Source organism: Rhizobium sp. LARHSG275, from assembly GCF_052871115.1.
Map to the genome: position 1 here is coordinate 1 of NZ_JBIXJN010000019.1, position 109992 is coordinate 109992.

Consider the following 109992-nt stretch of genomic DNA (forward strand, 5'->3'; position numbering starts at 1 on the left):
GCAAACCGTCTCGCGCAGCACAATGCGACGGAGCAGCACCGCCCCCCTTTATCGAGACGACGATCTCCAAACCGGCCCAACGAAAAATCATGCCCTACATCCATCGGCGACGCTCCCAAATCAAAACGTCGCCAAAACAATCATACAGCCAGCAGTAAAGGAATCCGACCCCCGCAAACCGAGTCAATCCGTCGCACCGACTTATGTATATGCCCTAGCGTTCTGACGGGGAGAGGCGACGTGCCATGCGAGAGCGAGGTGGGAACGGAGAGGGCGCGACAATGTCCCTTCGCCCCGTTTACGGGGAGAAGGTGCCGGCAGGCGGATGAGGGGCCGGTTTCGGCAATCTCCTGGGCCGAGTTGTGTCTCAAGCGCCGCGGAACACCTCCCGCCGCGTGACCGTATCGCTCGCAAGCGGCTTGCACTTCACGCCAGCTGCCGCGCCTGCCGGCGGCTGCTTTCGAGATAGAGCAGCACTCCAATCGATGCGAGACCCGCGGCCGCGCCGACGAAGGCGGTGCCGGAATAATCGGTGATTGCCGTGCCGAAGGCGAAGAGGCCGGCGCTGATGCCAACCCCAATGAACGTGTTCAGCGAGATCAGCGAGGTTCCAAGCCCCGGCCGGTCCGCGATCAGGTCCTGCAGATAGGTGATCGGCACGCTGAGGATCGCTGCCGCCCCGCAGGCATTGAAGAGGAGGAGTGCATAGATGTGCCAGGGCGCGGAAGCAAAACCGAGCAGCAGCAGATAGACGCAATAGATCAACGCGCCGAAGGCGAGCACATGCACCGTTCGGAAGCGGCGCTGCGCAAAGCCCCACGCCATCATGAACGGCATTTCGAGCAAGGCGGTCAAGCCGGCCATGAAGCCGACATCGACCACGGTGCCGCCGGCCGCATGGGTGATGATCAGCGGCAGGAGCATGCTGTTCAGCCGCTGCAGCCCGAACAGCATCGCCATGACGATGACGCGCGATAGCACATGCGGCACGAAAATCCGCTTTAGCGAAGCAAAGAAGCCGGCTGGATCGGGGGCAGGGCCGCCTGAGCCATTTCCGGGTGCGAAGAAAAAATACAGGCAGAAGCAGGTGCAGCTTGCCAATGCCGCTATTCCATAGGCCGGCGTCATCGACGGCGAACTGACGAGATAGAAGCCGATCAACCCCGGCGCCAGCGCCCATGAGCCGGAAAAGAGTGCCCGCACCGTTGCGGTGATCGCCGCCCCCTGACCGCGGTCCATCTGGTTGGTCCTGGCGCGCAGGCTGGCGAACAGCAGCGAATAGGTAGAATTGCTCATCGGCACCAGCAACAGCGTCGAGAAGATGAAGATCACGGGGCTATGAAAGATCGCGATCGACCCGAAGCCGAGCATGCCCGCGACGGAAAGCCCGAGCACCAGCGGCCGGCGCTCTTTCAGCCTGTCCGACCAGATGCCGAGCGTCAGGCTCGTCGTAACGTTGACGATTGCCGAGAAGAACACCAGCGCCGAATAGGCGCCATTGCTCAAGCCGAGTTCATTGATCCCGATGATCGACTGGTAGGGCGCAGTCGACGCATAGGTGAAGGCGAGCGCGACGAGTGTCACGGTCGGAATACGGATCCTGTTATCGCGAAGGATCAAGGAAAAGGTGGATGACATGGGGATGATTCCTGATGCACCACTCTTAGCTGCATCTGACCTATCAGAGAAACGATAGTTTCCGATCGCTTCGGTCAATTTATGTGATGAATATTTGGACGATGTGATTGCCGAACGAGCTCGCAGCGAGGCTCACCCCACCCTCCGTCATCCTCGGGCTTGACCCGAGGATCTACGCTGGCATCCATCAGCACCGGGCATGGATCCTCGGCACAAGGCCGAGGATGACGGAGAGTGGGGTGACGTCCAGCCACATATCGACCCGGTGCTCCATCTGGCGGGCACTCGCGCATGCGCCTAAGCCTTGCAAAACGTCAACCCCGTTGGCTTTCCCCGCGTGACGCGTTATGGCTGCCTCTTCCCGCCAGCATCCGGATAAAAGCTCATGACCAATCCCGTCACCGTCGAAGTCACCCGCGGCCTGCTCGTCGAAAGTCGTCATCGCGGCGCGGTGGCTGTGGTCGATGGCGACGGCAAGCTCGTCTTCTCGCTGGGTGACATCGAGGCCGCCATTTTCCCGCGTTCGTCCTGCAAGGCGATGCAGGCGCTGTCGCTGGTCGAGAGTGGTGCGGCCGATGCCTATGGCTTCGGTGACAAGGAATTGGCGCTGGCCTGCGCCTCGCATAATGGCGAGGACGAGCATGTGGCGCTGGCCCACTCCATGCTGACGCGCGCGGGTCGCGATGCCCAAGCGCTGGAATGCGGCGCCCACTGGTCGATGAGCCAGAAGATCCTGATCCAGCAGGCCCGGACGCTCGAGGCGCCGACCGCGCTGCACAACAATTGCTCGGGAAAACATGCCGGTTTCATCTGCGCCTGCTGCCATCAGGACCTCGATCCGAAGGGTTACGTTGGCTATCAGCACCCGCTGCAGGTCGAGATCCGCGCGGCGATGGAAAGCCTGACAGGCGCCGCGCTTGGCGCCGATAGCTGCGGCACCGACGGCTGTTCTATCCCGACCTATGCCGTGCCGCTGCGCAGCCTTGCCCACGGTTTTGCCAAAATGATGACTGGCATTGGTCTGGAACCCTTGCGCGCCAAGGCATCCCGCCGGCTGATCGAGGCCTGTATGGCCGAGCCCTTCTATGTCGCGGGGTCCGGCCGCGCCTGCACGGCGCTGATGCAGATCGCCCCCGGCCGTATCTTCTGCAAGACAGGTGCCGAAGGCGTCTTCTGCGCCGCGATCCCGGAAAAGGGCATTGCCATTGCGCTCAAATGCGAGGATGGCATGACCCGCGCCGCCGAAGCCATGGTGGCGGCGACACTCGCCCGTTTCTTCGAGACGGACGATGAGGTGCATGCGGGCCTGATGGCCTATGCCGCGACGCCGATGCGCAATTGGAACGGCATCCATGTCGGCGATGTCAGGGTCACCTCCGCCTTGGTCGGGTGAGTGCGAGCTGGAATATATAAGTTATTAGAAAAATAAGAATTACCTAATATAAAAGGGTACGTCCTGCGATCGCGGATGCACCCTTTCGCGGCGACGTGAGCACAGTCCTGGAAGCCATGGGGGCAGGGCATGTTTGCAGGCCGCTATCTCTGGTGGATGCTGATAGGCATCGGCATCTTCATGTTCGCCACGTTGAGCCTCGATTATATCACCTGGCTCACGATCCAACTGTCCGGCTGCGGCGATATGGCCGGCACCTGCGAGCCGGTTCTCCGGCTGATATCGGGCGTGCTCAAACCCGCCTGCATCTGGGCTGCGATCGGCATACTCTTCATGGCGACGCTGCTCCGTCTTCACACGCTCTCGCTCATCTGGTTCTGGGGGCCGATCGTCGCCGTGTGGTTCGTCGCCTCCACGCCGATCCTGCTCTTCGTTGCAGCGGATGCGGCGGCCCTGACGCAACCCGCCACGCTGGCGGCGCTGCCGGTCGCCTTTCTGTTTCTGGCGGCTTTCGCAGCCTATCTCCTCTTTGCCTTGGAGGATGGTGACATACTGTCGCTTGCCGCCTCGGTGCCGTTGCGCCTCACACTCCGCCTGACGGCGGTCTACGGCGCGCTTGCCGGCGCGGCCTTCATGCCGGAACTGTCGCGGATCGCCGGGACGCTGCTCGACTTGCCGGCACTTTCCGTCGTCATCGCGCTGCCGCAGCCATATCTTCAGACGGTGCTGACCTTTGGAACCGGCAGCATGGCGCCGGCCTATGCCGTATTGGCAACCTTCATCGCGGCCCTTGCCGCAAGCCTCCTGCCGCATGCTGCGGGACCGCAGCCCTCCCGCAGCACCATCATGCTGCGGCGATTGCGCCGTTGAGATCGCGATAGGGTTTCAGCTGTTCGGCCGTCATCTCCGCCGGCACGATCAGCCCCGCCACCTCGGAAATGCCAAGCACCGGGCAGGGCGAGACGAGGTCGAACTTCTCCTCGGTCAGCAGCACATGCGTTTCGGCCGCGCAGCGGGCGATGTGCCGCTTGATCGCCGCTTCCTCGAAATCGCCGGTGGAAAGCCCGTGCACCGGATGGGCGGCCGTCACCCCGAGGAAGAAGAGGTCGGGGCGCAGCTGCGAGATCGCCGCCATAGCCGCTGCCCCCGTTGCCACCATCGAATGTTTGTAAAGCCGTCCGCCGGTGAGGATCACCTCGGCCGTCGGGTGGTGTTCGAGCTCGGCGGCGATCGTCGGGCTGTGGGTCGCAACCGTCAGCGGCATGTCGCGCGGCAAGTGTCTGGCGATCTCCGCCGTCGTCGTGCCGCCATCGAGGAAGATCATCTGGCCCGGCTTGACCATCGCCGCCGCCGCTGCCCCGAGCCGCGCCTTGATCTCAGACGAGACGCTGCGCCGTGCGGTAAAGTCAGGCAAATCAGGCGCCAGCGGCATCGCCCCGCCATGCACCCGTTTCAACAGCCCCTCCGCCGCCATTTCCCTGAGGTCCCGCCGGATCGTGTCCTCCGAAAGGGCGAAATCCTCGGCCACGCGCTTGGCGATCACCTGGCCGTCACGGCGCAGGATGTCGAGGATGAGGGTCTTGCGTTGGGTTGTCAGCATGGTTCCCTGCACGAAATTAGACATAATAGCCCGATATTGCACGACGCGACTCGACATTCAAGAAATATCGTGCATTTTCACGAAATCCCGTGCATGAGACCGGGAGTGCTCACGCAGAAGCGGAGCGAAGGAGTGGATCATGTTGATTTTGATTGCCGGGCCCTATCGGTCCGGAACGGGCGACGACCCGGAAAAGATGGCCGCCAACCTGAAGCGGCTGGAAGCGCCTTCGCACGCGCTATTTGAGGCCGGCCATGTGCCGATGATCGGCGAATGGGTGGCCCTGCCGATCTGGCGCGCCGCCGGCGGCCGGTCGGTCGGCGACGCGCTCTACGAAGAGATCTTCCACCCGGTCGCCGGCCGGCTGCTGCAGCTCTGCGAGGGTGTGCTGCGCTTACCCGGCGATTCCAAGGGAGCGGACAACGACGTCCGCATCGCCAGGGAACGCGGTATCCCGGTCTGGCACCGGCTGGAAGACGTTCCGGGCTGCGGTTGAGCGGATTGCTGCGCCCGCGCTTTGCCCTTCGCTTACGCTCAGCGCATTCGCGGCTTTGCCGCTCACCCCCTCAACCGACCCTTCGGGCCACCTTCTCCCCGCTGGGGAGAAGAGGGAGCAAGCCGATCGCCCTCGTTTCCGCAACAGACGCTTTCAGAGGAAGTGAGGTGCTGCCACGAATCTCTTCTCCCCAGCGGGGAGAAGGTGCCGGCAGGCGGATGAGGGGGCCACACGGCACACCATTCATTGCCCTTCGCTCGCGACCAACGCACCCCATTTGTCCTGGTGTGCCAAGGACGATCAAAACCCAATCTCCCCAGTTCCAGCCCGCCCACCCCTACGCTATAACCCTTGCCGAAAGGGAGTCGAGAACCATGCTGACATTGTACTACGCGCCGGGAACCTGCGCGCTCGCAAGCCTTATTGCCCTGGAAGAATCCGGCCTGGCCTTCGAAGTCAAGAAGATCAGCCTCCGCGATGGCGAACAGCGTTCGCCGGACTATTTGAAGATCAACCCGAAGGGCCGGGTGCCGGCACTGGTCACCGATTATGGCGTGCTGACGGAAACGCCGGCGATCTTGGCCTATATTGCCCAGAGCGCGCCGGCCGCCAGGCTGGCGCCGTTTGACGATGCCTTCGAATTTGCGAGACTTCAGTCCTTCAACAGCTATATCTGCTCGACCGTGCATGTGAACCATGCCCATCGTCCGCGCGGCTCGCGCTGGGCCGATGAGCCGGCGGCAATCGAGGCGATGAAGGCCAAGGTGCCTGGGAATATGGCCGATTGTTTCACGCTGATCGAGCAGACCATGTTTGAAGGCCCGTGGGTGATGGGCGAAGCCTATTCGCTCGCCGATCCCTATCTCTTCGTGATGACCGACTGGCTGCCGTCGGATGGCGTCGATCCCGCCCGGTTCGAAAAGGCGAGCGACCATCACGCCCGCATGCTGCAGCGTCCCGCCGTGCAGCGGGCGCTGGCCTACGATCGGGCCTGATCCTTAAATCCGGCGGCAAGCTTCTTCGGCGCCCGGAACAGCCAGGCGCCGACCAGCCGCAGCCGCAATTCCTCGTCGCCGATCACGGCGGCGCGTACCGGCAGATGCGGCCAGCCGACATAATGATCGGTTTGAAAATAGACGTCGGGTGCCATCTCCAAGAGGTGATCCTTGTCGTCGAGCGAAATCGAGATCACGATCGTCTCGGTATTCTTCACCGCGACAAAGCTCTTGCCGCCGACTTTCAGTGCCGGATTGCCATAGGAGGTGCTCTCCTCGACATCGGGCAACCCGGCTTCCGCCGCCAGCCGCTTCAGACGTTCGAAAACCGCATCGACATCGCCGGCCATGGTTCCGCCCTTTCTGCCAGGGCGAACCTACCATATCTTCAGGCGCATTTCGCCAGCGGCGGCTTGGCCTCTTTGGGAAAGCCGGCTGGCATCCCGAGCGGCAGATCGGCGATTTCGCGCAGCGACATGCGTTCGACCTCGGGATGCCGGAGCGGATCATCCTTCCAGGTCGGGGCAATTTCTGAGCTATCCACAGGAAGAACTGGTCTCAAGAAAAACTTCAGCAACGACATGGTATGCCTCGCTTTCTCAGTGGTGCGGAATAGATATGCAGTGGCTAACGCCCTCTGAACCATCGCATCTCTCGCAGACTGCATGTTCGAATGGACTGCCTATGCTTGCAATGTCGGCCTCAACAGGCAGATTTTCAATTGAGATTAATGCGGCGGCGCTATAGAAAAACTATATGAAGAACCTGAATATAGTCCATCTCAACGGCCTGCGCGCGCTGGAAGCGGTCGGCCGTCTCGGCTCGCTCCAGGCCGCCGCCGACGAACTCGGTGTCTCGGTCGGCGCCGTCAGTCAGCAGGTTATCAAGGCCGAAGCCCAGCTCGGCCAGGTGATTTTCGAGCGCACCGCCAGGGGCATGATCGCCACCGAAGCCGGCCGACCGGTGCTGCTCGCGCTCGACGAGGGGTTCGCCCGTCTTTCGGCGGCGGTGTCGATCGCGAGCCGCAAGGACGATACCATCCTGACGATCTCGGTGGCCCCGGTTTTCGCCGCCCGCTGGCTCGTCTACCGGCTCGATCGCTTCGCCGAGCGCCATCCCGACATTAAGCTGCGGCTGGATGCAACCACCAATCTCGTCAATCCGGCGCTTTGCGACGTCGATATCGGGATCCGCGTCGGCAGCGGCAAATGGCCGGATGTGAAGGCCGAACTGCTGCTGGCACAGGAGGTCTTTCCCGTCTGTTCCCCGGAGATGGCGGCGACATTGAAAGAGCCCGCCGATATCCTCCAACTGCCTGCCATCATCGACGGCCATGCCATGTTCACCTGGGAGGTCTGGATGCGTGAGGTCGGACTATCAGGTGCTACGCTTTCGACCCGTCACGTCTTCAACGACGCCTCGCTCTGCCTCGATGCGGCGCTTGCAGGCCAGGGCGTCATGCTTGCCTGGCAGACCCTTGCCGCCTTTGCGCTTGCTGAAGGCAGGCTCGCCGCCCCTTTCGGCATTCGCGCGCCGACCGGCTTCGGTCACTATTTCGTCACTGCTGAAGGCACGCGCGAGCCGAAAAAGGTGAAGGATTTCAAGGCCTGGATCCGCGAGGAAATGGCCGGCACGCTCACGCTCTTCCAGTAGCCCTCAAACCTCGATCGGCTCCTTGCCGCGGGTCGCCTGCATGGCCTTGTAAGCCGGGCGGGACTGGCAGCGCCCGATCCAGGCTTTGATATTCGGATGCGCATCGAACAGCGCCTCTGCGGTCTGAGCGTAGCGCAGCACCTCGGCGAGGTTGAGATCGGCGACGGTGAAGCGGTCGCCGACGATCCATGGCCGGCCGACAAGGTGATTTTCGAGAACTGCCAGCGGCCTGCGCAGCGAGCGGCAGGCAACCGCGATCGTCTGCTTGCCCTCTTCGCTGTTTTCGAGCCCGTTATCATAGGTCAGCACGATCTTCACCGTATGCGGCTCGACCTGCGAAGCCGCCCAGACCGTCCACATCGTCAGCAATCCGTCTTCCTCGACGGTTTGGCCGGAAAGCGGTCCGCCATATCGACGCGCGAGATAAAGATTGATCGCCAGCGACTCGTGCATGACGAGATCGCCATCCCGAATGCTGGGGATCTGCGCCATCGGGTTGACGGCAATGAATTCCGACGACTGCGTGTTGAGCGGCGCCTCGGGCGCTAGCGGATCTGCCAGCCGCCTTGCCTGCAGCACCGGCACCGAGCGGAATTCGACCCCAAGCTCCTCCGCCATCCAATAGACGCGGGAGGCGCGCGAGCGATAAACTCCGTAGATTGTCAGCATGCCCATATCCCCCCGATGTTGTCCGCAAGATCGTAAATGCCGGATCAGCGTGGGAAAAGTCCTGGTGGCTGATGGGATGATGAAAGCTTTTGATGGCTTCAGGAAATGCGATTCCGCTCGACGGTCAGCTGCGCATAAGGCGAGCCGCCGCCCGCCATCTCGCCGGAGACCTTCTTCTCCCACTGAAAGCCCAAAACCGCGCCTTCGGCGGTCTCCTGGAAAACATTATCGGTGATGACGGCGGTCCCGGCGCCATCGGCGACCGAGACGGCGCATCCCACAGGCGCCTTGCGCACCACGTTGCCCGTCACAACGACGTTGCGCAGATACGGACCCCAGCCGATCTGCAGGCCCCAGCGCGGCGCGCCTTCGATCACATTTCCCGAAATCAGCGTATCGGCCTCCGCCGCAATGCCGATGCCGAAACCGACTTCGTGCTTGTAAGGTCCCTTCAGCGTCAGGTTGCGCACGACATTGCCGGTGACGCTCGCCAGCCGGCCACCCTCGTCGAAATTGGCGATCGAAATGCCGTTTGCCGCCCCGTCGATCATGTTGGCGGAAACGACGGCGCCTTCGAAGGCGAATTCGACATAGATCGCCGTCTCGCCGGAACGCCGGCACTGGTTGCTGCTGATCTGAATGTCCGAGGCCGAATTGGCGCGGATCGCCGTGAAGGCGCAGTCGGAGATGTGGTTGTTCGCCACCATCACCCCGTCGGCGCGGAAGATGTTGATGCCGTTACCGTTTTGCCCGGTGCCGCCATCATTGGCGCGGATGTTGGTTATGCGGTTGCCGGAGACAACGGTGCCGTCCTCCGCCTTCTTCCAGCGATGCACGAGGATGCCGCCATTGCCGCAATCCGAGACCGTATTGCCGGTGACCGAGAGGGTGGTGGAGTCCACCGCGTAAAGCCCGGATTGGCCAGCCCCCGAAATGCGGCTGCGCTCGATCCGCCCGCCGCAGCGCTCCAGTTGCAGGCCGTGCTTGCGGCTGCCGCCGATCTCGCAATTGTCGATCAGCACCTCGTCGACGCCGGTAAATTGCAACAGCCCGCCGGCATAGTCGCCAAGCCAGCGGTTGCCGCCGTCGATGACGAGATTGGAAAGCTCGATCCGCCGCACGTTCTCGGCCGCAAACAGATGGCCTTCGCCGGTATAGACGATCCGGGAGGCGCCGGGCACGCCAGTGATACGCGTATTATCCGGCAAAGTGAGATTGGAGACCCGGTAGGTACCGGGCGGCAGGAAGACCGGTACGTTCTCGCGCGCCGCCTGCTCGATCATCTGCTGCAGGTTGCGGGTCTTGCGGTCGCCGCTTTCGGGAATGGCGCGATATTCCACCCCGTCGATTGCCCCGCGCAGATCGGGCTGAGCGGTCGCCGTCAGCGGCGAGGCAAGCGCGCGCGATGCCGCTCCCGCAACGGCCGAGGCGGCAAGAAAGAGAAGCATGTCGCGGCGTGAGGGCATCCCGGGATCTCTTGTTACAACGCGTCCGTAGCAGGAAACGTGCCAGGCGGGCATGTGTTTTTTCGGCGCAAGCTGGGCAAAGGCCGATAAAATTGCCGTTTATGACCGAGGCTGACAGCAGGATCTCGCCGCTTTTATTGTCCTCTTGTTCACTCTTTCATTTAAGCAAGCCGAAGGAAATGAGGACTACTTTTAAGGGAAATTCTATGGCGAGTGCGGGAAACGGCCTTCGGCCGCAGGGGGAATGGCATCATGCACGAATTGGCTGCCAGGCGATGGGAATCAACCGATGCCCTGACGGCCGAAACGCGACGTATCATCGCCGCGACCGAGGCAATGATGGCATCGACCGCCCACCAGCTTTCCGAGGGCATCGAGAACCTGCGCCTCAAGGCGATTCTCCACGAACTTCCGGATTTCCTCTACGTCAAGGATCGTGACAGCCGCTTCGTCTTCGCCAACGCCGTCACCGCCAGCAGCCTTGGCTTGGAGAGCGCTGCACTGATCACCGGCAAGCGCGATTTCGACCTGTTCGATTTCGAGACGGCGTGCCGCCATTTCGACATCGAGCAGCAGATCATGGCGACGGGCCAAGCTCGCATCGACATGGAGGAATCCTACGTCCTTCCCGGCAGCAGAAGGCCGATATGCCGACTGACCTCGAAGATACCGCTGCGCAACGATCGCGGCGAGATCCTTGGCCTGATCGGTGTTTCCCGTGATATCACCGAACGCAAGCGCCAGGAGGATCTGCATCGCGGCCAGGCGAGCCTACTCGAAATGATCGCCCGCAACGAGCCGTTGCCGATGATCCTCGAGGCGCTCGTACTGATGATCGAGGCGCAACTGGATGGGATTGACGGATCGGTGCTGCTGCTCGACGGCGAGGGCACGAGGCTCTATCACGGCGCCTCTCCCAATCTGCCCGGCGGCTACAGCCGCCTCATCGATGGTGTCACGATCGGGCCCAAGGTCGGCTCCTGCGGCACCGCCGCGTGGCGCGGTCAGACCGTGATCGTCGACGACGTGATGAGCGATCCGCTCTGGGAGGATTTTCGCGCGTTGATCGCGCCGTTCGGCTTCCGCTCCTGCTGGTCGACGCCGATCGCCACATCTGAGAATAATGTGCTCGGCACGTTTGCGCTCTATTCCAGGGAAGTCCGCCGTCCCACCGAGCAAGAAATGACGCTGGTGGCGCTCGCCACCCATATCGCCGGCATCGCCATCGAACGCAAGCGTGTCGATGACCGCATTCATTTCATGGCCCATCATGACGATCTGACGGGCCTGCCGAACCGCGCTTTCCTGAAGGAACGGCTGGCGAGCATTCTCGACCAGGCCCGGCGCAACAACCGCAAGGTGACCGTCGCCTATATCGATCTCGACAATTTCAAGGATATCAACGACGGCCGCGGCCACGCCGCCGGCGACGAGGTTCTGAAAGAGATCGCCGCCCGCATGGCCAACAGCGTCAGGGCGTCCGATATGGTGGTGCGTCTCGGCGGCGACGAATTCCTCGTCGTGCTGGTCCACCAGTCGAGCCACGATGCCGGCATCACGCGCCGCCTTCGCGATCTGCAAAAGGCGATCAACCGGCCGATCCGCGGCGCGGACGGCGAGATCACCGTCACCTCCAGCATCGGCGTTGCCGCCTTCCCCTTCGATGGAGCGACCTCGGAAGAGCTTCTCGCCAATGCCGACCGCGCCATGTACCGCGCCAAGGAACTCGGTCGCAATACTTTGCAACATCACGATGGCGGCGGCACGCCTGTGGGAATGCCGCTCGGCGAGCAGGAGGAACTGCACCAGGCGATCACTGGCCAGCAGTTGTTCCTGCAATACCAGCCGCAGGTCGATGTCGCCACCGGGCGCATCACCGGGCTGGAGGCGCTGGTGCGCTGGAACCATCCGGCAAAGGGCAGGGTGCCGCCGGTTAATTTCATACCGCTTGCCGAAGAGACCGGCCTTATCGTTTCCCTCGGTCTCTGGGTGCTGAACGAGGCCTGCCGCCAGGCACGCCTCTGGCAGGACATGGGCCTGACGCCGCTGACGATCGCCGTCAACGTCTCTGCCAAGCAGTTCGCCGATCCGGATTTCGCAACCCATGTCACTGAAGCGCTGGAGCGCCACCGCCTGCAGTCCCGCTGGCTGGAGCTTGAAGTCACCGAAAGCGTGGTGATGCAGGATGCCGAACGCGCGCTCGCCATGATGGAAACGCTGCGGGGGCTTGGTGTGCGCCTGTCGATCGACGATTTCGGCTCCGGCTATTCCAGCCTGGCGGCGCTGAAGACCTTCCCCTTCGACCGCCTGAAGATGGACCGTTCGCTGGTCGAGGCCCTGCCGGGCGACAAGACCTCCGTCGCCATCGCCTCGGCCGTCATCTCGCTGGCGCAGACGCTGAGGCTCTCGGTTCTCGCTGAAGGCGTCGAAACCGACGCCCAGATGGATTTCCTGCGCCAGGTGCACTGTGAGGAGGCGCAAGGCTACCGCTTCTCGAAACCGGTCTCTCCGGAGGAGATCCCGGCATTGCTGCGGGCGCGGAGCCTCTGAGCCTTATTTTACAAGCCTGCCGATCGCTCCGATCTCGTTCGTCCATATGCCCGCCGCATAGTTCGGCGGCAGCCGCGCCAGTTGCGAGGGGTCGTCGATGCCGGTGGAAAGATCGCCGCCCCGATAGGGACCGAGCACGAAGACCTCGGTCCCGGCATCCTGCATCCGGTTGAGAAAACGATCCGGCCAGCCCCAGAGCCACGGCGCGATATTGATCGGCACCAGCATCATCGCGTGTTTGCATTCGTCCGGCAGCAGGCCGGTCCAACCATAGCCGATATAGCCCGCGAGGCAGCCCTTCAGGCTCTTGCGCGAGGCGGTCTTGATATCGGGTGCCATCAGGCGGAGCACGTCGATCGGCTCGTCACCGCCATAGACGATGATCTCGGCTCGTCTTTCCCGGGAAAGTCCGTTGAGCACGGTGGCGAGCTTTTCGCCCTCGGAGGGATCGCGGCTCTTGACGTTGATGAGGAAGCGCCGATCCGGAAAGGTCGAGAGTACCTCGGCAAGGGTTGGCATCATGCCGACACCCCGGCCGCGAAAGGGAAAAGTCTTGCCGTCATCGGCGGTATAGCCATAGCCGATGTCGAGCCTCTTCATGTCAGCCATCGAATGCTCGCGGGTGACGCCATGGCCGTCGGTGCGGCAATCGAGCGTCCAGTCGTGAAAAACTGCGAACTGCCCGTCCGTCGTCGGATGCACGTCGATCTCGATGATATCGGCGCCGGCCGCAAAGCCTGCCTGCATCGACGGAAGCGTGTTTTCGAGATAGCCGTGTTTCGGCGCCAGCATGCGGCTCGTGGTTTTCCCGGCCGATGTTGCGCCAGCAGGCTGGTATTGTTGAGGTAGATGCCCGCCGCGGCGACGGCGATTGCCGCCGCACAATAGAAAAACTTCCTGCCCAAAGTTGATCCCCCTCTGGTTGTATCGACGGGCAAGTGCTAGAAAGCGATTCCGGTTGTTCTTGGGCTGTATTCCGGTTTTTCTATGCTGCGACGCCAATGAGACTGATCGCTATGGAATTTGACGACGACGAGCTCATCCATTTCGAGGCGCACGGCGCGGCCCCATTGCCGCCGGCAGCAGTCGACGGTCATGTCGCGCATGACGGCGCCCGCATCTGGTATGCGAGTTACGGCGCCGGCCCTCCCGTCATTCTGCTGCATGGTGGCCTCGGCAACAGCGGCAACTGGGGCTATCAGATCCCGGCTCTCTTGCGCAGCGGCCGCCGTGTCGTCCTGATCGACAGCCGTGGCCATGGAAGAAGCACCCGCGATGACCGTCCCTATACTTATGAGCTGATGGCTTCAGATGTGCTCGCCGTCAGGGATGAGCTGCATCTCGACAAGGCGGCGATCGTCGGCTGGAGCGACGGCGCCTGCATCGCCCTGATTCTCGCCATGACGGCGTCGTCCCGTGTCGAGGGCGTCTTCTTCTTCGCCTGCAACATGGATCCGAGCGGCACGCGGGAATTCGTGCCCACCCCGGTCATCGACCGTTGCTTCAGCCGTCATGCCAGGGATTATGCCGCATTGTCCGCCACTCCGGACGATTTCAATCCTTTCGTCGAGGCGGTCAGCCTGATGATGCGGACGGAGCCGAACTATAAGGCGGCCGACTTGGGCCTGATCCGCGTGCCGGTCGCGATCGTGCTTGGCGAGCACGACGAATTCATCAAGCCCGACCATGCCGAATATCTTGCCCGCAGCATTCCGAACGCCGAGATGATCTATCTCAAAGGCGTCGGCCATTTCGCGCCGCTGCAGCGGCCGGCTGATTTCAACGCCGCGGTGGTCGCCTTCCTGGATGACATCGGCACACGAAAAAATGAAGACTTGCGGCGTTGAGCCGCGGCAGCGCAATTTCATAAGAATTCAGTAACTTTTTCGGAACGGCAAACGTAGGGTCCTGTGGGAAGGATTCGTTTTATCGTTCGCTCACGAAGACCTTCGAGCCGCCGCCCGCTCATGTGATTTCCTATGCATGGGCAGGTTGCGCGGCCCGATGGCGTGTGCTCGATCCGCGGCTCCTCCACTTGTCTTGAGAAGGCCACGGAGCAGGAATGATCAGTATCGATATTGACGAGCGAGTTTCGATCGCGCGAAAATCGCTGAGCGACGCTATGAGTTTTCAGGCCTCGGGCGATCTCGAAAGCGCCGAGAAAGCCTATGTCCGCGTCCTCCACAAGGACTATCGCACGATAGACATCCTACCGCTGCTGGCGAATGTCGTCGCAAAGAGAGGTGATGCAGAAACCGCTCTTTACTACTGGAACAAGCTGCTCGGCCTCAATCCCGGCCATCTCGTCGCCCTGATGGAAAAAGGTGCGCTGCTGCGTCAGCTCGGCCGGTCGGCGGAAGCGGTCGGCTGCTATGAGATGGCACGTGGCCTGTCACCGGAAAATCCTCTCGTGCGTAACAACCTCGCCGTCGCACTGGCCGATTCCGGCCGCCAGCCGGAGGCGCTGGCCGAATTCCGTCATGTTCTGCGGTTGCAGCCGGACAATATCAATGCCCGGCATCAGATAAGACGGATCTCCTCGTTGATCGTGCCCTTCTGGCACATCGCCATGATGAACGACAATCGACGCAACGATGCCTTTGAAGCGGCAATCCGCCTTGCCATAGAGCTGCGCGGAGCCGATGCGCAGATCCTCGATATCGGCGCGGGGAGCGGCCTGTTGTCGATGATGGCGGCGCGCGCCGGCGCCACCAATATCGCGACCTGTGAGAGTGTGCCGGCCATAGCGCAGACGGCGGAGAGGATCATTGCCGCCAATGGTTATCGCGAACAGATCGACATCTTCGAAAAGCCCTCGACCGAACTTTCCGTCGGCAGAGAGATGAAAGCCCGCGCCGACATCCTGATTTCCGAGATTCTTTCGAGCGATCTCCTTGCCGAAGGCGTGCTGAAAACCTTCGAGGACGCCCACGCCCGGCTGGTCCGCGAGGACGCGATCGTCATTCCACGCGCCGCCTCCGCCATCGGCTGCCTGGTTGCCAGCGAAACGCTCTCCAACTATGCCCATGTCGGCGACGTCTCCGGCTTCGACATGTCGCAGTTCAATGCGCTTGCCCCTTTGCGCCTGCCCGTTCACGGCACGATGACCGAGTGGACCAGGCTTTCGGACGATTTCGAGATCGCTGCAGTGGATCTCACCGCCCGCAAACATTCTGCAGCGCTGCGTAAGATAACGGTGCCTGTGCAGGCAAACGGCGCCGCCGTCGGGGTCGTCCAGTGGATGAAGGTCGATCTGATCGAGGGTGTGGTTTTCGATAACCACCCCGACGGCTATCATGATGGAGGATGGCTCCAGGTTCTTCACACTTTCCCGCAGCCGGTCGACGTCCATGCAGGTAGCTCGGTGGACATGCTGGTTGGCCACGACGGAACGAGCCTGCTGATGACGCCGATCGCCTGAGCAACGGCCTTCTGTCGCAGCCACGGAGGGTCAGCATGGCCGTCTTCAGGAAAGGCGGCCATGCTCGGTACTGTCCGAGTGTTTTCGACCAACGTCACGACGGAGACGAGCTTGCGCAGTGATCGCTTCCGGTGCATTCGCCAGTCCCTTCTTCCCGCCCTCTGGCCTCGCGCCCATTTCCCGCTATCTCTCCTTCCATGAGACCTGATGCGCTGCTCTATCCCGCCCCGGAGGGGCTCTATTGCCCGGAAGGCGGCTTTTATGTCGATCCGGTGCGGCCAGTCGAGCAGGCGCTCGTCACCCATGGCCATTCGGACCATGCCCGCCCGGGCCATGTGAACGTGCTTGCCACCCGCCAGACGCTCGACATCATGCGCCTGCGTTACGGCGATGGTTTCTGCGCCAGCGAGCAAGCCGCCGCCTTCGGCGAGGAACTGCTGGTCAACGGCGTCAAGGTGAGCTTTCATCCGGCCGGCCATGTGCTCGGCTCCGCCCAGATCGCCATCGAGAAGAACGGCACCCGCATCGTCGTCTCCGGCGACTACAAACGCCGCCCCGACCCGACCTGCGCGGCCTATGTGCCGGTTGCCTGCGATGTCTTCATCACCGAGGCGACCTTCGGCCTGCCGGTCTTCCATCATCCCGATCCGATGGAGGAGACGGCCAAGCTGCTGGCATCGCTCAGGCAATTTCCCGAGCGCACCCATCTCGTCGGCGCCTATGCGCTCGGCAAGGCCCAGCGCGTCATCCGGCTGCTGCGCGATGCCGGTTATGCCGAACCGATCTATATCCACGGCGCCATGGAAAAACTCTGCGACTATTACATCGAGCAGGGCATCGATCTCGGCGAACTGCTGCCGGCGACGATCGAAAGCCGCGACAAATCCGCCTTCAAGGGGGCGGTCGTCATCGGCCCGTCATCGGCCTTCGCCGATCGCTGGGCCCGGCGCTTCAACGAGCCGCTGCCGGCCTTCGCCTCCGGCTGGATGATGGTGCGCCAGCGCGCCAAACAACTCGGCGTCGAACTGCCGCTCGTCATATCCGATCATTGCGACTGGCCGGAGCTGACGGAAACCATCCGGGAATTGCACCCGGCCGAGGTCTGGGTGACGCATGGCCGCGAGGAAGCCCTGGTGCGCTGGTGCCAATTGCAGGGCATCAGGGCGAAACCGCTGCATCTGGTGGGTTATGAGGACGAGGGCGATTGAGGATGGAGTTTCTTGCTGAAAACCCCTCCCCAACCCCTCCCCACAAGGGGGAGGGGCTTAACGCGGGGCCCTCGCTGCATTCATCTTCCAGCGCCGAGCATGCGGTCGGCTTGTTGGTTTGCGAGGCGGTGCCACAGCTTAGTCCCTCCGCTTTGTGGGGAGGGGTTGGGGAGGGGCCTTTTCCATACGCCATTGGGGAGGGGGCTTCCTCAAGAGTCGGGAGGCACCCATGAAAGCCTTTGCCGATCTCCTCGACCGCCTGGTGCTCACCCCTAGCCGCAACGGCAAGCTGAAGCTTCTGACCGACTATTTCCGCGACACGCCGGATCCCGACCGCGGCTATGGCCTTGCCGCCATCGCCGGCACGCTGGAGGTGCGCAACGTCAAGCCCGCCATGCTGCGCGAGCTGGTACTCGAGCGCATGGACGAGGTGCTGTTCCGCTATTCCTATGATTATGTCGGTGATCTCGCCGAAACCATCTCGCTTGTCTGGGACAATGAAAGGGATATCGACCGTTCGGCGTTCGCCCAGCCGCGTCTCGGCGAGGTCGTTACCGGCATGAATGCGCTCGGCCGCACAGAAGTGCGCAGCTTCGTTCGCGACCTGCTCGACCGGCTGGATCCGTCCGGTCGTTTCGCCTTCATCAAGCTGGCGACCGGCGCCATGCGCATCGGCGTTTCCGCCCGCCTCGCCAAGCAGGCGCTGGCCGATCTCGGCGATAAGGACGTCACCGAGATCGAAACCCTCTGGCACGGCCTGCAGCCGCCTTATCAGACATTGTTCGAATGGCTGGCAGGTGGCGGCGAAAAACCGGTGCTTGCCACACCGGCGATCTTCCATTCCGTCATGCTCGCCAATGCAGTGGAGGAGGGCGACCTTACCGGCCTTGATCCGGCCGACTACGCCGCTGAATGGAAATGGGACGGCATCCGTGTCCAGCTCTCCCGCTCCGGCGACAGGCGCAAGATCTATTCCCGCTCGGGCGACGACATTTCAGGCGCCTTTCCCGATGTTCTCGACGCGATCAATTTTTCCGGTGTCGTCGACGGCGAATTGCTGGTCGGCGGCACTGCCCGCTCCAACAGCCCGACCCGAACCTTCTCCGACCTGCAACAGCGCCTGAACCGCAAGACGGTGACGTCGAAGATGCTTGGCGATTACCCCGCCTTCATCCGCGCCTATGACCTGCTCTTCGACGATGAGGAAGATATTCGCGGTCTTACCTATGTCGATCGCCGCGATCGGCTGACCGAGATCATCGATCGCGCCCCCCACGACCGTTTCGATCTCTCGCCGCTCGTGCCGTTCTCGTCGTGGGAAGAACTCGACGCTCTGCGTGCCGCGCCGCCTGATCCGGTCATCGAAGGGGTGATGATCAAACGCCGCGACAGCGTCTATCAGGCGGGCCGCATGAAGGGTCCCTGGTTCAAGTGGAAGCGTAACCCCTATAATGTCGATGCGGTGCTGATGTATGCCCAGCGCGGCCACGGCAAGCGCTCGAGTTACTATTCCGATTTCACCTTCGGCGTCTGGGCCGATGACCAGGACGGCGAACAGCTGGTGCCGGTGGGAAAGGCCTATTTCGGCTTCACCGATGCCGAACTCGAGGTGCTCGACAAGTTCGTGCGTGACAATACCACCGAGCGCTTCGGCCCGGTGCGGGCCGTGCGCGCCGACAAGGATTTCGGCTTCGTCGTCGAAGTGGCCTTCGAGGGCATCAACCGCTCGACCCGGCACAAGTCGGGGGTCGCCATGCGCTTCCCCCGTATCGCCCGCCTTCGCCCCGACAAACCCTCCTACGAGGCAGACCGGCTGCGCACGCTGATCGCCATGATCGAGGCCAAGCCGGCATGATGCTGCGCAAAATGACGCAGGGCAATATTTTCAACACGATGTGTATTGGCGGCAGCGATCTTCCGGTGCAGATTTTCCAGAGCATGATGGCGAAAAGTGTAAGCGGTTTTCGGACGGCATCATGCTCATTTAGAATGGCCGGGGAAATGATGGATGCTGCGTTATGAGCTCGCGTGAACAAAATTCCTTTTTCCATCAACGCCGTGCCGTTCTGGCGGGTCTTGCCGGTGCACTTGTCCTGCCGCGTATGGCGGCAGCTTTCGATGTCCCGGATGAGCCGCGCCTTGCCAAGCACGACTACGCCAAGGTCCGCCACCATTTCCGCACCAAGCTGTTGCAGAAGGGCCCGGCGCCCGACAAATACGAATCGCTGAATGCGCCTGCCGACGCCGACAAGATCTTCTACCGTTCCGGTTACGGCGAGCTGGAACTGGCGGCCTGGGTCTCGAAATACAAGCGCGAGCGCGCCGCCAAGCCTGCCGTGCTCTTCCTGCATGGCGGCAATGCCATGGGCATCGGCCACTGGCAGCTGATGAAACCCTATATGGATGCCGGTTATGTCGTGATGATGCCGTCGCTGCGCGGCGAAAACGGCCAGATGGGCAATTTCTCCGGATTTTACGACGAGGTCGACGACGTGCTCGCTGCCACCGAGCGCCTGGCGCATCTGCCGGGTGTCGATCCCGAACGCCTGTTCATCGCCGGCCACAGCATCGGCGGCACGCTGACCATGCTGACGGCGATGACTACCCATAAATTCCGCGCCGCCGCGCCGATTTCGGGCAACCCCGACGCCTTCCGCTTCTTCAACCGCTATCCGCAGGATATCCGCTTCGACGACAGCAATACGCATGAATTCGAGGTGCGTTCGGCGCTGTGCTACGCCCACAGCTTCAAATGTCCGGTCCGCGTCGTCCACGGTACGGACGAGCCGCATTTCAACGATCGCGCCGATCTGCTTGCCCGCCGCGCCCGCGGCGCCGGCGTTCAGATCGAGACTGAAACCGTCGCCGGCAACCACACCTCGGCGCTGCCGACCGAGATCGATCAGAGCATCCGCTTTTTCCATGGGGTGGCGGCCTGAATTTCCAGCCGCTTCAAATAGAGGGCCATTGGCCCTATATTGCTGTAATGACGACGAACGCTAAGAGCATGCCAGAGAGCATGATTGTGCCGAACGACTTCCCCGAGCTGAAATCGCTCGCCTGGAATCGTGATCCTGCGCGCGCCATGCCTGCCCACGAGGCCTTCGCGCTTTATGAACGCAACTGGCGTTTCGTCGATACCGGCAGGCTGACCGAGCGGGAGGTGCAACTGATCCGCGATCTGGCCGCCACCTATGGTAACGGCGTCCTGCTCGTTTCCTGATTTTCCGTTTCTTTATCCTTCGCGTTTAGGCTTGGGCGGAAATCGGGTGGCCACCATGGAATTCAGACGTCCGGAACATCGCATCATCGCCGCGGCCCTTCGGCTGATGGCGACTGATTTTCTTCTGGCCAACAAGTGTTGGTTTGCCGGCGGAACCGCCATTGTCATGCATCTCGACGAATACCGACTGTCGCTCGACGTCGATTTTCTCTGTGCGGATGGCGAGGGATATCGCGCCTTGCGTATGGCGGCGGTCGAAAGCGGAGTAGGAGCCTTTTTCGGAAGGCCGGTTGCCGCACTCCGAGACTTCAGGACAGATCAATACGGCATCCGCACGGTCCTTACCCTCGACGGGCAGCCGATTCGCTTCGAAATCGTGCGCGAGGCGCGGATTGCTCTTGAAGGTACTGTCGATCCTCGGCTGAGTGTTCCCATGCTGTCGCTGCCTGATATGTTCGCCGAAAAACTGCTCGCCAATGCCGACCGCTGCCAGGACAGGGCCGTCGCCTATCGTGATGCTATCGATCTCGGCATGCTTCTCACCCGCTACGTGGAAGTTCCCGCTGTCGCCGTTCTCAAGGCGACGGAAGCTTATGGGCAAGACATTGAGCGCAAGATCGGTTGGGTCCTCGCCAGACTTGAGGACGAGACCGAGTTGAGACATGCCGCAAGCGTTCTGCAGATGGACGGCGACCTTGCCGTGCGGGCGATCGCTGCGCTTCGCGGCGAAGCCCGACGGCTCTGGTCGTCTTAGCCCGGCTTTCCTACCTCAACACCAGCCTCGCGCCAGCCGCAGATGCCATCATTCCGGCAGATATCGCTGTCTCGCCGATCGTTGATAAGGGTGGTTCCATGAATTTTCTGCGCCGGGTCTTCCCGATTGCCGGGCTCGTGATTGCAGTTGCGTCGCTGAGCGGCTGCAACATCCTCATTCCCGATGTCGCCGCCGATTCGCCCGCCCGCTTCGTCCAGGAAACCTCGCCGGTCTTCTATCAGCCGCCCGGCGTCGATCCGCGCCGGGTGCGGCCGATCCCCGATCAGCCGGTGCCGCAGACGCGCGAACTCTACCAGACCCAGTTCAACCAGACCTACGGCCTGCCGGTTACCAATCCCGTGCATATGGCGATGTACGGTGAGCTTCGTGACGAGGATTTCACCCTGCCGGCAATCCCGGTCAGCCGCGTGCAGCCGCAGTTCCTGCGCCAGGAGGTCGATTATCAGACGGCCGAGCGTCCCGGCACCGTGGTCGTCGATACCAAGGCGCATTTCCTCTATTTCGTCGAGGGCAACGGCAAGGCGATGCGCTACGGCGTCGGCCTCGGCCGCGACGGTTACGCCTGGTCCGGCCGTGGTGTCATCCAGTGGAAGCAGAAATGGCCGCGCTGGACGCCGTCGGTCGAAATGGTTTCGCGCCAGCCTGAGGTTCGTCCCTTCGGGGCGGAAAATGGCGGCATGAATCCAGGGCTGATGAACCCGCTCGGCGCGCGCGCCATGTATATCTTCAAGGACGGGCAGGATACGCTCTACCGCGTCCATGGCACCCCCGACTGGCAGTCGATCGGCAAGGCCACCTCGTCGGGCTGCGTGCGCATGCTGAACCAGGATGTCATCGATCTTTATAACCGCATTCCAGCCAGGGCCGAGATCGTTGTGATGTAGCGCTGCAACAGCGCAGCCCATATCGTCCGCTGCGGGTCGGACACGTCTGCGTGAAGCTATGGTTTATTTAGCGCAAGCCGATAGATTTCCTATTGTCGTTACCGGCATTGGACGAATCATCGGTTTAGCCGATGTCTCGTCCGGCTTCCCGTATCAAAGGAAATCAGTCCCGCGTCATGAGCTTCGATAGACATCTTTCCCGCCGTAGCTTTCTTTCCTTTTCGGCGTTGACCGCAGCCTCCGCGCTCACCGGCTGCGCCTCCTCGGCCAACACCGTGACATCAGGCGATCAAACGATCATTTACCGTTCGCCCATGCGCCTGTTCCAGTCGCCGGAAACGTCGAGCGTACCGAGCGGGGCCGAGCTTGCCGTCATGTATGGCCCCGTCGAGGACGGCGGGTTTCTCATTCCCGCTGTTCCCTACGAACAGATCGATCCGCGCTATTATCGCCAGCGCGTCGTCGATCCTACCGGCCAGGCCCCCGGCACCATCGTCGTCGATACGCCGTCACGCTTCCTCTATCTCGTCCAGGGCGACGGCATGGCAATGCGTTACGGCGTCGGCATCGGCCGCGAGGGTTTCGCCTGGCAGGGGTCGGGCGTCATCCAGTGGCGTCAGAGATGGCCGCGCTGGAAGCCGCCGAACGAGATGGTCGCTCGCCAGCCGGAACTCGTCAAATATTCGATCGACAACGGCGGCATGGAGCCGGGTCTGAAGAACCCTCTCGGCGCCCGCGCCCTCTATATCTTCTCGAATGGAGAGGACACGCTCTACCGCCTGCACGGCAATCCGGACTGGCGCTCGATCGGCAAGGCCGTCTCGTCGGGCTGCGTGCGGCTGCTCAACCAGGATATCATCGATCTCTACGACCGCGTTCCGACAAAGGCGCCGATCGTCGTCTGGCAGTAATATTCACCGAGGCGGTCGCGATCCGGCCGCCTCGGACCAATCCCTTTGCCCCGGCAAGCAGGTGCTTTGCCCCAGGCAAGCGGCTGCTTTGCCCCAGGCAAGCAGTGCTTTGCCTCCCGGGCAAGAGCTTCATTTTGCGCCCGCAAGAGAATTATTTTCCGAAATACCATTGCTTAATTCGGTAAATATCCTACATGGTGCGTATCGAATTGCTTGCGACCTTTGTCCACGCGCTTGAGCGCTCCGTCAGATATCCTCTCAACATCGATACGGCTTGTCGGGGATTGTTCCGCAGGCGAACACAAACGGTTGAAAAGGAGATCGTTATGAATTCAGGCGTCGTCAAGTGGTTCAATGGCACCAAGGGTTTTGGCTTCATTCAGCCCGATGATGGTTCTACGGACGTTTTTGTCCATATCTCAGCGGTTGAACGCGCCGGAATGCGCGAACTCGTTGAAGGTCAGAAGATCCGCTACGATCTCGTCCGCGACAAGAAGTCCGGCAAGAATTCGGCTGACAATCTTCAGGCCGCATAATTTGTCATTCGCCTACGCTGACCACGGATGTACTGGCAGCGGGCTGACCAAACTGGCAGCGGGCTGAGTGACTGGAAGAGGTCGGGTTCGAGCCCGGCCTTTTTGCTTTGCGCAGGCCTTGTGAGCGACAGATTGAGCAGCCGAAGAGTCGAAGGAGCGCTGAAATGGGCAGACAAAACTATAAAGTCGGCGACATGATCGTGCTGAAATCCGGCCTCACCCGCACGGCGAAAGCCGATAAGCGGTGCCGGATCTCCAGCATCCTGCCCAACGACCATGGGCATGTGCAATATCGCGTCCAGTTCGACGCAGAGAATTTCGAGCGCCGCATCACTGAGGCCGACATCGATACCGGTGAAACTCCGTCGAGGGCTTCTCCCGAGGCGGCGGCCAAGTCCGACGGCGCCGAGCCCTGGCTGAAGTTTTCGAGCATCAAAATCGGGAAGTAGTCCCGGGTTTTTATTTTGGCCCGGGTTTTTAATTTGGACAGTGCGGCGGCCGCCGCGACAGGAAGGATATCGTTTTGCAGGTACTCGTCAGAGATAACAATGTCGATCAGGCGCTCCGCGTGCTCAAGAAGAAGATGCAGCGGGAAGGCCTGTTCCGGGAAATGAAGGCGCGCAGCGCCTTTGAGAAGCCGTCCGAGAAGCGCGCCCGCGAAAAGGCCGAGGCCATTCGCCGCCAGCGCAAGCTCGCCCGCAAGAAGCTGCAGCGCGAAGGTCTGCTGCCGGCACCGAAGAAGGTTCTCCGCCCGACCCGCTAATCCCGGCCGTGGCATCACGGCCCCCACCGTGCAATCATGGTTCAGCCGTGAATCATGGGATCTGCCGTCGAGCCATGGCTTACAGCGCCCCGCGTCTTTTCAGGCGCGCAAAGGGCGGTGTAACAGTTTGAATTTTTGCATAATTCCTTGAACCGATTCCGATTTAAGGAATTATGCGACAGCGCCGCCATCACCTGGGAAAGGGGCACATGACCGCCACCAAGGGAGAATTCTTCAATCCTGCCAAGCTGTCGTCTCGCGACAAGGCGGAAGCGACCGATCACACGGCGCGCGCCATCATCGCCGCCGAGGCATCGGCCCGTGACAAGAAGACGGAGAAGCTGAAGGCGCTGCGTTTGCAGCAGGAAGCCGAGGCCGAACCTAAGGTGGCGCCTGCAAAGAAGCGCCGGTCACCGGCTAAGCCGCAGCCCTGATTCTCGGCGCGCACGCCGGCTCTACCGGGTGATGCGTTCAGCCGTCGCCCGTGCCGGTCCGCCCGAGATTGCCCCGCAGCCGATGCAGCATGTCGCGCATCTCGGCCATTTCCTTAAGCGTGCAGCCTGCGGCTTGCCCGATCGCCGTCATGATCGTATCGATCTCTCCCTTCATCGCCTGGCCTTTTGGGGTCAGCGACACGATCACCTGCCGTTCGTCGCGCAGGTCGCGGATGCGCTTGATCAGCCCGCCCTGTTCCAGCCGTTTCAGCAGCGGCGACAACGTGCCGGAATCGAGGTCGAGTTGCTCGCCGATCATCTTCACCGGCAGCTCGCCGCGTTCCCACAGCACCAGCATCACCAGATATTGAGGATAGGTCAGGCCGACCCTGTCGAGGATCGGCTTGTAGGCGCGGGTGAAGGCATGCGCCGTCGCGTAGACCGCGAAGCACAACTGCTTTTCCAGCCGCTTCTCCTCTTCCGGTATCTCCATCGTCTTCGTCGTTTGCGCTCTCATATCCATCATCCCTAGAGCGCCGTGCGTCCTTTTGGACGCACAAAGGACGCTCTAACTCTTTGAATCTACGCATCGTTCTTTCCGAAAATCGATTCCGATTTTGGGCCGATGCGCTAGAGCATTTCCGTTATTCTTCGAATCACGGAAAAATGCTCTATCCCTTTGTTTTCACGCAATTCCGGGCGCCAACCGCTGCGCAGTTTTGCTGGAATTGCTCTAGAGCATGATGCCGAAAAGTGTGCGCTGTTTCGGGCGGCATCATGCTCTAACACTTTAATTTAGAACAGGATTCAGATTTTAGGCCGATGCAGCTTAAGATCATCCTGTTCCAAGGCCGGATTGTCCTCCTTTCGAATTCGAAATGCAATTTGCAAAATTCACTTGCGTACAATTTAATTGCGCGATATTAAAAATCCAACCCGATCGAAGGGCCAACCAAAGGAGATCGTCATGCCTATTCTCTATACGACCAAAGCCTCTGCCACTGGCGGCCGCGCAGGCCGCGCTGTTTCCGAAAACGGCGTTCTGGACGTGACCCTGACCGTTCCCAAGGAACTCGGCGGCGACGGTGCGACCGGCACCAATCCCGAACAGCTCTTCGCTGCCGGATATTCTGCCTGCTTCCTCGGTGCATTGAAATTTGTCGCGGGTCAGCAGAAGGTCAAGATTCCGGAAGATACGACGGTTTCCGCCAAAGTCGGCATCGGCCCGCGTGAAGATGGCGGCGGCTTCGGTATCGAAGTGGCGCTGACGGTCAATATCCCCGGCCTCGACCGCGAAACCGCTGAAAAGCTCGCAGCCGCAGCCCACATCGTCTGCCCCTACAGCCACGCCATGCGGACCTCGACCGAGGTCCCGGTCACCGTAGCCTGATCAGGGCAATCCCCAGCAAAGTGCTGGAGCGGCTTCCGTCTTCAGCCGGAGACCGTCGCGCTTCTGCTCCTGCGACGAACGCAGTACAGCCCGGCCCAGGAGATCGGTGAGGCCGGCCCCTCATCCGGCTGCCGCCACCTTCTCCCCGTAAACGGGACGAAGGGGATATGCCGCGACCTCTCCGTTCCTCGCTAACCTCTCGCGGGGCACGTCCCCTCTCCCCGTCTTTACGGGGAGAGGGCTAGGGTGAGGGGCAGCCATCGGCTTGCTCTATTCGGCCGTTACCCGTCCGCTGTGACGAGGTCGGCGTTCAGCCTGGCCGGCTTCGGCGTTACTGCCGCCATTCATGACAGTGCCTGCAGATCCTGCCGCAGTCGGGCGGCGCCGCCTTCCGGCAGCTTCGCGTCGATCATCGCATGCGTGCTTTGCCAGATCGGTAGCGCCATTGCCAGCACCGCCTTGCCGTCAGTGGTGAGGCTCAGCAGCCGGCCGCGCCTGTCCCTCGGGTTCTCCATCACCTTCACCCAACCCTTGCGCTGTAACGGCTTCAGCGCCGCCGTCAGCGTCGTCTGGTCCATGGCGAGCAGGGCGGCGACCGGCCCCATCGGCGGCGGCTCCGGCCGGTTCAGCGACATCATCAGCGAAAACTGGCCGTTGGTCAGGCCGGCCGGCCTCAGCGCGTCGTCGAACAGCCGAGCAAGCGCGCGCGCCGCCCGCTGCACATGCAGGCAGAGGCAGGTGTCGCGCACCATCAGCGTCGTGGAAAAGGGAATCTCGATCGAATTTGACATGCTCCATTTCTATTGATATCAATGTATTTAGTCAAGGAGAAGGAGATGGGCCGGCTTCACCGGCAAGCGCCGGAGGAGGGCGCATTTCATGCAGAATGAGGTTGTTTCCCGCGAAGAATGGCTCGAAGCCCGGCGTGCCCTGCTGGCAAAGGAGAAGGAGGCGACACGGCTGCGCGACAGCGTCAACGCTGCCCGTCTGGCGCTGCCCTGGGTGAAGGTCGACAAGGACTATGTCTTCGAAACGCCGGAGGGCAGGAAGTCTCTCGCCGATCTCTTCGACGGCCGCAGCCAGCTGTTGATCTACCATTTCATGCTCGGCCCGGATTGGGATGCCGGCTGCACCGGCTGCTCCTTCCTGTCGGATCATGTCGATGGCGCCCTGCCGCATCTGAACCATCACGACGTCACCTGGGTCGCCGTTTCGCGCGCGCCGCTCGATAAGATCGTCGTCTATAAGCAGCGCATGGGCTGGAAATTTCCCTGGGTCTCCTCCTTCGGCAGCGATTTTAATTTCGATTATCACGTTTCTTTCAGCCCGGAGGACCTTGCCAAAGACAAGGTCTTCTACAATTTCACCCCCATGCAGCCGGCTGATGCCAATGACGAACTGCCCGGCCTCAGCGCTTTCTACCGCAACGACAAGGGCGAGGTCTTCCACACCTATTCGAGTTATGCCCGCGGCCCGGAAGAACTGATCGGCACCCTGATGATCCTCGACCGCGCGCCGAAGGGCCGCAACGAGGACAGCACGATGAATTTCGTGCGCCGCCACGACGAATATGAGGAGGCCCCGAAGGCGCCATCCTGCTGTCACTGACATAGGCCACCATCACTCAAGGGAGAAGAGATGATGAAGACCGCTGAAGTGCTGAAGGAACATTCCTTCCTGGAGAGACTGCTTGGCGACTGGACCGTCACCGCACCCGACATGACGGGCGGCGAACCCTGGGCCGAGACCGTCCGCTCGCTGCACGGCATCTGGTTCGTCGCCGAAGGAACCGGCCGCATGCCGGACGGTAGGGAGGCCACCAGCATCCTGACGCTTGGCTATAACGCCGCAAAAGGCAAGTACATCGGCAGCTGGATCGGCAGCATGATGGATTATATGTGGGTCTATGAGGGCGAGGTCGACGCGTCGGGCAACGTGCTGGACCTCTATACGAGAGGTCCCGACTTCACTGGCGAGGGCCTTGCCGATTACCGCGAGCAGATCATCTTCGTCGATGCCGATCACCGCAGCTTTATCTCCAGCACCAGGCAGCCGGATGGCTCCTGGAAGCAGTTCATGGAAGCGCAATACGCCCGCAGGTTCTGACAATCACGGCGCCCAGCCTCGAAAAGGGGCCTCATAGGAGGCCTCGGAAGAGGGGCGTCGAAATAGGGAGAGTATGATGTCTGAGACGCATGGAAAGTTCATCTGGTGTGAGTTGATGACCCCCGACACATCAGCTGCCGCGAAATTCTACAGCTCGGTCGTCGGCTGGACCACCTCCGAGATGAAAATGGAGGGCATGCCCACCTACACGATCTTCGAGGCGAACGGCATCGGCGTCGCCGGCCTGATGGAATTTCCGGCCGAACTCGAAGGCAAGGGCATTCCGCCGAACTGGACGGGTTATGTCGATGTCGACGACGTCGACCAGACGGCCAAGGATTTCGCCGCCAATGGCGGTTCGGTCCGCCGTCCGCCGGAAGAGATCCCGACCATCGGCCGCTTCGCCGTCGTCGCCGATCCGCATGGCGCGGTGCTCTGCATCATGACGCCGGCGCCGATGGAGAAGCCCATGCCGGAACTGGCCGTCGACGCTCCCGGCAATATCGGCTGGCGCGAACTCTATGCCGGCAATGGCAAAGAGGCGCTGGCCTTCTATTCCAAGCTGTTCGGCTGGACGAAGGACAGCGAGATGGATATGGGACCGATGGGCGTCTATTATCTCTTCGCCCATAACGGCAAGCAGATCGGCGGCATGATGACCAAGCCGGAAAACATCCAGATGCCGTTCTGGTGTTATTATTTCATCGTGCCGACCCTCGACGCCGCAACCGAACGCCTCACATCAGGCGGCGGCAAGGTCGTCCACGGCCCGATGGAAGTCCCCGGCGGCAGCTGGATCATCCAGGCCACCGACCCCCAAGGCGCCTTCTTCTGCCTAGTGGCACCGAAGCGGTAGGGTTAGCGCATCGTTGGCGGCGTGCCGTGCGGCCCCCTTCCGGCTGCCGCCACCTTCTCCCTGAGGGGAGAAGAGACTCGTGGCGACGTCTCGATTCCCTCTTCTCCCCAGCGGGGAGAAGGTGCCCGTAGGGCGGATGAGGGGGCTGCACGGTACACCGTCAACAACAACTACGCTCCGGATCCCACCATCCGTTCACCCCGCAACCGAAGCAAAAAACCCTTCCGGGCTCTCTACTTCCACCAGCCGCTTCCTCTCGATCAGCCAGAACCGGTTTCCCACCGCCCGCACGAAACTGCGGTCGTGGGAGACCAGCAGGCAGCTCGCTTCATGCGCCATCAACTCACTCTCCAGCGCCTCCTGTCCCTCGATGTCGAGATGGTTGGTCGGCTCGTCGAGCAGGGTGAAGTTCGGTTCCGTCAGCCGCAGCACCAGCATGCCGAGCCGCGCTTTCTGGCCGCCGGAGAGTTGGCCGATCGGTTTTGCTTGCATGTCGATCGTCATGCCGGCGCCGGCCAGCAAGGCGCGGGCCCGCTGGTCGCCGACATCGAAGCGGCGGATGATCGTGCCGATCGGCGTATCGGTGTCAGTGAGATCGGCAAGCGCCTGGTCGCCATAGCCGAGCACCAGCGAAGGCGTCGCCTTGATGCTGTCGCGCGCCGTCTCCGGTCTTTCGATCGCCTGTTTCAGCATCGACACCAGCCGTGACTTGCCGGCGCCGTTGAGGCCGAGCAGCACGATGCGGTCGCCCTGGCAGATGAATTGCCGGCCGGTTTTGAACAGCAGCGTTCCATCGAGCGTCGTCACTGCTGCGTCCTCCAGCGTCACCAGCACCTTGGCATGCGTGCCGCGATTGGCAAGTCGGATGGCGCCGGCCGAGCGCTCCAGATGCGCCGGTTTTGCCGCGTCCTCCAGCTTCTCCGCCCGCTGCTTGAGCTGCTTCGTCTTGACGACGAGCAGATCGCTGCCGGAATTGATGCCGATATTGTTGAGTTTGGCCGCCTGCTTCCGCAACTGCTCCGCCACCTTCATGTCGCGCTCGTAGCGCCGGGCCTCGGAAGCGTCGGCCTCGTCGAGGGCGGCGCGCGCCCGGGTATAGGGCAGGGCGAAGACCGGCGATTGCTCCGGCCGCAGGAACAGCGTCCGGTTGGTCGTCGCATCGAGGAAGGCGCGGTCGTGGCTCGACAGGATGACCGGCACGTCGCGCGGCAGCGCATTCAGCCAGCCCTCCAGCTGCGCGATCTTTTCGAGGTCGAGATGATTGGTCGGCTCGTCGAGCAGAAGCACGTCGGGTTCGCTCACCCAGGTTCGGGCAAGCATGGCAAGCCGCTGCCATCCGCCGCTCAACTGTTTCAGCGGCCGGCCGCGCATGGCCTCCGGCACATCGAGCGAGTCCAGCACCACGTCGACCCGCCAGCTCTCGCTTTCGGCCTGATCGGCCGGCAGCGCCTGCAGCACCGCATCGTAGAACGGCGTGTCGAAAAGGGCAGGCGGCACATTCTGCGCGACATGGCCGATGGTCAGCCCGCGCGCCTTGGTGATCTCGCCCTCGCTCGGCTCCAGCGCGCCGGTGATGCAGGCAAGCAGCGTTGATTTCCCCCGCCCGTTGGCGGCGACGAGGCCGATGCGGTCGCCGGCATTGACGACGAGATTGAGCTTGGAAAACAAGGGATTGCCCAGCGTCACGCCGAGATTGCGGATATTGATGAGTGTCATGATCGTTCTCTGGTCTTGACCGGGTATCAAGCGCGGTCCGGGGCGTTCAGCCATCACGGGATTGCGCGGTTCGAGCCGGAAAATGAGAGGAATGCGCGCTGTCAGCTACGGCGTCGCATTGGCCACGAAGGGCAGACCAGGAAGAGATGTCGAGAAACGGTCTCTGGTCAGCCCTGCAAACGCATTTGCAGGGCGTCGACGGGACCACGCTGGCGATTAAACCGAAAATAATATTGCATTGCGTGATCCTCCTTTCTCGAAGGGTTGCGAGATTCCAATAACATTGCCCGCAAAAAGAGGCAAGGGAGCTCGGAGTCTCCCATATTCACGGCGCCGGACCGGTGCCGATAGTTCTGAGGACGAGCCAGATGATTGCCCCTAGTCTTATAATGGTTTAATATCGGATCAAGCAATCTGATATTAAATGATTTGATCGGATATCGGATCAACCGATTTGATATCCGTCTGGAGAAAGATGTGGCACGATCAGAACCACAGAGTGCAATGCGGGCGCCGCTCGACACCGTGTTCGGGGTCGATTCCAACGTTCGCGTTCTGCGTGTCCTCGCTGCCCACGGCGGACCGCTCTCCAGTTCGGACATCACACGGCGAGCGAAGCTCTCGAAGACCGGCACGCGACAGGGTCTGATCTCCCTGGAAGAATGTGGTGCGATCGTCACCGAAGGTTCGGGGCACAGTCGCCTGCACCGGTTCAATCACGATTATTATCTGGCGCCGCAGATCAAGGCGCTGTTCGGCGCCGAATCCGTGAGGTTCGAGAAGATGCTCGATGCCGTACGTCTCAGCGCGGGAGAACAGACGCCGGATCTTTCGAGTCTCTTTGTCTACGGTAGTGTGGCAAGGGGTGAGGATCACCTCGGCAGCGATCTGGATATCGGCCTTGTCGCCCGCCGGGAAGTCCTTGCGGGAATTGTCGAAAAGGTGAGAGAGAATCTGCGGCAGTCGTCAAGGTCGCTAGGATTCACTCCTTCGGTCGTTGGCTTGGACCTCGATGACGTTAGTCGCCTCGACCGCGATAGGGATCCTTGGTGGAACTCGATGCTCGAAGACGCCATCGTCCTGCAGGGAGCACGCCCAGAGGATCTTGCGGCACGGGTCAGGGAGCGCGCGGATGGTTAGAACCGGGTCCACGAAGAAAAAGGACGGCACCTATGTTGCTGGAAGGCTCGCCGTCGCTCGTGGCTATCTCAAGGATGCTCGCAACAGCAATGCGGTCGCCGATCCCGGCGACATTGGAAACCCCTCGATCTCCACCGTGATCAACTGTGTGATCGCCTATGCAGACGCGGTCACCGCTAAGTTTAAGGGCGAGATCAACCAAGGAGATCATCAGGCGGTCGTCAAACTCCTTCGTGGCGCACTGGGCAACGAACTGCCCAACAGACAGGAAGCGAATCTCAAGACACTTCTCGAACAGAAGGACGAAGTGCAGTACGGTTCGAGGGCGAAGACGCGCGACGACGCGTTACGCGCCCTCGATCGCCTCGAAGAGTTCGCAGCCTGGGCCGAAGTCGTTCTTTCGAAATAACCGCGGCGGTGCCGGCATCGGCGATGCCAGTGGCCGCACATGGCTGGCCGACAATTGGCATGCGTCCGCCTGTCCTTGGCGCAGTTGCGACCCAATTTCTGATTTATCCGACCGGCTCGCCGCCAAGCAGCTCCAGCCGCCGCGTTATCCCGATACTCCTGAGGAATGTCTCGTCGTGGCTGACCACCAGCAGCGCGCCGTCATAGGCGCGCAGTCCTGCCTCGACCGCTGATATCGATTCGATGTCGAGATGGTTGGTCGGCTCGTCGAGGATCAACAGCGGCGGCGGTGCCGAACCCAAAACGCAGGCAAGGCCCGCCCGCAGCAATTGCCCGCCGCTCAACGTCGATACGGCCTGCAGCGCCGCATCGGCCCTGAACATGAAGCGGGCAAGCGCCGCCCGGCAGGTATTTTCATCGGCCAGCGGATTGATCCGGCGAAAATTGTCGCGGATCGAGGCCGACGGATCGAGAAGGCTCACTTTCTGATCAAGCATCGAGAGGTCGGTCATGACGCTGACCGTGCCGGCCCAGGGTTTCAGCGCGCCGGTGACGAGCGCCAGCAAGGTCGTCTTGCCCGAGCCGTTGCGGCCGGTGACGGCAATCCGTTCCGGTCCCGTCACATCGAAGGAGAGATCGCGGATGACGGGATCGCCCGGCTGATAACCCGATGTCACGCCATCCATCTTCAGCACGATCTTGCCGGCCGGCAGCCCGGTCGGCGGCAGGGTGACCGTCAAGGGCTGGAGGATCTCGATCTTCTCGCGCGCCGCCTTTGCCTCGTCCAGTGCCTGGGCGCGCCGGCGTTCGGCGAGGCGGGCATTGTCGCCGCCGGTCGCTTCGCTCCGCTCCTTCATGCCGCCGAGCATGATGCGCGGTATGCCGCCCTTGGCGGCCATCTTCCGTCCCGTGCTGTCCCGATGCGCCTGGCGCTCCACCGTCGCCTGCGCCTTCCTTGCCACCTCGGCCATGCGCTTGTCAGCTTCAGTGAGATCATGCTGTGCCGCTGCGAGCTCAAGCGCCTTGCGCTCGCGATAGTAGCTCCAGTTGCCGCCGTAGCGCGCGGCACCGAGCGACGTCAGTTCGACAATCGTATCGACACTTTCGAGCAGTTCCCGATCATGGCTGACGATGATGGCGCCGGCCCGCCAGCCTGCCATCAGCGCGATCACCGCGTCGCGGCCCTCGCGGTCGAGATTGTTTGTGGGTTCGTCGAGCAGCAGAAAGTCCGGCTCGGCGAAAACAAGCGCCGCAAGCCCGGCAAGGGTGCGCTGCCCGCCGGAGAGCACGGCAAGCGGCGTCTCCGGCAGCGCGTCGAGCCCTGTCCGATTGAGCGCTGCGGCTATGCGCGCCTCCAGCACCCAGTCCGCGGATGCCACCTCGTCGGCCGTTGCCTCGCCGGCTTCGGCACGGCGAAGAATAGCGAGCGCGTCGGTCACGCCGAAGAGATCGGCAACCGTTTCATCAGGCGTCACCTGAACGCTCTGCCGCAGCACGCCGAGACTGCCGCTGACGGATACCGTCCCCGAATGCGGCTGGAGTTCCCCGGAGACGAGCTTGAGCAGCGTCGTCTTGCCGACGCCGTTGCGCCCGACGAGACCGGTACGCTCCGCCCCGAAACTCAGGTCAAGATTGGAAAAAAGCGGCCGCCCGTCAGGCGCGGACCATGAAATTTGAGAAAGAATGATGGATGCAGGCATGGATATGGATGTCCCCGTTGGCAAGGCGAACTGGCGTTGCGATCGGGTTGAAATCCATTGCGGCACACATCCTGTTGAAATGGTCGATGGCAGGTAATTTAGGGAATGAAGGCTGAAGGTTCAAGGCAAAGGGCCAATCTAGCGGCAGGCAGCGATCTTGCTCCTCTTCTCCCCAGCGGGGAGAAGGTGGCCCGAAGGGTCGGATGAGGGGGCCACACGGCACTCCGCAACGGCCTTTCGCTGGCCGCTCAAGGCACCCCCCTCATCTGCCTGCCGGCATCTTCTCCCCGAGGGGAGAAGAGACCCAGCTTACCGCTTCAAGCTCCCCAAGATCCCGCGCACCAGCGCCCGGCCGACTTGCGTCGCAACTGTGCGCGCCACGCTCTTCATTGCCGCTTCCACCACCGTTTCGCGCTGATAGCCGGACGCCCGGCCGCGCGATTGGCCGCGGCCCTGGTTGTCATCGTCATTGCCGCCGCCGAAGCCCGGCAGGTTCCAGCCGGAGGTCGAGTTGCCCTGCTGTGGAGGCGCTTCTTCCTGGGCTCGCTTGGCGGCCTCGGCATCGGCCGCCTTCTTCGCTCGTGCGGCCAGCAGTTCGAAGGCGGATTCGCGGTCGACATCCTCGTCGTAGACGCCGAGAACCGGGCTCTTGTCCATGATCTGCCGGCGCTCGTCATCGGTCACCGGGCCGACGCGGCCGGAGGGTGGGCGGATCAGCGTGCGCTCGACGATCGAAGGCGCGCCCTTGGCCTCCAGCGTCGAGACCAGCGCCTCGCCGGTGCCGAGATTGGTGATGACGGTGGCGCAATCGAAGGCCGGATTCGCACGGAACGTATCGGCCGCCGTCCTCACCGCCTTCTGCTCGCGCGGCGAATAGGCGCGTAGTGCATGCTGCGCCCGGTTGCCGAGCTGGGCGAGGACCGTTTCCGGCACGTCGAGCGGATTCTGTGTCACGAAATAGACGCCGACGCCCTTGGAACGAATCAGTCGTACAACCTGCTCGACACGTTCGGTCAGCACCTTCGGCGCGTCGTTGAAGAGCAGGTGCGCCTCGTCGAAGAAGAAGACGAGCTTCGGCTTGTCGGGGTCGCCCACCTCGGGCAATTCCTCGAAAAGCTCGGAGAGCAGCCAGAGCAGGAAAGTGGCGTAAAGCCGCGGGTTCATCATCAGCTTGTCGGCAGCCAGCACCGAGATCTGGCCGTAGCCGTTGTTGCTGGTGCGCATGATGTCGGAAATCTTCAGCGCCGGTTCACCGAAGAAATGCTCGGCGCCCTGCTGTTCGAGTACGAGCAGCGCCCGCTGGATCGAGCCGACCGAGGCCTTGGAGATCAGCCCGTACTGGCTGGAAAGTTGGCTGGCGTTCTCGCCCATATAGTTGAGCAGCGAGCTGAAATCCTTGAGATCGAGCAGCGGCAGCCCGCCCTGGTCGGCGATCTTGAAGGCGATGTTGATGACGCCTTCCTGCGGTTCGGAGGCATCCATCAGCCGGGCGAGCAGCAGCGGTCCCATCTCGGCGATGGTGGTGCGCACCCGGTGGCCCTTCTCGCCGAACAGATCCCAGAAAATCACCGGAAACTGGTCGAATTCATAGTCGGTGAAGCCGATCTGCTCGGCACGCTTCGTCAGGAAATCCTTGGGCTCGCCCTTGGCGGCGATGCCGGAAAGGTCGCCCTTGATATCGGCCGCAAAGACCGGAACACCGGCGCGGGAGAAGCCTTCGGCCAGCACCTGCAGCGTCACAGTCTTGCCAGTGCCGGTAGCGCCGGTGACGAGGCCGTGGCGGTTGCCGAATTTCAGGTCGAGATATTCCGGCTTGTTGATGCTGTCATCGGGATTGCGGCTCGCGCCGATGAAAATCTTGCCTTCCTCGATCATCCGGAATGCTCCCTTGGGGCTCTGCCGCCATTTGTATGAGAAGGCTTGCTTCTGCTGCCTTCATCGAACCATCGTTTCCCTGTTATAAGCAGGCATGCGCATGCGGACAACTGTTTGCATTGAAAGCAAAACCGGACAAAGTGGCGCCCGGCGAGGGGCTGGCTTGAGTTGCTGTCAAATCTCGATTAACGCTGACGTTAACGTCAAAAAAACAGGAGGCTGACGATGAATGAAATTGTGACCCAGATCGCCGATCGCGTAGGTATTGCGCCTGATTTGGCCGAAAAGGCGCTCGGCATGATGCTCGGCTTCCTGCAGCGCGAGGCCGCCGATGGCCCGGTTGCCAAGATGATCGAAGCGATCCCCGGCGGCGCCGATCTCGTCGCCCAGTTCAACGGCGCAGGTGCCGGCGGCGGCGGTCTGCTCGGCGGGCTGATGAGCTCGCTCGGCGGCGGCGGCATCATGGGGCTCGGCCAGCAGCTGATGGGCGAAGGCCTCGGCATGGGCGAGATCACCTCGCTTGCCAAGGAAACCATCGCGATTGCCAAACAATATGCCGGCGAAGAGGTCGTCGACGAGGTCGTCGCTTCCGTTCCGGGCCTCAGCCAATTCGTCTGAGACGAGAGATCTGCAGCAGCCTCGCTTTGTGCGGGGCTCACTGTTCTCGCCACACCGGGGTGAAAAGCAAGCACTGTCCCTATGGAAGGAGAGCAGATGGCCATCTGGCGCCCATCGCAGCAGATCAGGGTGAAGGTGATCGGCCTCGCCTGGCGGAAAGATCAGCTCCTTGCGGCTGAAGTGGAGGATGACAGCGGCCGCATCAAGGGCGTTCGCCCGCTCGGAGGCGCGATCGAATTCGGCGAGAGCCGCGAAGAGGCCCTGCACCGCGAGTTTGGCGAGGAACTCGAGACCGATATCCGGATCGTCGGCCCCTGGCATCTGCTTGAAAACATCTATGAGCATCATGGCGCGACCGGTCACGAATTCATCTTCGCCGCCGACATCGAATTGGCCAATGCATCGCTCTATGAGCGCGATGAAATCCGCTACTGCGAACTCGACGAGACGGCGGCGACAGCGCGCCGGTTCGGCCGCGAAAGGCTGCGTAACGCCGGCATCGATCTCTATCCGACAGGCCTCGACAAACTGCTGCCGCGCTGGCGCGATTGAGCCGAGATGACACCATTTCGACGCCGTGTAGTCCGATCGCCAAACTTTGATCGTCTGCGTTCGCTCCTTGGGAACAATGGCGTCATAATGCTGTTTCTGCCGCATCGCTGAAACCATAGGGAATAGCATCATGCGTATGTTTCTCGCAGCAGCCTCGATCATTCTCCTCGGCTTCGCCGCGCCGGCCTTTTCCCAGGCGCTTGCTGATATGGACTATAGCGGCCGCTTCGGCGGTATGCCGCCCGGCACGGTGCCGGGAGCGGAATCCAACGGCGGACTCACCATTCCGCTCGATTCAGTCGAAACCGGTGATATCAACGTCGTCATTCCGCCGGATCGGCCCAAGTGTCCACGGCCCGGGACGCGTCAGTACCGCGCGGCCGAGCGCAACGGTACGCTAAGCGAAGCCTGCCGCTGACGGGATAGTCCCGGATTTGAAAGCCGAACCGTCTATTTGCCGTTTTTGTGCAACACAACGCCGAGTTCATGCCACTCTCGCCTGTCGCGCTGGATCAGTTCGTCGGCGCAGGCCGGTCCCATGCTGCCCGGCGCGTAAGTGTCGGGCACGCTCTGATCCCCAGCCCAGATGTCGAGGAAGGGCTGCACCGCCGCCCATCCGGCCTCGATGCCGTCGGCGCGCTGGAACAGCGTCTGGTCGCCGATGAAGAGATCGTAGAGCAGTGATTCATAGCCGGTCGTTTTGGCGATATCGAATTTGTCGGCATAGCGGAAATCGAGAGAGACCGGCACGGTATCGACGGAAAGCCCCGGCGACTTGATCGAGATTTCCATGCTCATGCCTTCGTCGGGCTGCACCTGGATCACCAGCCGGTTTGGCGGCAGGCGACTATTGACCTCGGTCTCGCGAAACTGCGCAAACGGCACCGGCTGGAAGGTGATGACGATCTCGGTGTCGCGCGCCGTCAGTGCTTTGCCAGTCCTGAGATAAAAGGGCACGCCGGCCCAGCGCCAGGTATCGGCGTAGAGCTTCAGCGCCACATAGGTTTCGGTGCGGCTGTCGGGCGACACATCCTTGGTGTCGCGATAGGCCGGAAGCGCAGCACCATTAAGCGGGCCTGCGCCATAGGCGCCGCGCACGCCATGCGTCTTGGCCTCCTCAGGCGTATAGATGCGCAGAGCCTTCAGCACCTTGCTTTTCTCGTTGCGGATCGCTTCGGCATCGAAGCTGTTCGGCGGCTCCATGGCGATCATCGCCAGCAGCTGGAAGAGATGGTTCGGCACCATGTCGCGCAGCGCGCCGGTTGCATCGTAGAATTTGCCGCGGCTGCCGACATCGACGATCTCGGCGGCGGTGATCTGCACATGGTCGATATAGCGGCTGTTCCACAAGGACTCGATCATCATGTTGGCGAAACGCGCCGTCATCAGGTTCTGCACCGTCTCCTTGCCGAGGAAATGGTCGAGCCGGTAGACTTGGCTTTCTTCGACCTGGGCGAGAATCTGCGCATTGAGCGCCTGCGCCGAGGCGAGATCGGTGCCGAACGGCTTCTCGATGGCGACGCGGCGGAAGACGCGGTCACTTTCATCAGTCAACCCGTGGCCGGCGAGCTTCTCGACGATCGTGCCGAAAAAGGATGGCGGGACGGCGAGATAAAAGGCGGCATTGGCGTTCGGCCCCAACCGCTTGCCGATCTCGACGAAAATATCGTCCTTGGTGAAATCCCCGGACGTATAGGAAATGCGCCGGCGCAGGCTTTCCCAGGCCTCGTCCTTCACCGTCGGCTCTTCGCCGCTCAGATGGCTGAGGAATTGGTCGAGCCGCCCGCGCAGGAACTCGTCGTCGCCCGGCTCGATGCCGATGCCGAGAATGTGAAGGTCCTCGCCGACGAGGCGGCTGCGCGTCAGGTTGATGATCGCCGGCACCAGCAGCCGGCGCGTTAGGTCTCCCGTGGCGCCGAAGATGACGAGGGTGACCGGCGGGGTAGGGGCAGCGTCCATGCGTCATCTCCTTGGATTTTCCGGCCGACTATACTGCGCGCCGGTCTCGCCGCAACATAGGCGGTGAGGGATAACAGGCATTTGACATCCTCTGGCGCTCGCGGCCGCCCCTCATCCGCCTGCCGGCACCTTCTCCCCGCAGGCGGGGCGAAGGGGATATGCCGCGACCTCTCCGTTCCCCGCCAGCCTCTCGCGGGCCACGTCCCCTCGCCCCGTTTTTACGGGGAGAGGGTTAGGGTGAGGGGCAAGCCACACGGTAGGTTTAGGTGAGGGCTACCATCGGCGCGAACCGGACATGCCGGCAGCGGCCGGCTTTACCCCTTCACCGCCACCATGAAAATCCTCGGAAACCGCAGCAGCACCCGCCCGTCCGACATCTTTGGATAGGCCTTTTCCAACCGCTCGAGATAATCCGCCAGGAAGGTCTCGCGATGCTCTTCGCCGGCTTGGGCGAGATAGGGCATCAGCCCGGTCCCCTTGACCCATTCGACGATCGCCGCCGCATCCGCCATCGGGTGATTGTAGATGGTGTGCCAGATATCGACGCGTGAAGCTTTGGCGATCATCCTGGAGTAATAGGTGGACGGCGGCGGCAGCGCCTTGCGGCGCAAGCTCTTTGCCTCGAAGGCAGTCTTCCACGGGCCGGCATGCGCCGTATCCTCCATCGCCAGATGCGAGGGTTCGCCGAGATTGTCGGGCATCTGCACGGCCAGCACGCCGCCTTCGGAAAGCCCGTCCATCAGCCGGTCGAAGATATCGAGATGATCGGGAAGCCATTGGAAGACGGCGTTGGCAAACAAAAGGTCGGCGGGTGCGGCCGGCTGCCAGCGGGTGAGATCGGCCTCGACGAAGACAGTACCTGGAAGTCGTTTGCGCGCTGCCTCCAGCATGTTCATGTCGCTGTCGACGCCGGAGACGCCCTCTGCCCCATAGCGCTCGATGATCAGCTCGGTCGAATTGCCCGGGCCGCAGCCGAGATCGATGGCATGACGAATGTTTTGCAGCGGCACCTGTGCCAACAGGTCACGCGCCGGTCGCGTGCGCTCGTTCTCGAATTTCACATACTGGTTGGCGGACCATGCCATGATGCTCGCTCCTGCTGTCAGGCCACATCTTCCATGTGGCGGATGCGGATCTTGTCGATGTTGCGGCCGTCGAGATTGATGGCCTCATCGGCAAAGTCGTTGGCGACGAAGCCTCACTCAGCCGACACAAGTATTTTGTCCACGCGCCTCCCGTCGAGATCGACGACTTCGAAGCGCCATCCATCTCTCGTGAAGCTCTCGCCCAATTCCGGCAGATGTTTCAACTCTTCCAGCACCAGGCCAGCGACAGTCTGATATTCCAGATCGCCATCGAGCCTGAGGTTTAGGAATTCAGCGAACTCGTCAATCGGCGTCCAGCCCGACACGAGGTAGGAGCCGTCGTCTCGACGAGCGATGGCCTGTTCATCGACAGGTCCCTCCTGGAGAGCCCCCATGATTGCTTCCAAAATGTCACCCGACGAAACAATCCCCTCGAAATGGCCGTACTCGTCGAAAACCAGCACCATGTGAACGGGCGATTTCCGGATGGATTCAATAACATTGATGGCAGTCGAAAGGTCCGAAACCACCGGGACCTCTTGCGTCAGAGCCTTGATGTCGGCACTGCCGTGTTCGGACATCGCGTCGTAGAAGTCCTTAACCGGAAGGATGCCGATCACCTCGTCCGAACTGCCTTTCCGAACGGGCAACCGCGACCGCTTCGTCCCGTGCAATTGGGTCCGAATGTCATCAAGGCTGTCGTCAATATCGATAATTTCGACGTCCCGCCGGGGCGTCATAAGCGCTCGCGCAGTGCGGTCCGCCAGCCGCATGACGCCTGATATCATCGCGGACTCTTCGCTTTCGATCACGCCGGCCGACTGCGCCTCGGCCAGAACGGTTTTGATCTCTGCGTCAGAGACATTGTCGCCACCCTTTCCTGTTTGGCCCAAGAGCTTAAGCACAAGATTTCCGGAGGCGTTGAGAAGCCACACGAGTGGCAGCGCGATTTTTGAAAGTACCGCCATAGCGGGTGCGACCTTGGCCGCAACCGCTTCGGGTTCCCGCAATGCAATCTGCTTGGGAACAAGTTCGCCGACGATCAATGAAAGATATGTGATTGCCACAACGACTGAACCGACGCCCATGGCATCAGCCGCCGTCGATGACATCCCCTGGGCCTCCAGCCAGCCGCTCAGGCGGCCGCCGAGCGTGGCCCCTGAGAAAGCCCCGGATAGAACGCCCACCAGCGTGATGCCGATCTGCACCGTAGAGAGAAAACGACCGGGATTTTCGGCAAGTTTGATCGCTTGAGCTGCACCCTTGCTTCCATTGTCGGAGAGAACTTTCAGGCGGGCCGTTCGAGAAGAGACAACAGCCAACTCCGACATGGCGAGCACACCGTTCAGGATGGTGAGAAACGCCACAATTCCAATTTCCAGAAACACAGGGACCCTATTCGTTGAGGTTGTAATGCCGCATTTATCAGGCGAAGCGGCGAGGCATTCGAAGGGACGCTATATAGACGCATATACGCATCGCCTATCGGCTTTCCATCATTGTGTTGACACCAATGCAGGTTCCATCAGGCCGCTCCTTTGAAGTGAAAGTCATGGGCCATCGGTCTGGGAAGCGGCTCTCTGCGGGAGCGTTGATATGCTTGAGGCGAGGCGGCGTCATCGCACGTTCTACAGTGGTCGCCTGCTTCCTCGGTCGGGAGATCCCGGTTGGGAGGGGCGGAGCTTGTACTGGATGGGTCACTGTCAGGCATGGCACAATTTTGACGGTGAAACAGTGCCGACGCAAGAGGTGCCCGGCGAAAATCCTTGTAGCGTCTTGATGTGACAGTTTCGACAACGGCAGCATCACCGCGTTTGCGCGTCTTAAAAGAGGCGCAGCAGGCTGCCCGGTCATAAGTAAAGCGGAGCAATACACCGTAAATTAACAGCCTTTTCGTATTTTCCTTAAATTGCGAACGATTTCCGCGACGTGCAGGCACGTCTCGAAATCAGTTCTCGGTCAGGGGAAGCCGGGACGGAATAGATCGGTGCGCGATCGATGACCTGCCCGCTCGAGGAGGTTAAGCGCATGCAGTTCAAATCGGCGACCGGACGCAACATTTTTTCCGTGGCGGCCTGCGGTGTCATTGCCACGATCGCGGCATCGGGCGTTCTTTTTTACATCGCCTACAACGACATGCGCAAATCGAGCCTCGACGAGATGCTCCAGATCGCTGCTGCCAATGCGCTCAACGTCGAGAAATCGATGAGCGTGGCGCTCGGCATCGTCAATGCGTTGGAAACGTCGCTATCGACGATGAAGGACGGCGGAAACGCCAGTCGTGCGGCCGCCGACGACCTGCTGAAAAACATGCTGCAGGATAATCCGATGGCGCTTGGTGTTTGGACCGGTTGGGAACCGAATGCTTTCGACGGCAAGGACAAGGATTTCGTCGGCAAGGAAGGCCACGACACGACCGGCCGCTACCTGCCCTACTGGGTCCGCAGTGGCGACAAGATCCAGCACACGCCGCTGGTCGATTATGGCGTGTCGGGCGCCGGCGATTACTATCAGCTTCCCTTTACCCAGAAAAAGACCGTCGTCATCGAACCCTATGTCTACGCGGTCGACGGCAAGGACGTGCTGATGACTTCGGTCGCCAAGCCGATCATGGTCGATGGCAAGGCGCTTGGCGTCGCCGGCATGGACATTTCGCTCGACGACGCCAACAAGGCGATCTCCGCAGTCCACCCGATGGAGACCGGCTATCTCAGCTTGGTGACGGGCGCTGGCGGCATCATCAGCCATCCCTCCGCCGAACTCGCAGGCAAGAATATCAAGGACGGCGGCGATCTCACGGCTGGCTGGGATCAGTTGATCGCCAAGCCCGGAATAGAGCAGGAGATCGCAGGCCCGGACGGCCAGAGCTATTTCTCGGTCGCCTATCCGGTAAAGCTCACGAATGATCTCAACTGGTACGCCATCGTCTCGGTGCCGAAATCCACTGTCTTTGCCCAACTCAACAACATGGCCTGGAGCGCCGTTGCGTTCACCGCCATCGCTGCACTCCTGCTCGGTCTCGCAGGCTGGCTCATTGCCCGCAAATTCATCCGCCGCATTGAGAGCGTGATTGCCGAGACTGATCGCATCGCCCATGGCCAACTCGACGTGCAATTGAGCGACAAGAATGCAAAGGACGAAATCGGCGACCTCTCACGCTCCCTCGCCATCCTGCTGGAAAACAATCGCCAGAAGATCAAGCTCGAAGCCGATGCGGAAACCTCCCGGTCCCGCGAAGAGATCGAACGACAGCAACGTTCCGTCCTCCACGCCGCCCGCGAGGATTCGATCAAGTTCGCGGTGAGCGAACTCGGCAACGGACTGGCCAGCCTATCCAATGGAGACATGACCATCCGGCTGGAAAAGCCATTCGCCGACTCCCTTGACGAAATCCGCGTCGATTTCAATGCGTCTGTCGAAAAGCTCCAGGCGGCGCTGATTTCCTTCTCCGAAAACGCTGCCGTCATTCAGGCCGGTTCGGAAGAAATCCGCTCGGGCGCCGACGATCTCGCCCGCCGCACCGAACAGCAGGCCGCTTCCGTCGAGGAGACCGCCGCCGCGCTCGAGCAGATCACCACCTCGGTCAAGGACTCCACCCTTCGGGCCGAGGAGGCGGGAACGCTCGTCAGCCGCACCAAGGATGGTGCGGAAAAGTCCGGAGAGATCGTGCGCAATGCCGTCGACGCCATGACCGGCATCGAGCAATCCTCGCAGTCGATCTCCAACATCATCGGCGTGATCGACGATATTGCCTTCCAGACCAACCTGCTGGCCCTCAATGCAGGCGTCGAGGCAGCACGCGCGGGGGAGGCCGGCAAGGGCTTTGCCGTCGTCGCACAGGAAGTGCGCGAACTGGCGCAGCGCTCGGCGACCGCCGCCAAGGAGATCAAGGCGCTGATCACCTCGTCCGGCGCCCAGGTCAAGCGTGGCGTCGATCTCGTCGGCCAGACCGGCAAGGCGCTGCAGGCGATCGTTGCCGAAGTCCAGCAGATCAACAGCAATGTCCAGGCGGTCGTCCAGGCCGCCCGTGAACAGTCGACGGGTCTTCTGGAGATCAACACGGCGGTCAACCAGATGGACCAGTCGACCCAGAAGAATGCCGCAATGGTCGAGGAATCGAATGCCGCCTCGCACACGCTGGTGACGGAGGTGTCTGCCCTTTCGGAGCGTCTGGCACAGTTCAATCTCGGCCAGGCGGCCAACGCGGCTCCTGCCGCGCGGACGACTGCCAGGCCGTTGGCGCGCCCGGTCGCGGCGACGCTTGCGGCGCGCAGATCGGTTCCCGCCTCGGCCACCGACCACGCCAGGCCCGCTCCGTCACCAGCCCGCGCACTCGGCGGCAAGCTCGCAGCCGCCTTCGGCACGGCGGCCGCACCAGCTTCGACCGAGGGCAACTGGGAAGAGTTTTAGTCTTGAGGCTGGTGGTGAAAACCAAATGCTGACGAAGGAATTGCGAACCGGGGCTTAATGGTGAAGTATTGCACGACCGTGAGCTGCTTTGACGTTCTCGGGAAGCTTCTCCAATCAACGCCGAGGTCACGATGCTCATTATCTTTGGCGGTCTGCCTGGCAGTGGAAAGACGACGATTGCCCGCGCTTTGGCCGAGCGGTTGAATGCGGTCCATGTGCGCGTCGATACGATCGAGCAGGCAATCCGCGCCTCCGGAATTGCCGACGATGCCGGGCCTGCAGGCTATATCGCGGCTTATGGTATTGCCGGAGACAATCTGACCCTCGGCAGGACCGTTATCGCCGACTCCGTCAATCCGCTCCGGATAACCAGGTCAGCATGGCGTTCGGTCGCGCAGGCTGCCGGGGTGACAGTGGCGGAGGTCGAGATCGTTTGCTCGGACAAAGCCGAGCACCGCAAGCGTGCTGAAACGCGCCTCACCGACGTCGAAGGTCTGGTGAAGCCGACATGGCAGGAGATTTCCGAAAGAGCCTATGACGAATGGCACGATGCAATCGTCATCGATACAGCTTCGAAAACGGTCGACGCCGTTTTGGACGAACTGGCGAGCCGATTGAAATCGGCTCCTGCCAAAAGCCTGGCATAACCGACGAAGGAACGCATGATGCCGTCCGAAAAACGGCATCATGCGCTCACGCCGTCACGCCGCGAGAATAGTAATCCCGTAGGCATTGGCCGCCGCCGTCATGCGGGCGATGGTTTCCGCCGAAGGGCTGGCCTTCGGCGGCTCGGTCGCGCCTTCCGCTTCGATGAACTCGGCCATATCTCGATCGACGACCGCGGAAAAGACCACGGGTACGGTTCCGCGGTTGGAATAGCCGTGCACCATGAAGGGCGGGATGGTGACGATGTCGCCGGCGGTGGCCTCGATCTCTTCGGGGCCGCTGTCGCTCAGGCGCCAGATCGTTAGGTTTCCCTCGATGATGCGGAACACTTCCGGGCTCGCATGCGCATGTTTCGGCGTTCGGCTGCCTGATGGCACGGTGACATCGAATATATTGAGCCAGGTTCCGCTGATCCTAAGCCGCCGCTCGACCCGGTCGCCGAGGACGAAAAACCGCTTGGCCTCGTCGCTTGCAGGCATTTTCACAAATGAGTTGGACATCATGTCTCTTTCTTTTTCTTACGGGCTTATTCTTGCGGGCGCAGCCGTTAGACCTTTGCAACGCCTTTGACAACCCGCCTGTCGTTGGGGGTAACATCGCCGAGCGCTTTCATAGAAGCGCGCTATATCAGCCGAAGCGCTGAACAAACGGCTCCATTGCCAGGGGTTCAACGCCGCTCGCGCGCCACTGCGTCACGAGACTGTCGGGGCCGATATCGGTACTTCGGGGCGTTTCCGCAAGGTCCGCCAATGCCGCATCAGCTATGCGGAAATGACTGAGGCCGCAGCGGTTCGAAAGGTTCTGCGCCTGTAATACCGCCGACACAGAAGGGGTGCATAGAACGCGGCGGCTGTTCTTGGCCTTCCCTGGGGCCGTTCTTCCACGCCGTCCCGGCATTTACATTGATCATTCACATTGATGGAGCGCATCCATGTCCTCTCTTCCCGTCGTCGGCGCCGCCATGACGCTCGACGAAGTCGAACTGCACCGTGACTGGCTGTTCGAAAAGTCCCGCGATCTCGAATTGCAGAGCTTCATCGATGCCGAGGTTCTGAACGGCGACTGGGCGCCGCTTGCCGCCCGCGCCAGGCGGCTTCTCGACGGTCATGGCGGCCGCCTCGGCATTCACGGCCCCTTCTGGGGCTTCACCATCGCCTCGGAAGATCCCGATATCCGCGCCATCGTCACAAAGCGCCTGCTGCAGGGCCTCGATGTCTGCGCCGCCATCGGCGCGACCCATATGGTCAGCCACAGCCCTTATACGTCTTGGTCCTACAACAATCTCGACGACAATGCCGGAGCCCGCGAAGCTCTGGTCGAGCGCACGCACATGACCCTGCGAGACGCCGTCAGGCGCGCCGAGGATATCGGCTGCACCATGGTCATCGAGAACATCGAGGACAAGGATCCGCATAGTCGCGTGGCGCTTGCCGAAAGCTTCAAATCGCCTGCCGTCGCCGTCTCGATCGATACCGGCCACGCCCATTATGCCCACGGCTATACCGGTGCGCCGCCGGTCGATTATTACGTCAAGGCGGCCGGCAATCGCCTCCAGCATGTCCACCTGCAGGATGCCGACGGCTATGCCGATCGCCACTGGAGCCTCGGCGAAGGCACGATCCGCTGGCATGCCGTCTTTAGGGCCCTTGCCAAGCTCGAAAGCAACCCGCGCCTCATCATCGAGATCAAGGACAAGTCGAAGATCCCGGCCTCTGCTGCCTATCTCGCCTCGATCGGTCTGGCTGAATAAGGGTCGTTGCAAAGCGGCCTGGCTCCCTCTTCTCCCCTCGGGGAGAAGGTGCCCGTAGGGCGGATGAGGGGGCCGCACGGCAGAACATTTACTATTGCCCTTCGCTTGCGCTCAGCGCATTCGCGGCTTTGCCGCTCACCCCCTCATCGCCTCGCTATCGCTCCGGCACTTCTCCCCGCTGGGGAGAAGAGGACAGTGGCGGCGCTTTGCTCCTCCCCTACTCGCCACGAGCGGGCAGGGCGGAACTCGCTCATGAAAACCGGGTGATCACGCTGATCCCCGTGGCCTCAGCCGTGTCGAGCGCCATCAGCGCAGGCACGGCCTCCTCGAGGCTGACGCGGCGTCCGATCAGCTTCTGCGGCGCGATCTTGCCGGCCGAAAGCATCGACAGCATGGCGTCGTAACGCCAGGCCTGCATGCCGTGGCTGCCGTAGATTTCCAGTTCGTGGCCGATCACCTGCGCCATTGGAATCTGCGGCGTAGCGTGCTCGCCGAGCATCAGCCCCACCTGCACATGCCGCCCGCGCCGGCGCAGGTTCTTGATCGAGTTGAAGCAGGTGACGGGATGGCCGAGCGCGTCGATCGAGACATGCGCGCCGCCCTTGGTGATCTCGCGGACTGCCTCCGCCACGTCGGCGACGCCTGACGCATTGACCGTCGCCACCGCCCCGCACTCCCGCGCAAAGGCGAGCTTCTCCTCGGATATATCGATGCCGATCGCATTCGCCCCGAGCGCGGTGGCGATCATGATTGCCGACAGGCCGACACCGCCGCAGCCATGCACGGCGATCCATTCGCCAGGCTCGGTGCGCGCCTGGTCGGCGACGGCGCGAAACGAGGTGGCGAAGCGGCAGCCGAGGCTTGCCGCCGTCGCATCCTCGATCGTGTCGGGCAGGTGCACCAGATTGGTGTCGGCGTAATCAATCGCCACATATTCGGCAAACGACCCCCAATGGGTGAAGCCCGGCTGGAACTGGTTCGGGCAGACCTGGTGGTTGCCGGAATGGCATTCGCTGCAATGGCCGCAGCCGGAAACGAAGGGCACAGTCACCCGGTCGCCCACCTTGAAGCGCATCACGCCGCGGCCGGTGGCGACGATCCGCCCGGCAAGCTCGTGTCCCGGCACATGCGGCAGGCGGATATCGGGGTCGTGCCCCATCCAGCCGTGCCAGTCGCTGCGGCAGAGCCCGCTGGCGCCGACCGCTATGACCACACCGTCCTCGGCCGGCGTCGGATCGGCAACGGTACGGATCTCCGGCGCCTGTCCGAAGGCTTCGTAAAACATGGCTTTCATCGGCGTCTTTCCTTGCTGCTTTCCGAGATTGCACCCATCATCGCATGCGGCAAGCAGGCATTCCAACCTTCCATTCCATCATTTTTGCTGATGCACCCATCGATGAAGCTGCCATCGCTGCGCACGAATATTGCGGCCTGGCGCCATTCCCCGGCATTTTCTTGCTTCCGTGTTTCCGCTCGGGATTTGTCCTTGACCCGGCTTGCCGCGGCGGTTTTTCCTTCTCCGGCTTCAGGAGGAGACCATCATGGCCGTCGATACATCACCCCGTTCAACCACTTGGACTCATGTCGACGGGGAGTGGCTGCCCGGCAATCCGCCGCTGATCGGGCCGACCTCGCATGCCATGTGGCTCGGCTCCACGGTCTTCGACGGCGCCCGCTGGTTCGACGGCATCGCGCCGGATCTCGACCTGCACTGCCAGCGCATCAACCGCTCGGCGCTCGCCATGGGCCTGAAGCCGGTGAAATCAGCCGAGGAGATCGTGGCACTTGCCTGGGAAGGTGTTGCGAAATTCGATGGCGACACGCCGATCTACATCAAGCCGATGTATTGGGGCGAACACGGTTCTCCGGGCAGCGTCGTCTCGGTCGATGGGGAATCGACCCGCTTCGCGCTCTGCCTGTTCGAGGCGCCGATGGGCGGCCATGGCGGCACCAGCCTCACCGTCTCGCCCTATCGCCGCCCGTCGCCGGAAACGGCGATGACCGAGGCGAAGACCGGCTCGCTCTATCCGAACAGCGGCCGCATGATCGCCGAGGCGCGCAGCCGCGGTTTCGACAACGCGCTGGTGCGCGACCTCAACGGCAACGTCGTCGAGACCGCCTCTTCGAACGTCTTCATGGTCAAGGACGGCGTGGTGATGACACCCGCCGCCAACCGCACTTTCCTCGCCGGCATTACGCGTTCGCGCGTCATCGGCCTGCTGCGCAAGGCCGGTTTCGACGTGCATGAAGCAACGCTCTCCGTCGAGGATTTCATGCAGGCCGACGAGATCTTCACCACCGGCAACTACTCCAAAGTCGTCGGCGTCATCCGCCTCGACGACCGCGACCTCCAGGAAGGCCCGGTCACCCGCAAGGCGCTGGAACTCTACATGGACTGGGCCTTCGGCAGAAGCGAGAGTGAAGAGTGAGGAGAGGTCCCGCAAAGCGGGAGCAATCGATCCAGTGAATCGATTGCAACGACGAACGCCCGGAGCGCAAGCGCAGGGCAGGGGCGGTTCGGCGAAGCCGAAGCAATCGATCCAGTGAATCGATTGCAGCGACGAACGCCCGAAGCGCAAGCGCAGGGCCGGGGCGGCCGCCTGTCGCAGAACTGAGATCCGCATCCACCCCCCTCTGCCCGGCAGGGCAGAGGGGGTGCCACCTTACCCCGAGCCCGACGCCAAGAGCAGGCCTACCCACCCTTCACGTCATCCACTTCCGATGCTCCGCAAATCTCTCCGCCAAGAGGTCGATGAACAGCCGCACCTTCGTCGGCAGATGGCTGCGGTTGGGATAGACCGCGTTGATATTGAATTCGACCGGCCGGTAGTCCGGCATGATCTTCACCAGCCGCCCTTCGGCGATGTCGTCGAACACCACGAAACTCGGCGCCAGGAAAATGCCGCGCCCGGTCAGCGTCAGGAAGCGCAGCATCTCGGCACTGTTGGAAACGACGTTGCCGCTGATCTTGACGCTCTCCTTGTTGCCTTCGCCATCCTCGAAGCGCCATTCGTCGCCGTAGGGGTAATAGGCATATTGCAGGCAATTGTGATCGGCGACCTCGGCCGGCGCCTTCGGCATCGGATGGGTCTCGAAATAGGCCGGCGAGCAGACGAGCATATGGCGCCACGGCGTCAGCTTGCGGGCGACGAGCGATGAATCCGGCGGCGGTACGGTGCGCATCACCAGGTCGTATCCATCCTCGATCATGTCGACCATCCGCTCGCCGACGCTGAAATCGAGTGCGATCGACGGATAGAGCTCCATAAATTCGCTGACGACAGGCAGCAGGAAACGCACGATGGCGCTGCTGGTATAGACCTTCAGCGTGCCGCGCGGCCTCGTGCTCAGCGCGCCCGCCGTCCGGTCCGCCTCATCGAGTTCGGCCAAAATCTGCGACGAACGCTCATAATAATATTTGCCGGTTTCCGTCAGGCTGACCTTGCGCGTCGTGCGGTTAAGCAGCCGCACACCCAGCCGGTCCTCCAGCGATTGCACGTGGTTGCCGACCATAGTGACGGACATGTTGAGCCGGCGCGCGGCGGCGGAAAAACCGCCGCATTCGACCACGCGGCCAAAGACTGTGAGACTTGTCAGTCGATCCATATTGCCCTCGGATTATCCGCTGAGAGTTGATGATCCTTCCCGATTTAAGCAGATTATCAAAATGAATGTCAGGGTGCATTTTCCTTCGCATCGAACATGGCCTCTCACAGAGGCGGACAACGGTGAAGGAGAATTGCGATGGTAGAGTTACCCCACAGGCAAGTTTTCGAAAGTGCCAGGCAGGCCGAGCAGATCCTGGCCGAGGAAACCGCCAGGGCGCCTTCCGCCGACGCGCGTACTGTGCCGGCTGCCGAACCACCGGCCACCGAAGCACCGGTTGCAGAAACTCCCAAACAGACCGGCCGCCGCATCGTCAAGCGCGCCGTCCTTGCCGCCGCCCTGCTTGCCGGCATCGCTTTCGCTGGCGATTTCGGCTACCGCTACTGGACGGTCGGCCGCTTCATCGAATCCACCGACGATGCCTATGTGAAGGCCGATTACACCGCCGTCGCCCCGAAGATCGCCGGCTATATCAGCCAAGTGCTGGTCAACGACAATGACGCTGTCAAGGCCGGCCAGGTTCTCGCTCGCATCGATGATCGCGACTTCCAGGCAGCGCTTTCGCAGGCGAAGGCCGATGTGAAGGCAGCCGAAGCCGCCATCACCAATATCGACGCCCAGATCGCCCTGCAGCAGTCGGTGATCGAGCAGGCCAAGGCGACGATCGATGCCTCGCAGGCCTCGCTGGATTTTGCCGTGTCCGATGCCGCCCGCTCGGCCCGCCTGATCACCAACGGCGCCGGCACCCAGTCTCGCGCCGAGCAGACCCAGTCAGCCCGCGACCAGGCCGCTGCCGCCCTCGAGCGCGACCGGGCGGCCCTCGTCACGGCTCAGAATAGGGTGCCGGTGCTTCAGACTGAGCGCGAACAGACGGTTGCCCAGCGTGACCGTGCGGTGGCGGCCGCCCATCAGGCAGAACTCAACCTCTCCTATACCGACATCGTCGCCGCCGTCGACGGCACGGTCGGCGCCCGGTCTATCCGGGTCGGCCAATATGTCACCTCGGGCACGCAGCTGATGGCGGTGGTTCCGCTGCACGCGGTCTACGTCGTCGCCGATTTCAAGGAGACGCAGCTGACCTATATCAGCCCCGGCCAATCGGTCGAGATCAAGGTCGACAGCTTTCCCGATATCTCGGTCAGGGGTCATGTCGACAGCATTTCGCCGGCAAGCGGGCTGGAATTCTCGCTGTTGCCGCCGGACAATGCCACCGGCAACTTCACCAAGATCGTCCAACGCATCCCGGTCAAGATCGTCATTGATGATGAGGCTCTGAGCGGCCTGTTGCGCTCGGGCATGTCGGTCGAGCCTGAAATCGATACCAAGGCTGCCCAGACCGAAGCTGCCGAGACCAAGCCTGCCCAAGCCCCTGGAACAGCCGGGGAGGGATTATCCAGCCACGCTGGATGATCCTACCCTTCTTCGCCCAATTATCCCGATCATTCCCGAATGATCCGATCATTCCTGAATGATCACCCGAACCCCGTCATGAGAAAGTTTTCCGCAAGAGCCGGAAGGAGATAGGTCATGGCCACTCTTCAGATCGCCGCAAACGGCAATGCGCTTTCGCGATCCGCCGCCGCAGCGCCCGCGACACCTGCCGCGCTGAGCCCGCTGCGCATGTGGGCAGCCGTTGTCGGCTCGACGCTCGGCGCCTTCATGGCGGTCCTCAACATTCAGATCGTCAATGCTTCGCTGGCCGATATCCAGGGCGCGATCGGCGCCGGCACGGATGACGGCGGTTGGATTTCCACCTCCTATCTGATCGCCGAAATCGTCGTCATTCCCTTGAGCGCTTGGCTGGCGCGCGTCTTCTCGGTCCGCAATTATCTGCTTGCTAACGCCATCCTCTTCCTCGTCTTCTCGGTTGCCTGCGCCTTCGCGGCCAACCTGCAGCAGATGATCATCCTGCGCGCCATTCAGGGCTTTTCCGGCGGCGTGCTGATCCCGATGGCCTTCACCATCATCATCACGCTGCTGCCCAAGGCCAAGCAGCCGATCGGCCTTGCCCTCTTTGCCCTGTCCGCCACCTTCGCACCGGCCATCGGCCCGACGATCGGCGGTTACCTCACCGAGAATTGGGGCTGGGAATATATCTTCTATGTCAACTTGGTGCCCGGCGCGCTGATGGTCGGCATGCTCTGGGCTTCGCTCGATCGCGGACCGATGAACCTGAAGCTGCTCGCCAAGGGCGACTGGCCGGGCATCGTCACCATGGCGATCGGCCTGGCGGCCCTGCAGACGGTGTTGGAAGAAGGCAACAAGGAAGACTGGTTCGGCTCCGATTTCATCGTCCGCCTTTCGGTCATTGCTGCCGTCTCGCTGACGCTGTTCCTGATCATCGAACTGAAGACCGCCCATCCGCTCTTGAACCTTCGCCTGCTGGTGCGCCGCAATTTCGGCTTCGGCATCGTCGCCAATTTCCTGCTCGGCATTGCGCTTTACGGCTCGGTTTTCGTGCTGCCGATCTATCTCACCCGCATCCAGGGCTATAATTCCGAGCAGATCGGCATGGTTCTTGCCTGGACCGGTATTCCGCAGCTGCTGCTGATTCCGCTGGTGCCACGGCTGATGAAGCGTTTCGATGTGCGCCTGCTGATCATCATCGGCTTTGCACTTTTCGCCGCCTCGAACTTCATGAACGTGCACATGACCGGCGATTACGCGAGCGATCAGCTATTCTGGCCGAACATCGTCCGAGCTATCGGCCAGGCGCTCGTCTTCACGCCCCTCTCGGCGATCGCCACCGCAGGCATCGAACAGGAGAATGCCGGTTCGGCTTCGGCACTCTTCAACATGATGCGCAATCTCGGCGGCGCCGTTGGCATTGCCTCGCTGCAGACCTTCCTGTCGAAACGCGAGCAGTTCCACTCGAATATCCTGACCAATTCGGTCTCGGTCTTCGAGGAAGCCACCCGCGATCGCATTGCCAGGCTCACCGGCTACTTCACGAGCCACGGTGCCAGCGATCAGGCGCTTGCCAGCCACAAGGCCGTCGTCGCCATCGCACTCAAAATACGCAAGCAGGCCAATATCATGGCCTTCAGCGACACCTTCTTCCTGCTCGGCGTGGCCCTGGTCGTCGCCCTGCTTGCAAGCCTGCTTCTGAGGAAACCCGGTCAACTCTCCGGCGGCGGCGCTCACTAGCGCCTTGCGACCCTCAAGGAGGAGAAAGCCATGACGCCAGCGATCCATGCCCCCGATATCGACAGGCTCCAGCCCAAGGCCGCCGGCCATGCCGTCAGTGTCGGCGCACTGCTCTCCATCATCGAATGGCTCTCGGGCGACGAATGCCACGCGCTCGACGAAGCCGGCCTCGTCTCCGGGCTTGGCCGCCGGCTTCAGGCGCTCGGCCTGCCGATCGACCGGTTGACGCTGCATCTGATGACCCTGCATCCCGAGTTCATCGGCCGCACCATCGCCTGGGCGCCGGGTGAACCGGTCGAGATCCATGATCGGGAACACGGCGCGCGCGTCGCCATATCAAATACGCCGCTGCGCAAGGTCATGGAAACCCGCGAGCCGCTGGTCGTCGATAACGGCGAAAGCGTGCATGGCCGCTGGCAGCATATCGATGTCTTCGCCGATCGCGGCCTGATGCAGCTCGTCATCGCGCCGCTCTGCAATGTCGACGGCCCGGTCAGCGCCGCCGTCTTCGGCACGCGGCGGCCGGGCGGCTTCACCGCCACCGAGCGTCAGGTGATCGAGCGAATCTTGCCGGCGCTGCGCAACACCAGCGAACTGCGCATCCTTCGCCAGGTCGAGCTCAGCCTGCTCGATACCTATATCGGCCCGCTGACGGCAAGCCGCATCCTGGCCGGCCGCATCCGCCGCGACGAGATCGAATCGATGGAGGCAGCGCTGCTGCTCTGCGATCTGCGCGGCTTCACCGAGCTGTCGAACCGGCTGCCCGGCAGCACCGTGCTCGGGCTGCTGAACGCCTATTTCGACAGGATCGTACCGGCCATCACCCGCGAGGGCGGGGAAGTGCTGAAATTCATGGGCGACGCCGTGCTTGCCTTCTTCCCGGGCTATGATGCCGCCCATTCCTGCGGCGCGGCCCTGGCATCGGCCCGCGCCATCCTCGATGAGATCGACAATTTCGAGTATGAGGGCATCGGCGTCAAAGCCGGCATTGCCCTGCATTACGGCGAGGTCAGCTACGGCAACGTCGGCTCCGGCCGCCGCCTCGATTTCACCCTGATCGGCGGCGACGTCAACCTGGTCAGCCGCATCCAGACCGCCTGCAGCGAACTCGGAGAAGCCTTGCTGATGTCGGCGCCGTTCCGTGAGGAAGCGCGGGCAGGGGATGTGGTGTCGGTCGGGTCGCACAGGCTGAAGGGTTTTGCCGATCCGGTCGAGCTGTTCACGATTGTGCGATAGGTGAGCCCACCCAGCTGGCAGAATCCAGATTTCTGGTCCGCCCCTCATCCGCCTGCCGGGACCTTCTCCCCGCTCGCGGGGAGAAGGGATATGCCGCGACGTCTCTACTGCCTTCCACCGTTGCTTGAGGCACGTCCCCTCTCCCCCGTCAGAACGGGGAGAGGGTTAGGGTGAGGGGCAGCTTTATTGCTGTGAGGTCAGGCAGTTCATTCCCAAAACCCCAACGCCCACTTGCATAAAATGCATGGCAGGTTTGCCCAAAACGGCTTCGTCCTCCCCCATCTTTTCGCCATAGTGACACCGAAATTTCGTATGCGGGGAGGAAGAGGCTTATGACTGTGCTGTTCGACGAACAAGGCGAGATCATCCGCGAACTGGGTGTCGCCGCCGATATCGACCCTGAGCGGGAGATCGAACGGCGAACCGCTTTCCTCAAGGATTATCTCGTCGCCTCCGGCATGCGCGGCTACGTCCTCGGCATCAGCGGCGGCGTCGATTCGCTGACGGCGGCGCTGCTGGCTCAGAAGGCGGTGCGCGAGCTGCGGGAAAGCGGCCATGCGGCCGAATTCATCGCCGTGCGCCTTCCCTACGGGGTCCAGGCGGATGAAGCCGATGCGGTGAGGGCGCTGGAAACGATCGGGGCCGACCGCTCGATGGTGGTCAACGTCAAGGCGCCGGCGGATGCGATACTTGCCGCTGCGCTAAACGGCGGCCTCGCCTTTGCCGATGCCGGCCGCCAGGATTTCATCCTCGGCAATATCAAGGCGCGCCAGCGGATGATTGCCCAGTTCGCCCTTGCCGGGGCGCTTGGCAGCCTCGTCATCGGCACCGATCATGCGGCCGAGGCGGTCATGGGTTTCTTCACCAAGTTCGGCGACGGCGCCGCCGATATCCTGCCGCTCGCCGGCCTCAACAAGCGCCGCGTCCGCCTGCTGGCAAAACGGCTCGGCGCCCCGGACGAACTGGTGTTCAAGGTGCCCACAGCCGATCTCGAGGACCAGCGGCCGCTACGCCCCGACGAGGAGGCCTATGGCGTCAGCTATGACGAGATCGACGATTTCCTCGAAGGCAAGCCGGTCGGCGAGATCGCCCGCCGCCGCATCCTCGCCGCCTATCGGGCGACAGCCCACAAGCGCGCTTTGCCGGTGGCTGTGAGCGCCCTCTGACGGTCGCCCAAGCAGGATGCGTGCGGACGCGACCTGGATTTACGGCCTGACCGGCTCGCCCGTCCGTCCTGACGAGGCGAGATAGGCATGCGGCGCGAAATAGACGCCGTCGGCATCGAAGGCCTTGAGGTCTTCGGCCTGCAGCGCCTCGCGCACCTTCGGCCGTGCCGCAACACGGGCCATGAAGCCGTGCAGCGCCGGCCATTGCTTGAGATCGATATCGGTCCAGGGCGACCAGTTCAGGCAGACGAAGAGATAGGCATCCGCCACCGTGAACGCATCGCCGGTGAGATAGGGTCCGGCAAGACGACCGTTCAGCCATGTCAGCCGCTTCGATATCAGCGCGCGGACCTCCCCATGAACGCTGGAATAAATCGGATTGAAGAGCAGCACCATCGGCTTGTGCAGCTCGGCGGTGATGAAGTTGAGATAGGATTGCACCTCGTTGCGGCGGATATTACCGACCTCAGGCAAAAGGGCTGCCCCTTCGGGCACACTGTCGGCGAGGAACTGCACGATCGCCGGCCCCTCGGTCAGCACCTTGCCATCGTCGAGCATCAGCGCCGGCACATAGCCGTTGCCGTTGATCGCGAGATAATCCTCGCCGGTGCTCGTCCTGTGGGTCTGCCGGTCGACCTGGACGAGCTCGATATCGAGGCCCAGCTCCCGGCAGATGATGTGCGGCGAAAGCGAGCAGGCGGCTGCGTGCATATAAAGTTTCATTGCGGTTTCCTCTCCTTGGGGAGGCGGTCGATGCCGCCGGCCGACAGTGTTGAACATTTGTACTGTTTCGCATAAAATAACTCTCGTCAAGAATTTAATGCGAAACGGTACAAATATGAAAGACGAGAAGAAGCGCGGTCGCCCGAGGGCTTTCGACGCCCAGGCGGCGCTCGGCAAGGCGCGGGATGTCTTCTGGGACAGGGGGTTTACCGCCGCCTCGCTCGACAATCTGAGTGCGGCGACCAACCTCAACCGCCCGAGCCTTTACGGCGCCTTCGGCGACAAGGAGGATCTCTATCTCGATACGCTGGAGGGCTATCGGCAGGACGGCATGAATACGCTGGCCGAGGCGCTCGACCCGTCACTGCCGCTGCGCGACAATATCGCCCGCGTCTATGCGGGTGCGCTGGCGATCTATCTGCACGGTGAAACCGCCGCCCGCGGCTGTCTCCTGATCGGCACGGCATCGGCCGAGGCGGTCCAGCATGAGCGGGTCCGCGAGGTGCTCGGCCGCAGTCTCAACGATTTCGACGACGAGATTGAAAAGCGCATGCGCCTTGGCATGGAAAGAGGCGAGCTTCCCCAAAGCGCCGATCCGCAGATGCTTGCCAGGCTTGCCTCCGCCGTCATGCATTCGCTCGCCGTCCGCGCCCGTGCCGGCGACAGCCGCGAGACGCTGGAAGCGATTGCCCGCTCGGGCGTCGAGCTGATCTGTGGGAAAGCCCTTTAGCCGGATGTCTTAGGATCCCGCGGCCGTACCATCCAGGCATAGGCCGCGCCGGCGACAAGCAGCACGGAGGTGCCGAGGAAAACCGCCCGCATGCCGATATGGCCGCCGACAAAGCCGCCAAGGATGGGGCCGGCCACCTGGCCGACATACTGCGAGGAAATCGAAAGCCCGAGAATGCTGCCGGCCGCACTATCAGGCACGCTGTGGCGGATGACCGCGGCGATGCAGGGCAGCAGCCCGCCGAGTGCTGCGCCCATCAGGAAACGCAGGACGACCAGTTGCCAGGAACTGGTGACGAAGGCCTGCGGGATCAGCAGCAGCCCGGCGACGGCGAGCGCGCCTGCAATCACCGGCCAATGGCCGATCCTGTCGGCGAGCTTGCCGAGCCGTGAGGCCGAAAGAATACTGCCGAGGGCAGCCGCCGACATGACGATGCCCGATATCATCGTCACCTGCGATTCGACGGTCACGAGCTGGGCGACATAGACGGTGATGATCGGCTCGATCGACATATTGGCGAACATCAGCAGCATGCCCGTTGCCAGCATCGCGATGACAGGCCGCTTGTCGGCAATGGATTTCCAGCCGCCGCTGGCCTTGGCCGCCTGCTTGCGGGCCGGCGATTTCTCTTCCTTGATCAGGAAGGCTGTGGCGAGAAAGGCAAGGAAGATCATGCCGCCGGCGGCAAGAAACGTGCCGCGGATGCCGATGATCGGCGGCAGCGCCCCGCCGATCAGCGGCCCGACGAGATTGCCGGCCATGATGCCGGAGGAGAGCACGCCGAGCGCCCAGGCCGAACGATCCTTCGGCGTCTGCGTCGCCACCAGCACCATCGAGCCGGAGGCATAACCGCCGGCAAGCCCGACGAAGAGGCGCAGGGCCACCAGCTGCCAGACATTGCCGGCCATGCCCATCAGCGAGATCGCCAGCGTCATGCCGAGGCTGGCGCGCACCAGCATCAGCTTGCGGCCGTAAATATCGCCGAGCCGGCCCCAGAGCGGCGCGACCAGAGCCGCGGCGAAGAAGGTGGCGCCATAGGCGATGCCCGACCATTGCACGATGTCGGCATGGTCGCTGACGCCGAGTTCCTCGACATAAAGCGGCAGGAAAGGAAGCAGCAGCGTCATCGCCACGATCGTGGTGAAGGAGCCGATCAGCGAGATGGTAAGGTTGCGCTTCCAGAAGACCGAGCCCGGCCTGGCGCTGGCGGCGTCCAATTGCGTATCGGTCATTCTCTCGGCCTCGGCATTGATTCTACAGCGCCGCGCGTCTTTTAAGGCGCGCAAAGGACGCTGTAACACTTTGAAATCTGCATATTTCCTCAAATCGGTTCCGATTTGAGGAAATATGCGGCAAGCGAAGTTCCGCCGCGCCTAATGAAACGATGTGTCCTTTACCGCAGCGAGGAGATCGGCGCAGTGAATCTGTCCTGAGGTCGAGCTTTCGATGTCGAGCGCATGGGCCTTAGCGTCGCATGCGCCCGTCGTTCCAAGGCGGGTACGCGCTGATATAGCCGCTCTGTGGCCCGTCTTTCAAGACGGCGCTTCCGGGATCGGCGGCCTGTTTTTGGAAATTGCCGCTGCAATCTGGACCCTCTCAGGCAAAAGTGCTACAACAAGACCGATTGCATTACGCAATCGGTTAATTCGAGGACATTGCCATGAGCGATATGCGCACATCCCGAGAACAGACCGTCCGTCATCTCTACGCCGCCTATCTCGATGACCGCAAGGATATCGTCGGCGCCATGTTGACCGAGGATTTCACCTTCTCCAGTCCGCGTGACGACCACATCGACCGGGCGACTTATTTCGAGCGCTGCTGGCCGAAGGAGCCGGCCTTCCGCGGTTTTGACATCGAATTCCTGGCGATCGACGGCGACGAGGCGGTTGTCCGCTACTGCGCCGAAAAACGGGATGGCGGCAGCTTCCGCAACATCGAGAGCCTTCGCTTCCGCGGCGACAAGATCGCATCCGTGGATGTCTATTTCGGCCGGAATCTCTGATCCTAAAAGCGCAGCGATCTTCACAGGATCCGCATCGCCGAAGTGCCGATGATGATCATCGACACCGCCACCATCAGCGGCCGCACCGGCAGCCGCTTGACGAGGATCGCGCCGAAGGGGGCAGCGATGACGCCGCCGATGATCAGGCCGATCGCCGAATTGAGCTCCGACCAGCCAAGCGTCAGCAGGAAGGTCAGGGAAATCGTCAGTGTCACGGCGAATTCGGTGAAGTTGGTCGAGCCGATCACCCGCTTCAGGTCATGGCCGCGGCTGACGAGCGAACTAGTGACGATCGGCCCCCATCCGCCGCCGCCGATCGCATCGAGCACGCCGCCGCAGAACCCGACGGGCGGCACCATCCAGTCGCGAACATCCCGCTTCGGCGGCGGCCGAAAGGCCTTGTAGAGGATCACCAGTCCGATCGCGATCAGATAGGCCGACACGAAGGGCTCGATCACCTTGCCGTCGATATTGGCAAGCAGATAGGCGCCGATTGCGCCGCCGATCATGCCGGCCGGTGCAAGCCGCGCCACCAGGCGCCAGTCTACGTTGCGATGATAGGCATGCGACAGGCCCGAAGCGGCGGTCGTGAACATTTCCGCCACATGCGTCATGGCGCTGGCATTGGCGGCCGGCACCCCGAAGGCGAGAAGGCTCGTCGTCGACAGCACGCCGAAGGCCATGCCGAGTGCGCCGTCGACGATCTGCGCGCAGAAACCCACGACGATGAAGACGAAGAAATCCAATGTCATGCATTCCCCTCAGACAAACGGTAGCATTACAGCGCCGCGCGTCTTTAGACGCGCAAAGGACGTTGTAACACTTTGAATTGCCGCATAACTCCTTAAGTCGATTCCGGTTTAAGGAATTATGCGGCAGAACCCGCGACGCCGGGAAAAAGTTTCCGTTCTCAGGCGGCAATTCCGTGCTGCTTCAGCCGGATGATCTTGAAGAAGCCGTTCGGAAAGACCGGCAGAATACCGGCAGGAGCGAAATCACCGCGGCGCTCGGCCCAGGCGACGATGCGGTGAATACGGAAGGCGGAGGACCAGCCGATGTGACGCACCAGCGGCGCCACCGCCGTCTCGATCACGCCCTGCAGGCCGGCGCCGTCGCCAAGTTTGCTGGCAAGGATGATCTCGCCGCCCGGCCTGAGCACTCTCGCGCATTCGTCGAGCGCGCGTTCGGGCTCGGGGATCAGCGTGATGACGAAGGGCAGGCAGACCGCATCGAAAGACCGGTCGACAAAGGTGAGCGCATGCGCATCCATCACATCAAGCGCCTGCACATGCTGCAGCTTCTCGCGTCTCGCCTTTTCGCGCGCCCGCGCGATCATGTGTTCGGAAATGTCGATGCCGGTTACGCGGCAGTGGCGCGGATAGTGCCCGAGCGTCAGGCCGGTGCCGACGCCGATCTCCAGAATATCGGTGCCGGCCGCGGCGGCGAGGGCAGCAAGCTTGCGGTGGCCGTCGCGCAGGATGCCGCGATAGACCCGGTCATAGACCGGCGCCCAGCGCTGATAGATTTTCTGCTGATCTTCCGCCCTGCTGCGAAGCTCCGACATGCCTGCACCTCCCTAAAGCCCAGGCTGTCAACTCCTGAGCGTAGGCTTCGGTTCCCCAGAAATGTGACGCAGGCACAAACCAGCACGGTAAGTAACCTCATAGCGGCCTATTTCGCCGGCGTGAGCCCGAGCTTTGTGACATCCAGCTCGCTGCCGATCTCGACGGTTTTCTTTTGCTTGTCGTAGACGCAGATCTGGGCGATCAGCCCCTTGGCGCCCTTCGGCTTGCCTGTCACCAGGGCAAGCCCGTAATGCGAGCTGCCGAAGGGATCGACGGTGGCGCTGGGCTTTTCGATCGCGACCGCCGCCTTCTTGCATTTGGCCTCGACGTCGGCGGCGAGCTGCTTCCAGGCGTCATCGGAGGAGGCATGCGCCGCACCTGCCAGCGAAAGCAGGGCGGCCGCGGCGAGAGGCTGGATTATATTCCTGTTCATATCGGGGCTCCGTTGATCTCCATAACAGGCAAAGTGGTTTTCGGGGCGGGTATTCCCAATGATTTGCCCAGGCGATTTCTACGCACGACTCCAACCCGCAACTGAGGCAAATTTTCCTCCGGCCGGGTCGTTTTTTGATAATTCGCCGGTTGCCTCTCCCCCTTTCCCCTCCTATGTTCCGCCTCACCTGCCGAGACGCAATCTATTGCCAAGAGGAGATCTGACATGGCTTTCGAATTGCCTGAACTTCCCTATGATTACGAAGCGCTTGCTCCCTTCATGTCGAAGGAAACGCTGGAGTTCCACCACGACAAGCACCACAAGGCCTATGTCGACAACGGCAACAAGCTCGCCGCCGAAGCCGGTCTTTCGGACCTTTCGCTCGAAGACGTCGTCAAGAAGTCCTTCGGCACCAATGCCGGCCTCTTCAACAACGCCGCCCAGCATTACAACCACATCCATTTCTGGAAGTGGATGAAGAAGGGCGGCGGCGGCAACAAGCTGCCCGGCAAGCTCGAAGCGGCCTTTGCCTCCGATCTCGGCGGCTACGACAAGTTCAAGGCCGATTTCGCCAATGCCGGCGCCACCCAGTTTGGCTCCGGCTGGGCCTGGGTTTCCGTCAAGAACGGCAAGCTCGAAATCTCCAAGACCCCGAACGGCGAAAACCCGCTCGTTCACGGCGCCACCCCGATCCTCGGCGTCGACGTTTGGGAACACTCCTACTACATCGACTATCGCAACGCCCGCCCGAAATATCTCGAGGCCTTCGTCGATAGCCTGATCAACTGGGACTACGTCCTGGAACGCTACGAAGAAGCCACCAAGTAAGCGGGATCAGACTCGCCGCCATGGCGGCGATGTCGTCAGCCTGTTTGAATTTGACACCTGGCGCCCCAAAGCGCCGGGTGTTTTGTTTTCACGCGAAGCCGTCACATGCCTGTCATCGGCCGCTCCTAGAACAGGATGATTTTAGGCCGGGTCGGCCTAAAGTCTGAATCCTGTTCTAATTAAATGGTTAGAGCATGATGTCGTCCGAAAACCGCGCACACTTTTCGGCATCATGCTCTAGTCACGCCCCATGTCTTCTTCTGTTTCTCCCCTGTTCCGCTTCGGCATCATCGCCGACCCACAATATGCGGCCATCGCGCCGCACGTGGCGATGGACCGCTATTACGCCAACAGCCTCGCCAAGGTCGCCGCGGCGATCGGGGTCTTCAACGGCTGGGAATTGAGCTTCGTGATGACGCTCGGCGACGTCATCGACCGGAGCTTTTCAAGTTTCGACGATATCCTGCCGGTCTACGAGAAGCTCAGGCACGAGGCGCTCTTCCTGCTCGGCAACCACGATTTCTCGGTCTCTGCAGGACACTTGTCCGACGTCGCTGCGCGCCTCGGCATGCCGGCGCCCTATTACAGCTTCTCCCGCCATGGCTGGCGCTTTATCGTCCTTGACGGCAACGAGGTCAGCATCTTCGCGCCGCCCGAAGGCCATCCTCATCGTGCGCTTGCCGCTGAGATGCTGGCGGAGCTGCAGGCCAAGGGTGCCAGGAATGCCCATCGCTGGAATGCAGCGCTGAGCGACGAGCAGTTTGCCTGGCTTGGCGATGAAATCGCAAAAGCGGCCGAGGTCGGCGAGAGGGTGATCGTCATGAATCACTATCCGGTGCATCCGCCCAGTGAGCACGGCATGTGGGACAGCGAGCGCATCGTCGCGCTGCTCGCCTCTGAGCGCAATGTCGTCGCCTATCTCAACGGCCACGACCACGTCGGCAATTACGGCATCGCCGGCGCCTGCCACTTCGTCAATTTCAAGGGCGTGCTCGACACCGAGACGGAAAATGCCTTCGCGATCGTCGAGGTCCATGCCTCCAGCATCGAAATCCGCGGCTTCGGCCGCGAGGTGAGCCGCACGCTTTCCATTTAGCTGATTGCCGGCTCAGCCGGCATCGCCTTCATTTCACTGATGTCGCGCTTCGGTGGTGTCCCGAACATGCGGGCATATTCGCGGCTGAACTGGGAGGCGCTCTCGTAACCCACCTGATAGGCCGCGTTTGCGGCGTTGAACCCATCGGTCACCATCAGCCGCCGGGCCTCGAGTAGCCGCAACTGCTTCTGATACTGTAGCGGCGTCATCGTGGTCAGGATTTTGAAATGCTGGTGGAAGGACGAAGGGCTCATCCTAGCTGCCGCCGCAAGCTTTTCCACCCGGACGGCGTCCGCAAAATTACCGCGCAACAGGTAGATGGCCTCGGCCACGCGGCGCGTATGGCTGTCGGGCAATGCAAGCTTGCAGATCTCATCGCCATTTTTTCCGGAAAGCAACCAGAAACTGATCTCTCGCATGATTGCCGGATGAAGGATTGGGATCGCTTTGGGCACCGCGAGCGTCCGGATCAGTCTCAGTATGCAGTCCTGCAACTCGGGGCCGAATTCTTGTACGAAAACACCCGGGCCGCCGTCGCCTGCCGGCTTCGGCGGTGCATCCATCTCCTCCAGCACCTCGCGCAGGATAGTGACGTCGAGTTCCAGGTTGATGGCGATCATCGGCCGTTCGGCACTGGCTTTCGTCACCTGTCCGAAGGCCGGCATCTCGACGCTGATGATCAGCGCTTGCATCGCTTCGTAGTCGAAGAGGCGGTCTCCGAACATGAGTTGCTTGGCGCCATCGACGATGATGCAGAGCGCCGGTCGGTAGATCGCCGGTTTCGGCATGGAGAGAGTGCTGGAACGCATCAGGAAAAAACCGTCGATCGCGGTGGCAAAGAGCCCGTCACCTCCGCCATGTGCATCCATGTACCCATTGAGCTCCTGCTTCAGATCTGCGGACATCTTCGCCTCCAGTGAACGCGGATCTGTCTGCCGCGCCGGTGAGAATGATCTTAAGCCCTCAGCGCGGCTGGGCAAGGCGTTTGGAGGAATAGGCAAGAAATTGCCGGATTTCGGCATTCAGGATTCCAGGCTTGCAGTGCATAAAACCGGCCTGTCAAAACATCAGGAGTACCTGAAATGCCTAACCAGAATTCAACCTCGAAAGTCGCAATCGTTACCGGCGGAAGCCGCGGCCTGGGCCGCAATACGGTCGTCAATCTGGCAAGGAGCGGCGTCGATGTGATCTTGACCTACAACTCGAACCGCGACGAGGCGGAGAAGGTCGTCGCCGAGATCGAGGCGCTCGGCCGCAAGGCCGCCGCACTTCAACTCGATGCCGGCAACGTGGCGGCGTTCGATGCCTTTGTCGAAAGTGTACGCGTGGTCCTCAAGGGCTGGGGGCGTGAGCATTTCGACTTTCTCGTCAACAATGCCGGCACCAGCTACCACGCCCCGATTTTGGAGACGACCGAAGCGGAGATGGACAAGCTTTACAACCTGCATTTCAAGGGCGTCTTTTTCCTCACGCAGAAGCTCCTGCCGCTGATCGAGGACGGCGGCCGCATTGTCAACCTCTCCAGCGGTCTCGCCCGTATGGCCATGGTTGGCGCCTCGGCTTATGGCTCCATGAAGGGTGCAGTCGAGGTGCTGACGCGCTACATGGCCAAGGAGCTTGGCCCGCGCGGCATTGCCGTCAATACCGTTGCCCCGGGCGCCATCGAAACCGATTTCAGCGGCGGCATGGTGCGGGACAATCCGGAGATCAACCGTGCGGTCGCCTCTATGACCGCGCTCGGCCGCGCCGGTGTGGCCGACGATATCGGGCCGATGATCGCTTCCCTGTTGAGCGATGCCAATCGTTGGGTCAACGCCCAGCGCATCGAGGTTTCGGGCGGCATGTCGCTCTGAATAATCGCGATTGGGCGAATAGCTAGACGGCGATCGGTTTCTCCGTCCAACCGCTGGTCCAGAGTTCCCGCAACCGGTCGCCGTCGCCTTTGAAGAAATCTTCAGCCGTCGCGCAGTGCTCCACCCGGTCGCTGCGGAAATTGCGGATCGCCTGGCGCAACTCGCACCAGGCGACGATATTGGCGGTCTGCGAATAATAGATCAGCGCGATCGGTCGGATCGTCCGCTCGCTGGCGCGGCCGAGTTCGTCGCGGTAGCCGAGCATCAGCTTGCGTTCGTCGCGGATCGCGCGGCGCACGATAGCAAGGTCGAAGCCTGCCGGCTGCGCAATCGAGCCCCAGGCATAAAGCGCCTTGTTGTCCATCGCCTGGCGCAGCGGCGCCGGCACGGCGCCTGATATCTTCCGGTTGACCCGGCGCGCGGCCTGCTTCAGCTCCTCGTCCGCAGTGCGTTCGAGCAGCGCCAGCGACAGCACGATCGCCTCCATCTCCTCGATCGAGAACATCAGCGGCGGCAGGTCGAAGCCCGGCCGCATGATGTAGCCGATGCCGCGCTCGCCCTCGATCGGCACCCGCATCGCCTGAAGCGCGGCGATGTCGCGATAGATCGAGCGCACGGTCACTTCGAGCGTCTCGGCCATCGCCGCCGCCGTCATCGGCTTTCTTGCCAGCCTGAGGATCTGAATGATCTCGAAAAGCCTGGAGGCCTTGCGCATTTTACCTCTCCCATCCCAACGCTCCTGACAATACACTGTCAGTAGGGTTTGCGTATAGAGCCGCCTATCAGATTGAAATCAATCAGGGTCTTTTGAAAACGGCCTGCAGAACCGAAGGCGGTAACTGACATGAACTACCATGAAAACCTCTGGCTCTTCTTCACCCTTCTCTTCGGCATCATCATCGTGCCGGGTATGGACATGCTCTTCGTGCTCGCCAATTCGCTGACCGGCGGCGTCAAACGCGGGCTGGCGGCGACCGGCGGCATCATGGCCGGCGGCGCGGTGCATTCGGCCTATGGCGCGGCCGGCGTCGGCGTGCTCGTCACCATGCTGCCGCAGCTTTTCAACGTGCTGCTCTTTGCCGGCGTTGCCTACATGATCTGGATCGGCATCTCGCTGATCCGCAGTTCGATCACCGTCGAGGCGGTCGGGCCTGGAACGGCGCGCTCAGGCTGGCGCGCTTTTCGCCAGGGCGCTGTCACCTGTCTCGTCAATCCGAAGGCCTATATCTTCATGTTTGCCGTCTACCCGCAGTTCCTCAGGCCGGAATATGGCCCGATCTGGGCGCAGGGGCTGATCATGGGCGTCATGACTGTCGTCACCCAGTTCGCCATTTACGGCACGCTGGCGATGACGGCCGGCCGTAGCCGCGACCTGCTCGTCGCCAACCCTGACGTCACGGCCTTTGTCGGCCGCTTCGCCGGACTGCTGCTGGTTGCGGTCTCCGCCTTCAGCCTCTGGCAGGGGTGGAAAAGCGCTTGAGCGCCACTGCATGTCGCCCGGAAGTGTGCAGCGGTTCCGGGACAACGACATGCATAAAAGCAGAGAACGGCCTATCACATTGTTTTTATGATGATCCGGCAAAACGTGACTGCCCGGAGGCATGGATTTTGTCATGCTCCCGGTGCAGATTGGCCATCGGCCATCTTGGCCGAGGAAAAATGGAGAGGAATATGAATTGGAAAGCAATAGCTGCGGCTGTAGCGATGGCCGGCATGGCCTTCGGTTCGGTGACCGCCGCCGACGGCACCCATGATTCGCGCATTGCCTTAATGAAGCAGATCGGCGGTTCGGCTGGCGCGCTGGCGGACATCGCCAAGGGCACGAAGCCTTACGACGCCGAGGCGGTGAAGGCGGCGCTGACGAAGATTGCCGCAACGGCCAAGGTTTTTCCCGATCAGTTCAAGCCGGGCACGGAGACCGGCGACAAAGAGGCGAGCCCGAAGATCTGGGAAAACATGGATGACTTCAAGGCGCGCGCCGCCAAGCTCTCCACTGACGCCGAAACTGCGCTCGCCCAGCTTCCGGCCGATCCTGCCGCCGTCGGCGCCACGATAAACACGCTTGGCGCCAACTGCGCCGGCTGTCACAAGGCCTATCGTATCAAGGAGTGATAGGCCGACTGAGCAATTCCAGCAAAAGTGTGCAGCGGTTTTGCGCCCGGAATTGCTCAACAAACGACAGCAATTCCAGCAAAAGTGTGCAGCGGTTTTGCGCCCGGAATTGCTCAACAAACGACAGCAATTCCAGCAAAGGTGCGCGGCTTGCTTCCGCGTGACGCGGGGGAAATGGAACGCTCGGGATTCCGCGATCCGTGCCCGGCTTGCCGCCGGCGCGGATCGCTTTATGTGGGACCGACGGCGGCAACATTGGCAAAAAGGGAGGCGGCGCATGGTCCGCAGGTTCATCCGGTTACTGCTCTGTCTGATCGGCGTCGCTGTGCTCGGCGGCGGCACCTTCTATCTCGTCACCGCACCCGACCCGCTGCCGGCGAGCCATTGGGCGGGCCTCGGCGCGCCGGACCTGGCCAACGGCCAGTTGGTGTTCTGGGCAGGCGGCTGCGTCAGCTGTCATGCCGCACCCGGTTCCGAAGGCGATGCAAAGCTGACACTTGCAGGCGGCCTGGCGCTGAAGAGCCCCTTCGGGACCTTCCACGTGCCGAACATCTCACCCGATGAAAAGGCTGGTATCGGCGGCTGGACGCTTGCCGAGTTCGGCAACGCGATGAAACGCGGCGTCGGCCCGGGTGGTGAGCATCTCTACCCATCTTTTCCCTATGGCTCTTATTCCCGCCTAAGCGACAAGGACGTCAACGATCTCTTCGCCTTCCTGAAAACCCTGCCGAAAAGCACAGACGTCGCGCCACCGCATGAGCTGCCGTTCCCCTTCAACATCCGGCTGGCGCTCGGCGGCTGGAAATTCCTCTATCTCAACGATCAGCCGCGCGTGGCTCTCGCCAAGGGCGACGACAAGATCAAGCGCGGGCAATATCTCGTCGAAGGCCCCGGTCATTGCGGCGAATGCCATACGCTGCGTGATGCGCTCGGCGGCTTCAAGGCCGATATGTGGCTTGCCGGCGCGCCCAATCCGGAAGGCAAGGGCCGCATACCCGATATCACCCCGGCCTCCAAGAGTATCGGCTCCTGGAGCGAGGCCGATATCGCCAGCTACCTCGAAACCGGCTTCACCCCCGGTTTCGACAGCGTCGGCGGCTCGATGGTTGATGTGCAACGGAACATCGCCCGCCTGCCCGCCTCCGACCGCGAGGCGATCGCCGCCTATCTGAAGGCCGTGCCCAGTCGTTAGCGATGGAAGTAACGATGCCAGTCGCGCGAGGGTTGCTGCCACGGTCACTTGGTTGCTTGGCACCTTCGCAAGATCCCACGCCCTATCTACAGGGAGGTGGGACCTGGCATCAGGTCATACGGGTGGCGCCAGCCGGGCATGTTGCTGATACGATCTTTCCAGGCTGCGATTGCCGGAAAGGCGCTGTGATCGATCCCGGTTTCCTCCGGCATGAAGACGTAGCCCGCCAGAGAGAGGTCTGCGATCGTCACCCGGTCGCCAACCATGAAGGCCCGATCGGCGAGGTGTTCGTCAACAATGGCATAGGCAGCTTTGGCCCTCAGTCTTAAAAACTCGACGACTGGCGTCTCGCCGCTCTTCTGGAGGCCATAGATGAACCGCAGCGTCGCGTAATAGCTCGTGAACTTGTGATTGTCGAAAAGGATCCAGCGCATGACGTCGCGCCGTTCTTCGGCCGTCTGCGCCCCGAAATGGCCTGTCACCTCTGACAAGTAGTCCAGGATAATCCCCGATTGGCTGATCTTCATTTGCCCATGTTCAAGCACAGGCGCCTCGCCCTGTTCGTTGATGGTTTTTCGCCATTCTTCAGTACGCGTTTCGCCGCCCAGATAATCAACGAAAATGCTTTCCCACTTGATGCCGGAAAGCGCAAAGAAGAGTGCGACCTTGTAACAGTTCCCGGAGAGAGCGAAGCAATGAAGTTTGAAATCAGGCATGAAAGCTCCTAACAAAAATAAAGACTTAAAGCGCCGATCAAGCGAATCTGAAAGATCGCGGCGCGCTTTAGGCGATCGACTGCATGTAGCGCATGCCGGTCACCGGACGCGGGGTGAAATCCAGCTGTTCGTAGAAGCGGTGCGCCAGCACGTTTCCGGTCGCGGCGCTGACGGAGAGGTAGCCGCAGCCGGCATTGCGGGCGGTCTCGCGCGCCCGGTCGACGAGCAGCTGGCCGGTGCCGTGGCCGCGATGGCCGTCACGCACGAAGAGATGGTGCAGGTCCATGCCGCGCTTGCCTTCTTGCGCCCTGTAGAGCGGCACGAGAATGGCGTAGCCGATAAGCCCTTCGCTGGTTTCGGCGACGAGCGCATGGATCCACGGCAGCGGGCCGAACAGATCGCGCTCCAGCTGCTCTGCCGTTGTCGCAGCAGCATCGCCGTGGTGGGCGGCAAGCAGGACGATCATTTCGCCGAGTTCGGGTAGGTCGCGCGGCTTGGCTGCGCGGATGGTTACCACCGATGGGCGCATCAGTGAAATTTCGCTGTCTTCGATTTCGGTCATGGTCTTCGCGTCCTTTGATAGTCTGCCGTCAGGACGCTGCTGGTACAACAAAGCCGCCTGACGGCGGCTTGTTGACAATATGATCTTGTCCGGCCGCCCTTTACAGGTACAGCCAAAAATACGAGCGGCTCTGGTGCGCGTTCTTGATCATGGATCATAGATCGTCGGAAACGCGGGCTTTGTCAATGGCGGATTCAAGCCCATTACAGGCATTGAGCTCGGGCTTCACTCTTGATACTATACCCCCCTATACTATAAGCGGGTCCATCATGTCCCACACCACCCTGCAGAAAAAGAAGCTCGTCGCCCGTATCAGCCGCCTGAAGGGGCAGATGGAGGCGGTCGAGCGCGCGCTCGAGGCAGAGCGCCCCTGCGGCGAGATCCTGCAACTGCTCGCCTCCGTCCGCGGCGCGCTGACCGGGCTGACCGGCGAGGTTCTCGACGATCATCTGCGTGAGCATGTGCTGAATGCGGCCGACGATGCCGCAAGGGCGGAGGCGGTCGAGGAAATATCGGAAGTGTTGAGAACCTATATACGCTAGAGCAATTCCAGGAAAAGTGTGAAGCGATTTTGCCGAGAAACATAAGCTTAGCGGTGGCGAAGGAGCCTGCAATGAGTGCCGGAATCGAGAAGGCTGGAATTGATGCCCTGGAACATGATCATGTCTTCCTCGGCGCCGATCATAGGCGCAACGAGCGGCGCATCTGGCTGGTGATCGCGCTGACGGCAGTGATGATGGTGGCGGAAATCGCCGCCGGCACTGTCTATGGCTCCATGGCCCTGGTCGCCGATGGCTGGCACATGTCGACCCATGCCAGTGCTCTGCTGATTTCCGCACTCGCCTATCTCTTTGCCCGCCGGCAGGCGCGCAATCCGCGTTTCACCTTCGGTACAGGCAAGCTCGGCGATCTCGCCGGCTTCGCCAGCGCCATCATCCTTGCGCTGATCGCCCTGCTGATGGCCTGGGAAAGCCTGCTGCGCCTTTCCAATCCCGTGCCGATCGGTTTTGCCCAGGCGATCGCCGTCGCGGTCGTCGGCCTTGCCGTCAATCTGGTGAGCGCCTGGCTGCTGGCCGGTGAAGGACATGATCACGGACATGGCCACCATCATCACGGTCATGTGAATCACGGGCATGGCAATGATGCCCACGCCCATCACAGTCATATCAATCACGGCCACGGCGACCATGCCCACCACGCAAGAACCAGCGACAACAATATCCGCGCTGCTTATCTGCATGTCATCGCCGATGCCCTGACCTCGGTGCTCGCCATCGCGGCGCTGACGCTCGGCAGTCTTTACGGTTGGCTCTGGCTCGATCCCCTGATGGGCATCGTCGGCGGATTGGTGATCGCCAATTGGTCCTGGAGCTTGATGAAATCGTCGGGCGGCGTCCTGCTCGACGTCATTTCCGAAGGCGAGACGCTCCCGGCTGAAATCCGCGGCGCCATCGAAACGGAGGACGACCGGATCACCGATCTGCATGTCTGGCAGGTCGGCCCCGGCCATCATGCCGCAATCGTCGCCGTCCTAACCTCTCAGCCGCGCGACCCAGCTTTCTACAAGGACAGGCTCTCGGCGCTGGAAGAACTGTCGCATGTGACGGTCGAGGTCACCCGCGCCGCATGATCGGGGCGGGCGGACGACAAGTCGCCGCAATCGCTGCTTAGCTCTGTCCTCCTGATTCGCCGGAGGATTTCATGGATCTCAGTTTGACTCGCCGCATGCTGATGGGCTCGGCATTGCGTCTGGCTTCAATGGGCTTGGCCGCGCTGGCGCTTCCCGCCAATGCGGAGGAGGGGCCCAAGGAGAGTGCCAAAGAGAGTGCGGGCGAGGGCGAAGACAATATTGAACATCGCCTTGCCGCTTTGGAAAAACGCACCGGCGGTCGCCTCGGCGTCTCGGTACTCGACACCGAGACCAGCATCTCCTTCGGCTATCGCGGCAGCGAGGCTTTTCCGATGTGCAGCACTTTCAAGGCGCTGGCCGCCGCTTTCGTTTTGGCCCGGACCGACAAGGGCGAGGAGAACCTCGACCGGCGGGTGAGCTACGGCAAGGACAAGCTCGTCGACTATTCGCCGATCAGCGAAAAACATGCCGGAACCGATCGCATGACCCTTGCAGAACTGTGCGAGGCGGCGGTGACCGTCAGCGATAATACGGCCGGCAATCTGCTGCTCGAAAGTTTCGGCGGGCCGGCGGGGCTGACCGATTGGCTGCGCTCGATCGGCGACGGCACGACGCGTCTCGACCGCACCGAGCCGACGCTGAACGAGGGTCGGAAGGATGATCCGCGCGACACGACGACACCGGATGCGATGCTCGACACGCTCGGCAACCTGACGCTCGGCTCGGTCCTGACCGAGGCCTCCTCAGACAGGCTGATCGCTTGGCTGGTAGCGAGCACGACAGGCAAGGAGCGGCTCAGGGCCGGCCTGCCGGCGGATTGGAAGGTCGGCGACAAGACCGGCACCGGCCCGAATGGCTCACTCGGCGATATCGCGGTGATCTGGCCGCCGGATCGCGGCCCGATCGTCGCCGCCGTCTATATCAGCGAGACGACCGTGCCGGTGAAGGAGCTCAACCCAGTCTTTGCCGAGGTCGGCCGCATGATCGTCGAGATGGTGTGAACTGGAGACAGCTGAAGCGCGTTTCCGGCGAGTTGTATGAAATCGGCGAAACCAGCCCCTCATCCGCCTGCCGGCACCTTCTCCCCGTAAACGGGGCGAAGGGACCATACAGCGCCGCCTTCCTCTACCTCAACCTCGATGCCGCGTTTGGCACGTCCCCTCTCCCCGGGGAGAGGGCTAGGGTGAGGGGCTGCCATTGGCGCGAACCGAAGAGCCTTGAGTCATCAAGGCAACGTATAGGCGATCACATAATCGCCGGGTTTGGTGCCGACCGAGCCGTGGCCGCCGGCGACCATGACGACATATTGCTTGTTGTCATCAGTCGTATAGGTCATCGGTGTCGCCTGGCCGCCGGCGGGAAGCCGCGCCCGCCAGAGCTCTTGGCCATTCGTCACGTCATAGGCGCGCAGGTAGTTGTCGACTGCGGCCCCCAGGAAGGCAAGGCCGCCCTTGGTCAGCATCGGCCCGCCGATGCCGGGCACGCCCACCTTGAAGGGCAGGGGCAATGGCGTCATGTCGCGCACGGTGCCGTTCTTGTGCATATAGGCGATCTTGCCGGTGCGCAGGTCGACGCCCGCGACATAACCCCATGGCGGCGCCTGGCAGGGGATCTTGAGCAGTCCGAGGAAGGGACCCATGAAGACGCCGTAGGGCGCACCGTCATTGCGGTTCAGCCCCTGTTCGCTGCCCTTCTCGTCCTGGCCTCGCGGCGGAATATCGGCGGCCGGCACCAGCCGCGAGGTGAAGGCGAGATAGGTCGGCATGCCGAACATGATCTGCCGTTCCGGATCCACCGCCACCGAGCCCCAGTTGAAGGTGCCGAAATTGCCGGGATAGACGATCGTCCCTTTAAGCGAAGGCGGCGTGTAGCGGCCCTCATAGTGGTAACGGTGGAAGTCGATGCGGCAGGCCATCTGGTCGAACAGCGACACGCCCCACATGTCCTTTTCTTGGAGTGGTTCGGGCGAGAAGGTAAGGTCCGAGATCGGCTGCGTCGGCGAGGTATGATCGCCGGAGACCGCACCACCGGGTGCCGGGATTTCCTTGACCGGGATGATCGGCTCGCCGCTGCGCCGGTCAAGCACATAGATATCGCCCTGCTTCGTCGGGCCGACCAAGGCAGGAACCACGGTGCCGTCCTGCTTCGTCAGGTCGATCAGCGCCGGCTGCGCCGGCACGTCCATGTCCCAGAGATCGTGATGCACCGTCTGGCGCACCCAGCGCAGCTGGCCGGTGGCGATATCGAGCGCGACGATCGAGGAGGAGAATTTCTCCACATTCTCGCTGCGATTGATGCCGATCTGGTCAGGGACTTGGTTGCCGAGCGGGATGTAGACCATGCCGAGCCCCTCGTCGACGCTGAAGACCGACCAACTGTTCGGCGAGTTGGTCGTGTAGGTCTGATTCCCGGTGATCGGCGTCGTCACATCGGGATTGCCGGAATCCCAGTTCCAGACCAGCGCGCCGGTGTTGATGTCGAAGGCGCGGATGACGCCGGATTGCTCCTCGGTCGAATAATTGTCGTTCACCGCCCCGCCGACGATGATCTTGCCCGCCACCGCGACCGGCGGCGAGGTGGAATAATAATAGCCGGCCGGGTTGTAGCGCATGCCGGTTTCCAGATGCAGCACGCCCTGGTCGGCAAAGCTGGTGCAGACCTTCCCGTCCGCAGCATCGAGCGCGATCAGCCGGGCATCGGAGGTCGGCAGGTAGACGCGCTCGGCGCAGGGCTGGCCGGCGGCAACGGTTGGATCGGCATAATAGGTGACACCGCGGCAGGTCTGATGCTGCCGGTCGGGATTCATGCCGGAGTTGGCGTCGTATTTCCATTTCTCCTTGCCGGTCTTGGCGTCGAGCGCGATCGCCCAGTTATGCGGCGTGCAGAGGTAGAGCGTGTCATTCACCTTGAGCGGCGTCACCTGATAGGTCGTCTCGCCGACATCGTCCGGCCGCTTGACGTCGCCGGTCTGGTATCGCCACGCTTCCTTGAGGGTGGAGACGTTCTCGGCGGTGATCTGGTCGAGCGGCGAATAACGCTGGCCGAAGGGCGTGCGGCCATACTGATGCCATTCGCCATCCGGCACGCTGCCGCCGAAGGCGGGATTGGCGGCGACCGTATCCTTGGGCAGTTCGCCGGCGAGATCATGCGGATCTGATGTCATCGAATAAAGGGCGACGAGGATGGCGAGAATGACAGGCACGGCGAGCGGCCAGGGGTTTGCGGCATAGGTGATGCCCGTCGGGCTGCGCAGGCCGAGCGGCCGACGAATCCACGGCGTCAGCAGCCAGAGCCCGAGAAGGATGATCATGCCGCCGCGCGGGCCGAGTTGCCACCAGTCGAAACCGACCTCCCAAATCGCCCAGGCAAGTGCTGCGACGACGAGCACGGCATAGACCCAGAGCGCCACAGCCTTGCGCACCAACAGCAGCCCGGCGGTAATCAGGAACATCAGCCCGGCGAACAGATAGAAGACGCTGCCGCCGAGCGTGACGAGCCAGAGCCCGCCGCCGCCGAGAGTGAGCCCGATGATGATGAAAAAGATGGAGGTGATGACGATCGCCATAAGGCTGTCTCCCGCTGAGGGTTAGCCGGGGTGAAGGATCGGCGGAAAAGTCCCGCCGATCAGCCAGATAGTGCGAAGGAGATGCCTTTCAACGGCCACAATTGCCGCAGGGGGCCGATGCACCGAAGGGGCGTCGGGCCGGGATGGAAGCGGATCGCTATGGCATAACTGCTGCACTAAAACGGGCGAGAGCGCCCGTCACGTTCCACAGAAGGTCGCAAGCACCCGTTCGCTAGGCTTCGGCGGTTCCCTATAGGCGGCAAAGCCCGGCTGGTCGTCATAGGGTTTCGAAAGCACGCTCAGCAGCGTCTCGAACAGCGAGAAATCACCGTCCTCGACGGCAGCCTCGATCGCCTGTTCGACCCGGTGATTGCGCGGAATGAAGGCCGGATTGACGCTGCGCATGGCAATGGCGCGCTCAGTGGCCGTCTGCGGATCGCGTGACAGTCTCTCGCGCCACTGCGTGAGCCACGTGCCGCATGCCTCCGGCTCGCGGAAACTCGCCGCAAAGGCAGGCTCTGCGGCATCATCGCCAGCAAGATCGGACAGCCGCCGGAAGGTGAGGGTAAAATCGGCGTCCTGCACCTGCATCAGCGACAGCAGCGCCTGCACCAGGTCGAGGTCGCCGTCCTCTTCGCCGGAGAGCCCGATCTTTTGGCGCATGCCGGCCAGCCAATGCGCCTGGAACCGTTCGCCGTAACTCTTGATCACCACATTGGCCTTGTCGACCGCGCTGTCTGCGTCGGCGTCGATCAGTGGCAGCAGCGTCTCGCCGAGCCTTGCGAGGTTCCATTGGCCGATGGCGGGCTGGTTGGCATAGGCGTAACGGCCATGCTGGTCGATCGATGAGAAAACGGTCGCCGGATCGTAGGCATCCATGAAGGCGCAGGGGCCGAAATCGATTGTCTCGCCGGAGACGGTCATATTATCCGTATTCATCACCCCATGAATGAAGCCGACATGCAGCCAGCGGGCAATCAGCGCCGCTTGGCGCTCGCAGACCGCTTCGAACAACGCGAGATAGGGGTTCTCGGCCTCTTTCAGCGCGGGATAGTGCCGGTCGATCACATAATTGGCCAGAGCCCGCACGCCGTCGGCATCGCCCCGTGCCGCGAAGTACTGAAAGGTGCCGACGCGGATGTGACTTGCCGCGACTCGGGTGAAGACAGCGCCCGGCAGCACCTCTTCACGATAGACCGGCTCGCCTGTCGTCACCGCCGCCAGCGCCCTTGTGGCCGGAATGCCGAGCGCAAACATCGCCTCACTGATGATATATTCCCTGAGCACCGGACCGAGTGCCGCCCGCCCATCGCCGCGGCGCGAAAACGGTGTGGGGCCGGCGCCCTTCAGCTGGATATCGTAGCGCTTGCCGCTGCGGTCGACCACTTCGCCGAGCAGGATCGCCCGCCCGTCGCCGAGCTGCGGCGAGAAGCCGCCGAACTGATGCCCGGCATAGGCCATTGCCAGCGGTTCGGCCCCTTCGGGAACGAGGTTGCCGGAAAAGATCGCCGCGCCGTCGCGGCGCAGGGTCTCGACGTCGAGCCCGAGTTCGGCGGCGAGCGGCTCGTTGAGCTTGATCAGCCAGGGCTCCGCCACCGCGGTCGGCGCTTGCGCCGCAAAGAAGCGTGGGGGCAAGCCGACATAGCTGTTGTCGAACGGAAAGGCCGCGCCGGGCCGGTTTTTCTGCAGGGCGGAGGTCATGGCTCATAGGTAGGGCCGGGGTGCCCGCGGCGCAAGCCGGACCTTCACGAAGATCGAGCCGATGCAAGGAATCGTGACCTGCCTTTACCTCTCGTCAAAGCAGCTTTGCCATAAAGGACATAGCGCCGCCATGATCGCGGGGCGTATAGCAAATCGTCTCCCCTTGGCTTTGCGCCATGTCATCCCCCGCGGCCTTGCTGCCTTGTATGCTCCGCCGCGCCACCGCGAGTGATCCCGGACGATGTCGGATCAGATTTACCAGGCGCCGATGGTTCGGCGCGCCACGCCCAATTTCCGGGTGATTGCGATGATTGTCGCCAGTGCGATGCTGATGGAAAACATCGATGCGACCGTGCTCGCGACCGCGTTGCCCACCATGGCGCACGATTTCGGCGTCAGCGCCCCGGCGATGTCGATCGCCCTGACCTCCTATCTCTTGAGCCTTGCGATCTTCATTCCCGCAAGCGGCCGGATGGCCGACAGTTTCGGCTCCCGCACCGTTTTCCGCTCGGCCATCGCGGTCTTCGTCGTCGGCTCCATCCTCTGCGCGCTGGCGCCGACGCTATCCTTCCTGGTGCTGGCGCGGCTACTTCAGGGCATCGGCGGCGCGATGATGATGCCGGTCGGGCGCCTGGTGCTGATGCGCAGCGTCGACCGCAAGGATATGGTCAGCGCCATGTCCTGGCTGCTCGTGCCGGCGCTGATCGGCCCGATCGTCGGCCCGCCGCTCGGCGGCTTCATCGTCACCTATCTCGACTGGCGCTGGATCTTTTATATCAACGTGCCGATCGGCATCATCGGCATGATCTTCGTCTCGATCTACATCGACGAGGTCAAGGGCAAGGCGAACGGTCGCTTCGATACGATCGGCTTCATCCTCTCGGGCATCTCGCTCGGCTCGCTGCTCTTCGGCTTCGAAATGTCGAGCCACGAAGGCGAGGGCGCCTTCTCGATCTTCCTGATCGCCATCGGCCTGCTCTTCGGCATCGCGTATCTCAGACATGCCCGCAAGCACCCGTCGCCGATCATGGATTTTTGGCTGATGAAGGTACCGAGCTTCGGCACGTCTGTTATCGCCGGTTCGCTGACGCGCATCACGCAAGGGGCGCAGCCCTTCCTGCTGCCGCTGCTCTTTCAGATCGGCTTCGGCTTGTCCGCCGCTGCGGCCGGCCAGATCATCATCGCGACCGCGCTTGGCGCTCTCGCCATGAAGCCGATGGCGAAGTTTGTCTTCCGCCGGCTGGGCTTCCGCAGGAGCCTCGTCCTCAACGGCATCCTCGGGACGATCGGTTACGGCCTCTGTGCCGCCTTTCGGCCGGACTGGCCGATGCCGCTGGTCTTTATCGTCCTAGTGCTCAGTGCCTTCTTCCTGTCGTTCCAGTTCACGGCCTATAACACCATTGCCTATGACGAGATCAGCAGGGAGCGGATGAGCTCGGCCACCAGCTTCTACACCACCTTCCAGCAGCTCATGCTGTCACTCGGCATCTGCATCGGCGCCTTGGCGCTGCACGGCTCCATGGCCCTGTCAGGCACTGAGACGCCGGCCCTCGGCGATTTCTCGGCGGCCTTCGTCGTCGTCACGATCATCTCGATCACCGCCACCTTCTGGAACCTGCGCTTTTCGCCGACCGCAGGCGAGGAGATCACCGGCTACAAGGCCAAACAGACGAAAGGCGCCGTCGCCAAAGGCTGACGCCGCCTTTCCCGGCAGCCCGGAGAGATGCTGGCGACCTGATGAATACGACCACGGATGCGCAGCGGTCGTGCGGCGAGGATATGCATGAAAACAAGGAGATGAAGCACGTCGCTTGAATCAAATTCTATACGACGTCATGGTCCCACGACTTGCCCTCAGTCCCCGTCTTCCATCGCCGCCGCCATGTCCGCGAGCTTGCGCACGGTGTTGAGGTTGCGCGACGTTCCAGGCTTCAACGCCGACAGCTTCAGCTTCGAGCCGCCGGAACCATTGGGATAATGCACATAGATTTCGCGGCCGGCGAGCTTCGCCTCCTCGCCGCCGGGCGCCACCATCGTCTCCAGTGCATCGCCGGGCGCCTTTTCAGGCAGGAAATAGACGAGCAGGAAGTTCGGCTTAGCATCGGGAAAGGGTACGTCGGCAACGATCCCGTCGAGTTCTTTGCGGGTGCGCACCATCACGCCTGGCCGCTTGCCCATCGTCCTGCCGAGCGCCTCGTCGAGCCGCTCCTCCACGGTCTTTTCCGCTTCATCCGAACGGAAAAGCACGTTGCCGCTCTGGATGTAGGTCTTGACGTCGGAAAAGCCCAGGCCTTCGCAGATCGCCTTCAACTCTGCCATCGGCAAAGAGCCGGTGCCGCCGACGTTTACGGCGCGGAGGAGGGCAATATAGACGGGCATTTCGGTGTCTCCCTAGGCGTGTGTGCCGAGCCCGCCCCCCCTCTGCCCTGCCGGGCATCTCCCCCACAGGTGGGGAGATTGGCTGGGCGCATCGGCTTCCCCAAACAATCAGCATCCAGCACTGCGAAACAATAGATGGGCAGGAAGTTCAAGCCACTTGTGATCTCCCCACCTGTGGGGGAGATGCCCGGCAGGGCAGAGGGGGGTGCCCACGGCACGCCCCACGTCGTCTGAACCGTTACATCTTACCGGCAACCTTGATCGCAAACGCATATTCAAACGCGATCTCTTCCAACCGCTGGAAGCGGCCCGAGGCGCCGCCGTGGCCGGCATCCATATTGGTCTTGAGCAGGATCGGCGCGTCGCCCGTCGTCTTGTCGCGCAGCTTCGCCACCCATTTGGCCGGCTCCCAATAGGTGACGCGAGGGTCCGTCAGGCCGCCGAGCGCCAGGATCGGCGGATAGGCTTTTGCACCGACATTGTCATAGGGCGAGTAGGATGCGATCTGCTCGTATTCTTCCCTGCTGTCGATCGGGTTGCCCCATTCCGGCCATTCCGGCGGGGTGAGCGGCAAAGTGTCGTCGAGCATGGTGTTGAGCACGTCGACGAAAGGAACGGCGGCGATGAGACCGGCGAACTTCTCCGGCGCCATGTTGGCAACCGCACCCATCAGCATGCCGCCGGCCGATCCGCCCTCGGCGATGATCTTCGCGTAAGATGTGAACTTCTGTTGATTCAGATAATCGGCCGCGGCGACGAAGTCCTTGAAGGTATTCGTCTTCTTGTCCATCTTGCCGTCTTCGTACCAGGAAAATCCCTTGTCCTTGCCGCCACGGATATGGGCGATGGCATAGACGAAGCCCCGGTCGGCGAGCGACAGGCAGTTGGTGTTGAAGCCGGCCGGAATGGTGATGCCGTAGGCGCCGTAGCCATAGAGCAAGCAGGGGGCGCTGCCGTCGAGTGGGGTATCCCTGCGATAGAGCAGGGTGACCGGCACCTTCTCGCCATCCCATGCCGGGGCAAAGACGCGGCGGGTGACGTAGTCGTCGGGATTGTGGCCGGACGGCACCTCCTGCGTCTTCAGCAGCGTGCGCTCGCGCGTCACCATGTTGTAGTCGTAGAGCTGCGACGGCGTCGTCATCGACGAATAGGAGAAGCGGATGATATCCGTGTCGTATTCCGCCGCACCCTGCAGTCCCAGCGAATAGGCTTCCTCGGCAAAGGCGATCGCATGCTCCTCGCCGGTTGCCCGATCGCGGATCATGATCTGCGGCAGCCCGTCCTTGCGCTCCAGCCACAGAAGATGGCGGGCATAGGCCATGTGGCTGATAACAAGCGTGCCGGGCTTGTGGGCGACCACTTCGCGCCAGTTCTCCTTGACCGGATTGTCGACCGGCGCTTCCATGATCTTGAAATCCTTGGCACCGCCGTCATTGGTGAGGATGTAGAAGACATCGCCGCCCTCGGCCAGCGAATATTCGATGCCTTCCTCGCGTGCCGCCACCAGCTTCGGCTTGGCTGTCAGGTTCTTGGTCGACAGCAGCCGGTATTCGCTGGTCTCGTGGTCGTGAATGTCGATATAGATGAAATCGTCGAGCAGCGAGCCGCCGACGCCCATGAAGAAGCCGGCATCCGCTTCCTCATAGACCAGCCGGTCTTCCGACTGCGGCTGGCCGAGAATATGGTGGAACACCTTCGACGGCCGATGATTCTCGTCGAGCGCCGAATAGAAAAAGCTCTTGCCGTCGGGCGCCCAGACGCCGCCGCCGCCGGTATTCTCGATCCGGTCGGCGAGATCCTGCCCGGTCTGGAGGTCGCGCACCTGCAGCGTGAAGAACTCCGAGCCCTTGTCGTCGTAACCCCAGATGCCGCGGCTGTGGTCGCTGGTGTGATCGAGGCCGGCGAGGCGGAAATAGGCCTTGCCGGCAGCCTCCTTGTCGCCATCGAGCAGCACGGTGCGGATCGTTTCGTCGGCGACATTGCCGTCGCGTGGGATGCGGAAATAACGCGGCTGTTCGCCGCCGGTGACATAGAAGGTGCCGTAGGCATAGGCACCGTCCTTCATCGGCACCGAGCTGTCGTCTTCCTTGATGCGGCCGCGCATCTCGGCAAACAGCACCTTCTGCAGCGGCTTGGTGTCTTCCATCGCCGCGTTCATATAGGCGTTTTCGGCTTCGAGATGGCGGCGAATCTCAGGGTCGAGGATCGACGGATCCTTGAACATCGCCTGCCAGTTGTCGGCGCGCAGCCAGGCATAGTCGTCCGTGCGGGTGATGCCGTGGCGCGTATCGGAGACGGGCTTCTTCGGTGCGGCAGGCGGTGTCGGCAGGCTCTTGAAAACGGACAAGGAATGGCTCCGGTGGGAATGTCGGGTTGGCAAGAGATAGAGGCGCGCCGCCGCCGGATCAAGCGGCAAGGACACGGATGGCCTTCCACAGACAAGGAGGACGCCCAGCCCACCTTGCCTTGATGTCACCACAATATTTAACAAAGTCCGCTATCTCAGTGAATTTGCACGTGCCAAGCTCCCGGCAAGCTGTCGGCGGTAGGGTAGAAATTGCAGAACAGTAAGGGATTTTCTCCGCAATGCCGAAACGTCTGGTCCTGTTTCTATCCCTCGCAAGCCTTGCTGCCCCCGCCTTTGCCGTCGATCCCGCCATCAAGAAGCAGCTGGAAAAACTCGATCCCTCCACCCGGCTGGAACAGAGCTGCGACACCGAGGCGATGAGCCGCATCAACAAGGACAGCACCGGCTTCAAGCCCGACAAGGTGATTGCTTACACCTTCAAGGACCCGATCCCCGGCGACGATTCGCTGGATGCGCCGGGTGCGGTCTTCCGCAGCAAGGGCGACTGGTACCATCTCTCCTACAATTGCATCACCGGTCCGCAGCACATCAACGTGCGCGAGCTCGATTACGAGATCGGCGAGAAGGTACCGCGGGAGAAGTGGGACAAGTATTATCTCTATGACTGATACGACCCTGTCCGCCCAAGCGGCTGCGGTGACATCCGGCCGCATGGCGCCGGGAGAGAGCTACCGCTAATATCGGCAGTTCGAATCATAGAAACCCAGTATATGAACCGCATCCTGTTCGCGTCGGCTTTCCTTGTCGTCAGCATCTCCGCTGCATTCGCGGACGGAATTCCGTCAGCCGTGCCGACCGCAATTGGTCTGGTCCCGGCTGCGGTTAGTCCGGCCCCGAAGGCGTCGGCGCCAAAGCTCGTCGAGCCGCATCTGCACATCGCCCGCTCAAACCTTGTCGGCCACGCCCGCATTGCGCTGACCTTCGATGCCTGCATGGGGCAGGCGGACGAGCGCATCCTTTCGACGCTGGTGCGTGAACGCATCCCGGCAACGATCTTCGTCACTGCCCGCTGGCTGAAGCGCAATCCCGCAGCACTTGCCGTGTTCCTGCAAAATCCCGATCTCTTCGAACTCGAAAATCATGGCCAGAACCATGTTCCGGCCGTCGACACGCCGACGCTGGTCTATGGCATCGCCTCTGCCGGCTCGCCGCAGGCGGTGCGGCAGGAAGTCGAAGGCGGCGCTGCCGCCATGGTCGCGGCCGGCATTCCGGCGCCGCACTGGTTCCGCGGCTCGACCGCCAAATACGATCTTTCCGCCATCGGCGAGATCCGCGCCATGGGCTATCGCATCGCCGGTTATTCGGTGAACGGCGACGGCGGCTCGCTGCTCGGGGCTGTCATCACCGAAAAGCGCATCGCCTCGGCCAAGGACGGCGACGTCGTCATCTCCCACATCAACCAGCCGACCCATGCGGCCGGCGAGGGGGTGGCCAAGGCGCTGGTCGATCTCAAGGCCAAGGGCACGGAGTTCGTCCGCCTCGAGGATGTCGAGGATACCGGTGACGACAAGACGACCGAATAGAGCGTCCGAATCTCTTGCTTGTTTACCCCCGGAAAACGAATAATGCTGTTTTTGTTTGTTCGGTTGCGGGAACGTAGGGGAGCGCATGTCTCGTGCGATTTGGAATGTCGAAGGCGAAATTCAAAATGAGCTTCATCCCTCCGAAATTGTTGTCTGGACAGGGCAACCAGGTGCCTGGGGAACTTTCGTTTCCAAGTGTCCTGAATTAATTATCGGCCTCATTTGTGTGATCTCCGGGTGCGTTGGCTTTCTGCCGGCTGACAATGCGCTTGCCGTCGTCGAAAAGGCGGATGGAATAATGGGCATCATATTCCCCGGAGTCTTTTTACTGGCCGGTGTCGCGGCCATAGCGGGCGCGGTTTTCGATATGATCGCTACGGGCCGAACCGCTTACGCCGCCACCGATCGCAGGCTTCTCATCGTTCGAAATCTAATCAGACGACAAGCGATGACGATAGCACCAACGGCCATCAACGTCGTGGAGGTACGGGAAAAATGGGACCGCTCGGGAACCCTCACTTTCCGTCGGGAGGGAGAAGGGGATAGCGTCAAAAAATTCGCCTTTATCGGCATCTCAAACGTTCGCGAAGTGGCTAAACATGTTGAAGAATTGCGAATGAGTGCAAGAAAGCAAGCCAGCTAGACGACTGAAATTTTAGCGCCTTTGGCTTTCCGTCTCGTTTCTATACATTCCAGAATGAAAGCGTGCTAAACCCGGCCCATCCCTGTCGAGCGCGAAATCCTCGAACCAGTCGCGATGCATGCCGGCGAGCATGGCGCCGATCATCTGTGCGGCGAGGTAGGAAAAGGTGATGCCGTTGCCGCCGTAGCCATAGGCTGCGAACACATGCGGTATCTCCGGCACCGGGCCGATCAGCGGCAGGCCATCGGCCGTCTCGCCGAAGGTTCCGCACCAGGCATGAGCAACGCGCGTATCCGCCTTCGGCCACAGCCGCTTCATTTTCTCCTGGATTGCGATGATCTTGGCCGGCAGCTTGCGATCGCGCGCCGCCGCATCGCTCGTCTCGTCGTCCTCGCCGCCGGCGACGATGCGATTGTCCGCCGTCGTTCGCATGTAGAGATAGGGGTGGCTGTTCTCCCAGATCAGTGCCCTGTCGCGCCAGAAATTTGCCGGGTCCTGCGGCACTGTGGCGAGCGCCCAACTCGAACTGACGCGGTGCAGCTTCGGCATGTCGACACCCGGCAACGAATAGCCGGTCGCAAGCACGACATGACGCGCGTCGATGAGATGACCGCTGTCCGTCTCCGCCGTCACGCGATCGCCTTCGCTGTTGAGCGCGGTCACGGAGGCGCTCACCAGTCGCGCGCCGCGCCGCACCGCCATCTCGATCAAGGCCCATGTCAGAAGCAGCGGATCGGCCTCCGCCGAACCCGGCGAATAGATCGCGCCATCCCTGTCGAGTTCGAACTGCGTGAAGAGATCGGGATGTTCGAGATAGACGCCGGGCAGACCCGCCCGGCGACGGAGCTGGCGCTCCTCCAAGAGGTCCCGCGCGCCTTCGCGATTGGCGGCGAGATAGAGCGTGTTGCGCGGCCGGAAACCGCAGGCGATGCCGTTTGCGGCGATCAGCTTGGCAAGGCCGGCGACTGCTGCGCCGCTGCGGCGATAGATGCCGGCGGCGCGCTCGAAGCCATAATAATCCTCGAGTTCGGTGAGCGTGCTGTCGGTTTCCCATTGCAGCATCGCCGTGCTCGCCGCGGTGCTGCTGAAACCGGGCTCCTCCCGGTCGATGACAACAACGGAAAAACCGCGCGCCGTCAAATGTTCGGCAACCAATGCGCCGGTGATGCCGCCGCCAATGACGGCGATGTCGGTGGTAAAACTCTGACCGATCGGCCGCCATTGCGGCCCTATGCCGCTTTTGCCCCAGAGAGAGCGGCCACTCACCATCTGGTCGTGATCGGATTCGGCAAGATCGATATCAGATGCCACTGACGGCTCCACGGTTGATCATTTCGGTAACTGCGGCTGCGGCTTTTCCTCGATCAGCAATTCTTCGATAACAGTCATGACGATCAGCGAGAGCGGCAGCGCCAGCATGGCGCCGACGGCACCCCACATCCACGTCCAGAACAGGATGGCGAGGAAAACGACGAAGGGATTGATTTCCAGCCGCCGTCCCATCACCGCCGGGAAGATCAGGTTCTCCATGAGGAGATGGACGGTGAAGAAGGCCGCGGCCGGCATCAGGCCGATGATGAAGTCATCGTAGGTGATGATCCCGGCGACCGCGACGGCAAGTGTCATCAGCGTGATGCCAAGATAGGGGATGAAGCTCGACAGGAAGGCAAAGAAGCCCCAGAGCACCGGCGCCGATAGCCCGCCGGCATAGGCGATGACAGTCATGACCACGCCGAGCCCGACATAGATCAGCGAGGCCGTGGCGAAATAGAAGCCGAGCACCTGCTCGACGGCATTGATGACACGGATGGCCGCCAGGCGCTGCGTGCGGGTGCGGAAGGTCATGATGATCGTCTTGCGCAGGTTGACCCGACCAGCGAGGAAGAAAAGCAGCGCCGCAAAGAAGATCATCCCCTGCACCAGCGCCGGCGTCAGGCTGGTGGTCACCACGTGCAGCACGTTGCCGGTGTTCTCGAGCAGCGCACCGATCGACATCGACCCGCTTTCGAATGTCGCCGGCGTGATATGCAGCCATCTGATACGCTCCAGATAAGGCATGACGCGGTTGATGGTTCGCTCGGCAAAGGCCGGGCCCTCATTGGCAAGCGTCGTCAGTGGGTCGGCGAGCGAGTTGATCAGCAGGAAGATCACTAGCGCCACGCTGCTTGACAGGATGAAGGCATTGGCAAGCCGCGGAACCCCCATCCTGCTGAGCTTTTCTGCCGCCATGCCGAGGATCATGCCGACGACGACGGCAAGTGTGATCGGAATGAGGATCAGCGACATCAGATAGACGGCGGCAAGGAAGAGAATGCCGAAGATACCGATGATCGCCCAGGCCATGCTGACATCGAGCCCGTCCTTTTCCAGCCGGTGCAGCGGTGGCGGCGGCAGCTCCTCGGCCGCCTCCTTCAATGACTGTGCCCAGGCGCTGGTATGGCGCTCGCCGATGGCGATCTTCTTTGCGTGTTTGCGGATGCCATTGGCGATGCCCATGCGGTGAGGTCCCCGAAGCCCCATTGCTTCGTGACGGAAACGCGCCGGTGCGGTTCCGGTTCCGCCGTCAATCGAACCGCTGTGTCCGCTATCGCACAATTGTCGCACCCGGAGCCTGCGACCGCACGAGCGGTCATCATATGAATGTGAGGCTTTCGCGCCGGAACAAGTTTTCGGTCACGGGAGTTCGGGCTCGGAAGGAGTTACAGCCATGACTGCAGATCGAGATCAGATCAATGCCACCGAGACTTACCGCACCGAGCCGCCCTATGCGGACAAGGCGACGCTTGACGCCTCCGACCAGCGGCGATGGTGGGTCTGGGGGATCATCGCGGCCGGCTTGGCGGTCCTCATCATCGCCGGCGTCAGTGTCGCGATCTGGCCCAACCCCAGCAATAATGATCCAACGGCGACAGCCTCGACCAAGCCGGATCCGATCAATGCGCAACCATCGGGCGCTGGCACCTTCAACAACGATCCTGCCTCCGGCCCGGTAAGGCCTCCGGAAGCTGTGGACCGTTCACCATCGCCGAGTGGAAACGGGGGTGGACCGACGCAGGTGACGACACCATCCGGTGCCGAGAAGGTCCGATAGCCTCTTCGGATCAGGCCGACAGCGTTAGGCCGATGCCCCACGGATCTTTCAAGAAGACGCCGCCGTCGCGCTTCTCGCTGTTGATCTCCAGCGCGTCGAGCTTGGAGACCGCCGTATCCAGCGTCGCCTTGTCGTTGAAACGGATCTTATAGTCCGAAAGCCCGGTCATGTTGCCGGCGCGAGCCATGGCGCCGCGGCTGTTCCAGATATTGGCGCCGAGATGGTGGTGGTAACCGCCGCTCGCAAAGAAGCTCGCGCCGGGATAACGCGCCATCAGCTTGAGGCCGAGCACGTCGCGGTAAAAGGCGTCTGCCTGCGGGATGTCCCCGACCTGCAGATGCAAGTGGCCGATCGCCGTCCCCGCAGCCATGCCGTCCCAGCGCTCACCAGGCGCGCTGTTATAGAGCGCCTGCAGGTCGAGACGCAGGGTCGCCATCTCCATCATGCCGTCCTGATGAAATTTCCACTGTTCGTGCGGCCGGTCGGCATAGATCTCGATGCCGTTGCCTTCGGGATCGGACAGATAGATCGCCTCGCTGACGAGATGATCCGAAGCGCCGTCGAGGACGACATTGTTCTGCGCCGCATGGCGCAGCCAGTGGGCGAGCTCCGTCCGGTTCGGCATCAGGAAAGCGGTGTGGAAAAGGCCGGCGGCATTGCGCGGCGCGGTCATGGCATTCTTTGCAGTGGTCAGCGTCAGCAAAGGGAGATCGCCGACACCCAGCACTTCGCCGCTCGCCGTCTTCTCGATCACCTTCAGGCCGAGCATCGATTGATAGAAGCCGGAAACCAGACCGAGGTCGGTCACGACGAGATGCGACTGGTCGATATAAGCGGGCCGCGTCAGCGCATAGGAAGTTTCGGTCGTCATGGATTGTTCTCCTGCCTCTGAATTGGCCTGTAAGATAAAAGGCGCACCTCGGCCGCCGTACTTGATCCCTATATGGCGCATTCCGATTGTTCACAGTAGATCCGCTTTTGAGGATGAAGCGTTGAGCAGCTGTTGACGATGACTTGTGTCCACTTGATCGCGATCAATGCGCCCATATCTTCTTAAGAGGAAACTTATGCATCTCAGTCGTGGAGGGAAGCCATGTACCGGAAGATCATCGTAGCGATCGCGCTCGGCGGCATCGACAAGGGAGAAAAAATCCTTCGCAAGGCCGCGTCTTTGCTCGACGCAGGCGGCGAGATCATCGCACTCAACGTCGTCGAGGATGTGCCGAGTTATGTCGCGATCGAACTGCCGGCCAATATGGTCGAGGACGCCATGAAGGACAGCCGCGAGCAACTGGAAGCGCTGATCGCCGCAGCCGGTGTTGCGGCAACCGTCGAGATCCGCAACGGCCCGCCCGCCAAAGCCATCATCTCGGCGGCTGAAAGCCACGGCGCCGACCTGATTATCGTCGCCTCTCACGTTCCCGACTTTTCCAATTACTTCATCGGCGCCACCGCCGACCGGGTCGTGCGCCATGCCAAATGCTCGGTGCTGGTCGACCGGCAGAAGGTTTGATCTTGCGCAACTGCAGCCTGTCACGAAGATTTACCGCCCGTGCGCTTTGCCGCAGTTGCGCGCCTGCCGGTTCGATGCGACGATTGCAATCGGGGTATGAAACGGATTGGCGTGCATGGCCGAGTTCAACGGCATTCGCTGGGCTTATGACAGATACGAATTGATCGCCGACGGTATCGTCCATGGCGTCGGTCTCGTGCTGGCGTTGATCGGCGCCACTGTGCTGATCTTCTACGCCACGGTCTGGAGTTCCTACGGCGCGCTCGCCGCCGCCTGGATCTATGGCGTCGGGCTGGTGCTGACGCTTGCCATTTCCTTTTCCTACAATGCCTGGCCGGTCTCGCGCACCAAATGGTATCTGCGCCGCTTCGATCATTCGGCGATCTTCCTGCTGATCGCTGCCACCTACACGCCCTTCCTTGAACGCGGCGCCGACGATCCGCTGCTCTTGTTCATGCTGGTCGCGATCTGGCTGTTCGCCGCCATCGGCATTATCCTGAAATGCGTCTTTCCCGGGCGTTACGACCGCTTTGCCATCCTGCTTTATCTCGCTATGGGCTGGAGCGGCGTACTGGTGGCCGAGCCCGTCGCCTCGCGCATTCCCGCCGCCTCGATGCTGCTGATCGTCATCGGCGGCGTCATCTATTCGCTCGGCGTCATCTTCCATGTCTGGGAGAAGCTGCGGTTCCAGAACGCCATCTGGCACGGCTTCGTCGTCACCGCCGCGGCGGTGCATTATTCGGCCGTCTTCACCTGTTTCAGCCTGTCGCCACCAGGCCTCTGAACGACTGATGTGCCCGAAGTCGTTCCTGTTTCGCGTCCGTCGTTTACATCTCTCGAGGCGGGGCGTATGCCCGCCTTCGCACACAATATGAACCCGAGCATCATGACAGACGCTGTCTTCCTCCGCGACGCCACCGAAGCCGATCTTTCCGCCATTCGCGATATTTACAATCACGCCGTCGAGCACACGACGGCGATCTGGAACGACACGCTGGTCGATCTCGAAAATCGGTTGGAATGGTTCAGGGCGCGCAAGGCGCGCGGCTTTCCTGTCATTGTCGCCGAACTATCGGGCAAGGTCGCAGGTTACGCCTCCTATGGTGATTGGCGGGCCTTCGACGGCTACCGCCACACGGTCGAGCATTCCGTCTATGTCGACAAGGATTGCCGCGGTGCGGGCATCGGAGAGCGGTTGATGCGGGAACTGATCGCGCGTGCTGCAGCCGCGAACGTCCATGTGATGATCGCCGGCATCGAGGCTGAGAACACCGCCTCGATCAGGCTGCACGAAAAGCTCGGTTTCCGTATCGCCGGCAGATTTTCCGAGGTCGGCATCAAATTCGGCCGCTGGCTGGACCTCACCTGTATGGAACTTCGCCTGCCCGGCAAGGTGGATTGATCCACCTGCCTGGCAATCGTCCGGACTGATCAGCAAGCCATTGTGAACGGCGCGTGCCATCTTTTTATTGTAGTCTGAGCTGTGTAAGAAAGTGGACGGCCTGCTTCGCCGGAGGCGGCCTGAAAGCATCATGGGGGTGAACAGTTCATGGCAATGCAAAGATCGTCGTTCGGTCTCCTTGCCCTCGTCCTTCTAGCATTTCCGCCAGTTGCCGCACGGGCCGCCGATTGCAGCAGTCTGGCCGAGCCGAAGCTCGACTGGCAGGAATGCACCAAGAAAAACCTGATGCTGCAGGGCAGTGATCTCGAGGGCGCCAATCTCGTCGGCACCGATTTTTCGCTGACCGATCTCGCCGGCGCCAATGTCAAATCCGCCAATCTGGAGAAAGCGACGCTGGTGCGTGCCTCATTGGAGGGCGCACATGCTGAAGGCGCCAACTTCGCCAAGATCGAGGCCTATCGCTCCAGCTTCGCCAATATCGCCGCCGAGGGCGCGTCCTTTGCCGGCGCCGAGCTGCAGCGTGCCAATTTCGCCGGCGCCCAGCTCGCCGGCGCGAGCTTCGAAAAGGCCGAACTCGGCCGCGCCGATTTCGACAAGGCGGTGCTGACGGGGGTGAAATTCTCTTTCGCCAACCTCTCCCGCGCCGATCTCTCCAAGGCCACCTTCGAAGGCCCGGCGAACTTCGAGCGCGCCTTCATGTTCCTGACCCGCATCGAAGGCCTCGACCTCTCGGGCGCCGCCGGGCTCGAACAGACGCAGATCGACCTTGCCTGCGGCGATGCCTCGACTAAGCTGCCGGCCGGCCTTTCGGCACCCTCGACCTGGCCATGCCCTGCCGATCACGATTGATTGGGCTTCGCGCGATACCGGCTGGTAAGGCCCTAGGGGGCAACAATGGCTGGCGGGCACACAACCATCTGGCTGGGGACTGTCGGATTCGATTTAGTGCAATCGGAACTCGCCCGCGACGCGACGCCATTCGTTCGGTCCGATCAGCCGCTGGTGGCTATAGCGAACGGAATGCAGCGGCCCGTCAAGCTTGGACTGCCAGAAATCCAGGAATCTGTGCATTTCCGGAAAGTCCGGGGCGAGATCGTAATCCTGCCAGACATAGGTCTGCAGGACCGACTCGAAATCCGGCATGCGGTAGAGGATGTGCGCAGTGGTAAGACCGTAACCGTTGAGCTGGCGCTCTATGTCCGATGAAAATTCCATGCTTCATCTCCGTTTCACGACAACGAGAAGGTGGCGCAAATCTTTGCGTCCATCAACTGATTCTCAACGCAGGAACAGTGTTTGTTGTTCCTTCTCAGTGTGTTAGCAGCCATCCATTGCGAGTGCTATTTTTTTTCGCCAGCCCCTTGAAATGGAAAAACCGCAAAACCAGATCATTCCGCGCAAAACGCTCGACAGAGGTTTGCACCCGCCCGGACCGGTCATCCGGTCCGGCCAGGGGAACAACGTCATCATTGTTTGTCCATTGGAGGAAAACATGTCGTTCCGACCGCTTCATGATCGCATTCTTGTCCGCCGAGTCGATTCCGAGGAAAAGACCAAGGGCGGCATCATCATCCCTGATACCGCCAAGGAAAAGCCGCAGGAAGGCGAGGTTATCGCCGTCGGCCCCGGCGCGCGCAACGATGCAGGCCAGATCCAGGCGCTCGACGTCAAGGTCGGCGATCGCATCCTGTTCGGCAAGTGGTCCGGCACCGAGATCAAGATCAATGGCGAAGATCTGCTGATCATGAAGGAAAGCGATGTCATGGGCATTATCGTGGCCCAGGCCGCCGAAAAGATCGCCGCCTGAGGCGTTCTCAGCGCATTAGTCAAGAAAAGCTGCCTATCGAAGGAGTGAAAGAATGGCTGCGAAAGAAGTCAAATTCCATACCGATGCCCGTGAACGCATGTTGCGTGGCGTCGACATCCTGGCCAATGCCGTGAAGGTGACGCTCGGTCCGAAGGGCCGTAACGTCGTGATCGATAAGTCCTTCGGCGCTCCGCGCATTACCAAGGACGGCGTTTCGGTCGCCAAGGAAATCGAACTCGAAGACAAGTTCGAAAACATGGGCGCTCAGATGCTGCGTGAAGTTGCATCCAAGACGAACGATCTCGCCGGCGACGGCACGACGACTGCGACCGTGCTCGCCCAGGCGATCGTCAAGGAAGGCGCTAAAGCGGTCGCCTCGGGCATGAACCCGATGGACCTGAAGCGCGGCATCGATCTGGCCGTCGACGCTGTCGTCAAAGAACTGAAAACCAACGCCCGCAAGATCTCCAATAATTCCGAAATTGCCCAGGTCGGCACGATCTCCGCCAACGGTGATTCCGAGATCGGTCGTTACCTCGCCGAAGCGATGGAAAAGGTCGGCAATGAAGGTGTCATCACCGTCGAGGAAGCCAAGACCGCCGAAACCGAACTCGAAGTCGTTGAAGGCATGCAGTTCGACCGCGGCTATTTGAGCCCGTATTTTGTTACCAACCAGGACAAGATGCGGGTCGAACTCGAGGACCCCTACATTCTCATCCACGAGAAGAAGCTCTCCAACCTGCAGTCGATGCTGCCGGTTCTCGAAGCCGTCGTCCAATCCAGCAAGCCGCTCCTCATCATCGCTGAAGACGTCGAAGGCGAAGCGCTTGCTACCCTCGTCGTCAACAAGCTGCGCGGCGGCCTGAAGATTGCCGCCGTCAAGGCGCCTGGCTTCGGCGACCGCCGCAAGGCCATGCTCGAAGACATCGCCATCCTGACCGGCGGCACCGTCATCTCCGAAGACCTCGGCATCAAGCTCGAGAACGTGACGCTCAATATGCTCGGCCGTGCCAAGAAGGTGTCGATCGAGAAGGAAAACACCACAATCATCGACGGTGCTGGCTCGAAGACGGAGCTTGACGGTCGCACGGCTCAGATCCGCGCCCAGATCGAAGAAACCACCTCCGACTACGACCGCGAGAAGCTGCAAGAACGCCTTGCCAAGCTCGCCGGCGGCGTTGCCGTTATCCGCGTCGGCGGCTCGACCGAAGTCGAGGTGAAGGAGAAAAAGGATCGCGTCGACGACGCGCTTCATGCAACCCGTGCCGCCGTCGAAGAGGGCATCTTGCCCGGCGGTGGCGTTGCCCTTCTGCGCGCCGTCAAGGCGCTCGATAATCTCAGCGTGGCCAACCAGGACCAGCGCGTCGGCATCGAGATTGTGCGCCGCGCAATCGAAGCCCCGGTACGGCAGATCGCCGAAAACGCCGGTGCAGAAGGCTCGATCGTGGTCGGCAAGCTGCGGGAGAAAAGCGAGTTCTCCTATGGCTGGAACGCTCAGACCGGCGAATATGGCGACCTCTATGCGCAGGGCGTCATCGATCCGGCGAAAGTGGTGCGCACCGCGCTGCAGGACGCAGCCTCCGTTGCCGGTCTGCTGGTGACGACGGAAGCCATGATCGCCGAGAAACCCAAGAAGGAGGCCGCTCCGGCCATGCCCGCCGGCCCCGGCATGGACTTCTAAGCGATCGGCCCGCCCTGCTCTTAAGGGCGGGCCTCCCCACGCACTAGCGAATGAACCAAGTTCCATCGGTCAACATCAGTGGAGCCAAGCTATGAGAAAGGAAAGCATCAGCAATTCCATACAGCAGGAAGCCACGGCGGCTATCAGCGCGGCGCATCTGCTTTATCCGGCCAAACATTTCGGTCACCCGCGTGACGTGCTCACCGCCGCCGACATCGGCAATGACGAGAAGCGCGCCATTCTCGCGTCATGGGCATCGGATATTTTCGCGATCGATTCCGCACCGGCCCTTCGCCTTTATCCCGGTGCGGAAACAGCCGTCTCCTATGACGAGATTGTTGAAGCGCTGAAAACGTTGGACAAGGGCGACCAGCAATCTGGCAACCAAGATTCGCCCGCTTCCTCGCGTGCCCACAGGATCCGCCGTCGAAAGCTGCCGCCACGCCGGCTCCCCGGTCTTGGCTTGTGCAGCTACTGGAAAGGAGAACGCCGCCGACAGCTATTAGAAACCTGATCCTCTCTCTACCTGCCGCGTGCCTCTTGAGGACGCAGGCATGATTTTTGCCGACGACTCTTTGCTCAACAGAGGAGGTTTTGCCGATGAAGATCGCTCAGATTGCACCGCTCGCCGAAAGCGTTCCGCCGAAGCTCTACGGGGGAACCGAGCGGATCGTTTCCTATCTTACTGAAGAACTCGTCACACAGGGACATGACGTCACGCTCTTTGCCAGCGGCGATTCCGTCACCCAGGCGAAGCTGGTGGCGTGTGCGGACGTCGCCCTGCGGCTCAACCCGGCGGTCAAGGACCATCTGCCGCATCAGGTCGTGATGCTGGAGGAGATCCGTCGGCGGGCGGATGAGTTCGATGTGCTACATTTCCACATCGATCTTCTGCATTTTCCGCTGATCCGCGATTTCGCCGATCGCACGGTCACGACGCTGCACGGGCGGCTGGACCTGCCGGATCTCAAGCCATTCTACACGGCGTTCCCGGATATTCCGCTCGTGTCGATCTCCAACGACCAGCGGCGTCCGATGCCACCGGTCGATTGGCGCGGAACGGTCTATCACGGTTTGCCGGCCGATATTCTTCCCTTCACCGAGAACCCTAGGGGCAATTACCTCGCCTTCCTTGGGCGTATTTCCCCGGAAAAGCGCCCCGACCGCGCTATCCAAATCGCGGCAAAGGTCGGAATGCCGCTGAAGATCGCCGCCAAGATCGATAATGCCGACAAGGCCTATTGGGAAGCTGTTATAGAGCCCATGGTGAGGAGGCACCCGCAGGTTGAATTCATCGGTGAGATCAATGAACAACAGAAAGCTGACTTCCTCGGAAATGCGGGCGCTCTGCTGTTCCCGATCGACTGGCCGGAGCCCTTTGGGCTGGTGATGATCGAGGCGATGGCCTGCGGCACGCCGGTGATCGCTTTCGGCTGTGGCTCCGTCCCGGAGGTGATTGACAACGGCATCTCCGGCATCCTGGTCGACAGCGTCACCGAAGCGGCCGAGAACGTCGAATGGGCGCTCCGCCTCGATCGGCGCAGGGTGCGAGCCACATTCGAAAAGCGCTTCACCGCGCAACGGATGGCGCGCGGCTATCTCGACATCTATCGCAACTTGCCGGGCGTTCGTACCAAAGCCGCGCCTATCCGTCGGTCGAATGGTCCAGCGCGCGACCTGCAGGCTGTCGCCTGACGTCAAGGAGGAGACATGTCGAACATTTCTGCGGACAGCAACCCCGCCGCAGCATTGCCAGGCCCGGCGGCACCGGTCGCGCAGTTTTTCATTCCGGCGGCCGCGTCGCTGCAGGAGCGACGGCCGCGTACCCTGAAGCACGGCGATACTTTCGCCGTCTTCGATTACAATGGCGACGCTCTGTCCGGTCCCGGCAGCCCGGAAGGTCTTTTCCATTGCGATACCCGTTATCTCTCGCATTTCTACCTGACGATCAATGGGCAACGGCCGATGCTCCTGTCGTCGACGCTGCGAGATGACAACGCCACGCTGACCTGCGATCTCACCAATCCTGATCTATTCGATAAGAATGGAAAGCTGGCTCTGGCTCATGACCTGATTCATTTGCGCAGGTCACGGTTTCTCTGGAATGCTCGCTGTTATGAGCGGGTGGCCGTGAGGAATTACGACGACCGGCGGCAACATGTCCGAATCCAAATCGCCTTCGAAGCCGATTTCGCCGACCTTTTCGAAGTCCGTGGAACCGTAAGAGCAAGGAGAGGGCGCCATCTTCCCGCCATCATAGAGCAGGATTGCGTCCTGCTTTCCTATATCGGCCTGGACGGCCGCAAGCGGTCGACGCGGTTTTCCTTCGTACCGGAACCGGCCGAAATCCGCAGCAATCTCCTCACCTATGATCTCCATCTTGAGCCGCAGCAGACAAAATCGCTCTTCATCAAGATCGGCTGCGATCAGACCCCCGCCGATCCACCGAGCAACCGCTCCTTCTTCTTGGCCCTGCGGGATGCCCGGCGTGCATTGCGAGCCTCTTCCTCGCGCGCGGCGTCGATCGCAACGTCCAACGAGATATTCAACGAAGCCGCGCGGCGCAGCGTCTCCGACCTCTACATGCTGATGACCGACAAGCCGGAAGGTCCTTATCCCTACGCCGGCATTCCCTGGTTCAGCACCGTCTTCGGCCGTGACGCCCTGATCACGGCGCTTCAGACACTTTGGCTCGATCCGGAGATCGCCCGCGGGGTTCTCGGCCATCTGGCAGCCAACCAGGCGACGGACATCGATCCTGCCTCTGACGCCGAGCCAGGCAAGATCCTGCACGAAATCCGCTTTGGCGAAATGGCCGAACTTGGCGAGGTTCCGTTCCGGCGCTATTACGGCAGCATCGATTCGACGCCGCTGTTTGTGATACTGGCCGGCGATTATCTCAAACGAACCGGTGATCTTGCGACGATCGACCGTCTCCTGCCACATCTGGAAGCGGCACTGACATGGGTCGACGAACATGGCGATCGTGACGGCGACGGCTTCATTGAATATGGACGGCTGACGGAAGAAGGATTGATCAATCAAGCATGGAAAGATAGCCACGATTCGGTCTTCCATGCCGACGGCACATTGGCCAAGGGGCCGATCGCAATCGTTGAGGTCCAGGCTTATGTCTACGCCGCATGGCAAAGTGCTGCCGAAATCTTCCGGCGGACCGGCAGGCCGGAACGAGCGGCGAGCTTTCTCGCGCGGGCGGAGGGACTGCGCCGTGCCTTTGACATCAGCTTCTTCGACGAGGAACTTGGCACATATGTGTTGGCCCTCGACGGAGACAAGCGGCCCTGCCGGGTTCGATCTTCCAATGCCGGCCATGCTCTGTTCGCCGGCATTGCTTATCCTGAACGGGTCGCACAGATTACCCGCACTCTGATGAGTGCCTCGTCCTTCTGTGGCTGGGGCATCCGCACCATTCCCTCCACGGAACCGCGTTACAATCCGATGAGCTACCACAACGGCTCGATCTGGCCACATGACAATGCCTTGATCGCCAGCGGCCTTGCCCGCTATGGCTATCGCGCCGAAGCCGCGCGGATATTCGAGGGATTGTTTGCCGCCTCGACCTATATCGACCTGCGGCGGCTCCCCGAACTCCTCTGCGGCCTGCCGCGCCAGCGGGCACGGGGGCCGACCTTCTATCCGGTCGCCTGCTCGCCTCAAGCATGGGCGGCAGCCGCTCCTTTGTCGCTGCTGCAATCCTGTCTCGGCCTCGACTTCGACCCGAATGGCTTGCGCATCAGCTTCAACGTGCCGCAACTTCCCCCGTTCCTGGACGAAGTGATCTTACGACGCCTGTTGATCGGCAATGGCTCGGCTGACGTCGCCATTCGCCGATCGGGACGCCAGGTCGTGGTGGATGTGATGGATCGCCACGGCAATGTTCAGGTGCTCGCGACAGCATGACGGATCAGTGGGGGAGGTGGGTCATCCGCCTCTCCTATTCCGGCTCCTCTTCATCGGAACTCAGCAGATCAACAAGCGCAGCAACCCTACCTGTTGGCAGGGGCCGGCCTTCACTCATCAAGGCTTCGTCGTTGCTGGCCCACGCAAATGCCTCGGCGAGTTCAGCCTGGGTGGCACCTGTCGCGATAACCTCGGCCACGAGCGTTTCATCGGCGGGCCCGAGGACGGCGATGACGTCCTTTGAAGTCATTGTCATAACCATTGCTCCTCTCTCAAGCTACGCCCAGATATGGTGGCGCCTTCGAAGAAAGCAATTTTTTCGTTGAGAAATTCCGTCCTCTTGAAACGGTAAACGGCTGAATTATATCAGTATTGTCGATCGCCGAGCAGGGATCGACAGGTCCAGGAGACGCCTGTCGCTCTTGGCGTTTCCTGTATCCATGTTGCTTGTAAGGAGGATATGGCTATGAGGACAAACCTCGATTTCTCTCCCCTGATCCGGTCGAGCGTCGGCTTCGAGCGGATGTTGAACGCACTCGAGGCTGCAAGCCGCGCCGAGACAATCGACAACTGGCCGCCTTACGATATCGTCAAAACCGGCGAGGACGAATACCGCATCGCCATGGCGGTGGCGGGCTTCTCGCAGGACGAGCTGGCGATCATCCACGAGCAGAACATGCTCGTCGTCTCAGGGCAGAAGGCCAACGGCGAAGATGTTCAATACCTGCATCGCGGCATTGCTGGTCGAAGCTTCCAGCGTCGGTTCGAATTGGCTGACCACGTCAAGGTCGTGGATGCCCGCCTCGTCAACGGTCTGCTGACCATCGATCTCAAGCGTGAAATTCCTGAAGAGATGAAGCCGCGCCAGATCGAGATCGGAACTGGGAATGCAATGCCGAAGGCCGAGACCCGGCAGATCGAGGCCGAGACGCAGGCAGCCTGAACCGTCAGGAATGCCCAAGAACCACCAGAAAGGAGTAAGCCATGAGTGTTCGTGATTTGATTCCATGGGGCCGCAGCAACGGCCACCAAGTTCCGAATCTCCTCCGCGAGGACGACCATGATCCTTTCCTGTCGCTCCATCGCGAGGTAAACCGGCTGTTCGACGATGCTTTCCGCAGCTTCGGCGCTGGCCTGCCGTCACTGCGTGGCGCCAGCGGTTTCGGTGCCGGCTGGCCGAGTGTCGAGATCTCCGACACCGATAAGGATATCAAGGTGACCGCCGAAGTCCCCGGCCTTGAGGAAAAGGACATCGATGTCCTCCTCGATGACGGCGTTCTGACGCTGAAGGGTGAAAAGCGTTCGGAGACGGAAGACAAGGAGAAGCAGTTCTCGGAGCGCTACTATGGCCGCTTCGAGCGACGCATCCCGCTCGGCACCGAGGTCAAGGAAGATCAGGTCGACGCCACCTTCAAGAATGGCGTCCTGACTGTCACCTTGCCCAAGACCGAAAAGGCGCTCTCACAGGTCAAGCGCATCGCCATCAGAAGCTGATCGAAACGAGTGGGCGGCGGCCGACCACCTGGCGGCCGCCGCTGCCATGTCGTCGATGGCGGCACGGAAATTTCCGTCGCGCTTAGTCTCCTCATGGCCGCTGGATCGGCAGATGCCGATCGCAGGTTCAGGCCTATTTCCCGGGCTCGAAAACCATGGAGTGGCCGTTGATGCAGTAGCGCAGGCCGGTCGGTGGCGGACCATCCGGAAAGACGTGGCCGAGATGGGCTTCGCAGCTGCCGCAACGGATTTCGGTGCGCACCATGCCAAAGGCCGTGTCGCGATGTTCGGTCACCGCACCGGGCGATACCGCTTCGAAATAGCTCGGCCAGCCGCAGCCGGCATCGAATTTCGTGTCGGAGCGGAAAAGCGGCGCGTTGCAGCCGACACAGCGGTAAAGCCCCGTCTCGAACGAATCCCAGTAAGGGCCGGTAAAGGCGCGTTCGGTGCCGTGCTGGCGCGTGATGCGGTATTGCTCGGGGGTGAGCTGCTCTTTCCATTCGGCATCGGTCTTATGAATCTTGGCGGTGGTCGCAGTTTCGGACATGAGGTGCTCCTTTCGCCGAGGGGCGTTTCCGTTTGCGCAAAATGTGGTGCGCCGCGTTCACTTCATCAAGCCTCCAGCGCCGCGCCATGAGATTGGCGGCATACCGCAATTGGAGTAAGACGCTTGCTTTTACGTCCGTTAGGGGTTTTCTGTTAGGGTTAATGTTACGTGCATTGGAGAATCACTGGTGTTTGAGGCAGCAATCGTCCTGCTTTACGGCCTGGTGGCCGTGGCCGCCATGGCGGTCACGCTGTTGGAAGGCTGGGCCAACCATGACGGCTTGACGCTCCATCGTCTCGCCGGGCTCTTCGCCTGCCTGCTCTGGCCGCTGACGCTTCTGGTCTTTATCCTGCATGGTTGCATCACCCGGCTGCTGACGCGCCTTTCCCGACCGATGGCCTGATCGGCTTCGAACATCGTCATGCAGTGCGGCCTGCGGCCGAAATCGCTTGAGACGCTCCCCCATTTCGCCTAAGCCAGAACACGGGCCGGTTTTCTTCGGCTTTTTCGTCTGTTGCCTTTACAGCGCCGCGTGTCTTGTCGGACGTGCAAAGGACTGTAATATTTTGAATTATGCAGTAGAGGAGGAGACATGGCCGATGTCACGGCTCTGACATTTCTGGCCCTGTGTCTGCCGCTCGTCGGCGCTCTTGCCGCTCCCTTCGTCATCCGCATTTTCGGCGCAAACGGTGCCTGGCTCCTGGCGATCGCTCCCTTGCTCGCCTTCCTGCATTTTCTGCGTTTCGTTCCCAAGATCGCGCGCGGCGAGGTCGTCACCGGCGGGTATTCCTGGGTGCCGAGCTTTCATCTCTCCTTTTCCTGGTTCCTCGACGGCCTATCGCTGGCTTTCGCGCTGTTGATCACCGGCATCGGCACGCTGATCGTGCTTTATGCCGGCGGCTATCTCAAGGGACACAAGGATCAGGGCCGCTTCTTCTCCTTCATCTTCCTCTTCATGGGCGCGATGCTCGGCGTCGTCGTTTCCGACAGTTTCCTGATGCTCTTCATCTTCTGGGAGCTGACGTCGATCACGTCCTTCCTGCTGATCGGCTTCGATCACGAGCGGGCGGCGGCTCGCCGCGCTGCCCTGCAGGCGCTTGTAGTGACCGGCGGGGGAGGGCTCTGCCTGTTGGCCGGCCTGCTGATCCTCTGGAATATCTCAGGCGTCACGGAGATGTCGCGGCTCATCGGAACGGGCGATGTCGTGCGCGAAAGCCCGTTCTATCTCGCAGCCCTCCTTCTGGTCCTGGGCGGCGCCTTCACCAAGTCGGCCCAATTTCCCTTTCATTTCTGGCTGCCGAACGCCATGGAGGCGCCGACGCCGGTTTCGGCCTATCTGCATTCGGCCACCATGGTGAAAGCAGGCGTCTATCTGCTGATGCGGCTCAATCCGGTCATGGGGGCAACGCCTGCCTGGGAAATCCTTCTGCCCTTCTTCGGCGGGCTGACGCTGGTGGTCGGTACCGCACTCGCCATCCGCCAGACCGACCTGAAGCTCAAGCTTGCCTATACCACCGTCTCCTCGCTCGGCCTGCTCGTCATGCTGATCGGCTTCGGCTCGGACCATGCGGTCGAGGCGGCGGCGCTTTATCTGGTGGCGCATTCTCTCTTCAAGGGCGCGCTCTTCATGGTCGCCGGCATCATCGATCACGAGACCGGCACGCGCGATATCACCAGGCTCAGTGGCCTGATGCGGGCGATGCCGCTCACCTGGATGATCGCGCTTGCGGCGGCCTTCTCCATGGCCGGCCTGCTGCCCTTCTTCGGTTTCCTCGCCAAGGAGGAGATCTACACCGCACTCGTCGGTGCCGATGTCCGCGCGATCACATTTACCGCGATAACCGTCTTCGGCAATGCGCTGATGTTCGCCGTCGCCTTCGCCGTGGCGCTGAAACCCTTCCTCGGCCGGCCGGTGGAGACGCCGAAACCTCCGCATGAAGCACCCGTCCTGCTTTGGCTCGGCCCGGCCGTTCTCGCCGTCCTCGGCCTGCTCGCGGCGATCTTCTCGACCTTCACCCATACCGTGCTGTCCTCCCCGCTCGCAACCGCCATCCGCCAGACATCCGTCGACATCGACATTTCGCTGACGCCGCATATCGGCCTGCCCTTGGCGCTCTCCGCCCTGACCATACTGCTCGGTATCGGCGTTTACTGGCAGCTGGCGCGCGCCCGTTTCCTGATGGCCATCTTCTTGCGCGCGGCCGGACCCGGGCCGGACCATGGCTTTGATGTCGCTATATCGGGCCTTGTCCGCTTCTCGGGCCGCCTCATGCGTGTCCTCCAGCCGGGGCGGCTGGAGATCTATGTCACCTGCAGCTTCCTTTGCGTTGCCGCCATCCTCATCATCCCCCCGGTCGTCTATGGCGAACTGCCGCGCCTTCCGGCCTGGCCGGCCGATGTCAGGCTCTATGAATGGGCGGTCTTTCTGATCGCCGCCTTCGGCCTTGCCGCCGTGCTCGTCGCCCGCGACCGGTTGACGGCGATCGTCTCGCTCGGCATCCAGGGTTTCGCCGTCGCCATCATCTTCCTGCTGTTCGGCGCGCCGGATCTGTCGTTTACCCAGTTCATGGTGGAAACGCTCTCGGTGGTCATCCTCGCGCTGGTCATGACCAGGCTTCGCCTATCTCCCGCCGATCGGCGGCCGCTCGGCCGCAAGCTCTTCGACGGTGCGCTGGCGCTTGTCTGCGGCCTCGGCTTCATGCTTTTGCTGATGCGGGCGACCGAGGCGCCGTTCGACGATGCGTTGACGGCTTTCTTCAACGCCTATTCCAAATCGATCGCCCACGGCGCCAACGTCGTCAACGTCATCATCGTCGATTTCCGCGGCACCGACACGCTCGGCGAAATCGCCGTTGTCGCGGTCACCGGCCTTGCCATCCTGGCGCTGATCCGTATCCGCGCCGGTAGCGAGCGCAAGCTTGCCGCCAATGATCCCGCGGCGGAGGGCTGAGCGCGTGAACACCCTGATCTTCCGCACCGTCGCCCCGTTTCTCACCGCACTGATGCTGCTTTTTTCCGTCTTCGTCCTGCTGCGCGGCCATAACGAGCCGGGCGGCGGCTTCATCGGCGGGCTGATCGCTGCCTCCGGACTGGCGATATACGGCATTGCCCGCGGTGTTGGCGCCGTTCGCCGCGCGCTGTACTTCCATCCGCTGTCGATTGCCGGCTTCGGCCTGCTCCTGTCGACCATGGCGGGTCTTCTCTCCATCCTCTTTGCCGTTCCCTTCATGACCGGCCTCTGGATTTATCCGAAGCTTTTCGGTGCCGAGGTGCCGCTGTCGAGCGTCATGCTCTTCGATGTCGGCGTCTATCTCGTCGTGCTCGGCGCCATCACCTCGATCGCGCTGGCATTGGAAGAAAAGGAGGTGGAATGATGGAGCCGCTTCTCGCGATCCTCGTTGGCCTGTTCTTTGCCGCCGCCATCTATCTGATGCTGTCGAAATTCTCGATCCGCATCATGCTCGGCATCGCCATCCTCGGCAATGCCGTCAACCTGCTGCTCTTTACCGGCGGCCGGCTGACGCGCGAGGTGCCGCCGATCATCCCGGTGGGTCTCGACAGCTTGCCCGCAGGCACGGCCAACCCGTTGCCGCAGGCCCTCATCCTGACGGCGATCGTCATCTCCTTCTCCTTCCTTGCCTTCCTGCTGGTGCTGACCTACCGCGCCTATCAGGACCTCGGCACCGACAACACCAGCGACATGCGCGCCGCCGAGCCCGACGACCGGCCGCTGCCGCCATTGGGGTATTGAGGATGGACATGCGAATTTGGGCAGAAACGCTACCGGCAATCTCCCTCTTCTCCCCAGCGGGGAGAAGGTGCCCGTCAGGGCGGATGAGGGGGGTGAGGAGCATTGGCGACGAACGCCAGAAGCGCAAGCGAAGGGCCATGTTTTCGGGACAACGAAGGATGACGTGTGCCGTGCTGCCCGCCTCATCCGACCCTTCGGGCCACCTTCTCCCCGCTGGGGAGAAGAGGGAGATTGCCTTGCCGACCGGAAAAGAAACCTGATCGCATGGCCGCCCCAACCTCCACCGTCGATCTCTCCGCCGCCCTGATCACCACCCCGGTGCCGATCGGCCATTGGCTTGCCATCCTGCCGGTCGCCCATTGCATTACGCTCGGCGCTGTCCTGCTGATGCTGCGCGGCTATCCCCGCCTGCAGGCCTGGCTTGCCATCCCAGGCCTTGCCGCGCTGGCGCTGATCGATGCGGCACTGCTCGCCAAGGTCGCCGCCGAAGGGCCGCTCACCATGGTCATGGGCCGCTGGCTGCCGCCCTTCGGCATCGCCTTCACCGTCGATCTCTTCGGTGCGCTGATGGCCTTCACCGCAGCCCTTGCCGCGCTCGCCGGCGGCATCTATGCGCTGGCCGATATTGGTGAAAGCGGCCGGCGATACGGTTTCTTCCCACTGCTGATGTTGCTGATGGCCGGCGTCACCGGCGCCTTTCTTACCGGCGATGTCTTCAATCTCTATGTCTGGTTCGAGGTGCTGCTGATCTCCTCCTTCGGGCTGATCATCCTTGGCTCCGAGCGCCAACAGATCGATGGCGCGCTGAAATATGCGGTGCTCAATCTCATCGCCACGACGTTGTTCCTGATAGGCGTCGGCATCCTCTATGCCGCCTTCGGCACCCTCAACATGGCCGATATAGCTGCAAAAGCCGCGGATTTGCGCGGCACGGCGCCGCTGATGACGCTGGCAAGCCTCTTCCTGCTCGCCTTCGGCATGAAAGCGGCGGCCTTTCCGGTCAATTTCTGGCTGCCGGCCGCCTACCATACGCCGCGCATCACCGTATCGGCGCTGTTTGCCGGCTTGCTGACCAAGGTCGGCATCTACGCGCTGATCCGGGTGATGGTCATGCTGCTGCCGATGGAGCGGCAGGAATTGAGCTTGGTGATCGCACTCGCCGCCGCCGCGACCATTCTCGTCGGCGCTCTCGGCGCGCTTGCCGAAAACGATATCCGCAGGCTGTTCGGCTATGTCGTCATATCGGGCATCGGCAACATGCTTGCGGGCGTCGCGCTTGGCGGCCTTGACGGCATCAGCGGCGCGGTCTTCTATGCGCTCCATTCCATGGTGCTGATGACGGCGCTTTATCTTGCCGCCGGCGAGATCGCCCGCCGCGGCGGCGGCTTTTCGCTATCGGCCCTCGGCGGGCTCTACAGGCAAAGCGGTGGCTTCACCGCGCTCTCCCTCGTGCTCTTCCTTGCCGCCTGTGGCCTGCCGCCCTTTTCCGGCTTCTGGCCGAAGGTCATCCTCGTCAAGGCCTCGCTCGATCTCGGCGCCTGGTGGCTGGCGGCCGCGATCCTGGTTGGCGGCTTTCTGACGACGATTGCCTTCGGCCGCCTCTTCCTGCTCGCCTATTGGCGCCCGGCGGCGATAGCCCTGACGCCGACAATCCTGACACCGTCCGGACCGAGGTGGCGCACCGGTCTGCCGCTCGCCGCGCTGACAGCGCTGGTCGTCGGCTTCGGCATCCTGCCGGAACAGCTGCTGGCGCTGTCGCAATCGGCAGCTGCCGGCCTTGCCGATCCCCAGGCCTATCTTCACTCGGTCTTCCCGGAAGGAGGCGCGCCGTGATCTTCGTCCTCTTCAACTTGCTGCTGGCCGTTGCTTGGATCGCCGTCACCGGCAGCGCCTCACCGCACAACCTCATCTTCGGCTTGCTGCTTGGCGCCCTGGCGCTGGTCATCATCCGCGAATCCTTCGGCGGCAGGGGACATATCCCCCGCGTCCTCCCGGTGCTCTCGCTTGCCATTCTGTTCCTGAAGGAATTGTCGCTGTCGGCCTGGAAGGTCACGGTCACCGTCCTCTCGCCCGATATGAAGCTGAAGCCCGGCATCTTCGCCTTCCCGCTGACGCTGACGAGCGATTTCGAGATCACTTTGCTCGCAAACCTGATCACGCTGACACCCGGCACGCTTTCGGTCGACGTCTCGACAGATCGCCGCATGCTCTATGTCCATGCGCTCGATTGTTCCGATCCTGAGGCCACCAAGCGTGATATCGCCAACGGTTTCGAACGCAAGATCATGGAGGCTTTCCGGTGATCACGCCTGCCGCCATTATCACGGTCGCATCTTCGACCGCACTCGTCATCCTCGGCCTGGCGCTGATCCTCACCGTCTGGCGCGTCGTTGCCGGCCCGACATTGCCGGATCGTATTCTTGCCCTCGACATGCTGACCGGTATCGCCATCGGTTTCATTGCGGTCATCGCGGTCAAGACCAGCTTTTCGCTCTATATCGATATCGCCATCTCGCTCGGCCTTGTCGGTTTCCTGGCGACTGTCGCCTTCGCCCGCTTTGTGCTGTCGCGCGGCAATATCAAATCGAAGCCATCTGCGGCAAATGGCAACACGCAAAAGCGGGCAGGGGGCAAGAAGCGATGATCGATTATATCGTGGCTGCCATCACCGCCCTGCTGCTGATCGTCGGAGCGCTCTTTGCTCTTGCAGCGGCAATCGGCCTTGTCAGGCTGCCCGATCTTTACACGCGCATGCACTCGGCCTCGAAGGCGGGGACGGTCGGCTCCGGCCTATTGCTCCTCGCCGCCGGCCTCTATTCGCAAGATCTGGCGATTCTCGCCCGCGCCATCGCCGGCTTTATCTTTTTCCTGCTGACGGCGCCGGTGTCTGCCCATCTCCTTGCCAGAGCTGCCCACCGTTCAGGATATGATCTCGGTGAACTCTCGGTCCGTGACGATATCAGGGATCGTTGAGCCTATGCTGTTCGCCGACATTACCAGATTTATGCAAAACTTATGCACAGGAAGCTGTGAGTAAAGCTTGGCGGAAAGCCCTTCAATTCTTCATCTGTCACATTTTCTCAAGAAAAACGACAAATAATAATTGGCCTTTTGGTCAAACGATGGTATTTGAAAATGCAAGTAGAGTTCTGATTGTGAATTGCAATCGTACTGCTTCCAAGTCCCTCAGTTTTGATTTTCAATGTCTAAACTGAGGCCATAGCCCGGAGCATGACGTAGTGGTTTCCAATCAGGCAGTATAAGGACAGGTCTCGCTCTTCGGAATCTAGGGGTGGATTTCGCGTTTTTCGAAACAGAAGATCGCTTCCGGTGCTTTTGCTGTTCGCTTCTACGAGGCGGGTCTTTGACGTGTCGGTCAAAGACCGTTTGTGCATGCTAACAGGAGAAAAAATATGACGGATATAGCGACCGGCAATGCGCCGGAGCTGCTTGTGGAACTGACGGCCGACATCGTTGCGGCCTATGTCAGCAACCATGTTGTACCGGTCAGCGACCTGGCCAATCTGATTTCCGACGTGCATTCGGCACTGAGCAACACGTCCGTACCGCAGCCTGCTGCGGCGATCGTCGAAAAGCAGAAGCCTGCAGTTTCTGTCCGCAAGTCCGTACAGGACGAGCAGATCACGTGTTTGGAATGCGGCGGCAACTTCAAGTCCCTCAAGCGTCACCTGATGACGCATCACAGCCTCTCGCCGGAAGAATACCGCGAGAAGTGGGACCTGCCGACCGATTACCCGATGGTAGCGCCCGCTTATGCCGAAGCGCGTTCGCGCTTGGCAAAGGAGATGGGCCTCGGGCAACGCCGCAAGCGCGGCCGCGGCTGAGCTTTTTCGAAAGCATCGACGACAAAAAGCCGGGTCTTGTGCCCGGCTTTTTTGTGTGCCTTTTCAAGGCATGGAAAATAATCTCGATGGGGCCATTCCAGGAAAGTGCGAAATGGTTTTCCCGGCAAAGCGCGAAGCGGTTTTGCCGGGAGTTGGGTAAAACGAAAGGTTGGAGCGGTTCTGCGCTTCTATCAAAAGCTGAATCGCGCCGGTGATCCAACCTTTCGCAGATGATTCGGGCGGGCGCCAAGATAGTCTGAGCGACCCCGTCTTATGCTTCGCCGACAGGCTTAGAATGTATTCCTATACTATCAGCAAGTGTTAATGTATTCGATGTGCCAAGGCAGGCGCTGTCCGAATCGATCGGCTGTGGCCCTAGAGCCTTTCCGATCAGCAATCATCGCGGTCAAGCCGCGGCGCGGACTCTTGCCTCTTCGCGAATCCTGTTCACCATCGAGCGCAGTCCGTTCGAGCGCTGCGATGACAGATTCTCCACCAGGCCGATCTTCGAGAATATCTCGAAGGCATCGAGCCCGGCGATGTCGGATGCGGTCTTGCCGGAATAGGTGGCAAGCACGATGGCGACGAGGCCGCGCACGATATGGGCGTCGGAATCACCCTCGAAGCTCATGACCGGGTTGTCGGGATCGCCTGTCGTATGCGTCACCAGCCAGACCTGGCTGGCGCAGCCCATCACCTTGTTCTCCGAGGTGCGCTTCTCCTCGGCCAAGTCGGGCAGCGCCTTGCCGAGTTCGATGACATAGCGGTAGCGGTCTTCCCAATCGTCCAGGAAAGCGAAGTCGTCGATGATCTGGTCGAGGGATGCCATGGTAGCCTTTCACTATTAAAGCAGTTCCAGCAAAAGTGCGCAGCGGTTTTGCGTCCGGAATGCGTCAGGAAGTGCTCTAACACTGCATATAGGTGAAAGACCGGCGGATTTGAACCGCTAAAAAGAAACGCCGTGAGGGATGAGCATCCTCACGGCGCAGCAACATGCTGAATTAAACAGGGCAGGCACGTCAGGCATGGGGCCTCTCCGCGTCATGCGGACCGCCGATGCAAGCTATAAAACCGAAAGGCATTGCGGACGAATGCCCGCGAAATTTCGTCAGGTCGCCGGCTTCGGCGTCGGCAGCGGAATAGCGCCGGTCAGCACCGTCTCAGGAGAGGCATCATCCTCGACCGGCGGACGGTAAGGCATCGGCTGGTTGAGCGCAGCCTTTGCCTCGCGCACCTTTTCCTGGATAGCAGGTGCTGCCAGCGAAGGCATGTTGAGCGCCACCGGCATTTGCGGTTCGGCAAGCTTTGCGGTCGCCGGCGCCTCGTCCTTGAACTGGCTGTCGAGAAGTTCGTAGGCGACGCGGGCGCCCTCGCGGGCCCGGTAGCCGAGCGCGGTGAAGGTTTCGGCGCCCTTGGCACAAACCTCGGGCTTTTCCGAGCACATGCCTGTGAGATAGTCATAGGCGCCGCTTGCCGCCGTGAACGCGTCGGAAAGCTGCAATTGCGGGCCGTTGGCCAACTTGTCGGAACTCTCCGTGCTGAAGACGGAAAGAAGCACGAGCACGAGGCCAAACCAGAAGGATCCTTTGATCAGAAACCACATTGTCGTCGCCCATCCTGTTTTCCCCGTCCGGTTCTTGTCGCCGAATCAGGCCGGTTGTCCGGTGTGTTTTCACCCTACCGCCAAGTTGCGAATGCCGCTTTTCGAAACTCACGCGCATTTGCGGCAAATTTAGTTCAAATTTTAGCGAACGGTATTTGAGCCGCATTTTAGTCGAATGCGAGCGATCGCCGTTAAGCATCAGGGCAACACCTGCTTGCAATTGCAGGGCTTTTGCTAGCTCGCCTTGCCACAAGAGTTAACGCAATGCTGAAATATGAGGAAAATCCGTCGCTTACCTGCTATTAACCACAAAAGGCAAAGAGCCTTCCAGATGCTTCAAAACGGGAATTTCGGCCGTTTCAGCCTGTGAACAGCGCTTTTGCCTTATCCTTTCTTTAAGTCGCCAAGGCCTATTGTCCGGATCGATCGACAGCCTTTCGGGCGGGTATTGCGTGCGTGTATTGAGTAACATTGGCGGCTGGATGACGGCCCTCGTAGACCGGGCAGCGACAAGCTGGCTCTCCCGGACGGGCGGCGGCGAAGCCGTACGCCAACGCGAGCTCGCGATCCTGCGCCGCCTCGTGCTGTTCTCGTCGGCCGCTCTCGTTGCCGCTCCTATCGGCCTTTCGGCAGTCACAAGTCCGGCCGTCGCGCTGCCGGCGGGTGTCGCCGTGGTCTGCGCCGCCTTTCTCTTTTCCGCCGTCGGCAGCATCGCGCTCGCCCGTCAGGGTTCGTCTTCCGGTATCGCCACGCAGTCGGCCGAGGATTTCTTCCTTGCAGCCACCCCCGGCCTCGTCTTCTTCCTGGACCCGCACGGCAGTGTGGCGACGGTCGGCGGCCGCGACCGGCGCGATTTCCTTGCCTGGATGCGCGATCCCAAGGGCAGGGGCTTCCTTGAGCAGGTGCATGTCTCCGACCGCATCCTTTTCCTGCAGGCGCTTGATGACCTGCGCCGGGGCGAGGATGCTCAGAGCGTCGATCTGCGCCTCGATCGGCCCTCGGTCTCGCGCGATCAACGCCAGTTCGCCTACCTCAGAATGGACATGACCGCCCGGCGCGATGCCGATGGCGAGCTTGCCGCCATCATTGCCCAGCTGCGCGATGTCTCCGTCGAGCAGCAGCTGCGTGACGAGGCCCAGAACCGCGCGGCCGATGCCGAATCCGCAAACGACGCCAAGTCGCGCTTCCTCGCCGCCGTCAGCCATGAACTGCGCACGCCGCTGAACGCCATTCTCGGTTTTTCCGATATCCTGATCGGTGAATATTTCGGCAAGTTCGAAAACGACCGCCAGCGCGAATATGTCGGCCTGGTCCGCGAATCCGGCGCGCATCTGCTCTCCGTCGTCAACACCATGCTCGACATGAGCAAGATCGAAGCGGGCCGCTACGAGCTGATCCTCGAAGCCTTCGATATATCAAGCTCCGTCAAATCCTGCGAATCGATGCTGGCATTGCAGGCCAAGACCAAGGGCCTCACCCTGACGAGCCGTATCCAGCGCGATCTCGGCGAGGTCGTCGCCGATCAGCGGGCCATCCAGCAGATCCTCATCAACCTCGTCGGCAATGCCATAAAATTCACCGAGGCTGGCGGCGTCGTCTCGGTCGATGCGGCAGCGCGCGACGGCATCCTCAAGCTGACGGTCAGCGATACCGGCATCGGCATCCCGGCCGACAAGCTGGCGCTGCTCGGCCAGCCCTTCGTCCAGATCCAG

At 61.7% G+C, this 109992-nt stretch carries 112 protein-coding genes and 1 pseudogene (1 of these 113 only partly in view); 74 read left to right on the plus strand and 39 right to left on the minus strand.

The features are described from left to right. Positions 1–426: 426 nt before the first annotated feature. Positions 427–1638 (minus strand): MFS transporter, encoded by a 1212-nt coding sequence (locus tag ACIPSK_RS23860; RefSeq protein WP_162119593.1) that lies wholly within the window; start codon positions 1636–1638, stop codon positions 427–429. A 385-nt stretch (positions 1639–2023) separates the two neighbouring features. Between ACIPSK_RS23860 and ACIPSK_RS23865 the strand changes: the two genes are divergently transcribed. Next, entirely contained in the window at positions 2024–3031 is a 1008-nt protein-coding gene (locus tag ACIPSK_RS23865) for an asparaginase (RefSeq protein ID WP_162119592.1), read from the plus strand. Between the two features lie 129 nt (positions 3032–3160). Continuing rightward, entirely contained in the window at positions 3161–3901 is a 741-nt protein-coding gene (locus tag ACIPSK_RS23870) for a hypothetical protein (RefSeq protein WP_162119591.1), read from the plus strand. On the opposite strand, the gene ACIPSK_RS23875 is transcribed toward ACIPSK_RS23870, so the two are convergent. Next, positions 3876–4631: a DeoR/GlpR family DNA-binding transcription regulator gene (locus ACIPSK_RS23875; protein WP_162119590.1), complete on the minus strand. Its 756-nt coding sequence runs from the start codon at positions 4629–4631 to the stop codon at positions 3876–3878. The two genes, ACIPSK_RS23870 and ACIPSK_RS23875, sit on opposite strands and share 26 nt — an antisense overlap. A 139-nt stretch (positions 4632–4770) precedes the next feature. Here ACIPSK_RS23875 and ACIPSK_RS23880 point away from each other — a divergent pair, with 139 nt between their 5' ends. Both ACIPSK_RS23880 and ACIPSK_RS23885 read left to right on the plus strand, forming a co-directional pair. Continuing rightward, a complete protein-coding gene (locus tag ACIPSK_RS23880) occupies positions 4771–5127 on the plus strand; it encodes a DUF4406 domain-containing protein (RefSeq protein WP_162119589.1) in 357 nt (118 codons plus the stop codon). Between the two features lie 374 nt (positions 5128–5501). Next, positions 5502–6122 carry a glutathione S-transferase family protein gene (locus ACIPSK_RS23885; protein ID WP_162119588.1) on the plus strand — a complete coding sequence of 207 codons (621 nt, stop codon included), beginning with the start codon at positions 5502–5504 and terminating at the stop codon, positions 6120–6122. Here ACIPSK_RS23885 and ACIPSK_RS23890 read toward each other — a convergent pair. Further along, on the minus strand, positions 6107–6472 hold the full coding sequence (locus ACIPSK_RS23890; RefSeq protein ID WP_162119587.1) for an MmcQ/YjbR family DNA-binding protein: 366 nt from the start codon (positions 6470–6472) through the stop codon (positions 6107–6109). The genes ACIPSK_RS23885 and ACIPSK_RS23890 overlap by 16 nt on opposite strands. Before the next feature lie 38 nt (positions 6473–6510). Then, positions 6511–6705 (minus strand): hypothetical protein, encoded by a 195-nt coding sequence (locus tag ACIPSK_RS23895; protein ID WP_162119594.1) that lies wholly within the window; start codon positions 6703–6705, stop codon positions 6511–6513. Positions 6706–6878: 173 nt separating this feature from the next. On the opposite strand from ACIPSK_RS23895, the gene ACIPSK_RS23900 reads away from it, so the two are divergent. Beyond that, positions 6879–7775, plus strand: coding sequence for a LysR substrate-binding domain-containing protein (locus ACIPSK_RS23900; RefSeq protein ID WP_162119586.1), 897 nt, complete (start codon positions 6879–6881; stop codon positions 7773–7775). Between the two features lie 3 nt (positions 7776–7778). Here the strand turns inward: ACIPSK_RS23900 and ACIPSK_RS23905 are convergent, their stop codons facing one another. After that, on the minus strand, positions 7779–8444 hold the full coding sequence (locus ACIPSK_RS23905; RefSeq protein WP_162119585.1) for a glutathione S-transferase family protein: 666 nt from the start codon (positions 8442–8444) through the stop codon (positions 7779–7781). A 98-nt stretch (positions 8445–8542) separates the two neighbouring features. Continuing rightward, entirely contained in the window at positions 8543–9910 is a 1368-nt protein-coding gene (locus tag ACIPSK_RS23910; RefSeq protein ID WP_162119584.1) for a TIGR03808 family TAT-translocated repetitive protein, read from the minus strand. A 252-nt stretch (positions 9911–10162) separates the two neighbouring features. On the opposite strand from ACIPSK_RS23910, the gene ACIPSK_RS23915 reads away from it, so the two are divergent. Continuing rightward, positions 10163–12460 carry a sensor domain-containing protein gene (locus ACIPSK_RS23915; RefSeq protein WP_162119583.1) on the plus strand — a complete coding sequence of 766 codons (2298 nt, stop codon included), beginning with the start codon at positions 10163–10165 and terminating at the stop codon, positions 12458–12460. Between the two features lie 3 nt (positions 12461–12463). Here ACIPSK_RS23915 and ACIPSK_RS23920 read toward each other — a convergent pair. Continuing rightward, positions 12464–13365: pseudogene (locus tag ACIPSK_RS23920) on the minus strand (glycerophosphodiester phosphodiesterase family protein). Between the two features lie 111 nt (positions 13366–13476). On the opposite strand from ACIPSK_RS23920, the gene ACIPSK_RS23925 reads away from it, so the two are divergent. The 14 genes from ACIPSK_RS23925 to ACIPSK_RS23990 all read left to right on the plus strand — a co-directional run bounded on the left by ACIPSK_RS23925 (position 13477) and on the right by ACIPSK_RS23990 (position 24615). Beyond that, on the plus strand, positions 13477–14307 hold the full coding sequence (locus ACIPSK_RS23925; protein ID WP_162119582.1) for an alpha/beta fold hydrolase: 831 nt from the start codon (positions 13477–13479) through the stop codon (positions 14305–14307). A 215-nt stretch (positions 14308–14522) separates the two neighbouring features. Beyond that, complete coding sequence (locus tag ACIPSK_RS23930; protein ID WP_162119581.1) at positions 14523–15881, plus strand: tetratricopeptide repeat protein; 1359 nt, start codon at positions 14523–14525, stop codon at positions 15879–15881. Positions 15882–16078: 197 nt separating this feature from the next. Continuing rightward, positions 16079–17089: a ligase-associated DNA damage response exonuclease gene (locus ACIPSK_RS23935; RefSeq protein WP_162119580.1), complete on the plus strand. Its 1011-nt coding sequence runs from the start codon at positions 16079–16081 to the stop codon at positions 17087–17089. Positions 17090–17318: 229 nt separating this feature from the next. Then, a complete protein-coding gene (locus tag ACIPSK_RS23940; protein ID WP_017963453.1) occupies positions 17319–18944 on the plus strand; it encodes a cisplatin damage response ATP-dependent DNA ligase in 1626 nt (541 codons plus the stop codon). Next, complete coding sequence (locus ACIPSK_RS23945; protein ID WP_162118049.1) at positions 18941–19111, plus strand: hypothetical protein; 171 nt, start codon at positions 18941–18943, stop codon at positions 19109–19111. The genes ACIPSK_RS23940 and ACIPSK_RS23945 overlap by 4 nt, the downstream gene beginning before the upstream one ends. Then, positions 19108–20028, plus strand: a complete 921-nt coding sequence (locus tag ACIPSK_RS23950) for an alpha/beta hydrolase family protein (RefSeq protein WP_162118126.1) — start codon at positions 19108–19110, stop codon at positions 20026–20028. Before ACIPSK_RS23945 ends, ACIPSK_RS23950 begins: the two co-directional genes overlap by 4 nt. Before the next feature lie 80 nt (positions 20029–20108). Beyond that, the gene (locus ACIPSK_RS23955; RefSeq protein ID WP_026154065.1) at positions 20109–20312 is read left to right on the plus strand and encodes a hypothetical protein; all 204 of its coding nucleotides are present in this window, start codon (positions 20109–20111) and stop codon (positions 20310–20312) included. A gap of 55 nt (positions 20313–20367) precedes the next feature. Then, positions 20368–21066 (plus strand): nucleotidyl transferase AbiEii/AbiGii toxin family protein, encoded by a 699-nt coding sequence (locus ACIPSK_RS23960; protein WP_017963457.1) that lies wholly within the window; start codon positions 20368–20370, stop codon positions 21064–21066. Positions 21067–21164: 98 nt separating this feature from the next. Next, complete coding sequence (locus ACIPSK_RS23965) at positions 21165–21971, plus strand: L,D-transpeptidase (RefSeq protein WP_017963458.1); 807 nt, start codon at positions 21165–21167, stop codon at positions 21969–21971. Positions 21972–22147: 176 nt separating this feature from the next. Beyond that, positions 22148–22882, plus strand: a complete 735-nt coding sequence (locus tag ACIPSK_RS23970) for a L,D-transpeptidase family protein (protein ID WP_017963459.1) — start codon at positions 22148–22150, stop codon at positions 22880–22882. A 326-nt stretch (positions 22883–23208) separates the two neighbouring features. Beyond that, entirely contained in the window at positions 23209–23418 is a 210-nt protein-coding gene (locus ACIPSK_RS23975) for a cold-shock protein (protein ID WP_003546468.1), read from the plus strand. Positions 23419–23582: 164 nt separating this feature from the next. After that, positions 23583–23867: a hypothetical protein gene (locus tag ACIPSK_RS23980; RefSeq protein WP_017963461.1), complete on the plus strand. Its 285-nt coding sequence runs from the start codon at positions 23583–23585 to the stop codon at positions 23865–23867. A gap of 74 nt (positions 23868–23941) precedes the next feature. Further along, positions 23942–24181, plus strand: a complete 240-nt coding sequence (rpsU, locus tag ACIPSK_RS23985; protein ID WP_003546477.1) for a 30S ribosomal protein S21 — start codon at positions 23942–23944, stop codon at positions 24179–24181. A gap of 209 nt (positions 24182–24390) precedes the next feature. Continuing rightward, on the plus strand, positions 24391–24615 hold the full coding sequence (locus tag ACIPSK_RS23990; protein WP_017963462.1) for a hypothetical protein: 225 nt from the start codon (positions 24391–24393) through the stop codon (positions 24613–24615). A 37-nt stretch (positions 24616–24652) separates the two neighbouring features. Here the strand turns inward: ACIPSK_RS23990 and ACIPSK_RS23995 are convergent, their stop codons facing one another. Further along, entirely contained in the window at positions 24653–25141 is a 489-nt protein-coding gene (locus ACIPSK_RS23995) for a MarR family winged helix-turn-helix transcriptional regulator (RefSeq protein ID WP_017963463.1), read from the minus strand. A gap of 441 nt (positions 25142–25582) precedes the next feature. Between ACIPSK_RS23995 and ACIPSK_RS24000 the strand changes: the two genes are divergently transcribed. Beyond that, entirely contained in the window at positions 25583–26005 is a 423-nt protein-coding gene (locus tag ACIPSK_RS24000) for an organic hydroperoxide resistance protein (RefSeq protein WP_003546481.1), read from the plus strand. Positions 26006–26349: 344 nt separating this feature from the next. On the opposite strand, the gene ACIPSK_RS24005 is transcribed toward ACIPSK_RS24000, so the two are convergent. Next, positions 26350–26796 (minus strand): MarR family winged helix-turn-helix transcriptional regulator, encoded by a 447-nt coding sequence (locus tag ACIPSK_RS24005; protein WP_017963464.1) that lies wholly within the window; start codon positions 26794–26796, stop codon positions 26350–26352. 88 nt (positions 26797–26884) lie between these two features. Between ACIPSK_RS24005 and ACIPSK_RS24010 the strand changes: the two genes are divergently transcribed. From ACIPSK_RS24010 to ACIPSK_RS24020, 3 genes are all read left to right on the plus strand, one after another. Next, complete coding sequence (locus tag ACIPSK_RS24010) at positions 26885–27613, plus strand: DUF899 domain-containing protein (protein ID WP_162118125.1); 729 nt, start codon at positions 26885–26887, stop codon at positions 27611–27613. Between the two features lie 30 nt (positions 27614–27643). Continuing rightward, positions 27644–28111, plus strand: a complete 468-nt coding sequence (locus tag ACIPSK_RS24015; protein WP_017963465.1) for a DUF1579 domain-containing protein — start codon at positions 27644–27646, stop codon at positions 28109–28111. 76 nt (positions 28112–28187) lie between these two features. Then, positions 28188–28967, plus strand: a complete 780-nt coding sequence (locus ACIPSK_RS24020) for a VOC family protein (RefSeq protein WP_017963466.1) — start codon at positions 28188–28190, stop codon at positions 28965–28967. A 195-nt stretch (positions 28968–29162) separates the two neighbouring features. On the opposite strand, the gene ACIPSK_RS24025 is transcribed toward ACIPSK_RS24020, so the two are convergent. Next, the gene (locus ACIPSK_RS24025; RefSeq protein WP_026154066.1) at positions 29163–30683 is read right to left on the minus strand and encodes an ABC-F family ATP-binding cassette domain-containing protein; all 1521 of its coding nucleotides are present in this window, start codon (positions 30681–30683) and stop codon (positions 29163–29165) included. Positions 30684–31160: 477 nt separating this feature from the next. Between ACIPSK_RS24025 and ACIPSK_RS24030 the strand changes: the two genes are divergently transcribed. After that, complete coding sequence (locus ACIPSK_RS24030) at positions 31161–31823, plus strand: helix-turn-helix domain-containing protein (RefSeq protein ID WP_245268341.1); 663 nt, start codon at positions 31161–31163, stop codon at positions 31821–31823. Beyond that, complete coding sequence (locus ACIPSK_RS24035; RefSeq protein WP_017963469.1) at positions 31816–32232, plus strand: hypothetical protein; 417 nt, start codon at positions 31816–31818, stop codon at positions 32230–32232. The genes ACIPSK_RS24030 and ACIPSK_RS24035 overlap by 8 nt, the downstream gene beginning before the upstream one ends. Positions 32233–32335: 103 nt before the next feature. Here ACIPSK_RS24035 and ACIPSK_RS24040 read toward each other — a convergent pair whose 3' ends face one another. Both ACIPSK_RS24040 and ACIPSK_RS24045 read right to left on the minus strand, forming a co-directional pair. Then, positions 32336–33931, minus strand: a complete 1596-nt coding sequence (locus ACIPSK_RS24040; protein ID WP_162118124.1) for an ABC-F family ATP-binding cassette domain-containing protein — start codon at positions 33929–33931, stop codon at positions 32336–32338. A 309-nt stretch (positions 33932–34240) separates the two neighbouring features. Further along, positions 34241–35806, minus strand: coding sequence for a helicase HerA-like C-terminal domain-containing protein (locus ACIPSK_RS24045; RefSeq protein ID WP_017963472.1), 1566 nt, complete (start codon positions 35804–35806; stop codon positions 34241–34243). A 225-nt stretch (positions 35807–36031) separates the two neighbouring features. On the opposite strand from ACIPSK_RS24045, the gene ACIPSK_RS24050 reads away from it, so the two are divergent. The 3 genes from ACIPSK_RS24050 to ACIPSK_RS24060 all read left to right on the plus strand — a co-directional run bounded on the left by ACIPSK_RS24050 (position 36032) and on the right by ACIPSK_RS24060 (position 37394). Beyond that, positions 36032–36424 carry a hypothetical protein gene (locus tag ACIPSK_RS24050; protein ID WP_003546502.1) on the plus strand — a complete coding sequence of 131 codons (393 nt, stop codon included), beginning with the start codon at positions 36032–36034 and terminating at the stop codon, positions 36422–36424. 96 nt (positions 36425–36520) lie between these two features. Beyond that, positions 36521–36976 (plus strand): NUDIX hydrolase, encoded by a 456-nt coding sequence (locus ACIPSK_RS24055; RefSeq protein ID WP_020486052.1) that lies wholly within the window; start codon positions 36521–36523, stop codon positions 36974–36976. A 130-nt stretch (positions 36977–37106) separates the two neighbouring features. After that, positions 37107–37394: a hypothetical protein gene (locus ACIPSK_RS24060; RefSeq protein ID WP_026154067.1), complete on the plus strand. Its 288-nt coding sequence runs from the start codon at positions 37107–37109 to the stop codon at positions 37392–37394. A gap of 32 nt (positions 37395–37426) precedes the next feature. Here the strand turns inward: ACIPSK_RS24060 and zwf are convergent, their stop codons facing one another. The 3 genes from zwf to ACIPSK_RS24075 all read right to left on the minus strand — a co-directional run bounded on the left by zwf (position 37427) and on the right by ACIPSK_RS24075 (position 41408). Next, a complete protein-coding gene (gene zwf / locus ACIPSK_RS24065) occupies positions 37427–38935 on the minus strand; it encodes a glucose-6-phosphate dehydrogenase (RefSeq protein ID WP_017963474.1) in 1509 nt (502 codons plus the stop codon). Positions 38936–39249: 314 nt separating this feature from the next. Further along, positions 39250–40020 (minus strand): trans-aconitate 2-methyltransferase, encoded by a 771-nt coding sequence (gene tam, locus ACIPSK_RS24070; protein WP_017963475.1) that lies wholly within the window; start codon positions 40018–40020, stop codon positions 39250–39252. 113 nt (positions 40021–40133) lie between these two features. After that, entirely contained in the window at positions 40134–41408 is a 1275-nt protein-coding gene (locus tag ACIPSK_RS24075) for a hemolysin family protein (protein ID WP_017963476.1), read from the minus strand. Between the two features lie 640 nt (positions 41409–42048). On the opposite strand from ACIPSK_RS24075, the gene ACIPSK_RS24080 reads away from it, so the two are divergent. Both ACIPSK_RS24080 and ACIPSK_RS24085 read left to right on the plus strand, forming a co-directional pair. Then, positions 42049–44430, plus strand: a complete 2382-nt coding sequence (locus ACIPSK_RS24080) for a methyl-accepting chemotaxis protein (protein WP_162118123.1) — start codon at positions 42049–42051, stop codon at positions 44428–44430. A 131-nt stretch (positions 44431–44561) separates the two neighbouring features. Next, positions 44562–45077, plus strand: a complete 516-nt coding sequence (locus tag ACIPSK_RS24085) for an AAA family ATPase (RefSeq protein ID WP_017963478.1) — start codon at positions 44562–44564, stop codon at positions 45075–45077. 54 nt (positions 45078–45131) lie between these two features. On the opposite strand, the gene ACIPSK_RS24090 is transcribed toward ACIPSK_RS24085, so the two are convergent. After that, positions 45132–45599 (minus strand): cupin domain-containing protein, encoded by a 468-nt coding sequence (locus ACIPSK_RS24090; RefSeq protein WP_162118122.1) that lies wholly within the window; start codon positions 45597–45599, stop codon positions 45132–45134. Between the two features lie 428 nt (positions 45600–46027). Here ACIPSK_RS24090 and ACIPSK_RS24095 point away from each other — a divergent pair, with 428 nt between their 5' ends. Continuing rightward, positions 46028–46846, plus strand: a complete 819-nt coding sequence (locus tag ACIPSK_RS24095; RefSeq protein WP_162118121.1) for a sugar phosphate isomerase/epimerase family protein — start codon at positions 46028–46030, stop codon at positions 46844–46846. 250 nt (positions 46847–47096) lie between these two features. Here the strand turns inward: ACIPSK_RS24095 and ACIPSK_RS24100 are convergent, their stop codons facing one another. Beyond that, entirely contained in the window at positions 47097–48140 is a 1044-nt protein-coding gene (locus tag ACIPSK_RS24100) for a zinc-dependent alcohol dehydrogenase family protein (RefSeq protein WP_162118120.1), read from the minus strand. A gap of 247 nt (positions 48141–48387) precedes the next feature. On the opposite strand from ACIPSK_RS24100, the gene ACIPSK_RS24105 reads away from it, so the two are divergent. Then, entirely contained in the window at positions 48388–49275 is an 888-nt protein-coding gene (locus ACIPSK_RS24105) for a branched-chain amino acid aminotransferase (protein WP_017963482.1), read from the plus strand. 274 nt (positions 49276–49549) lie between these two features. Here the strand turns inward: ACIPSK_RS24105 and ACIPSK_RS24110 are convergent, their stop codons facing one another. Next, complete coding sequence (locus ACIPSK_RS24110) at positions 49550–50452, minus strand: LysR family transcriptional regulator (protein ID WP_162118119.1); 903 nt, start codon at positions 50450–50452, stop codon at positions 49550–49552. 138 nt (positions 50453–50590) lie between these two features. Between ACIPSK_RS24110 and ACIPSK_RS24115 the strand changes: the two genes are divergently transcribed. The 4 genes from ACIPSK_RS24115 (at position 50591) to nadE (ending at position 56001) form a co-directional block, all read left to right on the plus strand. Next, positions 50591–51862 (plus strand): HlyD family secretion protein, encoded by a 1272-nt coding sequence (locus tag ACIPSK_RS24115; RefSeq protein ID WP_162118118.1) that lies wholly within the window; start codon positions 50591–50593, stop codon positions 51860–51862. Between the two features lie 117 nt (positions 51863–51979). Continuing rightward, positions 51980–53599 carry an MDR family MFS transporter gene (locus ACIPSK_RS24120; protein ID WP_162118117.1) on the plus strand — a complete coding sequence of 540 codons (1620 nt, stop codon included), beginning with the start codon at positions 51980–51982 and terminating at the stop codon, positions 53597–53599. Positions 53600–53629: 30 nt separating this feature from the next. Further along, positions 53630–54835, plus strand: coding sequence for an adenylate/guanylate cyclase domain-containing protein (locus ACIPSK_RS24125; protein WP_162118116.1), 1206 nt, complete (start codon positions 53630–53632; stop codon positions 54833–54835). A 332-nt stretch (positions 54836–55167) separates the two neighbouring features. Continuing rightward, positions 55168–56001, plus strand: coding sequence for an ammonia-dependent NAD(+) synthetase (gene nadE / locus ACIPSK_RS24130; protein ID WP_162118115.1), 834 nt, complete (start codon positions 55168–55170; stop codon positions 55999–56001). 39 nt (positions 56002–56040) lie between these two features. Here nadE and gstA read toward each other — a convergent pair whose 3' ends face one another. Beyond that, positions 56041–56724, minus strand: coding sequence for a glutathione transferase GstA (gstA, locus tag ACIPSK_RS24135; RefSeq protein WP_162118114.1), 684 nt, complete (start codon positions 56722–56724; stop codon positions 56041–56043). A 115-nt stretch (positions 56725–56839) separates the two neighbouring features. Between gstA and ACIPSK_RS24140 the strand changes: the two genes are divergently transcribed. Next, positions 56840–57454, plus strand: a complete 615-nt coding sequence (locus ACIPSK_RS24140; protein ID WP_162118113.1) for a TetR/AcrR family transcriptional regulator — start codon at positions 56840–56842, stop codon at positions 57452–57454. Here the strand turns inward: ACIPSK_RS24140 and ACIPSK_RS24145 are convergent. After that, the gene (locus ACIPSK_RS24145; protein WP_162118112.1) at positions 57451–58686 is read right to left on the minus strand and encodes a multidrug efflux MFS transporter; all 1236 of its coding nucleotides are present in this window, start codon (positions 58684–58686) and stop codon (positions 57451–57453) included. The two genes, ACIPSK_RS24140 and ACIPSK_RS24145, sit on opposite strands and share 4 nt — an antisense overlap. A gap of 428 nt (positions 58687–59114) precedes the next feature. Between ACIPSK_RS24145 and ACIPSK_RS24150 the strand changes: the two genes are divergently transcribed. After that, complete coding sequence (locus tag ACIPSK_RS24150; RefSeq protein ID WP_017963491.1) at positions 59115–59459, plus strand: nuclear transport factor 2 family protein; 345 nt, start codon at positions 59115–59117, stop codon at positions 59457–59459. Between the two features lie 20 nt (positions 59460–59479). On the opposite strand, the gene ACIPSK_RS24155 is transcribed toward ACIPSK_RS24150, so the two are convergent. From ACIPSK_RS24155 to ACIPSK_RS24165, 3 genes are all read right to left on the minus strand, one after another. After that, entirely contained in the window at positions 59480–60211 is a 732-nt protein-coding gene (locus ACIPSK_RS24155; protein WP_017963492.1) for a sulfite exporter TauE/SafE family protein, read from the minus strand. A 158-nt stretch (positions 60212–60369) separates the two neighbouring features. Next, positions 60370–61023: a class I SAM-dependent methyltransferase gene (locus ACIPSK_RS24160; protein WP_162118111.1), complete on the minus strand. Its 654-nt coding sequence runs from the start codon at positions 61021–61023 to the stop codon at positions 60370–60372. 107 nt (positions 61024–61130) lie between these two features. After that, a complete protein-coding gene (locus tag ACIPSK_RS24165; RefSeq protein WP_017963494.1) occupies positions 61131–61457 on the minus strand; it encodes a hypothetical protein in 327 nt (108 codons plus the stop codon). A 225-nt stretch (positions 61458–61682) separates the two neighbouring features. Here ACIPSK_RS24165 and ACIPSK_RS24170 point away from each other — a divergent pair, with 225 nt between their 5' ends. Next, positions 61683–62285 (plus strand): superoxide dismutase, encoded by a 603-nt coding sequence (locus ACIPSK_RS24170; protein ID WP_003569477.1) that lies wholly within the window; start codon positions 61683–61685, stop codon positions 62283–62285. Positions 62286–62535: 250 nt separating this feature from the next. Beyond that, entirely contained in the window at positions 62536–63381 is an 846-nt protein-coding gene (locus tag ACIPSK_RS24175) for a metallophosphoesterase (protein ID WP_162118110.1), read from the plus strand. On the opposite strand, the gene ACIPSK_RS24180 is transcribed toward ACIPSK_RS24175, so the two are convergent. After that, positions 63378–64286: an AraC family transcriptional regulator gene (locus ACIPSK_RS24180; protein WP_162118109.1), complete on the minus strand. Its 909-nt coding sequence runs from the start codon at positions 64284–64286 to the stop codon at positions 63378–63380. The two genes, ACIPSK_RS24175 and ACIPSK_RS24180, sit on opposite strands and share 4 nt — an antisense overlap. 177 nt (positions 64287–64463) lie before the next feature. On the opposite strand from ACIPSK_RS24180, the gene ACIPSK_RS24185 reads away from it, so the two are divergent. Next, the gene (locus ACIPSK_RS24185) at positions 64464–65234 is read left to right on the plus strand and encodes an SDR family NAD(P)-dependent oxidoreductase (RefSeq protein ID WP_162118108.1); all 771 of its coding nucleotides are present in this window, start codon (positions 64464–64466) and stop codon (positions 65232–65234) included. A 22-nt stretch (positions 65235–65256) separates the two neighbouring features. On the opposite strand, the gene ACIPSK_RS24190 is transcribed toward ACIPSK_RS24185, so the two are convergent. Then, positions 65257–65949: a helix-turn-helix transcriptional regulator gene (locus tag ACIPSK_RS24190; protein WP_017963498.1), complete on the minus strand. Its 693-nt coding sequence runs from the start codon at positions 65947–65949 to the stop codon at positions 65257–65259. 129 nt (positions 65950–66078) lie between these two features. On the opposite strand from ACIPSK_RS24190, the gene ACIPSK_RS24195 reads away from it, so the two are divergent. The 3 genes from ACIPSK_RS24195 (at position 66079) to ACIPSK_RS24205 (ending at position 68538) form a co-directional block, all read left to right on the plus strand. After that, positions 66079–66714, plus strand: coding sequence for a LysE family translocator (locus tag ACIPSK_RS24195; protein ID WP_162118107.1), 636 nt, complete (start codon positions 66079–66081; stop codon positions 66712–66714). Between the two features lie 191 nt (positions 66715–66905). Further along, positions 66906–67346, plus strand: coding sequence for a c-type cytochrome (locus tag ACIPSK_RS24200; RefSeq protein ID WP_017963500.1), 441 nt, complete (start codon positions 66906–66908; stop codon positions 67344–67346). A 277-nt stretch (positions 67347–67623) separates the two neighbouring features. Next, positions 67624–68538 (plus strand): c-type cytochrome, encoded by a 915-nt coding sequence (locus ACIPSK_RS24205; RefSeq protein WP_162118106.1) that lies wholly within the window; start codon positions 67624–67626, stop codon positions 68536–68538. Positions 68539–68624: 86 nt separating this feature from the next. On the opposite strand, the gene ACIPSK_RS24210 is transcribed toward ACIPSK_RS24205, so the two are convergent. Then, entirely contained in the window at positions 68625–69254 is a 630-nt protein-coding gene (locus ACIPSK_RS24210; protein WP_162118105.1) for a glutathione S-transferase family protein, read from the minus strand. Positions 69255–69321: 67 nt separating this feature from the next. Then, positions 69322–69816, minus strand: a complete 495-nt coding sequence (locus tag ACIPSK_RS24215) for a GNAT family N-acetyltransferase (RefSeq protein ID WP_162118104.1) — start codon at positions 69814–69816, stop codon at positions 69322–69324. A 269-nt stretch (positions 69817–70085) separates the two neighbouring features. On the opposite strand from ACIPSK_RS24215, the gene dmeR reads away from it, so the two are divergent. From dmeR to bla, 3 genes are all read left to right on the plus strand, one after another. Further along, positions 70086–70358, plus strand: coding sequence for a Ni(II)/Co(II)-sensing transcriptional repressor DmeR (gene dmeR, locus ACIPSK_RS24220; protein ID WP_017963504.1), 273 nt, complete (start codon positions 70086–70088; stop codon positions 70356–70358). A gap of 71 nt (positions 70359–70429) precedes the next feature. Next, positions 70430–71446, plus strand: coding sequence for a CDF family Co(II)/Ni(II) efflux transporter DmeF (gene dmeF / locus ACIPSK_RS24225; protein WP_162118103.1), 1017 nt, complete (start codon positions 70430–70432; stop codon positions 71444–71446). A gap of 71 nt (positions 71447–71517) precedes the next feature. Next, positions 71518–72447 (plus strand): class A beta-lactamase, encoded by a 930-nt coding sequence (gene bla, locus ACIPSK_RS24230; protein WP_162118102.1) that lies wholly within the window; start codon positions 71518–71520, stop codon positions 72445–72447. A gap of 224 nt (positions 72448–72671) precedes the next feature. On the opposite strand, the gene ACIPSK_RS24235 is transcribed toward bla, so the two are convergent. Together ACIPSK_RS24235 and ACIPSK_RS24240 are read right to left on the minus strand one after the other, a co-directional pair. Continuing rightward, on the minus strand, positions 72672–75011 hold the full coding sequence (locus ACIPSK_RS24235) for a glucose/quinate/shikimate family membrane-bound PQQ-dependent dehydrogenase (protein ID WP_162118101.1): 2340 nt from the start codon (positions 75009–75011) through the stop codon (positions 72672–72674). A 198-nt stretch (positions 75012–75209) separates the two neighbouring features. Next, on the minus strand, positions 75210–76712 hold the full coding sequence (locus ACIPSK_RS24240) for a protein adenylyltransferase SelO (protein ID WP_162118100.1): 1503 nt from the start codon (positions 76710–76712) through the stop codon (positions 75210–75212). 241 nt (positions 76713–76953) lie between these two features. Here ACIPSK_RS24240 and ACIPSK_RS24245 point away from each other — a divergent pair, with 241 nt between their 5' ends. After that, positions 76954–78408 (plus strand): MFS transporter, encoded by a 1455-nt coding sequence (locus ACIPSK_RS24245; RefSeq protein WP_162118099.1) that lies wholly within the window; start codon positions 76954–76956, stop codon positions 78406–78408. A 158-nt stretch (positions 78409–78566) separates the two neighbouring features. On the opposite strand, the gene ACIPSK_RS24250 is transcribed toward ACIPSK_RS24245, so the two are convergent. Together ACIPSK_RS24250 and ACIPSK_RS24255 are read right to left on the minus strand one after the other, a co-directional pair. Further along, positions 78567–79091 (minus strand): DUF1697 domain-containing protein, encoded by a 525-nt coding sequence (locus ACIPSK_RS24250; protein ID WP_162118098.1) that lies wholly within the window; start codon positions 79089–79091, stop codon positions 78567–78569. A gap of 238 nt (positions 79092–79329) precedes the next feature. Then, positions 79330–81438, minus strand: coding sequence for a S9 family peptidase (locus tag ACIPSK_RS24255; protein ID WP_162118097.1), 2109 nt, complete (start codon positions 81436–81438; stop codon positions 79330–79332). A gap of 239 nt (positions 81439–81677) precedes the next feature. On the opposite strand from ACIPSK_RS24255, the gene ACIPSK_RS24260 reads away from it, so the two are divergent. From ACIPSK_RS24260 to ACIPSK_RS24270, 3 genes are all read left to right on the plus strand, one after another. Beyond that, entirely contained in the window at positions 81678–82067 is a 390-nt protein-coding gene (locus ACIPSK_RS24260; protein WP_162118096.1) for a DUF930 domain-containing protein, read from the plus strand. 102 nt (positions 82068–82169) lie between these two features. Continuing rightward, positions 82170–82982: a polysaccharide deacetylase family protein gene (locus tag ACIPSK_RS24265; RefSeq protein WP_162118095.1), complete on the plus strand. Its 813-nt coding sequence runs from the start codon at positions 82170–82172 to the stop codon at positions 82980–82982. Positions 82983–83067: 85 nt separating this feature from the next. After that, the gene (locus ACIPSK_RS24270) at positions 83068–83625 is read left to right on the plus strand and encodes a PH domain-containing protein (protein ID WP_168724874.1); all 558 of its coding nucleotides are present in this window, start codon (positions 83068–83070) and stop codon (positions 83623–83625) included. Between the two features lie 12 nt (positions 83626–83637). On the opposite strand, the gene ACIPSK_RS24275 is transcribed toward ACIPSK_RS24270, so the two are convergent. Both ACIPSK_RS24275 and ACIPSK_RS24280 read right to left on the minus strand, forming a co-directional pair. Then, positions 83638–84936: an NAD(P)/FAD-dependent oxidoreductase gene (locus ACIPSK_RS24275; protein WP_162118093.1), complete on the minus strand. Its 1299-nt coding sequence runs from the start codon at positions 84934–84936 to the stop codon at positions 83638–83640. Between the two features lie 18 nt (positions 84937–84954). Beyond that, positions 84955–86121 carry an AI-2E family transporter gene (locus ACIPSK_RS24280; RefSeq protein ID WP_017963517.1) on the minus strand — a complete coding sequence of 389 codons (1167 nt, stop codon included), beginning with the start codon at positions 86119–86121 and terminating at the stop codon, positions 84955–84957. Between the two features lie 211 nt (positions 86122–86332). Here ACIPSK_RS24280 and ACIPSK_RS24285 point away from each other — a divergent pair, with 211 nt between their 5' ends. Then, positions 86333–86716: a hypothetical protein gene (locus ACIPSK_RS24285; protein WP_162118092.1), complete on the plus strand. Its 384-nt coding sequence runs from the start codon at positions 86333–86335 to the stop codon at positions 86714–86716. A 10-nt stretch (positions 86717–86726) separates the two neighbouring features. On the opposite strand, the gene ACIPSK_RS24290 is transcribed toward ACIPSK_RS24285, so the two are convergent. After that, on the minus strand, positions 86727–87587 hold the full coding sequence (locus ACIPSK_RS24290) for a VOC family protein (RefSeq protein WP_162118091.1): 861 nt from the start codon (positions 87585–87587) through the stop codon (positions 86727–86729). 222 nt (positions 87588–87809) lie between these two features. Between ACIPSK_RS24290 and ACIPSK_RS24295 the strand changes: the two genes are divergently transcribed. The 4 genes from ACIPSK_RS24295 (at position 87810) to ACIPSK_RS24310 (ending at position 90480) form a co-directional block, all read left to right on the plus strand. Next, positions 87810–88229 carry a universal stress protein gene (locus tag ACIPSK_RS24295; protein ID WP_017963520.1) on the plus strand — a complete coding sequence of 140 codons (420 nt, stop codon included), beginning with the start codon at positions 87810–87812 and terminating at the stop codon, positions 88227–88229. Positions 88230–88344: 115 nt separating this feature from the next. Beyond that, entirely contained in the window at positions 88345–89013 is a 669-nt protein-coding gene (gene trhA, locus ACIPSK_RS24300; RefSeq protein WP_026154070.1) for a PAQR family membrane homeostasis protein TrhA, read from the plus strand. Between the two features lie 66 nt (positions 89014–89079). Next, positions 89080–89631: a GNAT family N-acetyltransferase gene (locus tag ACIPSK_RS24305; protein ID WP_017963522.1), complete on the plus strand. Its 552-nt coding sequence runs from the start codon at positions 89080–89082 to the stop codon at positions 89629–89631. A gap of 147 nt (positions 89632–89778) precedes the next feature. Further along, positions 89779–90480 carry a pentapeptide repeat-containing protein gene (locus tag ACIPSK_RS24310; RefSeq protein ID WP_162118090.1) on the plus strand — a complete coding sequence of 234 codons (702 nt, stop codon included), beginning with the start codon at positions 89779–89781 and terminating at the stop codon, positions 90478–90480. A 93-nt stretch (positions 90481–90573) separates the two neighbouring features. On the opposite strand, the gene ACIPSK_RS24315 is transcribed toward ACIPSK_RS24310, so the two are convergent. Further along, positions 90574–90846: an usg protein gene (locus ACIPSK_RS24315; protein WP_017963524.1), complete on the minus strand. Its 273-nt coding sequence runs from the start codon at positions 90844–90846 to the stop codon at positions 90574–90576. Positions 90847–91123: 277 nt separating this feature from the next. Here ACIPSK_RS24315 and groES point away from each other — a divergent pair, with 277 nt between their 5' ends. The 5 genes from groES to ACIPSK_RS24340 all read left to right on the plus strand — a co-directional run bounded on the left by groES (position 91124) and on the right by ACIPSK_RS24340 (position 97040). After that, positions 91124–91438 carry a co-chaperone GroES gene (groES, locus tag ACIPSK_RS24320; protein ID WP_026154071.1) on the plus strand — a complete coding sequence of 105 codons (315 nt, stop codon included), beginning with the start codon at positions 91124–91126 and terminating at the stop codon, positions 91436–91438. A 52-nt stretch (positions 91439–91490) separates the two neighbouring features. Further along, positions 91491–93119, plus strand: coding sequence for a chaperonin GroEL (gene groL / locus ACIPSK_RS24325; protein WP_162118089.1), 1629 nt, complete (start codon positions 91491–91493; stop codon positions 93117–93119). Positions 93120–93210: 91 nt separating this feature from the next. Beyond that, the gene (locus ACIPSK_RS24330; protein ID WP_162118088.1) at positions 93211–93633 is read left to right on the plus strand and encodes a hypothetical protein; all 423 of its coding nucleotides are present in this window, start codon (positions 93211–93213) and stop codon (positions 93631–93633) included. Positions 93634–93719: 86 nt separating this feature from the next. Then, entirely contained in the window at positions 93720–94814 is a 1095-nt protein-coding gene (locus ACIPSK_RS24335; RefSeq protein WP_162118087.1) for a glycosyltransferase family 4 protein, read from the plus strand. Between the two features lie 15 nt (positions 94815–94829). Further along, positions 94830–97040, plus strand: coding sequence for an amylo-alpha-1,6-glucosidase (locus ACIPSK_RS24340; protein WP_162118086.1), 2211 nt, complete (start codon positions 94830–94832; stop codon positions 97038–97040). Positions 97041–97074: 34 nt separating this feature from the next. On the opposite strand, the gene ACIPSK_RS24345 is transcribed toward ACIPSK_RS24340, so the two are convergent. Beyond that, positions 97075–97296: a hypothetical protein gene (locus ACIPSK_RS24345; RefSeq protein ID WP_162118085.1), complete on the minus strand. Its 222-nt coding sequence runs from the start codon at positions 97294–97296 to the stop codon at positions 97075–97077. Positions 97297–97506: 210 nt separating this feature from the next. On the opposite strand from ACIPSK_RS24345, the gene ACIPSK_RS24350 reads away from it, so the two are divergent. Together ACIPSK_RS24350 and ACIPSK_RS24355 are read left to right on the plus strand one after the other, a co-directional pair. Continuing rightward, entirely contained in the window at positions 97507–97983 is a 477-nt protein-coding gene (locus ACIPSK_RS24350; protein ID WP_162118084.1) for an Hsp20 family protein, read from the plus strand. A gap of 41 nt (positions 97984–98024) precedes the next feature. Further along, positions 98025–98534, plus strand: a complete 510-nt coding sequence (locus tag ACIPSK_RS24355; RefSeq protein WP_162118083.1) for an Hsp20/alpha crystallin family protein — start codon at positions 98025–98027, stop codon at positions 98532–98534. 133 nt (positions 98535–98667) lie between these two features. Here the strand turns inward: ACIPSK_RS24355 and msrB are convergent, their stop codons facing one another. Continuing rightward, entirely contained in the window at positions 98668–99081 is a 414-nt protein-coding gene (gene msrB / locus ACIPSK_RS24360) for a peptide-methionine (R)-S-oxide reductase MsrB (protein ID WP_162118082.1), read from the minus strand. A 187-nt stretch (positions 99082–99268) separates the two neighbouring features. Between msrB and ACIPSK_RS24365 the strand changes: the two genes are divergently transcribed. The 9 genes from ACIPSK_RS24365 to ACIPSK_RS24405 all read left to right on the plus strand — a co-directional run bounded on the left by ACIPSK_RS24365 (position 99269) and on the right by ACIPSK_RS24405 (position 106677). After that, positions 99269–99484, plus strand: a complete 216-nt coding sequence (locus ACIPSK_RS24365) for a hypothetical protein (protein WP_017963533.1) — start codon at positions 99269–99271, stop codon at positions 99482–99484. 189 nt (positions 99485–99673) lie between these two features. Beyond that, positions 99674–102031: a putative monovalent cation/H+ antiporter subunit A gene (locus ACIPSK_RS24370; RefSeq protein ID WP_162118081.1), complete on the plus strand. Its 2358-nt coding sequence runs from the start codon at positions 99674–99676 to the stop codon at positions 102029–102031. 4 nt (positions 102032–102035) lie between these two features. After that, positions 102036–102455 (plus strand): Na(+)/H(+) antiporter subunit B, encoded by a 420-nt coding sequence (locus ACIPSK_RS24375; protein ID WP_162118080.1) that lies wholly within the window; start codon positions 102036–102038, stop codon positions 102453–102455. Then, positions 102455–102832 (plus strand): Na+/H+ antiporter subunit C, encoded by a 378-nt coding sequence (locus ACIPSK_RS24380; protein ID WP_032985038.1) that lies wholly within the window; start codon positions 102455–102457, stop codon positions 102830–102832. The genes ACIPSK_RS24375 and ACIPSK_RS24380 overlap by 1 nt, the downstream gene beginning before the upstream one ends. 264 nt (positions 102833–103096) lie before the next feature. Continuing rightward, a complete protein-coding gene (locus tag ACIPSK_RS24385) occupies positions 103097–104665 on the plus strand; it encodes a Na+/H+ antiporter subunit D (protein WP_162118079.1) in 1569 nt (522 codons plus the stop codon). Then, positions 104662–105135 carry a Na+/H+ antiporter subunit E gene (locus ACIPSK_RS24390; RefSeq protein WP_162118078.1) on the plus strand — a complete coding sequence of 158 codons (474 nt, stop codon included), beginning with the start codon at positions 104662–104664 and terminating at the stop codon, positions 105133–105135. Before ACIPSK_RS24385 ends, ACIPSK_RS24390 begins: the two co-directional genes overlap by 4 nt. Further along, positions 105132–105476: a cation:proton antiporter gene (locus ACIPSK_RS24395; RefSeq protein ID WP_162118077.1), complete on the plus strand. Its 345-nt coding sequence runs from the start codon at positions 105132–105134 to the stop codon at positions 105474–105476. The genes ACIPSK_RS24390 and ACIPSK_RS24395 overlap by 4 nt, the downstream gene beginning before the upstream one ends. Then, positions 105473–105805: a monovalent cation/H(+) antiporter subunit G gene (gene mnhG / locus ACIPSK_RS24400; RefSeq protein WP_018484375.1), complete on the plus strand. Its 333-nt coding sequence runs from the start codon at positions 105473–105475 to the stop codon at positions 105803–105805. The genes ACIPSK_RS24395 and mnhG overlap by 4 nt, the downstream gene beginning before the upstream one ends. A gap of 440 nt (positions 105806–106245) precedes the next feature. Next, positions 106246–106677 carry a MucR family transcriptional regulator gene (locus ACIPSK_RS24405; protein WP_003557810.1) on the plus strand — a complete coding sequence of 144 codons (432 nt, stop codon included), beginning with the start codon at positions 106246–106248 and terminating at the stop codon, positions 106675–106677. Positions 106678–107083: 406 nt separating this feature from the next. Here the strand turns inward: ACIPSK_RS24405 and ACIPSK_RS24410 are convergent, their stop codons facing one another. Next, the gene (locus ACIPSK_RS24410) at positions 107084–107506 is read right to left on the minus strand and encodes a SufE family protein (protein ID WP_017963541.1); all 423 of its coding nucleotides are present in this window, start codon (positions 107504–107506) and stop codon (positions 107084–107086) included. A gap of 279 nt (positions 107507–107785) precedes the next feature. Next, positions 107786–108280 carry a DUF5330 domain-containing protein gene (locus ACIPSK_RS24415; RefSeq protein ID WP_162118076.1) on the minus strand — a complete coding sequence of 165 codons (495 nt, stop codon included), beginning with the start codon at positions 108278–108280 and terminating at the stop codon, positions 107786–107788. Positions 108281–108693: 413 nt separating this feature from the next. On the opposite strand from ACIPSK_RS24415, the gene ACIPSK_RS24420 reads away from it, so the two are divergent. Beyond that, positions 108694–109992: the 5' portion of a sensor histidine kinase gene (locus ACIPSK_RS24420; protein ID WP_206119877.1), read on the plus strand. Its footprint extends 282 nt past the window's final position; 1299 of the gene's 1581 nt are visible here — the first part of the coding sequence; the start codon lies at positions 108694–108696; the stop codon falls past the right edge of the window.

Excerpts from the sequence above, each read along its gene's own strand:
- ACIPSK_RS23860 (WP_162119593.1), bottom strand. The coding sequence starts at position 1,638 with ATGTCATCCACCTTTTCCTTGATCCTTCGCGATAACAGGATCCGTATT.
- ACIPSK_RS23865 (WP_162119592.1), top strand. The coding sequence starts at position 2,024 with ATGACCAATCCCGTCACCGTCGAAGTCACCCGCGGCCTGCTCGTCGAA.
- ACIPSK_RS23870 (WP_162119591.1), top strand. The coding sequence starts at position 3,161 with ATGTTTGCAGGCCGCTATCTCTGGTGGATGCTGATAGGCATCGGCATC.
- ACIPSK_RS23875 (WP_162119590.1), bottom strand. The coding sequence starts at position 4,631 with ATGCTGACAACCCAACGCAAGACCCTCATCCTCGACATCCTGCGCCGT.
- ACIPSK_RS23880 (WP_162119589.1), top strand. The coding sequence starts at position 4,771 with ATGTTGATTTTGATTGCCGGGCCCTATCGGTCCGGAACGGGCGACGAC.
- ACIPSK_RS23885 (WP_162119588.1), top strand. The coding sequence starts at position 5,502 with ATGCTGACATTGTACTACGCGCCGGGAACCTGCGCGCTCGCAAGCCTT.
- ACIPSK_RS23890 (WP_162119587.1), bottom strand. The coding sequence starts at position 6,472 with ATGGCCGGCGATGTCGATGCGGTTTTCGAACGTCTGAAGCGGCTGGCG.
- ACIPSK_RS23895 (WP_162119594.1), bottom strand. The coding sequence starts at position 6,705 with ATGTCGTTGCTGAAGTTTTTCTTGAGACCAGTTCTTCCTGTGGATAGC.
- ACIPSK_RS23900 (WP_162119586.1), top strand. The coding sequence starts at position 6,879 with ATGAAGAACCTGAATATAGTCCATCTCAACGGCCTGCGCGCGCTGGAA.
- ACIPSK_RS23905 (WP_162119585.1), bottom strand. The coding sequence starts at position 8,444 with ATGCTGACAATCTACGGAGTTTATCGCTCGCGCGCCTCCCGCGTCTAT.
- ACIPSK_RS23910 (WP_162119584.1), bottom strand. The coding sequence starts at position 9,910 with ATGCCCTCACGCCGCGACATGCTTCTCTTTCTTGCCGCCTCGGCCGTT.
- ACIPSK_RS23915 (WP_162119583.1), top strand. The coding sequence starts at position 10,163 with ATGCACGAATTGGCTGCCAGGCGATGGGAATCAACCGATGCCCTGACG.
- ACIPSK_RS23925 (WP_162119582.1), top strand. The coding sequence starts at position 13,477 with ATGGAATTTGACGACGACGAGCTCATCCATTTCGAGGCGCACGGCGCG.
- ACIPSK_RS23930 (WP_162119581.1), top strand. The coding sequence starts at position 14,523 with ATGATCAGTATCGATATTGACGAGCGAGTTTCGATCGCGCGAAAATCG.
- ACIPSK_RS23935 (WP_162119580.1), top strand. The coding sequence starts at position 16,079 with ATGAGACCTGATGCGCTGCTCTATCCCGCCCCGGAGGGGCTCTATTGC.
- ACIPSK_RS23940 (WP_017963453.1), top strand. The coding sequence starts at position 17,319 with ATGAAAGCCTTTGCCGATCTCCTCGACCGCCTGGTGCTCACCCCTAGC.
- ACIPSK_RS23945 (WP_162118049.1), top strand. The coding sequence starts at position 18,941 with ATGATGCTGCGCAAAATGACGCAGGGCAATATTTTCAACACGATGTGT.
- ACIPSK_RS23950 (WP_162118126.1), top strand. The coding sequence starts at position 19,108 with ATGAGCTCGCGTGAACAAAATTCCTTTTTCCATCAACGCCGTGCCGTT.
- ACIPSK_RS23955 (WP_026154065.1), top strand. The coding sequence starts at position 20,109 with ATGATTGTGCCGAACGACTTCCCCGAGCTGAAATCGCTCGCCTGGAAT.
- ACIPSK_RS23960 (WP_017963457.1), top strand. The coding sequence starts at position 20,368 with ATGGAATTCAGACGTCCGGAACATCGCATCATCGCCGCGGCCCTTCGG.
- ACIPSK_RS23965 (WP_017963458.1), top strand. The coding sequence starts at position 21,165 with ATGAATTTTCTGCGCCGGGTCTTCCCGATTGCCGGGCTCGTGATTGCA.
- ACIPSK_RS23970 (WP_017963459.1), top strand. The coding sequence starts at position 22,148 with ATGAGCTTCGATAGACATCTTTCCCGCCGTAGCTTTCTTTCCTTTTCG.
- ACIPSK_RS23975 (WP_003546468.1), top strand. The coding sequence starts at position 23,209 with ATGAATTCAGGCGTCGTCAAGTGGTTCAATGGCACCAAGGGTTTTGGC.
- ACIPSK_RS23980 (WP_017963461.1), top strand. The coding sequence starts at position 23,583 with ATGGGCAGACAAAACTATAAAGTCGGCGACATGATCGTGCTGAAATCC.
- ACIPSK_RS23990 (WP_017963462.1), top strand. The coding sequence starts at position 24,391 with ATGACCGCCACCAAGGGAGAATTCTTCAATCCTGCCAAGCTGTCGTCT.
- ACIPSK_RS23995 (WP_017963463.1), bottom strand. The coding sequence starts at position 25,141 with ATGATGGATATGAGAGCGCAAACGACGAAGACGATGGAGATACCGGAA.
- ACIPSK_RS24000 (WP_003546481.1), top strand. The coding sequence starts at position 25,583 with ATGCCTATTCTCTATACGACCAAAGCCTCTGCCACTGGCGGCCGCGCA.
- ACIPSK_RS24005 (WP_017963464.1), bottom strand. The coding sequence starts at position 26,796 with ATGTCAAATTCGATCGAGATTCCCTTTTCCACGACGCTGATGGTGCGC.
- ACIPSK_RS24010 (WP_162118125.1), top strand. The coding sequence starts at position 26,885 with ATGCAGAATGAGGTTGTTTCCCGCGAAGAATGGCTCGAAGCCCGGCGT.
- ACIPSK_RS24015 (WP_017963465.1), top strand. The coding sequence starts at position 27,644 with ATGATGAAGACCGCTGAAGTGCTGAAGGAACATTCCTTCCTGGAGAGA.
- ACIPSK_RS24020 (WP_017963466.1), top strand. The coding sequence starts at position 28,188 with ATGTCTGAGACGCATGGAAAGTTCATCTGGTGTGAGTTGATGACCCCC.
- ACIPSK_RS24025 (WP_026154066.1), bottom strand. The coding sequence starts at position 30,683 with ATGACACTCATCAATATCCGCAATCTCGGCGTGACGCTGGGCAATCCC.
- ACIPSK_RS24035 (WP_017963469.1), top strand. The coding sequence starts at position 31,816 with ATGGTTAGAACCGGGTCCACGAAGAAAAAGGACGGCACCTATGTTGCT.
- ACIPSK_RS24040 (WP_162118124.1), bottom strand. The coding sequence starts at position 33,931 with ATGCCTGCATCCATCATTCTTTCTCAAATTTCATGGTCCGCGCCTGAC.
- ACIPSK_RS24045 (WP_017963472.1), bottom strand. The coding sequence starts at position 35,806 with ATGATCGAGGAAGGCAAGATTTTCATCGGCGCGAGCCGCAATCCCGAT.
- ACIPSK_RS24050 (WP_003546502.1), top strand. The coding sequence starts at position 36,032 with ATGAATGAAATTGTGACCCAGATCGCCGATCGCGTAGGTATTGCGCCT.
- ACIPSK_RS24055 (WP_020486052.1), top strand. The coding sequence starts at position 36,521 with ATGGCCATCTGGCGCCCATCGCAGCAGATCAGGGTGAAGGTGATCGGC.
- ACIPSK_RS24060 (WP_026154067.1), top strand. The coding sequence starts at position 37,107 with ATGCGTATGTTTCTCGCAGCAGCCTCGATCATTCTCCTCGGCTTCGCC.
- zwf (WP_017963474.1), bottom strand. The coding sequence starts at position 38,935 with ATGGACGCTGCCCCTACCCCGCCGGTCACCCTCGTCATCTTCGGCGCC.
- tam (WP_017963475.1), bottom strand. The coding sequence starts at position 40,020 with ATGGCATGGTCCGCCAACCAGTATGTGAAATTCGAGAACGAGCGCACG.
- ACIPSK_RS24080 (WP_162118123.1), top strand. The coding sequence starts at position 42,049 with ATGCAGTTCAAATCGGCGACCGGACGCAACATTTTTTCCGTGGCGGCC.
- ACIPSK_RS24085 (WP_017963478.1), top strand. The coding sequence starts at position 44,562 with ATGCTCATTATCTTTGGCGGTCTGCCTGGCAGTGGAAAGACGACGATT.
- ACIPSK_RS24090 (WP_162118122.1), bottom strand. The coding sequence starts at position 45,599 with ATGATGTCCAACTCATTTGTGAAAATGCCTGCAAGCGACGAGGCCAAG.
- ACIPSK_RS24095 (WP_162118121.1), top strand. The coding sequence starts at position 46,028 with ATGTCCTCTCTTCCCGTCGTCGGCGCCGCCATGACGCTCGACGAAGTC.
- ACIPSK_RS24100 (WP_162118120.1), bottom strand. The coding sequence starts at position 48,140 with ATGAAAGCCATGTTTTACGAAGCCTTCGGACAGGCGCCGGAGATCCGT.
- ACIPSK_RS24105 (WP_017963482.1), top strand. The coding sequence starts at position 48,388 with ATGGCCGTCGATACATCACCCCGTTCAACCACTTGGACTCATGTCGAC.
- ACIPSK_RS24110 (WP_162118119.1), bottom strand. The coding sequence starts at position 50,452 with ATGGATCGACTGACAAGTCTCACAGTCTTTGGCCGCGTGGTCGAATGC.
- ACIPSK_RS24115 (WP_162118118.1), top strand. The coding sequence starts at position 50,591 with ATGGTAGAGTTACCCCACAGGCAAGTTTTCGAAAGTGCCAGGCAGGCC.
- ACIPSK_RS24120 (WP_162118117.1), top strand. The coding sequence starts at position 51,980 with ATGGCCACTCTTCAGATCGCCGCAAACGGCAATGCGCTTTCGCGATCC.
- ACIPSK_RS24125 (WP_162118116.1), top strand. The coding sequence starts at position 53,630 with ATGACGCCAGCGATCCATGCCCCCGATATCGACAGGCTCCAGCCCAAG.
- nadE (WP_162118115.1), top strand. The coding sequence starts at position 55,168 with ATGACTGTGCTGTTCGACGAACAAGGCGAGATCATCCGCGAACTGGGT.
- gstA (WP_162118114.1), bottom strand. The coding sequence starts at position 56,724 with ATGAAACTTTATATGCACGCAGCCGCCTGCTCGCTTTCGCCGCACATC.
- ACIPSK_RS24140 (WP_162118113.1), top strand. The coding sequence starts at position 56,840 with ATGAAAGACGAGAAGAAGCGCGGTCGCCCGAGGGCTTTCGACGCCCAG.
- ACIPSK_RS24145 (WP_162118112.1), bottom strand. The coding sequence starts at position 58,686 with ATGACCGATACGCAATTGGACGCCGCCAGCGCCAGGCCGGGCTCGGTC.
- ACIPSK_RS24150 (WP_017963491.1), top strand. The coding sequence starts at position 59,115 with ATGAGCGATATGCGCACATCCCGAGAACAGACCGTCCGTCATCTCTAC.
- ACIPSK_RS24155 (WP_017963492.1), bottom strand. The coding sequence starts at position 60,211 with ATGACATTGGATTTCTTCGTCTTCATCGTCGTGGGTTTCTGCGCGCAG.
- ACIPSK_RS24160 (WP_162118111.1), bottom strand. The coding sequence starts at position 61,023 with ATGTCGGAGCTTCGCAGCAGGGCGGAAGATCAGCAGAAAATCTATCAG.
- ACIPSK_RS24165 (WP_017963494.1), bottom strand. The coding sequence starts at position 61,457 with ATGAACAGGAATATAATCCAGCCTCTCGCCGCGGCCGCCCTGCTTTCG.
- ACIPSK_RS24170 (WP_003569477.1), top strand. The coding sequence starts at position 61,683 with ATGGCTTTCGAATTGCCTGAACTTCCCTATGATTACGAAGCGCTTGCT.
- ACIPSK_RS24175 (WP_162118110.1), top strand. The coding sequence starts at position 62,536 with ATGTCTTCTTCTGTTTCTCCCCTGTTCCGCTTCGGCATCATCGCCGAC.
- ACIPSK_RS24180 (WP_162118109.1), bottom strand. The coding sequence starts at position 64,286 with ATGTCCGCAGATCTGAAGCAGGAGCTCAATGGGTACATGGATGCACAT.
- ACIPSK_RS24185 (WP_162118108.1), top strand. The coding sequence starts at position 64,464 with ATGCCTAACCAGAATTCAACCTCGAAAGTCGCAATCGTTACCGGCGGA.
- ACIPSK_RS24190 (WP_017963498.1), bottom strand. The coding sequence starts at position 65,949 with ATGCGCAAGGCCTCCAGGCTTTTCGAGATCATTCAGATCCTCAGGCTG.
- ACIPSK_RS24195 (WP_162118107.1), top strand. The coding sequence starts at position 66,079 with ATGAACTACCATGAAAACCTCTGGCTCTTCTTCACCCTTCTCTTCGGC.
- ACIPSK_RS24200 (WP_017963500.1), top strand. The coding sequence starts at position 66,906 with ATGAATTGGAAAGCAATAGCTGCGGCTGTAGCGATGGCCGGCATGGCC.
- ACIPSK_RS24205 (WP_162118106.1), top strand. The coding sequence starts at position 67,624 with ATGGTCCGCAGGTTCATCCGGTTACTGCTCTGTCTGATCGGCGTCGCT.
- ACIPSK_RS24210 (WP_162118105.1), bottom strand. The coding sequence starts at position 69,254 with ATGCCTGATTTCAAACTTCATTGCTTCGCTCTCTCCGGGAACTGTTAC.
- ACIPSK_RS24215 (WP_162118104.1), bottom strand. The coding sequence starts at position 69,816 with ATGACCGAAATCGAAGACAGCGAAATTTCACTGATGCGCCCATCGGTG.
- dmeR (WP_017963504.1), top strand. The coding sequence starts at position 70,086 with ATGTCCCACACCACCCTGCAGAAAAAGAAGCTCGTCGCCCGTATCAGC.
- dmeF (WP_162118103.1), top strand. The coding sequence starts at position 70,430 with ATGAGTGCCGGAATCGAGAAGGCTGGAATTGATGCCCTGGAACATGAT.
- bla (WP_162118102.1), top strand. The coding sequence starts at position 71,518 with ATGGATCTCAGTTTGACTCGCCGCATGCTGATGGGCTCGGCATTGCGT.
- ACIPSK_RS24235 (WP_162118101.1), bottom strand. The coding sequence starts at position 75,011 with ATGGCGATCGTCATCACCTCCATCTTTTTCATCATCATCGGGCTCACT.
- ACIPSK_RS24240 (WP_162118100.1), bottom strand. The coding sequence starts at position 76,712 with ATGACCTCCGCCCTGCAGAAAAACCGGCCCGGCGCGGCCTTTCCGTTC.
- ACIPSK_RS24245 (WP_162118099.1), top strand. The coding sequence starts at position 76,954 with ATGTCGGATCAGATTTACCAGGCGCCGATGGTTCGGCGCGCCACGCCC.
- ACIPSK_RS24250 (WP_162118098.1), bottom strand. The coding sequence starts at position 79,091 with ATGCCCGTCTATATTGCCCTCCTCCGCGCCGTAAACGTCGGCGGCACC.
- ACIPSK_RS24260 (WP_162118096.1), top strand. The coding sequence starts at position 81,678 with ATGCCGAAACGTCTGGTCCTGTTTCTATCCCTCGCAAGCCTTGCTGCC.
- ACIPSK_RS24265 (WP_162118095.1), top strand. The coding sequence starts at position 82,170 with ATGAACCGCATCCTGTTCGCGTCGGCTTTCCTTGTCGTCAGCATCTCC.
- ACIPSK_RS24270 (WP_168724874.1), top strand. The coding sequence starts at position 83,068 with ATGTCTCGTGCGATTTGGAATGTCGAAGGCGAAATTCAAAATGAGCTT.
- ACIPSK_RS24280 (WP_017963517.1), bottom strand. The coding sequence starts at position 86,121 with ATGGGCATCGCCAATGGCATCCGCAAACACGCAAAGAAGATCGCCATC.
- ACIPSK_RS24285 (WP_162118092.1), top strand. The coding sequence starts at position 86,333 with ATGACTGCAGATCGAGATCAGATCAATGCCACCGAGACTTACCGCACC.
- ACIPSK_RS24290 (WP_162118091.1), bottom strand. The coding sequence starts at position 87,587 with ATGACGACCGAAACTTCCTATGCGCTGACGCGGCCCGCTTATATCGAC.
- ACIPSK_RS24295 (WP_017963520.1), top strand. The coding sequence starts at position 87,810 with ATGTACCGGAAGATCATCGTAGCGATCGCGCTCGGCGGCATCGACAAG.
- trhA (WP_026154070.1), top strand. The coding sequence starts at position 88,345 with ATGGCCGAGTTCAACGGCATTCGCTGGGCTTATGACAGATACGAATTG.
- ACIPSK_RS24305 (WP_017963522.1), top strand. The coding sequence starts at position 89,080 with ATGCCCGCCTTCGCACACAATATGAACCCGAGCATCATGACAGACGCT.
- ACIPSK_RS24310 (WP_162118090.1), top strand. The coding sequence starts at position 89,779 with ATGGCAATGCAAAGATCGTCGTTCGGTCTCCTTGCCCTCGTCCTTCTA.
- ACIPSK_RS24315 (WP_017963524.1), bottom strand. The coding sequence starts at position 90,846 with ATGGAATTTTCATCGGACATAGAGCGCCAGCTCAACGGTTACGGTCTT.
- groES (WP_026154071.1), top strand. The coding sequence starts at position 91,124 with ATGTCGTTCCGACCGCTTCATGATCGCATTCTTGTCCGCCGAGTCGAT.
- groL (WP_162118089.1), top strand. The coding sequence starts at position 91,491 with ATGGCTGCGAAAGAAGTCAAATTCCATACCGATGCCCGTGAACGCATG.
- ACIPSK_RS24330 (WP_162118088.1), top strand. The coding sequence starts at position 93,211 with ATGAGAAAGGAAAGCATCAGCAATTCCATACAGCAGGAAGCCACGGCG.
- ACIPSK_RS24335 (WP_162118087.1), top strand. The coding sequence starts at position 93,720 with ATGAAGATCGCTCAGATTGCACCGCTCGCCGAAAGCGTTCCGCCGAAG.
- ACIPSK_RS24340 (WP_162118086.1), top strand. The coding sequence starts at position 94,830 with ATGTCGAACATTTCTGCGGACAGCAACCCCGCCGCAGCATTGCCAGGC.
- ACIPSK_RS24345 (WP_162118085.1), bottom strand. The coding sequence starts at position 97,296 with ATGACAATGACTTCAAAGGACGTCATCGCCGTCCTCGGGCCCGCCGAT.
- ACIPSK_RS24350 (WP_162118084.1), top strand. The coding sequence starts at position 97,507 with ATGAGGACAAACCTCGATTTCTCTCCCCTGATCCGGTCGAGCGTCGGC.
- ACIPSK_RS24355 (WP_162118083.1), top strand. The coding sequence starts at position 98,025 with ATGAGTGTTCGTGATTTGATTCCATGGGGCCGCAGCAACGGCCACCAA.
- msrB (WP_162118082.1), bottom strand. The coding sequence starts at position 99,081 with ATGTCCGAAACTGCGACCACCGCCAAGATTCATAAGACCGATGCCGAA.
- ACIPSK_RS24370 (WP_162118081.1), top strand. The coding sequence starts at position 99,674 with ATGGCCGATGTCACGGCTCTGACATTTCTGGCCCTGTGTCTGCCGCTC.
- ACIPSK_RS24380 (WP_032985038.1), top strand. The coding sequence starts at position 102,455 with ATGGAGCCGCTTCTCGCGATCCTCGTTGGCCTGTTCTTTGCCGCCGCC.
- ACIPSK_RS24385 (WP_162118079.1), top strand. The coding sequence starts at position 103,097 with ATGGCCGCCCCAACCTCCACCGTCGATCTCTCCGCCGCCCTGATCACC.
- mnhG (WP_018484375.1), top strand. The coding sequence starts at position 105,473 with ATGATCGATTATATCGTGGCTGCCATCACCGCCCTGCTGCTGATCGTC.
- ACIPSK_RS24405 (WP_003557810.1), top strand. The coding sequence starts at position 106,246 with ATGACGGATATAGCGACCGGCAATGCGCCGGAGCTGCTTGTGGAACTG.
- ACIPSK_RS24410 (WP_017963541.1), bottom strand. The coding sequence starts at position 107,506 with ATGGCATCCCTCGACCAGATCATCGACGACTTCGCTTTCCTGGACGAT.
- ACIPSK_RS24415 (WP_162118076.1), bottom strand. The coding sequence starts at position 108,280 with ATGTGGTTTCTGATCAAAGGATCCTTCTGGTTTGGCCTCGTGCTCGTG.